This is a genomic window from Pseudoxanthomonas gei (assembly GCF_010119615.1).
Lineage (GTDB): Bacteria > Pseudomonadota > Gammaproteobacteria > Xanthomonadales > Xanthomonadaceae > Pseudoxanthomonas_A > Pseudoxanthomonas_A gei.
Genome location: NZ_QOVG01000004.1, coordinates 226,794 through 332,530, shown reverse-complemented (window position 1 = coordinate 332,530; position 105,737 = coordinate 226,794). Strand labels below are relative to the sequence as shown.

General features: G+C 63.5%; 86 protein-coding genes, 3 tRNA genes and 1 pseudogene (1 of these 90 only partly in view). 64 read left to right on the top strand and 26 right to left on the bottom strand.

Going from position 1 to position 105,737, the window contains the following annotated elements; translation table 11 throughout:
• Nucleotides 1–133 precede the first annotated feature (133 nt).
• Together pstS and DT603_RS08330 are read right to left on the bottom strand one after the other, a co-directional pair.
• Nucleotides 134–1,189, bottom strand: coding sequence for a phosphate ABC transporter substrate-binding protein PstS (gene pstS / locus DT603_RS08335; protein WP_211368349.1), 1,056 nt, complete (start codon nucleotides 1,187–1,189; stop codon nucleotides 134–136).
• A 692-nt stretch (nucleotides 1,190–1,881) separates the two neighbouring features.
• Nucleotides 1,882–3,066, bottom strand: a complete 1,185-nt coding sequence (locus tag DT603_RS08330) for an OprO/OprP family phosphate-selective porin (RefSeq protein ID WP_162349399.1) — start codon at nucleotides 3,064–3,066, stop codon at nucleotides 1,882–1,884.
• Between the two features lie 164 nt (nucleotides 3,067–3,230).
• On the opposite strand from DT603_RS08330, the gene DT603_RS08325 reads away from it, so the two are divergent.
• From DT603_RS08325 to arsH, 4 genes are all read left to right on the top strand, one after another.
• Entirely contained in the window at nucleotides 3,231–3,566 is a 336-nt protein-coding gene (locus DT603_RS08325; RefSeq protein ID WP_162349398.1) for an ArsR/SmtB family transcription factor, read from the top strand.
• Between the two features lie 75 nt (nucleotides 3,567–3,641).
• A complete protein-coding gene (gene arsC / locus DT603_RS08320) occupies nucleotides 3,642–4,088 on the top strand; it encodes an arsenate reductase (glutaredoxin) (RefSeq protein WP_162349397.1) in 447 nt (148 codons plus the stop codon).
• The gene (gene arsB / locus DT603_RS08315) at nucleotides 4,085–5,176 is read left to right on the top strand and encodes an ACR3 family arsenite efflux transporter (protein WP_162349396.1); all 1,092 of its coding nucleotides are present in this window, start codon (nucleotides 4,085–4,087) and stop codon (nucleotides 5,174–5,176) included. Before arsC ends, arsB begins: the two co-directional genes overlap by 4 nt.
• 59 nt (nucleotides 5,177–5,235) lie before the next feature.
• Nucleotides 5,236–5,931, top strand: coding sequence for an arsenical resistance protein ArsH (arsH, locus tag DT603_RS08310; RefSeq protein WP_162349422.1), 696 nt, complete (start codon nucleotides 5,236–5,238; stop codon nucleotides 5,929–5,931).
• Here the strand turns inward: arsH and nth are convergent.
• From nth to DT603_RS08295, 3 genes are all read right to left on the bottom strand, one after another.
• Nucleotides 5,928–6,614 carry an endonuclease III gene (gene nth, locus DT603_RS08305; protein WP_162349395.1) on the bottom strand — a complete coding sequence of 229 codons (687 nt, stop codon included), beginning with the start codon at nucleotides 6,612–6,614 and terminating at the stop codon, nucleotides 5,928–5,930. The genes arsH and nth overlap by 4 nt on opposite strands.
• A 155-nt stretch (nucleotides 6,615–6,769) precedes the next feature.
• The gene (locus DT603_RS08300; protein ID WP_246191675.1) at nucleotides 6,770–7,135 is read right to left on the bottom strand and encodes a hypothetical protein; all 366 of its coding nucleotides are present in this window, start codon (nucleotides 7,133–7,135) and stop codon (nucleotides 6,770–6,772) included.
• Nucleotides 7,135–7,917, bottom strand: coding sequence for an enoyl-CoA hydratase/isomerase family protein (locus tag DT603_RS08295; RefSeq protein WP_162349394.1), 783 nt, complete (start codon nucleotides 7,915–7,917; stop codon nucleotides 7,135–7,137). The genes DT603_RS08300 and DT603_RS08295 overlap by 1 nt, the downstream gene beginning before the upstream one ends.
• A 160-nt stretch (nucleotides 7,918–8,077) precedes the next feature.
• Here DT603_RS08295 and DT603_RS08290 point away from each other — a divergent pair, with 160 nt between their 5' ends.
• The 3 genes from DT603_RS08290 to DT603_RS08280 all read left to right on the top strand — a co-directional run bounded on the left by DT603_RS08290 (nucleotide 8,078) and on the right by DT603_RS08280 (nucleotide 10,685).
• The gene (locus tag DT603_RS08290) at nucleotides 8,078–8,791 is read left to right on the top strand and encodes an FKBP-type peptidyl-prolyl cis-trans isomerase N-terminal domain-containing protein (RefSeq protein WP_162349393.1); all 714 of its coding nucleotides are present in this window, start codon (nucleotides 8,078–8,080) and stop codon (nucleotides 8,789–8,791) included.
• A 245-nt stretch (nucleotides 8,792–9,036) separates the two neighbouring features.
• A complete protein-coding gene (locus DT603_RS08285) occupies nucleotides 9,037–9,843 on the top strand; it encodes an NUDIX hydrolase (protein ID WP_162349392.1) in 807 nt (268 codons plus the stop codon).
• On the top strand, nucleotides 9,840–10,685 hold the full coding sequence (locus tag DT603_RS08280; RefSeq protein ID WP_162349391.1) for a sulfurtransferase: 846 nt from the start codon (nucleotides 9,840–9,842) through the stop codon (nucleotides 10,683–10,685). The genes DT603_RS08285 and DT603_RS08280 overlap by 4 nt, the downstream gene beginning before the upstream one ends.
• Nucleotides 10,686–10,904: 219 nt before the next feature.
• Here the strand turns inward: DT603_RS08280 and DT603_RS08275 are convergent, their stop codons facing one another.
• Complete coding sequence (locus DT603_RS08275; protein ID WP_162349390.1) at nucleotides 10,905–11,681, bottom strand: enoyl-CoA hydratase/isomerase family protein; 777 nt, start codon at nucleotides 11,679–11,681, stop codon at nucleotides 10,905–10,907.
• 38 nt (nucleotides 11,682–11,719) lie between these two features.
• On the opposite strand from DT603_RS08275, the gene DT603_RS08270 reads away from it, so the two are divergent.
• Nucleotides 11,720–12,166, top strand: coding sequence for a copper chaperone PCu(A)C (locus DT603_RS08270; protein WP_162349389.1), 447 nt, complete (start codon nucleotides 11,720–11,722; stop codon nucleotides 12,164–12,166).
• A gap of 31 nt (nucleotides 12,167–12,197) precedes the next feature.
• Here DT603_RS08270 and DT603_RS08265 read toward each other — a convergent pair whose 3' ends face one another.
• Nucleotides 12,198–12,617 carry a thioesterase family protein gene (locus DT603_RS08265; RefSeq protein WP_162349388.1) on the bottom strand — a complete coding sequence of 140 codons (420 nt, stop codon included), beginning with the start codon at nucleotides 12,615–12,617 and terminating at the stop codon, nucleotides 12,198–12,200.
• A complete protein-coding gene (uvrA, locus tag DT603_RS08260) occupies nucleotides 12,614–15,607 on the bottom strand; it encodes an excinuclease ABC subunit UvrA (RefSeq protein WP_162349387.1) in 2,994 nt (997 codons plus the stop codon). The genes DT603_RS08265 and uvrA overlap by 4 nt, the downstream gene beginning before the upstream one ends.
• 270 nt (nucleotides 15,608–15,877) lie before the next feature.
• Between uvrA and rplU the strand changes: the two genes are divergently transcribed.
• The 3 genes from rplU to cgtA all read left to right on the top strand — a co-directional run bounded on the left by rplU (nucleotide 15,878) and on the right by cgtA (nucleotide 17,674).
• Complete coding sequence (gene rplU, locus DT603_RS08255; protein ID WP_162349386.1) at nucleotides 15,878–16,207, top strand: 50S ribosomal protein L21; 330 nt, start codon at nucleotides 15,878–15,880, stop codon at nucleotides 16,205–16,207.
• Nucleotides 16,208–16,219: 12 nt separating this feature from the next.
• Complete coding sequence (rpmA, locus tag DT603_RS08250) at nucleotides 16,220–16,480, top strand: 50S ribosomal protein L27 (RefSeq protein ID WP_162349385.1); 261 nt, start codon at nucleotides 16,220–16,222, stop codon at nucleotides 16,478–16,480.
• A 141-nt stretch (nucleotides 16,481–16,621) separates the two neighbouring features.
• On the top strand, nucleotides 16,622–17,674 hold the full coding sequence (cgtA, locus tag DT603_RS08245) for an Obg family GTPase CgtA (protein WP_162349384.1): 1,053 nt from the start codon (nucleotides 16,622–16,624) through the stop codon (nucleotides 17,672–17,674).
• 184 nt (nucleotides 17,675–17,858) lie between these two features.
• Here the strand turns inward: cgtA and rpsT are convergent, their stop codons facing one another.
• Entirely contained in the window at nucleotides 17,859–18,128 is a 270-nt protein-coding gene (gene rpsT, locus DT603_RS08240) for a 30S ribosomal protein S20 (protein WP_093281058.1), read from the bottom strand.
• Between the two features lie 113 nt (nucleotides 18,129–18,241).
• On the opposite strand from rpsT, the gene murJ reads away from it, so the two are divergent.
• From murJ to DT603_RS08155, 17 genes are all read left to right on the top strand, one after another.
• A complete protein-coding gene (gene murJ, locus DT603_RS08235) occupies nucleotides 18,242–19,861 on the top strand; it encodes a murein biosynthesis integral membrane protein MurJ (protein WP_162349383.1) in 1,620 nt (539 codons plus the stop codon).
• A gap of 30 nt (nucleotides 19,862–19,891) precedes the next feature.
• Nucleotides 19,892–20,836, top strand: coding sequence for a bifunctional riboflavin kinase/FAD synthetase (locus tag DT603_RS08230; protein WP_162349382.1), 945 nt, complete (start codon nucleotides 19,892–19,894; stop codon nucleotides 20,834–20,836).
• 62 nt (nucleotides 20,837–20,898) lie between these two features.
• On the top strand, nucleotides 20,899–23,679 hold the full coding sequence (gene ileS / locus DT603_RS08225) for an isoleucine--tRNA ligase (protein ID WP_246191706.1): 2,781 nt from the start codon (nucleotides 20,899–20,901) through the stop codon (nucleotides 23,677–23,679).
• 165 nt (nucleotides 23,680–23,844) lie between these two features.
• Entirely contained in the window at nucleotides 23,845–24,348 is a 504-nt protein-coding gene (gene lspA, locus DT603_RS08220; protein WP_162349380.1) for a signal peptidase II, read from the top strand.
• Nucleotides 24,349–24,355: 7 nt separating this feature from the next.
• Nucleotides 24,356–25,306 carry a 4-hydroxy-3-methylbut-2-enyl diphosphate reductase gene (gene ispH / locus DT603_RS08215; protein ID WP_162349379.1) on the top strand — a complete coding sequence of 317 codons (951 nt, stop codon included), beginning with the start codon at nucleotides 24,356–24,358 and terminating at the stop codon, nucleotides 25,304–25,306.
• A 36-nt stretch (nucleotides 25,307–25,342) separates the two neighbouring features.
• Nucleotides 25,343–25,418 (top strand) — tRNA-Thr (locus DT603_RS08210).
• Between the two features lie 608 nt (nucleotides 25,419–26,026).
• Nucleotides 26,027–26,734, top strand: coding sequence for a hypothetical protein (locus DT603_RS08205; RefSeq protein WP_162349378.1), 708 nt, complete (start codon nucleotides 26,027–26,029; stop codon nucleotides 26,732–26,734).
• A 632-nt stretch (nucleotides 26,735–27,366) separates the two neighbouring features.
• Entirely contained in the window at nucleotides 27,367–28,851 is a 1,485-nt protein-coding gene (locus DT603_RS08200; protein WP_162349377.1) for a DNA (cytosine-5-)-methyltransferase, read from the top strand.
• Between the two features lie 5 nt (nucleotides 28,852–28,856).
• Entirely contained in the window at nucleotides 28,857–30,011 is a 1,155-nt protein-coding gene (locus tag DT603_RS08195; RefSeq protein ID WP_162349420.1) for a DNA cytosine methyltransferase, read from the top strand.
• Between the two features lie 108 nt (nucleotides 30,012–30,119).
• Nucleotides 30,120–31,625, top strand: a complete 1,506-nt coding sequence (locus tag DT603_RS08190; protein WP_162349376.1) for an McrB family protein — start codon at nucleotides 30,120–30,122, stop codon at nucleotides 31,623–31,625.
• Nucleotides 31,622–32,983, top strand: a complete 1,362-nt coding sequence (locus DT603_RS08185; protein ID WP_162349375.1) for an McrB family protein — start codon at nucleotides 31,622–31,624, stop codon at nucleotides 32,981–32,983. Before DT603_RS08190 ends, DT603_RS08185 begins: the two co-directional genes overlap by 4 nt.
• A 1-nt stretch (nucleotide 32,984) precedes the next feature.
• Nucleotides 32,985–34,424, top strand: a complete 1,440-nt coding sequence (locus tag DT603_RS08180; protein WP_162349374.1) for a 5-methylcytosine restriction system specificity protein McrC — start codon at nucleotides 32,985–32,987, stop codon at nucleotides 34,422–34,424.
• Nucleotides 34,425–34,711: 287 nt separating this feature from the next.
• Nucleotides 34,712–35,386, top strand: a complete 675-nt coding sequence (locus DT603_RS08175; RefSeq protein ID WP_162349373.1) for a recombinase family protein — start codon at nucleotides 34,712–34,714, stop codon at nucleotides 35,384–35,386.
• Nucleotides 35,387–35,937: 551 nt separating this feature from the next.
• The gene (locus DT603_RS08170; RefSeq protein ID WP_162349372.1) at nucleotides 35,938–36,627 is read left to right on the top strand and encodes a hypothetical protein; all 690 of its coding nucleotides are present in this window, start codon (nucleotides 35,938–35,940) and stop codon (nucleotides 36,625–36,627) included.
• 119 nt (nucleotides 36,628–36,746) lie between these two features.
• Complete coding sequence (locus tag DT603_RS08165) at nucleotides 36,747–37,289, top strand: hypothetical protein (protein ID WP_162349371.1); 543 nt, start codon at nucleotides 36,747–36,749, stop codon at nucleotides 37,287–37,289.
• Nucleotides 37,290–37,356: 67 nt separating this feature from the next.
• Nucleotides 37,357–37,578: a hypothetical protein gene (locus DT603_RS08160; RefSeq protein ID WP_162349370.1), complete on the top strand. Its 222-nt coding sequence runs from the start codon at nucleotides 37,357–37,359 to the stop codon at nucleotides 37,576–37,578.
• A 437-nt stretch (nucleotides 37,579–38,015) separates the two neighbouring features.
• Nucleotides 38,016–38,594 carry a hypothetical protein gene (locus DT603_RS08155; RefSeq protein WP_162349369.1) on the top strand — a complete coding sequence of 193 codons (579 nt, stop codon included), beginning with the start codon at nucleotides 38,016–38,018 and terminating at the stop codon, nucleotides 38,592–38,594.
• A 269-nt stretch (nucleotides 38,595–38,863) separates the two neighbouring features.
• Here the strand turns inward: DT603_RS08155 and DT603_RS08150 are convergent, their stop codons facing one another.
• On the bottom strand, nucleotides 38,864–40,342 hold the full coding sequence (locus tag DT603_RS08150; protein ID WP_343037736.1) for a tyrosine-type recombinase/integrase: 1,479 nt from the start codon (nucleotides 40,340–40,342) through the stop codon (nucleotides 38,864–38,866).
• A 385-nt stretch (nucleotides 40,343–40,727) separates the two neighbouring features.
• On the opposite strand from DT603_RS08150, the gene DT603_RS08145 reads away from it, so the two are divergent.
• The 3 genes from DT603_RS08145 to DT603_RS08135 all read left to right on the top strand — a co-directional run bounded on the left by DT603_RS08145 (nucleotide 40,728) and on the right by DT603_RS08135 (nucleotide 43,645).
• On the top strand, nucleotides 40,728–41,123 hold the full coding sequence (locus DT603_RS08145) for a host attachment family protein (RefSeq protein WP_162349367.1): 396 nt from the start codon (nucleotides 40,728–40,730) through the stop codon (nucleotides 41,121–41,123).
• A 589-nt stretch (nucleotides 41,124–41,712) separates the two neighbouring features.
• A complete protein-coding gene (locus tag DT603_RS08140) occupies nucleotides 41,713–42,045 on the top strand; it encodes a thioredoxin family protein (protein ID WP_162349366.1) in 333 nt (110 codons plus the stop codon).
• Nucleotides 42,046–42,343: 298 nt separating this feature from the next.
• Entirely contained in the window at nucleotides 42,344–43,645 is a 1,302-nt protein-coding gene (locus DT603_RS08135; protein ID WP_162349365.1) for a vanadium-dependent haloperoxidase, read from the top strand.
• A 768-nt stretch (nucleotides 43,646–44,413) separates the two neighbouring features.
• Here the strand turns inward: DT603_RS08135 and DT603_RS08130 are convergent.
• The 3 genes from DT603_RS08130 to DT603_RS08120 all read right to left on the bottom strand — a co-directional run bounded on the left by DT603_RS08130 (nucleotide 44,414) and on the right by DT603_RS08120 (nucleotide 49,329).
• Complete coding sequence (locus DT603_RS08130) at nucleotides 44,414–45,532, bottom strand: glycerophosphodiester phosphodiesterase (protein ID WP_170295407.1); 1,119 nt, start codon at nucleotides 45,530–45,532, stop codon at nucleotides 44,414–44,416.
• 144 nt (nucleotides 45,533–45,676) lie between these two features.
• A complete protein-coding gene (locus DT603_RS08125; RefSeq protein ID WP_162349364.1) occupies nucleotides 45,677–46,318 on the bottom strand; it encodes a response regulator in 642 nt (213 codons plus the stop codon).
• Nucleotides 46,315–49,329: a sensor histidine kinase gene (locus DT603_RS08120; RefSeq protein ID WP_162349363.1), complete on the bottom strand. Its 3,015-nt coding sequence runs from the start codon at nucleotides 49,327–49,329 to the stop codon at nucleotides 46,315–46,317. The genes DT603_RS08125 and DT603_RS08120 overlap by 4 nt, the downstream gene beginning before the upstream one ends.
• 298 nt (nucleotides 49,330–49,627) lie before the next feature.
• Between DT603_RS08120 and DT603_RS08115 the strand changes: the two genes are divergently transcribed.
• Complete coding sequence (locus DT603_RS08115; protein WP_162349362.1) at nucleotides 49,628–51,118, top strand: S8 family serine peptidase; 1,491 nt, start codon at nucleotides 49,628–49,630, stop codon at nucleotides 51,116–51,118.
• 213 nt (nucleotides 51,119–51,331) lie between these two features.
• On the opposite strand, the gene DT603_RS08110 is transcribed toward DT603_RS08115, so the two are convergent.
• Nucleotides 51,332–51,541 (bottom strand): hypothetical protein, encoded by a 210-nt coding sequence (locus DT603_RS08110; protein WP_162349361.1) that lies wholly within the window; start codon nucleotides 51,539–51,541, stop codon nucleotides 51,332–51,334.
• 34 nt (nucleotides 51,542–51,575) lie between these two features.
• Between DT603_RS08110 and DT603_RS08105 the strand changes: the two genes are divergently transcribed.
• The 8 genes from DT603_RS08105 (at nucleotide 51,576) to DT603_RS08070 (ending at nucleotide 63,901) form a co-directional block, all read left to right on the top strand.
• A complete protein-coding gene (locus DT603_RS08105; RefSeq protein WP_162349360.1) occupies nucleotides 51,576–56,888 on the top strand; it encodes an autotransporter outer membrane beta-barrel domain-containing protein in 5,313 nt (1,770 codons plus the stop codon).
• A 466-nt stretch (nucleotides 56,889–57,354) separates the two neighbouring features.
• Nucleotides 57,355–58,611 carry a TIGR03032 family protein gene (locus tag DT603_RS08100; RefSeq protein WP_246191673.1) on the top strand — a complete coding sequence of 419 codons (1,257 nt, stop codon included), beginning with the start codon at nucleotides 57,355–57,357 and terminating at the stop codon, nucleotides 58,609–58,611.
• A complete protein-coding gene (locus DT603_RS08095) occupies nucleotides 58,608–59,042 on the top strand; it encodes a penta-EF hand family protein (RefSeq protein WP_162349359.1) in 435 nt (144 codons plus the stop codon). The genes DT603_RS08100 and DT603_RS08095 overlap by 4 nt, the downstream gene beginning before the upstream one ends.
• A 173-nt stretch (nucleotides 59,043–59,215) precedes the next feature.
• Nucleotides 59,216–59,908, top strand: a complete 693-nt coding sequence (locus DT603_RS08090) for a lysoplasmalogenase (protein ID WP_162349358.1) — start codon at nucleotides 59,216–59,218, stop codon at nucleotides 59,906–59,908.
• A 2-nt stretch (nucleotides 59,909–59,910) separates the two neighbouring features.
• Entirely contained in the window at nucleotides 59,911–61,179 is a 1,269-nt protein-coding gene (locus tag DT603_RS08085) for a sterol desaturase family protein (RefSeq protein ID WP_211368347.1), read from the top strand.
• 31 nt (nucleotides 61,180–61,210) lie between these two features.
• Nucleotides 61,211–61,549, top strand: coding sequence for a VOC family protein (locus DT603_RS08080; RefSeq protein WP_162349356.1), 339 nt, complete (start codon nucleotides 61,211–61,213; stop codon nucleotides 61,547–61,549).
• A 78-nt stretch (nucleotides 61,550–61,627) separates the two neighbouring features.
• Nucleotides 61,628–63,019, top strand: coding sequence for a DNA repair protein RadA (gene radA / locus DT603_RS08075; protein WP_162349355.1), 1,392 nt, complete (start codon nucleotides 61,628–61,630; stop codon nucleotides 63,017–63,019).
• A gap of 390 nt (nucleotides 63,020–63,409) precedes the next feature.
• Nucleotides 63,410–63,901, top strand: coding sequence for an REP-associated tyrosine transposase (locus DT603_RS08070; protein WP_246191672.1), 492 nt, complete (start codon nucleotides 63,410–63,412; stop codon nucleotides 63,899–63,901).
• 163 nt (nucleotides 63,902–64,064) lie between these two features.
• Here the strand turns inward: DT603_RS08070 and DT603_RS08065 are convergent, their stop codons facing one another.
• The 5 genes from DT603_RS08065 to DT603_RS08045 form a co-directional block, all read right to left on the bottom strand.
• A complete protein-coding gene (locus DT603_RS08065; protein ID WP_162349354.1) occupies nucleotides 64,065–65,654 on the bottom strand; it encodes a DHA2 family efflux MFS transporter permease subunit in 1,590 nt (529 codons plus the stop codon).
• 8 nt (nucleotides 65,655–65,662) lie between these two features.
• Nucleotides 65,663–66,859 (bottom strand): HlyD/EmrA/EmrK family protein, encoded by a 1,197-nt coding sequence (locus DT603_RS08060; RefSeq protein ID WP_162349353.1) that lies wholly within the window; start codon nucleotides 66,857–66,859, stop codon nucleotides 65,663–65,665.
• On the bottom strand, nucleotides 66,856–68,334 hold the full coding sequence (locus tag DT603_RS08055; protein ID WP_162349352.1) for an efflux transporter outer membrane subunit: 1,479 nt from the start codon (nucleotides 68,332–68,334) through the stop codon (nucleotides 66,856–66,858). The genes DT603_RS08060 and DT603_RS08055 overlap by 4 nt, the downstream gene beginning before the upstream one ends.
• 6 nt (nucleotides 68,335–68,340) lie before the next feature.
• On the bottom strand, nucleotides 68,341–68,817 hold the full coding sequence (locus tag DT603_RS08050) for a MarR family winged helix-turn-helix transcriptional regulator (RefSeq protein WP_162349351.1): 477 nt from the start codon (nucleotides 68,815–68,817) through the stop codon (nucleotides 68,341–68,343).
• Nucleotides 68,818–69,007: 190 nt separating this feature from the next.
• Nucleotides 69,008–69,799 (bottom strand): cytochrome C assembly family protein, encoded by a 792-nt coding sequence (locus DT603_RS08045; protein ID WP_162349350.1) that lies wholly within the window; start codon nucleotides 69,797–69,799, stop codon nucleotides 69,008–69,010.
• A gap of 109 nt (nucleotides 69,800–69,908) precedes the next feature.
• Between DT603_RS08045 and ffh the strand changes: the two genes are divergently transcribed.
• From ffh to rplS, 6 genes are all read left to right on the top strand, one after another.
• Nucleotides 69,909–71,282: a signal recognition particle protein gene (gene ffh, locus DT603_RS08040; RefSeq protein ID WP_162349349.1), complete on the top strand. Its 1,374-nt coding sequence runs from the start codon at nucleotides 69,909–69,911 to the stop codon at nucleotides 71,280–71,282.
• A gap of 7 nt (nucleotides 71,283–71,289) precedes the next feature.
• Entirely contained in the window at nucleotides 71,290–72,081 is a 792-nt protein-coding gene (locus tag DT603_RS08035; protein WP_162349348.1) for an aminotransferase class IV, read from the top strand.
• 94 nt (nucleotides 72,082–72,175) lie between these two features.
• Nucleotides 72,176–72,442: a 30S ribosomal protein S16 gene (gene rpsP / locus DT603_RS08030; protein ID WP_162349347.1), complete on the top strand. Its 267-nt coding sequence runs from the start codon at nucleotides 72,176–72,178 to the stop codon at nucleotides 72,440–72,442.
• A 40-nt stretch (nucleotides 72,443–72,482) separates the two neighbouring features.
• A complete protein-coding gene (rimM, locus tag DT603_RS08025) occupies nucleotides 72,483–72,995 on the top strand; it encodes a ribosome maturation factor RimM (RefSeq protein WP_162349346.1) in 513 nt (170 codons plus the stop codon).
• Nucleotides 72,995–73,756, top strand: coding sequence for a tRNA (guanosine(37)-N1)-methyltransferase TrmD (gene trmD, locus DT603_RS08020; RefSeq protein ID WP_162349345.1), 762 nt, complete (start codon nucleotides 72,995–72,997; stop codon nucleotides 73,754–73,756). Before rimM ends, trmD begins: the two co-directional genes overlap by 1 nt.
• A gap of 153 nt (nucleotides 73,757–73,909) precedes the next feature.
• Nucleotides 73,910–74,344, top strand: a complete 435-nt coding sequence (gene rplS / locus DT603_RS08015; protein WP_162349344.1) for a 50S ribosomal protein L19 — start codon at nucleotides 73,910–73,912, stop codon at nucleotides 74,342–74,344.
• A 136-nt stretch (nucleotides 74,345–74,480) separates the two neighbouring features.
• Here rplS and DT603_RS08010 read toward each other — a convergent pair.
• Nucleotides 74,481–75,933, bottom strand: a pseudogene (locus tag DT603_RS08010) (MATE family efflux transporter).
• Nucleotides 75,934–76,071: 138 nt separating this feature from the next.
• Between DT603_RS08010 and DT603_RS08005 the strand changes: the two are divergent.
• On the top strand, nucleotides 76,072–76,482 hold the full coding sequence (locus DT603_RS08005) for an RNA-binding S4 domain-containing protein (protein WP_162349343.1): 411 nt from the start codon (nucleotides 76,072–76,074) through the stop codon (nucleotides 76,480–76,482).
• 63 nt (nucleotides 76,483–76,545) lie between these two features.
• On the opposite strand, the gene DT603_RS08000 is transcribed toward DT603_RS08005, so the two are convergent.
• The 3 genes from DT603_RS08000 to mutS all read right to left on the bottom strand — a co-directional run bounded on the left by DT603_RS08000 (nucleotide 76,546) and on the right by mutS (nucleotide 82,385).
• A complete protein-coding gene (locus tag DT603_RS08000) occupies nucleotides 76,546–77,166 on the bottom strand; it encodes a DUF937 domain-containing protein (protein WP_162349342.1) in 621 nt (206 codons plus the stop codon).
• A 167-nt stretch (nucleotides 77,167–77,333) separates the two neighbouring features.
• Complete coding sequence (gene katG / locus DT603_RS07995) at nucleotides 77,334–79,577, bottom strand: catalase/peroxidase HPI (protein ID WP_162349341.1); 2,244 nt, start codon at nucleotides 79,575–79,577, stop codon at nucleotides 77,334–77,336.
• Between the two features lie 267 nt (nucleotides 79,578–79,844).
• Complete coding sequence (gene mutS / locus DT603_RS07990; protein ID WP_162349416.1) at nucleotides 79,845–82,385, bottom strand: DNA mismatch repair protein MutS; 2,541 nt, start codon at nucleotides 82,383–82,385, stop codon at nucleotides 79,845–79,847.
• Between the two features lie 380 nt (nucleotides 82,386–82,765).
• Here mutS and DT603_RS07985 point away from each other — a divergent pair, with 380 nt between their 5' ends.
• From DT603_RS07985 to DT603_RS07940, 10 genes are all read left to right on the top strand, one after another.
• Complete coding sequence (locus tag DT603_RS07985) at nucleotides 82,766–85,288, top strand: TonB-dependent receptor (RefSeq protein ID WP_246191670.1); 2,523 nt, start codon at nucleotides 82,766–82,768, stop codon at nucleotides 85,286–85,288.
• Between the two features lie 142 nt (nucleotides 85,289–85,430).
• Nucleotides 85,431–85,928: a CinA family protein gene (locus DT603_RS07980; RefSeq protein ID WP_162349339.1), complete on the top strand. Its 498-nt coding sequence runs from the start codon at nucleotides 85,431–85,433 to the stop codon at nucleotides 85,926–85,928.
• A complete protein-coding gene (locus DT603_RS07975) occupies nucleotides 85,929–86,948 on the top strand; it encodes a hypothetical protein (protein WP_162349338.1) in 1,020 nt (339 codons plus the stop codon).
• Nucleotides 86,949–87,047: 99 nt separating this feature from the next.
• Nucleotides 87,048–87,683 (top strand): transcriptional repressor LexA, encoded by a 636-nt coding sequence (lexA, locus tag DT603_RS07970; RefSeq protein WP_162349337.1) that lies wholly within the window; start codon nucleotides 87,048–87,050, stop codon nucleotides 87,681–87,683.
• 210 nt (nucleotides 87,684–87,893) lie between these two features.
• Complete coding sequence (gene recA / locus DT603_RS07965; RefSeq protein ID WP_162349336.1) at nucleotides 87,894–88,928, top strand: recombinase RecA; 1,035 nt, start codon at nucleotides 87,894–87,896, stop codon at nucleotides 88,926–88,928.
• 49 nt (nucleotides 88,929–88,977) lie between these two features.
• A complete protein-coding gene (locus DT603_RS07960; protein WP_162349335.1) occupies nucleotides 88,978–89,475 on the top strand; it encodes a regulatory protein RecX in 498 nt (165 codons plus the stop codon).
• Between the two features lie 108 nt (nucleotides 89,476–89,583).
• Nucleotides 89,584–92,229, top strand: a complete 2,646-nt coding sequence (alaS, locus tag DT603_RS07955) for an alanine--tRNA ligase (RefSeq protein WP_162349334.1) — start codon at nucleotides 89,584–89,586, stop codon at nucleotides 92,227–92,229.
• Nucleotides 92,230–92,377: 148 nt separating this feature from the next.
• Nucleotides 92,378–92,590: a carbon storage regulator CsrA gene (gene csrA / locus DT603_RS07950; RefSeq protein WP_162349333.1), complete on the top strand. Its 213-nt coding sequence runs from the start codon at nucleotides 92,378–92,380 to the stop codon at nucleotides 92,588–92,590.
• Nucleotides 92,591–92,672: 82 nt separating this feature from the next.
• Nucleotides 92,673–92,765 (top strand) — tRNA-Ser (locus DT603_RS07945).
• A gap of 139 nt (nucleotides 92,766–92,904) precedes the next feature.
• Nucleotides 92,905–92,981 (top strand) — tRNA-Arg (locus DT603_RS07940).
• 161 nt (nucleotides 92,982–93,142) lie between these two features.
• Here DT603_RS07940 and DT603_RS07935 read toward each other — a convergent pair.
• Nucleotides 93,143–94,123 carry a methyltransferase, TIGR04325 family gene (locus DT603_RS07935; protein WP_162349332.1) on the bottom strand — a complete coding sequence of 327 codons (981 nt, stop codon included), beginning with the start codon at nucleotides 94,121–94,123 and terminating at the stop codon, nucleotides 93,143–93,145.
• 98 nt (nucleotides 94,124–94,221) lie between these two features.
• Here DT603_RS07935 and DT603_RS07930 point away from each other — a divergent pair, with 98 nt between their 5' ends.
• Both DT603_RS07930 and DT603_RS07925 read left to right on the top strand, forming a co-directional pair.
• Entirely contained in the window at nucleotides 94,222–95,025 is an 804-nt protein-coding gene (locus DT603_RS07930) for a 4'-phosphopantetheinyl transferase family protein (protein ID WP_162349331.1), read from the top strand.
• Between the two features lie 262 nt (nucleotides 95,026–95,287).
• The gene (locus DT603_RS07925; protein WP_162349330.1) at nucleotides 95,288–96,679 is read left to right on the top strand and encodes a TIGR03013 family XrtA/PEP-CTERM system glycosyltransferase; all 1,392 of its coding nucleotides are present in this window, start codon (nucleotides 95,288–95,290) and stop codon (nucleotides 96,677–96,679) included.
• A gap of 189 nt (nucleotides 96,680–96,868) precedes the next feature.
• Here the strand turns inward: DT603_RS07925 and DT603_RS07920 are convergent, their stop codons facing one another.
• Nucleotides 96,869–97,621, bottom strand: a complete 753-nt coding sequence (locus tag DT603_RS07920) for a J domain-containing protein (RefSeq protein WP_162349329.1) — start codon at nucleotides 97,619–97,621, stop codon at nucleotides 96,869–96,871.
• A gap of 37 nt (nucleotides 97,622–97,658) precedes the next feature.
• Complete coding sequence (locus DT603_RS07915; protein WP_162349328.1) at nucleotides 97,659–99,335, bottom strand: GMC oxidoreductase; 1,677 nt, start codon at nucleotides 99,333–99,335, stop codon at nucleotides 97,659–97,661.
• Between the two features lie 213 nt (nucleotides 99,336–99,548).
• Here DT603_RS07915 and DT603_RS07910 point away from each other — a divergent pair, with 213 nt between their 5' ends.
• The 5 genes from DT603_RS07910 to DT603_RS07890 form a co-directional block, all read left to right on the top strand.
• Nucleotides 99,549–100,178: a phosphopantetheine-binding protein gene (locus tag DT603_RS07910; RefSeq protein ID WP_343037734.1), complete on the top strand. Its 630-nt coding sequence runs from the start codon at nucleotides 99,549–99,551 to the stop codon at nucleotides 100,176–100,178.
• A 180-nt stretch (nucleotides 100,179–100,358) separates the two neighbouring features.
• Nucleotides 100,359–101,093 (top strand): hypothetical protein, encoded by a 735-nt coding sequence (locus tag DT603_RS07905; RefSeq protein WP_162349326.1) that lies wholly within the window; start codon nucleotides 100,359–100,361, stop codon nucleotides 101,091–101,093.
• Complete coding sequence (locus DT603_RS07900; protein WP_162349325.1) at nucleotides 101,090–101,965, top strand: alpha/beta hydrolase family protein; 876 nt, start codon at nucleotides 101,090–101,092, stop codon at nucleotides 101,963–101,965. The genes DT603_RS07905 and DT603_RS07900 overlap by 4 nt, the downstream gene beginning before the upstream one ends.
• A 308-nt stretch (nucleotides 101,966–102,273) precedes the next feature.
• Nucleotides 102,274–102,684 (top strand): hypothetical protein, encoded by a 411-nt coding sequence (locus tag DT603_RS07895; protein ID WP_162349324.1) that lies wholly within the window; start codon nucleotides 102,274–102,276, stop codon nucleotides 102,682–102,684.
• Nucleotides 102,681–105,737, top strand: the start of a protein-coding gene (locus tag DT603_RS07890) for a polyketide synthase (protein ID WP_162349323.1). It continues 4,221 nt past the right edge of the window; the window shows 3,057 of its 7,278 coding nt (coding positions 1–3,057); the start codon lies at nucleotides 102,681–102,683; the stop codon falls past the right edge of the window. Before DT603_RS07895 ends, DT603_RS07890 begins: the two co-directional genes overlap by 4 nt.

Here is a 105,737-nt window from a genome sequence, read left to right as displayed (position 1 = left end):
GGCGGGGAGCGTGGACGGGCGGCGAGTTTCAGTACTTGCTTCCTGCTCACCTCCCGCCTTCCGTCTCCCAACAAAAAAAGCGCGGACCTTCCGGTCCGCGCCCCTGAACGACCTGGGGGAGAGAGCCCTTCGTTCAATACGCCATGTTCTGCGACCAGTACGTCTCGATCTGCTTGACCAGCGCGTCCGGCAGCGGCACGTAACCCAGCGTGGTGGCCTGCGCGTCGCCGTTGGCGTAGACCCAGCGGAAGAATTCCTTGGCGCCCTTGGCGCCGGCGGCATTCTTGGGCTGCTTGTACATCAGGATGAAATTGGTGGCGATGATCGGCCAGGACTGCGCACCCGGGGCATTGGTGTTGACCAGGTAGAAGTCCTTGGTGGCACCCCAGTTGGCGCTGGCGGCGGCCGCGGCGAAGCTGTCGTCGCTGGGGACGATGAAGTTGCCTTCGGCATTCTTCAGGCGTGAGTAGGACATCTTGTTCTGCAGCGCGTAGGACAGTTCGACATAGCCGATGCCGCCCTTGATCTGCTTGACGTAGGCGGCCACGCCTTCGTTGCCCTTGCCGCCGATGCCCACCGGCCACTTGACCGTGGTGCCTTCGCCGACCTGGCTCTTCCAGTCGCCGCTGACCTTGGACAGGTAGTTGACGAAGTTGAAGGTGGTGCCCGAACCGTCGGAACGGTGGACGATGGTGATCTTGGCGTCGGGCAGGGTCAGGCCGCCGTTGAGGGCGGCGATGGCCGGGTCGTTCCACTTGGTGATCTTGCCCAGGAAGATGTTGGCCAGGGTTTCGCCATCCAGCTTCATCGCGCCAGCGGCGACGCCCGGCACGTTGATCACCGGCACGATGCCGCCGATCACGGACGGGAACTGCGCCAGCCCGGCCTTGGCCAGTTCGTCGGGCTTCAGCGGCGCGTCGGACGAGCCGAAATCGACCGTGCCAGCCTTGATCTGGGCAATGCCGCCGCCGGAACCGATGGACTGGTAGTTGACCTGCTTGCTGCTGGCCTTGGCGTAGTCGGCCGACCACTTGGACATGGCCGGGTAGACGAACGAGGCACCGGCGCCGGTGACATCGGCGGCCATTGCATTGGCCGACAAGGCGGCCGCGATGGCCAGCACCGCGACGCGCAATTTGAGGGAGTTGAACACTGGGTGGGCTCCTGGGAAGTGGATGATGCGGGTCATCCCGCTCGCGGCTATTCCATAACCATTGGGTGACAGTGCCGCGACTGCTGGATGACAGGCAGATGACGCCGGTGTCCGATTCACCCCTCGACGGTAGAAGGAAGCCTTGCAGAGGCAACGGCCTGTGCACGCTGGCGCCGGGTGTCGAGGCGGCCGGCCGCCGCGGCCGTCGGATAACCCGGCCGGCTCGCCGGAGATGACTGGGAGCTCTCCGTATAGCTCCAGGACCTTTCCGTATAGCTCCAGAACCTTTCCGGATAGGTCCGCGAGCCTTCCATACGGCTCCGCGACCTCTCCGGATGGGTCAGGAACCCTTCCGTGTGGCTCCGCGACCTCTCCGGATGGGTCCGGGACCCTTCCATATGGCTCCGCGACCTCTCCGAAGAGGTCCCGGACCCTTCCATACAGCTCGGCGACCCCATCGCAGAGGTCCGCTACTCCTCGACAGAGCTCGGTGACCTAACCCGGCATGCCTCGGCAATCGGCGGAGCGGGGCGATCCACCTCCGCTCCCGGCCGGCCGCCGGGGATTGCGCGGACGGCCTGGACATGGGCAAGCTGCCGGCTCAAGCCGATACCGGGGCGGGGCTGATGGTCCCGGCCACGCAGCGGTTGCACGGATGCGAAGCAAAAAAAAGCGCGGCCTTGGGCCGCGCTTGAAATGAAGCAATGAGAGGAGCGATTGGTTGCGGATTACCAGTAGAACTGGACGCGCGCTTCCAGCATGTTGGGATTGTCTTCCAGCACGCCCTTTTCCTGGTTGACCATCGCGTAGTTCAGCATGAACTTGAAGTTGGAACGCCAGTACCAGTTGACGCCCGCGGTGATGCTGTCCATCTCGCCGCCGACCACTGCGCCGTCGGTCAGGTCGATGGCGTCATAGCGCAGGCCAAGCTGCCACAGGCCCTTGGTCGGCTCGCTCGGCAGCGGCGTGGTCGGCACGCCGGCCTTGTAGCCCCAGGTCTCGCCGGTCAGGTTCCACAGGCCGGACACGTAGTAGCCGCTACCGGTGAAGTCGGCCGGGCCGCCGTAACGCTGCGCGTCGATGGTCATGTATTCGCCCTGCAGCTTGAACGGGCCAGTGACCCACAGGGCCTCGGCGCCGATCACGCTGACGCGGTCGGTGTGGTTGTTGAGGCTGGCGGCGCTGGTCAGGCTGCTGCCGGTGTCGACGAAGCGCGTGGGCACCATGTCGGCCATCGGGCGGGCGCGCAGGCGGATGCCGTCGCTGTCGGTGTCCTTGTCGATGTAGGAGGCACCGAAGTGCAGGATATTGCCGGCCTCGTTGATCGGGGCCCAGTAGCCGCGCACGGCATAGCCGCTGCCATGCTCGCGGTTGCGGGTCAGTTCGCGGCCGAAGTAGCTGGCGGTCAGCGCCCAGTTGTTGTCGCCATAGTTGTACTGCACGCCCACGCGGCGCGGCGTGCCCAGGCTGTTGGTGATCGAGGACTTGGAAATGAAGTCGTTGTTCTTGGTCGAGGACAACTCTTCCATGGTCGCGCCGGGCTGCTTGAACTGGCCGACCTGGATGAAATGGTTGGCGTTGTTGCCGAACTTGTACTTGACGTTGGCATCCAGCCACTTGTCGTCCTTGGCGTCGTAGCCCAGCACCCATTCGATGTTGCCCGGGCCCTTGCCCTTGAGCACGAGTTCGGCGCGGCGCAGTTCCTGCAGGTAATCCTTGCCGTCCAGGTCGGTGGAGACATCGGCGCCGTAGTCGATGCCATCGGTGTCGAAGTTGTAGAAGTCGGCCTGGACCAGTCCTTCGAAGGAAATTTCCGAACCGCCGATGACATCGAGCGCGACTTCGGCATGCGCGGCGGGAGCGGCCAGCGCCGCTAGCAGGGCGAGGGTAAGGAGGGAGCGGTACGGTTTCATGGGAAGCCCTGCGGCAGTGGGAAGATGCCGCGCAGGCTAGTCCGTGAAGATGGCGTTATTGTGACAAAGCTGTCTTATTTCGCTGCCGTGACACTTTTGCATGCATGTCGCGCGACGTGTCGCGTGCCACTTGCCAGTTTCGATAATTCCACTATTATCGAATAATGAAGCTCGAGTCCGCTGTCGTGTCCCTTGCCGCGCTTGCACAGAAGTCGCGCCTGGCCGTGTTCCGCCATCTGGTCCAGCTGGGCCCTTCCGGCTCCACGCCCGGCGACCTGATCGCCCGGCTGGGCATGAGTGCGTCCACCCTGTCATTCCACCTCAAGGCGCTGGCGCAGGCCGGCCTGATCGATTCGGACCAGGCCGGCCGCAGCATCACCTACCGCGCCAACTTCACCGCCATGCAGGGCCTGGTCGACTACCTGACCGAGAACTGCTGCGCGGGCGAACCCTCGGCTTGCAAGCCGGGCGCCGCGAAGGCCAGGCGCAAGCGCGCGTAGTAGTGGTTTCCGGCGCTGCCCATTCTTGAACGAAAATCCCGCCGTCTTCCAGCCCACATCGAATCGAGCACGCACATGACATCTTCCTGTCCCGATATCGTCATCTACCACAACCCCGAATGCGGTACTTCGCGCAACACCCTGGCGATGATCCGCAATGCCGGCATCGAGCCGCACGTGGTGGAGTATCTGAAGACGCCGCCCAGCCGCACGATGCTGGAGTCGCTGATTACCCGCATGGACATCAGCCCGCGCGCGCTGCTGCGCGAAAAGGGCACGCTTTTCGACGAGCTGGGCCTGGGAAATCCGGATCTGGCCGATGCGGCGCTGGTCGATGCCATGCTGCAGCACCCGAGCCTGATCAATCGGCCCATCGTGGTCTCGCCACTGGGCGTTGCCCTGTGCCGTCCCTCCGAACGCGTGCTGGAGCTTTTGCCGCAGGGGCAGCGTGGCGCGTTCACCAAGGAAGATGGCGAGCGCGTCGTGGATGATCGCGGGCAGCGCGTGCAGGACGGACCATGAGCGTCTTGCCATCGCCACGGCGACTGTCATTCCTGGATCGCTACCTGACCCTGTGGATTTTCGCCGCGATGGCACTGGGCGTTGTCCTGGGCGCAGCGTTCAAGGGGCTGCCGCAACTGATGGAACAGCTCTCGGTGGGCGGCACCAACCTGCCCATCGCCATCGGGCTGATCGTGATGATGTTCCCGCCCCTGGCCAGGGTGCATTACGAGGAACTGCACCGCGTATTCGCCGACCGCCGCGTGCTGCTGCTGTCGCTGGTGCAGAACTGGCTGATCGGACCGGTGCTGATGTTCGGCCTTGCGGTTTTTTTCCTGCACGACCAGCCCGAATACATGACCGGCGTGATCCTGATCGGACTGGCGCGCTGCATCGCCATGGTCCTGGTCTGGAACCAGCTTGCCTGTGGCGACAACCAGTACGTGGCCGGGCTGGTTGCGTTCAATTCGATCTTCCAGATCCTGTTCTTCAGCGTGTATGCGTGGTTGTTCCTGAGCGTGCTGCCACCGCTGTTCGGGCTGGCGGGCAGGGTGGTCGATGTGAGCTTCTGGACCATCGCCAGGGCCGTGCTGGTCTACCTGGGTATTCCCTTCCTGGCCGGATACCTGACCCGCCGGGTGTTGCGCCAGCGCAAGGGCGACAACTGGTACGAGCAGGTGTTCCTGCCGCGCATCGGGCCGTTCACGCTGGTGGCGCTGCTGTTCACCATCGTCGCCATGTTCAGCCTGAAAGGTGGCGATGTCCTGCGCCTGCCCGTGGATGCGCTGCGGATCGCGCTGCCGCTCTCCATCTACTTCCTGGTGATGTTCGTGGTCAGCTTCCTGATGGGCAAGTGGATCGACGTGGATTATCCGCGCACCACCGCACTTGCCTTCACGGCGGCCAGCAACAATTTCGAGCTGGCCATCGCGGTGGCCATTGCCGCCTTCGGCCTGGCCTCGCCGGTTGCCTTCGCCGCGGTGATCGGCCCGCTGGTGGAAGTGCCGGTGCTGATTGCACTCGTGCACGTTGCCTTGTGGCTGGGCCGCCGTTACTTCGTCGACACCGCTCCACTCGCGGTTCGCAATGCACCGGAAGCGGCGCCATGAACCTTATGAATCAAACCGCGCCCGTCGATCGCCTGCGGTTGCTGCACGACGCTGACGTGATGCCTGCGCTACAGCGGGAACTGCTGCCCTCCCCGCTGTGGAAAGCGGGCGACGCGGGCCACGCGCCACGCATCCTGCTGCTGTACGGGTCGCTGCGCGAGCGTTCGTTCTCGCGCCTGGCTACCGAAGAGGCGGCGCGCATCCTGCAGTGGCTGGGTGCGGAAACACGCATCTTCGATCCGCGCGACCTGCCATTCCCGGACCAGGTTGCAGGCGACGACCATCCGGCCGTGCATGAACTGCGCGCGCTGTCGCTGTGGTCCGAAGGCCAGGTGTGGTGCAGTCCAGAACGCCACGGACAGGTCACCGGCTTGATGAAGGCGCAGATCGACCAGCTGCCGTTGTCGATGGGCGCGGTGCGGCCGACCCAGGGCCGCACGCTGGCGGTGATGCAGGTGTCCGGTGGCTCGCAGTCCTTCAACGCGGTCAACACGCTGCGCATCCTGGGGCGCTGGATGCGCATGTTCACCATCCCCAACCAGTCCAGCGTGGCCACCGCCTGGAAGGAATTCGACGAAGCTGGACGCATGCGTCCTTCGGCGTACTACGACCGCATCGTGGACGTGATGGAAGAGCTGGTGCGTTTCACCCTGTTGCTGCGCCCGCAGATCGATCAGCTGACCGACCGCTATTCGGAGCGCAAGGAAAGTGCGAAGGCGATGGCGGAGTTCGCCAGCGCTGCCAGCAATTCCTAGGGCGCTGGCCCGGGCGTCTTGTCCCTGAACCTGCACAGGTCGCGGATCACGCATTGCGGGCAGTCGGGTTTGCGCGCCTTGCATGCATAGCGGCCATGCAGGATCAACCAATGATGCGCATCCTGCCTGTAGTCCTCGGGCACGACCTTCATCAACCGGTCCTCGACCGCGCGGACATCCTTGCCCGGTGCCAGTCCAGTGCGATTGGAAACGCGGAAAATATGCGTGTCCACGGCGATGGTGGGCTCGCCGAAAGCGGTGTTCATCACCACGTTGGCGGTCTTGCGGCCGACGCCCGGCAATGCCTCGAGCGCGGCGCGGTCGCGTGGCACCTCGCCTGCATATTCCTCGACCAGGATGCGACAGGTCGCGATGACGTTCTTCGCCTTCGCGTTGAACAGGCCGATGGTGGCGATGTAGGGCTTCAACCCGTCCTCGCCCAGGGCGAGGATCGCCGCAGGCGTGTTGGCGACCGGGTACAGACGGCGCGTGGCCTTGTTGACGCCCACGTCGGTGGCCTGCGCCGACAGGATCACGGCCACCAGCAGCTCGAAAGGAGTGCTGTAGGCGAGCTCGGTGGTGGGATGCGGGTTGAGTTCGGCCAGGCGCGAGAACATCTCGCGCACTTCGTCCGGCTTCAGTCTGGTTGATCCGGCTGCCTTCCGGTAGGACGCCGTGGGCATGACCGCTGGCGCTGTTGCGCGCGCCGGCCTTGTTGGCAATGGCTTTGCGTGACCGACGCGGCCATCGATAACGGAACCAGCGATGGCGGCAGGCCTTGCGGGCGAGCCACGCAAGGCCTCTTCCGCACCTGAAGTATTGCGAGCCCGCTTCGCGCTCATTTGGCACCGCGTTCGGCGGCTCGCGCCTTGGCCCGTTCCAGCACCGCCGTTACCGCTGCCGGCAGTGCCGTGCGGGTGGCAACCTGGCTGCGCGCTCGGCGCGCCTCGCGCTCGGACTCCAGACGCTCCAGCCGCGTATTGCGGGCCCGGTAGCGATCGCGCGCGGCCCATGCGTCGGCGATTTTCCGCTGGGCCTCCTGCAATTCGGCGGCAGCACCTGCATCGCAGGCAGGGCAGGGCACGAAGGCCATCAGCCCCGCCTCAAGCGCCGCGTCCAGCTCATCGGCAGCCAGCAGCCGTGACAAGACGACGGCTTGCAGGCAGTCATGCCGCAGCGTGTCGTTGGCGCCCGCGACCTTCATCAACTTCCGCTGAAAGCAGGCTTGCGTCTTTCCAGGAACGCACGCGTGCCTTCGCGCATGTCATCGGTGGAGAACATCAGGCCGAATTGCGCGGTCTCGTACTGCAGCCCTTCCTCGATGCCACATTCGCCACCGACATTGACCGCGTCCAGGGTGCCGCGCAAGGCCAGCGGCGCCGCGACCGCAAGCTGTTCGGCAAGCTTCATCGTTTCGGTTTCCAGATCCGCCGCGGCGACCACGCGATTGACGATGCCCAGTTGCAGGGCCCGCGCCGCATCGACTGGTGCGCCCAGCAGGCACAGTTCCAGTGTGGCCGCACGTCCTGCCAGGCGCAGCAGGCGCTGGGTTCCACCGAAGCCGGGAATCAGGCCGAGGTTGATCTCGGGCTGGCCCAGCTTTGCGGTATCGGCTGCGATACGCAGGTGGCAGGCCATGGCCAGCTCCAGTCCGCCTCCCAGTGCGAAACCATTCACCATTGCGATGACGGGCTTGGGCAGGGTCTCGATCCGACGCATGAGACGCTGTCCACGCAGCGAGAAGTCTCGCGCGTCCGTGGGGCGCAGGCCGGCCATTTCGGCGATGTCGGCCCCCGCCACGAACGCCTTGGCGCCGGCGCCGGTGAGGACCACCACCCTTGTGCCGGGGTCTTCGGCAGCCTCGCCGAATGCCAGGTGCAATGCATCCAGGGTGGCCGCGTTCAAGGCATTGAGCTTGTCGGGGCGATTTACGGTGATGCGGCAGATGCCGCCTTGCTGGGAGACGGTGATGGGGGAGTCGGTCATGGTCGCAGTCGTGTAATGAGTGGAAATCAGGCGGAACTTCGGCCCTGCAGGCGGGTCACACACCCCGCCGTCACTGGCGGTTAAGCACCCCGGCGGCTATCCTAGCGCGTCCTGACGGGGCGGTTTGACCGCCTCTTTCCACAACTGGAGTTTGCCAATAATGAAGTTGCGTTTGCTTGCCGCCACCCTCGCGGCCTTGACCCTGGTAGCCGGCTCCGCCTTCGCGCAAACCACGCCGGCCCCCAACAAGAACGACCTGAGCTATGCGCTCGGTTACGACCTCGGCCGCAACCTGGTCGAAAGTGGCGAAGCCATTGACGTCAACACCGTCATCAAGGCATTGCAGGAAGGCTACGGCAAGAAGGAGCCCACCGTTCCCGTTGCCCAGCTGCGTACCGCCGTCGAAGCCATGCAGAAGCGCCAGAACGAAAAGGCCAAGGCCGCGTTCGACAAGGCTTCCGCCGAGAACAAGACCAAGAGTGATGCTTTCCTGGCCCAGAACAAGGCCAAGTCGGGCGTCAAGACCCTGCCGGGCAGCGCCATCCAGTACCGCGTGATCGAAGCAGGCAGCGGCGCCAAGCCGACCCAGGCCAGCAACGTGACCCTGCAGTACAAGGGTTCGCTGGCTGACGGCCGCACCTTCGTCGATACCTTCAGCCCGCAGCAGGGCCAGACCACTGCTCCGGCGCCGATGGCGATCAAGGTCAGCGAGATTCCGCTGGTCGGCCTGCGCGAGGCGCTGCTGCAGATGCCCGCCGGCTCGCGTTGGGAAGTGGTGCTGCCGGCCGACAAGGCCTATGGCAACACCCCGCAGTCCCCGATCGGCCCGAACCAGGCTGTCGTCTTCGAAGTAAAGCTGGTCAGCGTCAAGTGACATAGCGGCGCATTCGCAAAGTGAATGCCTTTGCCGCTATGTCATCCCCGCGAAGGCGGGGATCCAGTGACTGAGCGAGCGATGTCATCCCCGCGAAGGCGGGGATCCAGTGACGTGTAGTTCCGAAGCCACTACCAACGAAGTCCAGCTACGCCGGCCCAGTGCCGGCGTAGCTTTGTCTGCAGTCCTTGTTTGCGGGAGCACGACGCCAGCGCCGGCGCTATGCTCCCCTGGTGTCCGACTCCATGAATTCCGATTACCGCGCCGTGCTCAGCCCCTGCACCGGCGTCTGCACCCTGGGAGATGACGGGCTTTGCCGCGGTTGTCTGCGGACCACCTCGGAAATTGCCCGCTGGTCGCAAATGAACGATGACGAACGCCTGCGCCTGATGGAGTCGGTCCTGCCCGTTCGGGAGCAGCAACGCTCCGGCTTTGAATTCCTGCTTGGCGAGCGCCACGCGATCATGCGCGCATTGCATCCGCTGGCATCCATGCCGATGGAGCAAGGCTGGAACCACGAGGAACTTGCCGATCTGCTGCCGCCGGGTCCCCCGGTGGAATCGGCAGTACTCGCAGGCTTGGTGCCACGCAGGCACGGCACGCAGGTGTTGCTGACCCGCCGTACCGATGGGCTGCGCCACCACGGTGGCCAGGTGAGTTTCCCCGGCGGCCGCATCGATTCCGGCGACCGCGATCCGGTCGCTGCCGCGCTGCGTGAAAGCCACGAGGAAATCGCCTTGGCCGTCTCCCAGGTCATGCCGCTCGGCTTCCTGGATCCCTTCACCACCATCAGCGGTTTCAGGGTGATGCCGGTGGTTGCGGTGATCGACCCTGACTATGTGGCGGTACCCAACCCGGACGAAGTGGCCGATGTGTTCGAAGTGCCGCTGGAGTTCCTGATGGCGCCGGAAAACCTTCGCCGGGTGGAAGTCGATTACAAGGGCCGCCGGCGCACGGTGCTGGAGTACGACTGGCCCGGCCAGCGCATCTGGGGCGCTACCGCGGCGATGCTGTTCAACCTGCGCGAACGCCTCGCCGGAAGCGCCCCATGAAATGGACCACGCTGGTTGACGTGGATGCCCTGGCTGCCGCACTGGGCAACGCTGAAGTGCGACTCATCGATGCCCGCTTCAGCCTGATGGATCCGCTCGCGGGGCGTGCGGGCTACGACGCCTCGCATCTGCCGGGCGCCACCTATGCCGATCTCAATGTGGATCTTTCGCAGCTGGGACTCGCGGGGGAGGGCAGACACCCGTTGCCGGATGAAAAGACCTTTGCCGGCAAGGTGGGCGAGTGGGGCATTGCGCCTGGTGACCAGGTAGTCGTCTACGACGCAGGCGATGGCAGCATGGCCGCCGCGCGGCTGTGGTGGATGCTGAGGTTGCTGGGCCACGAGCGCGTGGCCGTGCTGGATGGCGGCTTGGCTGCATGGCGCGCGAAGGGTCTGCCTGAAACTTCGCAGCTGCACCCGCCCGTCGCAGTTGCACCTTACCCGGCTGGCTTCGACAGGTCGCGCATTGCGACCTCCTCGGAAGTGCAGTCGCGTCTGCAGGACGCGCCGGGCTGGCTGCTGGATGCGCGTGCGGGGGAAAGATTCCGTGGTGAGGTGGAACCGATCGATCCGGTTGCTGGCCATGTTCCCGGTGCGGTGAATCGTCCCATCGCCGACAACCTGCTAGCAGGGCACTTCAGGTCCGCAGAGGAATTGCAGGCAGCCATCGAACCCTTGCTCGGTGGTCGCGATCCGCAGGACGTGGTGGTGATGTGCGGTTCGGGCGTGACCGCGTGCCACCTGCTGCTGGCCATGGAGCACGCGGGGCTGCATGGGGCGCGCGTCTATGCAGGTTCCTGGAGCGCCTGGATCAGCGATCCCGCGCGTCCGATCGCGCGCTGACCCCGGCATTTCCACGGCGAATCTACGGACCTGGTGCGTGTAGGAGCGACGCAAGTCGCGAAGCACGCAGCGCCTGATCGCCGACAGGGTCCACGACCAGGGTTTCCTGGCTTCGCGACTTGCGTCGCTCCTACAAGAACCCACCATCGCGACGACCCCATCCAGTCGCAACGCACGGACCGAAACGCAACCGGGGAAGCCCGGCTCTGCGGCCGCGGCTTACTTGCCCAGCCTGTTCACCAAGGCCTGCAATGCGCGCTGCGCATCCGGGGCGTACCAGCCTTCGAGGAAGCGATCCATCTGGATGTTGTCCGCATGCAAGGCCGCGACCAGGTCGGCACGGGCGATGGCGCGGGTCTGCAGCATGGGATGCGATGGCAGCGCCAGCAATTGCTGCAACCAGGCGATGGCGCGTGGTACTACCAGGTCGGCCGTGACCAGTTCGTCGACCAGGCCGATTTCCAGCGCGCGCGCTTCGGGAACGAGTTCACCGGCCACCAGCAGGCGCTCGGCACGATAGATGCCGACGACGCGGCGCAGTAGCTGCTGGATACCTTCCGGGGCCACCAGCCCCACCTGGACTTCATTGAGACCGATGGCGAACGGCCGGGAAGGATCCGGGCTGCGGGCCATGATGCGATAGTCGCAGCACAGTGCCAAAACGCAGCCGCCTGCCGGCGAGTGCCCGGTCAACGCGGCCACGACCGGGATGCGCAGTTCGGCAAGGGTGCGGGTGGCGCCGAAGAAGGCACTCCAGCTGTCCAGCAAGCCATTGCGATCGTCGCCATGGGACATCAGGTGGGGCACATCCAGGCCTGCGGAGAACACCTTCGGCCCTCCCGACAACACCACCCCGCGTACGCCTTCGCCGACCGCCGCATTCAGGGCATCGATCAGGGCCCGGCACAGCTCTGTATTGAGCGCATTGACCGGCGCACGCGCCAGCCTGATTTCGCGTATGGGTCCGTGGTCCTGGGTTTCGATCAGGGCGCTCATTCACTGTCTCCGGAAGGTTCGGCGGATATCATAAGCCCATGCACAAACGACTGATCGCGAAATGGGCGCTGGCGCTGTTGGTGGCCGCCAGCACTTTCAATGCCGCCGCGCGCGAATGCGCGCCTGCCATGACGCAAGGATGGGTGCGCCTGCCGCCCGTGGCCATGCCGATGATGGCGGGCTTCGGCCGCATCACCAATCCATGCCGGATGCCGATGGTGATCGTGTCGGCCAGCAGCGCCGCCTTCGGCGAAGTCACCCTGCATGAGACCCGCAACATCGACGGCGTCAACCGCATGCGCCAGGTAGAACGACTCCGCGTGGCGCCCGATGATTCAGTCACCCTCGAGCCCGGCGGCCTGCACCTGATGCTGATGCAGCCGCGTGCACCGTTGAAGGAAGGCAGCAAGGTGGTGGTGAATTTCAAGCTGCAGGATGGGCGCGAAATCCTGTCCGAGCTGGTGGTCAGGAAGCCCGCTCCCTGACCCCGGGGTAGGGGCTGCTGTGCCGGTGGAATCAGGCGGAGCAGGCGGCCCTGACGTTTTCAGGCAGGGGCACGCTGGCGCCGGTCTGTGTGTCGATCCACACCATGACCACGCTGCCATCGCTGTAAAGCACGCTGGAATCGATGGCGTCCACGATGCGGTGACCCACGGTGAGGCTGCTGTTGCCCAGCTTCTCGACGAACAGCTCCACCACGATCTCGCTGGGCCACTCAATCGGTTTCCGATAATTCACGTGGCTGGCGGCGAGCACCGGCGCCACGGGTGCCAGTGCTGAAATCGTGTCGATGCTGGCCAGCCACTGCACGCGCGCTTCTTCCAGGTAACGCAGGTACTGCGCATTGTTGACATGGTTGAACGCATCCATGTCGCCCCAGCGCACGGCCAGGGTGACACGTGCGACTACCTGCCGCGGATCGGCATCGGCACTCACTTGGCCACCTTCTTCTTGACTGCGGCCTTGGCGTCTTTCGCTGCCGCCTTCGCATCTTTGGCCGCCTGCTTGAGCACGGATTTGCGTTGCGGCAATACGGCCGGTTTGGCCACCGCCGCCGGCTTCTCGCCCTTGGCCGCCTTCGACTTGGGTAGCAGCTTGGCCAGGAAATGCCCGGTGTGCGATGCGGGATTGGCGGCGATCTGCTCCGGCGTGCCGGTGGCCAGGATCTGGCCGCCGCGATGGCCGCCTTCGGGGCCCAGGTCCACCACCCAGTCGGCGGTCTTGATCACGTCCAGGTTGTGTTCGATCACCACGATGGTATTGCCGTCGTCGCGCAGCTTGTGCAGCACCGCCAGCAGGTGTTCGATGTCATGGAAGTGCAGGCCGGTGGTCGGTTCGTCCAGGATGTAGAGGGTTCGGCCGGTATCGCGGCGCGACAGTTCCTTGGACAACTTGACGCGCTGTGCCTCGCCGCCGGACAGCGTGGTCGCGCTCTGGCCCAGCTTGATGTAACTCAGGCCCACGTCGACCAGGGTTTCCAGCTTGCGGGCCAGGGCCGGCACCGGCTCGAACAGTTTCAGTGCGTCCTCCACCGTCATCTCGAGGATGTCGCTGATGTTGTGGCCCTTGTAGCTGATCTCCAGCGTTTCGCGGTTGTAGCGCTTGCCGTGGCAAACGTCGCATGCCACGTACACGTCGGGGAGGAAATGCATTTCCACCTTGATCAGGCCGTCGCCCTGGCAGGCTTCGCAACGGCCGCCACGCACGTTGAAGCTGAAGCGCCCTGGCGAATAACCACGTGCGCGTGACTCCGGCACCTGCGCGAACAATTCCCGCAGGGGCGTGAACAGGCCGGTATAGGTCGCCGGATTGGAGCGCGGGGTACGACCGATCGGCGACTGGTCGATGTCCACGACCTTGTCGAACAGGTCCAGGCCTTCGACCTCCCGGTAGGGTGCCGGCTTGTGCGAGGCGCCATTGATCTCGTTGGCGGCCAGTGAATACAGGGTGTCGTTGATGAGCGTCGACTTGCCCGAACCGGACACGCCGGTAATACAGGTGAACAGCCCGGAGGCGATTTCCAGATCCACGTTCTTGAGGTTGTTGCCGGTGGCTCCACGCAGGTGCATGGTCATCTTCGGATTCGGCTTGTGGCGCAGGGCCGGAATCTCGATGCGACGCTTGCCCGACAGGAACTGGCCGGTCAGCGAACGCGGTGCTTTCAGGATGTCCTCGAGCTGGCCCTGGGCCACGATCTCACCGCCGTGCACGCCTGCATACGGCCCTATGTCGAGGATGTAGTCGGCGGCGCGGATCGCATCCTCGTCGTGTTCGACCACGATCACGGTGTTGCCCAGGTCACGCAGCCGGGTCAGGGTGCCGAGCAGGCGCTCGTTGTCGCGCTGGTGCAGGCCGATGCTGGGTTCGTCCAGCACATACATCACGCCTACCAGGCCCGCGCCGATCTGCGAAGCCAGCCGGATGCGCTGCGCCTCGCCGCCGGACAGGGTGTCGGCCTTGCGCTCCAGGGTCAGGTAGTCGAGCCCGACGTCGACCAGGAAGCCGAGGCGTTCGCCGATTTCCTTGACGATCTTGGTCGCGATTTCCCCGCGCCAGCCGGGCAACGAGAGGCTCCGGAAAAAAGCGAGTGCTTCGTCCACCGGCAGCACTACCAGTTCCGGCAAGGCACGGTCGGCGACGAACACGTTGCGCGCCGAGCGGTTCAGGCGCGCGCCGCCGCAGTCGGGACAAGGCCGCTCGCTGATGTACTTGGAAAGCTCTTCCTGCACCGCGGCCGATTCTGTTTCGCTGTAGCGGCGCTGCAGGTTCGGCACGATGCCTTCGAACTTGTGCTTGCGCTGGTTGCGGCCACCCGAATCGGTGAGGTAGGTGAAGGTGACCAGCTCGCTGCCACTGCCATACAGCACGGCGTTCTGCACCGTATCGGGCAGGCTCTGCCAGGGCGCGTCGACATCGAACTTGTAATGCTTGGCCAGCGAAGCGATCAACTGGAAGTAATAGGCATTGCGGCGATCCCAGCCGCGTACGGCGCCGGCCGACAGCGACAGTTCGGGATGCACGACCACCCGCTCGGGGTCGAAGAACTCTGCCACGCCCAGTCCGTCGCAGCCGGGGCATGCACCAACGGGTGAGTTGAACGAGAACAGGCGGGGTTCCAGCTCCGGCAGCGAGTAGTCGCAGACCGGGCAGCTGTATTTTGAAGAGAACAGCAGCGGGGCGGTGCCGGCATTGTCCAGCGACTGCACCGAAGCCATGCCGTCGCCCAGTTTCAGGGCCGTCTCGAAGCTTTCCGCAAGGCGCTGCTTGATGTCTTCGCGCGGCTTGAAGCGATCGATCACCGCTTCGATGGTGTGTTTCTGGCGCAGGCCCAACGCCGGCACGGCGTCGATCTCATGAAGCTCGCCGTCCACGCGTACTCGCACGTAACCCTGCGCGCGCAGCTGGTCGAAGACCTGGGCATGCTCGCCCTTGCGCTCGCGGATCACCGGCGCCAGCATCATGTAGCGCTGTTCACTGCCTTCTGCAGACGCGCCAAGGGCCAGCACCTGGTCGACCATCTGGCTGACGGTCTGGGCTTCGAGCGGATAGCCATGATCGGGGCAGCGCGGCAGGCCTACGCGCGCATACAGCAGGCGCAGGTAGTCGTAGATCTCGGTAATGGTGCCGACCGTGGAGCGCGGGTTGTGCGAGGTCGATTTCTGTTCAATGGAGATCGCCGGTGAAAGGCCTTCGATGTGGTCGACATCGGGCTTTTCCATGACGCTCAGGAACTGGCGCGCATAGGCCGACAGCGACTCCACGTAGCGGCGCTGGCCCTCGGCATAAATGGTGTCGAATGCCAGCGACGACTTGCCGGAGCCGGACAGCCCCGTGATGACGATCAGCTTGTCGCGGGGCAGGTCAAGATCGATGTTCTTGAGGTTGTGCGTCCGCGCGCCGCGAATGCGGATGAAGTCCATGGCCATCGGGTGGGGGGTTCCGGTCGGTCAACAGGGGAGCGTAGCGATCCCACGATCTGGGGGCAAATGCATGCAATGAAAGGCATCGGGGCGGCATGAGGGGTCTGGGGGACAGCTTTCCCGGGCCTGCCTGGCCGTGGCATCTGCGCCAGGGACCGGTTTTGGGGTCCGAGGCGCTGCAATGTTGACCCTAACCTGCTGAAAGGCTTACAATTCCGCTCCTGTCTGCCCTCGATGGCCGGCAGGTCAATAAAATAACTACAGAAGGAAACACCCATGTACGCAGTTGTAGTCACCGGCGGTAAGCAATACCGCGTGATGACGGGCGAGACGATCCGCGTCGAGAAGCTCGATACCGAAGCCGGCCAGGAGGTCAAGTTCGACCAGATCCTGATGCTGGGCGACGGCGAGGGCGTGAAGCTCGGCGACGCGCTGAAAGGCGCCACCGTCACCGCCACCGTCAAGTCCCATGGTCGCGCCGACAAGGTGCGCATCATCAAGTTCCGCCGCCGCAAGCACCACAAGAAGCAGATGGGTCACCGGCAGCATTACACCGAAATCGAAATCACTGGAATCTCTGGTTCCAGCGACGACAAGAACAAGTAAGGAGAAGCAGTCATGGCACATAAAAAGGGCGTAGGCTCCTCGCGCAACGGCCGCGACTCCAACCCGAAGATGCTGGGCGTCAAGATCTATGGCGGCCAGGCAATCGACGCAGGCAACATCATCGTGCGCCAGCGCGGCACCGAGTTCCATCCGGGCCCCGGCGTCGGACTGGGTCGCGACCACACGCTGTTTGCGCTGGTCGACGGCAAGGTCGAGTTCTCGGTCAAGGGCGCCAAGCGTCGTCGTACCGTGAGCGTGGTCGCCGAAGCGTAAGCTTCAGCGGCAGCGAGCGAATGGCCCCGCCGCGTGCGGGGCTTTTCGTTTCTCCCGTCTCGATACCCGGTCGGTGCCAGCAGCTTTGTCTGGCGCCCCAGAATAATATTTTCACGCTCCCCACTTTCCGAAACCAAATTTATGAAGCTCGTAGACGAAGCAGAAATCGATGTCATAGCCGGCAATGGTGGCGATGGCTGCATAGGCTTCCGGCGCGAGAAGTTCATTCCGCTGGGCGGCCCTGACGGCGGTGACGGCGGCAATGGCGGCAATGTCTGGATCCAGGCCGACGAGAACATCAGCACCCTGGTCGACTTCCGCCACCAGCGCAGCTTCAAGGCCCAGCGTGGCGAAAATGGCATGGGCCAGCAGCGCTACGGCAAGGGCGGCGACGATCTGGTGATCAGCGTCCCGGTGGGCACTGCGATCGTCAACGTCGGTACCGACGAGGTGATCGGCGACCTGGTCTCGCACGGCGACCGCTTGCTGGTGGCGAAGGGCGGCAAGGGCGGCCTGGGGAACATGCATTTCAAGAGCTCGGTGACCCGCTCCCCGCGCCGCTCTACCCCGGGCGACGAGGGTGAGGCACGTACGCTGAAGATGGAACTGAAGCTGCTGGCCGACGTAGGCCTGCTGGGCTTCCCCAATGCCGGCAAGAGCACCTTTATCCGCGCGGTGTCGGCGGCGACGCCGAAGGTTGCCGATTACCCGTTCACCACGCTGTATCCGAACCTGGGCGTGGTCAGCGTGGAAGCACACCGCAGCTTCGTGATTGCCGATATTCCGGGCCTGATCCAGGGTGCCGCCGATGGTGCCGGCCTGGGCGCGATGTTCCTGCGCCACCTGCAGCGCACCCGCCTGCTGTTGCACCTGGTGGACATGGCGCCGATGGAGGGCGGGGTGGACATTTCGCCAGCCGAGCAGGTCAGGGCGATCGAACACGAGCTGGAGAAGCACGACCCCGAGCTGCTGCAGAAGCCGCGCTGGCTGGTCCTGAACAAGGCCGACCTGATGTTCGAGGATGAAGCCAGCACCCGCGCTGCCGAAGTGATTGCCGAGCTGGGCTGGACCCAGCCCTGGTACGTGACCTCGGCGGTATCGCGGGAAGGCACCTGGCCGATCATGAAGGACGTGATGGCCTTCTTCGACCGCCTCAAAGAGGACGAGCAGGAAGCGCGCGATGCCCTCGGTTGAGGCCGTGGCGGACCGCGCTTGCTACGACGCAGAGCCGGGCTTGCCCGGCTGCTCTTTTGCAGGAAAAAGACAGCAGCCGGGCAAGCCCGGCTCTACCCGGCTCGGATCCACATGGATCGCGAGCACGCGGATAACAAAAAACCCGGCCAAGGCCGGGTTTTCTGGAAGTGCGACGCGCGACCGATCAGGCGGCTTGCAGGGCCTTGATGCGGGCGGTCAGGCGGCTCTTGTGGCGAGCGGCCTTGTTCTTGTGGATCAGGCCGCGCGAGCTGAAGCGGTCCAGGATCGGCTGGGCCACGGCAAAGGCAGCCTGGGCGCCTGCGGCGTCGTTGGCGTCCAGCGCCTTGAGCACTTTCTTGACGGCGGTGCGCAGCATCGAACGCTGGCCGGTATTGCGCATGTTGCGCACGACGGCCTGCTTGGCGCGCTTCTTGGCGGACTTGATATTTGCCACGGTGGGTATCCTAGGAAATCGTTGGGTGGAGCGGTAATGGGCGGAATGCTGAAAAACGAACGCGAAATTATGGGCGATTCAAGCACTTGCGTCAACCCGTCGGGAGTTTGCCTGTGAGCGGCAAGGGCTTGCTGCGTTCCACCGCCATTTTCAGCGCCATGACCTTCCTGTCCCGGGTCTCCGGGCTGGTCCGGGATCAGGTCTACGCCATCACGTTCGGCGCCAATGCGGCCATGGACGTGTTCTTCATTGCCTTCCGCATCCCCAACTTCATGCGGCGGCTGTCGGCCGAGGGCTCGTTCTCCATGGCCTTCGTGCCGGTCCTGGCCGAATACAAGGAACGGCATGGCCCCCAGGCGGTCAAGGAGCTGATAGACCGGGTCACCGGGACGCTGGCGGCCGCTTTGCTCGTGGTCACGGCACTGGTGATGGTCTTTGCGCCGCAGATCGCCCACCTCATCGCCTCCAAGTACGCACCCGGCAGTGACGGCCACCGGCTGCTCTCCGAACTGCTGCGGATCACTTTCCCGTATGCGCTGTTCATCTCGCTGGCCTCGCTGGTGGGGAGCATCCTCAACAGTTACCAGCGTTTCGCCATTCCGGCTCTCTCGCCGATCCTGCTGAACCTGTCGATGATCGCCGCCGCGCTGTGGCTGGCGCCGCTGATGGGCGGGTCGGTGATGGCGCTGGGCTGGGGCGTGTTCGCGGCCGGCATCCTGCAGCTGGTGTTCCAGTTGCCGGCGCTGGCCAAGCTGGGCCTGCTGCCGCGGCCGCGATGGGGCGTGGCCCATGCAGGCGTGCGCAAGATCATGAAGCTGATGGTGCCGACCCTGTTCGGCTCCTCGGTGGTGCAGTTCAACCTGCTGTTCAACACCTGGGCGGCAGCATTTCTGTTGAGCGGCAGCGTCAGCTGGCTGTATTACAGCGATCGCCTGCTGGAATTCCCGCTGGGCATGTTCGGCGTGGCCATTGGGTCGGTGATCCTGCCGCACCTGTCCAGCCGCCACGCGGCCACCGATCCCGATGGCTTTTCCAAGGGCCTGGACTGGGGTTTCCGGCTGTGCGTGCTGATCGGCGTGCCAGCCTGCCTGGGACTGGTGCTGTGTGCTCAGCCGCTGCTGGCCACCCTGTTCCAGTACCACAACTTCACCGCATTCGACGTGCGCATGAGCAGCCTGAGCCTGATGGCGCAGTCCACTGCAGTGCCTGCGTTCCTGCTGGTGAAAGTGCTGGCGCCCGCATTCTATGCACGCCAGGACACGCGCACGCCGGTCAAGGCGGCGGTGGTGTCGGTGCTGATCAACGCGGCCTGCACCCTGCTGTTCTTCCTTGCGCTGTTGAGCTGGACCGAGGCAGGCCAGGCGGCCCTGGCGCAGGCCGGCGGCAACTACCGCAGCGCGCTTGCGCAGGTCCCTGGCGCGCATGCGCTGCTGGCGCTGGCCATTGCGGTGGCAGGTTGGGTCAATGCCTTGCAGCTGGCCTGGTACCTGCGCCGCGCCCGTGTCTATCGCAGGCAGCCGGGCTGGGGGAAATTGCTGCGCCAGATCGTCGTGGCCAGCGTGGCCATGGTGGTGGTGGTCGGCCCGCTGTTGTGGCTGTGGCAGGACTGGAGCGCGTGGGCCTGGTGGGAGCGCGTGTGGCGCCTGGCCATCCTGGTCGGCTCCGGCGGGGCGGCGTATGCGGCGCTGCTGTGGCTGCAGGGCATCCGTCCCCGCGATCTGCGCGGGCTTTGAACCGGGGATGCCCGGCTATACTTCATGGCTATGAGCAGGCTGTTTCGTGACGTCGATGGCGGGGCGTTGTTCCCGCACGGTAGCGTGGTCTGCATCGGCGCCTTCGACGGTCTGCACCTGGGCCATCGTGCGCTGGTGCGCCATGCTGCTGCGCGTGGGCGCGATCTGTCGCTGCCGGCGGTGGCGTTGAGCTTCGAGCCGTTGCCACGCGAATTCTTTTCCCCCCAGTTGCCGCCGCGCCTGACCCTGGCACGCGGCAAGTACCAGGGCCTGCGCGCGCTGGGCGTGGACAGCGTCGGCCTGCTGCGCTTCGATGCACGCCTGTCGGCCATGGGCGCCGAGGACTTCGTGCGCAAGCTGCTGGTCGCGCGGCTGGGTGCACGTGAGGTCTGGATCGGCCCGGATTTCCGCTTCGGCCATCGCCGTGGTGGCGACCTGCCGCTGCTGCAGTCGCTGGGGGCGGACCTGGGCTTCAGCGCCGGCGAGATCGAGCCGGTGCAGTCGCAGGGCGAGCGCGTCTCCAGCACCCGCATCCGCGAAGCCTTGCGCGGCGGCGATTTCACCGACGCCTCGCGGCTGCTGGGCCGGGCTTATTCGATCGGAGGACGCGTGGTGCGCGGCAAACAGCTCGGACGCACCCTGGGTTTCCCCACCGCCAACCTGCGCTTCCCCAAGACGCCGGCGCTGTCCGGCATCTACGCAACCTGGGTGCACGGCGTGGGCGAGCGGCCACACGCCTCGGTTTCGAGTTTCGGCACCCGGCCCACGGTCGACGGCATCGAGCCGCTGCTGGAAGCACACCTGTTCGATTTCGATGGCGACCTCTACGGGCGCCACATCGAGGTTGAGTTCGTCGCCAAGCTGCGCGACGAGCTGAAGTTCCCCGATCTGCCCTCGCTGACCGAGCAGATGCAACGCGACGCCCAAACCGCGCGCCGCCTCCTTTCCGAACAACGACTAAGAGCGACGGCGTGACCACCGATTCCAACCCCACTGACTACAAAGCAACGCTGCACCTGCCCGCCACGGAATTCCCGATGCGCGGCGACCTGCCCAAGCGCGAGCCGCAGACGCTGGCGCGCTGGGAGGCCGAGGGCCTGTACGCGCAGCTGCGTGCCAATGCCAAGGGGCGCCCGTTGTTCGTGCTGCACGATGGCCCGCCGTATGCCAACGGCGCCATCCATCTGGGCCATGCGGTCAACAAGATCCTCAAGGACATCATCGTCAAGTCCAAGTACGTGGCCGGCTTCGATGCGCCTTACGTGCCAGGCTGGGACTGCCACGGCCTGCCGATCGAGATCGCGGTCGAGAAGAAACACGGCAAGGTCGGGGTGAAGCTGGACGCCGAACAGTTCCGGCAGAAGTGCCGCGAATTCGCCAACGAGCAGATCGACATCCAGCGCCGCGACTTCAAGCGCCTGGGCGTGATCGGCGACTGGGAGAACCCCTACCTCACCCTCGACTTCAAGTTCGAAGCCGACGAAATCCGCGCGCTGGCCAAGATCGTGGCCAACGGCCACCTGCTGCGTGGTGCCAAGCCGGTGCACTGGTGCTTCGATTGCGGCTCGGCCTTGGCCGAAGCCGAGATCGAATACCAGGACAAGGTGTCGCCCGCGGTGGACATCGCCTACGCCGTGCGCGACGTGAAAGCGTTCGCCGCGGCAATGGACGTCACGGTGCCTGCGGACGTGGAAGTCGCGGTGCCGATCTGGACCACCACGCCGTGGACGATTCCCGCGTCGCTGGCGGTGTCGCTGGGCCCGGACCTGGACTACGTGCTGGTCGAAGGCCCGGCGCACAACGGCAAGCGCCGCTGGTTGCTGCTGGCCGAGGCGCTGGCCGAACGCGCCTCGCAGCGCTACGGCGTGTCCGACTTCGTCGTCCATGCGCATGCCAAGGGCAGTGCGCTGGAAGGCATCGTGTTGAACCATCCCTTTTATGCGGATCGCGAGATCCCGGTGATCCTCGGCGACCACGTGTCCGCCGAAGACGGCACCGGCGCGGTGCATACGGCGCCCGGCCACGGCCAGGAGGATTTCGTGGTCGGCCAGAAGTACGGGCTGATCGAGAAGTACACCGCCGGCCAGATGAATCCGGTCGACGGCCGCGGCGTGTACCTGCCGTCGACTCCGCCCGCGGGCGAGCTGGTGCTGGCCGGCCTGCACATCTGGAAAGCCAACGACGCCCTGGTCGATGCATTGCGCCAGAGCGGCGCCCTGCTGGCCTTCCACAAGCTCGAGCACAGCTATCCGCATTGCTGGCGCCACCGCACGCCCGTGGTGTTCCGCGCCACGCCGCAGTGGTTCATCTCGATGGAACAGGCGCACCTGCGGCGCGATGCGCTGGCTGCCATCAAGCACGTGACCTGGTATCCGGAATGGGGCCAGGCGCGCATCGCCGGCATGGTCGAAGGCCGGCCCGACTGGTGCATCAGCCGCCAGCGTACCTGGGGCGTGCCGATCACCCTGTTCGTGCACCGCGAAACCGGCGAGCCGCATCCGCGCACCGTCGAGCTGATGGCCGTCATCGCCGACAAGGTGGAGCAGGGCGGGGTGGATGTCTGGTATTCGCTGGATGCCGCTGAATTGCTGGGCGCGGAAGCCGCGCATTACGAGAAGACCACCGACATCCTCGATGTCTGGTTCGATTCCGGCGTGACCCATGAAGGCGTGCTGCTGGAACGCGGTTTCGGCAAGCCGGCCGATCTGTACCTGGAAGGTTCCGACCAGCATCGCGGCTGGTTCCAGTCCTCCCTGCTTACCGGCGTGGCCATCGACAAGCACGCGCCCTACAGGCAGTGCCTGACCCACGGTTTCACCGTGGACGAGAACGGCCGCAAGATGTCCAAGTCGCTGGGCAACGGCATCGAGCCGCAGGACATCATGAAGACCCTGGGCGCCGACATCCTGCGCCTGTGGATCGCCTCGGCCGACTACAGCAACGAGATGTCGCTGTCGCAGGAAATCCTCAAGCGCAACGCCGACGCCTACCGCCGCCTGCGCAACACCGCGCGATTCCTGCTCAGCAACCTGGATGGTTTCGACCCGGCACGCGACCTGGTGCAGCCCGAAGACATGGTGGCGCTGGATCGCTGGGTCGTGCATCGCGCCTTCGAAGTGCAGCAGAGGATCATTGCCGCCTACGCGCGCTACGACTTCGCCGAGATCGTGCAGGCGCTGCTGAATTTCTGCAGCGTCGACCTGGGCTCGCTGTACCTGGACGTGACCAAGGACCGCCTGTACACGATGCAGGAGGACTCACGCGGCCGACGTTCGGCGCAGACCGCGATGTTCCATATCCTGGAGGCGTTCACGCGCTGGGTCGCGCCCATCCTCAGCTTCACCGCCGATGAGATCTGGAGCTTCCTGCCGGGCGAGCGCGTGGCCAACGTGCTGTTCGCCACCTGGTACGAAGGCCTGGTCGCGCTGCCGTCCGATGCGCCGCTGGGTGTGGAGGATTTCGACCGGCTGCTGGCCCTGCGCGAACAGATGGCCAAGGTGCTGGAGCCGATGCGCGCCAATGGCGTGATCGGTGCGGCGCTGGATGCGGAAGTCACGGTGTCGGCCAGTCCCGAGCTCGCCTCACGCTGGCAGCCGCTGGCCGAGGAACTGCGTTTCCTGTTCATCAGCGGCGACGTCACGGTGACGGCGGTCAATGCCGACGAGATTTTTGTGCTGGCCCAGCCCACGACCAAGGAGAAGTGCGTGCGCTGCTGGCACCGCCGCGCCGACGTGGGCGCCAATGCCGCCCATCCCGAACTCTGCACGCGCTGCGTTTCCAATATCGAAGGACCGGGAGAAGAACGTAAGTGGTTCTGATGTTGCTCCCTTCTCCCCTCGGGAGAAGGTGGCGCGCAGCGACGGATGAGGGAAGGAAAATGACTTGCCTCATGAGTTGATTGCGATCTGAAAGTCCGTTCCCTCATCCGCCCTTCGGGCACCTTCTCCCGACGGGAGAAGGACACAACAGCAAGGCTCCACTTGATGTCCAAACACCCCAAACCCAATGCCCTGATCTGGCTGCTGCTCTCCCTCGCCGTGATCGTCCTTGACCAGCTGAGCAAGGCATGGGTCCTGGCCCGGCTGCCCGAATACACTGCCATTCCGGTGATCAAGGGTGTCTGGAACTGGTACCGCACCTACAACACCGGCGCGGCGTTCAGCTTCCTGAGCGATGCTGGCGGCTGGCAGATCTGGTTCTTCACCGTGCTGGCGATCGCGATCTGCGGACTGCTCGGGTACTGGCTCGCCCGCACCCGGCGCGCGGACTGGCGCCAGGCGGCGCCGTATGCGCTGGTGATCGGCGGCGCGCTGGGCAACGTGATCGACCGCCTGGTCCACGGCCACGTGGTCGATTTCATCCAGTGGCATTGGCAGGAGCACTACTGGCCGTCGTTCAATATCGCCGATTCGGCCATTGTCGCCGGGGCCGTGGGCATTGCCCTGTTCGGCGTGTTCGACGGCAAGCGCAAGCAAAACGCGGGATAATCGGCCCATGGACGTCCTGCTCGCCAATCCCCGAGGTTTCTGCGCCGGTGTCGACCGCGCCATCGAGATCGTCAAGCGCGCCATCGAGACGCTGGGCGCGCCGATCTATGTGCGCCACGAGGTGGTCCACAACCGCTTCGTGGTGGAAGACCTGCGCAGCCGCGGCGCGGTGTTCGTGGAAGAGCTCGATGAAGTGCCCGACAACGCCACCGTGATCTTCAGCGCCCACGGCGTGTCGCAGGCGGTACGTGCCGAAGCCACCGCGCGCGGGCTGAAGATCTTCGACGCCACCTGTCCGCTGGTGACCAAGGTGCATTTCGAAGTGGCGCGCCACTGCCGCGCCGGCCGCGACGTGATCCTCATCGGCCATGCCGGACATCCGGAAGTGGAAGGCACCATGGGCCAGTGGAGCGCCGAGAGCGGCACCGGGCGCATCTACCTGGTGGAAGACATCCACGGCGTGGCCACGCTGGAAGTGAACCAGCCCGGCAACCTGGCCTACACCACGCAGACCACGCTGTCGGTCGATGACACCCGCGGGATCATCGAAGCGCTGCAGGCGCGTTACCCGCAGATGCAGGGGCCGCGACACGACGACATCTGCTATGCCACCCAGAACCGCCAGGATGCGGTGCGCGAGCTCGCCCAGCGTTGCGACCTGGTGCTGGTGGTGGGTTCGCCCAACAGTTCAAATTCCAACCGCCTGCGTGAGCTGGCCGAGCGTGATGGCGTCGAGGCCTACCTGATCGACGGCGCCGACGAGATCGATCCGTCCTGGGTCGCCGGCAAGGCCAGCATCGGCGTGACGGCCGGCGCTTCCGCCCCGGACGTACTGGTGCAAGGAGTGATCGAGCGACTGCGCGTACTCGGCGCGGCAGGGGTCAGGGAGCTCGACGGCGAGCCGGAAGACATGGTCTTCGCCCTGCCCAAGGAGCTGCGCCTGCAGCTGGTGAATTGACCCCACCCCCTGCGACCCCTAGAATTCGCGTCCCATGCCGGAATAGCTCAGTTGGTAGAGCGCGTCATTCGTAATGATGAGGTCGTAGGTTCGATTCCTATTTCCGGCACCAACTGTACGTTTGTCTTTATATTCAATGACTTACGGACGGTTGAATGATCCAAACCGGTACAGTATTCCGGTACAGATATTTTGAAGACTTTTAAAGCCTCAAGGGTGTCCCTCGGGGCTTTTTGCTGTGGCGGCTGTATAGGGTCGCGTGGCGTGTAACGTCCATGTAGAGTCAAGGAACGTCGGAGAGGCTGAGCCTCGACGGCTAGACCCCCGGAAAGGGTCTGGGTGGCCTCCAAGCTGCTCAACGGGGAAACGCAGTGACCAGCCTTGGGGAAGCACCCGTGCCGCCAACGATAAGGGCGTAAGCCGAACCAAGGCCAAGGAGAAGCAGGTCTCCGGAACTCATCTGAAGGGAGCATGCCCCGAACGGTGACGTCGTAGCACAGCGACGTTAAATAACTAAGGGCATCTTCCACAGATGTTCCTGAGCGCTTGGGGACGTCACATGCCGGGATAACCGTCATGCTTCGAATCCAGATCAAGGTCAAGTTGGACCTGAGGGAACTTCGGGAACTCATTCTCGCGGTTCTGCTCCTCCTGACCCACTGAAGCAATCGCGGCGAGAGGACAGGAACTCTCGCCGCACCTTCCGCGTGGGGTCCAAGGATGACGGTGGTATCACTGAATGGTGCTCTGGGGCTTGTCAGGCAGCTTGCCAAGCAGGCGACATCTGATGAGGAGCAGCTTGACGACTACCAGAGTGAGGGCGCGGAGTGGATTCGCTCGGTTTTCTACTGTGTAAGCCGCAACGGTGAGGCTGTAGAAAGTTGGTCCTCTATCTCGGAGAACTCAGTTGTACAAACTGCAGATTCTTATCGTTACTTTGTGGTCGAACTGAAGAACGCAACGGCTCAGTACGTCAATCAAATGCAGTGGCTGCATTGTCCTGCTTTCAACTGGCTCCTAGCCAATCTCTTGGTACACGCCGAGGTTTCGGCAACTTCCGTCGCACTCGGTTTCTCCGATCGTTGGATTGGTGGCAAGTTCAGCTGGAAGATCTTGCTGGCTCAGGCCGCGGGCGTCGTCGTGGCTTGGTCCATATGGCTTGCGGTCGTGGTTGCACTACTTATCTTTGAACTGCCGTGGCTCGCTGCAGGGTGGATCGTGCTAACGATCCTCAGTCAGTTTGTTTCATGGAGGAAGAAGCGGCGGAGGCTAGCAATCATGACTTCTATGCTGGCGGCCTATGGCTCTTTGGATTCAATGGCGCTCAGCTGGACCATCGTGTGGGACGCCTTAAGGAAGAGCCGTGATGATGGTGCTGTGTGGCCGCCAGAGCTGTATCAGCATGTCGAACGGTTGAAAGTCGCTTAATCCATTGGCCGTTCATAGAAAAAAATCCGAAGGGCTATCGATAAGTGACGCTCCGAGATACCCCTTGCCCCCACCTCAAGACCACCTAATGTTTCGCCCGGATTCCACCTTTGATCTCCTCCGTCGGCATCGCCAGGCCAATGGCAGCGCTAGCGCGCAAGGCACTTCATCATCCTCCGCCGCTTGGCGCTCCTAGTGGTCGACACTTGAGAAGACTTTAGGCCCTGCCTCCGGTGACCCTGCCTGCCGCGACTGGCTCAAGATGCAACGACCTGATGCACGCAGTGGCGGGGACCGCCAGATCAGTAGGCAGCAGGCACCTGTCTAGCCTTGGAGTCACCGAGGCCGCTGCACGTTGTAAACCCGCGGGCCTTCACACCCACTCAAAGGTCCTCCATTCCTACCCTGGCCTGATCCCTGAAGTGTATGGATGCCGCCAAACTTCCCCTCGGGAAGCTTGGCCGTGCGTGACGCAATGTCCTCGCCTTACGCTCAAAAGTAGCAGCAGTTGCGGGAGTTCGGGTCGGCCTCAGCTGGTGAGAATGCAGAGAAGTAGCCTGCTGGACGAGACGCGGTCGGCCCATGTAGAAGATGTTCTGGTTTATTTAGGTTTTTGAGGGTTTAATAGGGTCATGATTGAAGCTAGAATTTCTCAGGACAAGTTGGGACAGGCAGTCCGAATCGGGGCAGCTGCTTCTATTTTGGGCGTCACCGCCCAGACCATCAGGAACTGGGTCGCCCAAGGTCGTCTCAATGCTGTTCGCCATCCGATCAACGGATACCGGCTTTTCAGTCTTAGTGAGATCAACAAGCTGGTTGCCGCATCTTCCGTGGCTCCCCAAGTTGCAGTAAAGGGTGCAGGCGAAGAGTACGTGAATCCCATTTCATACCACTGGCAGGCGGGAAAGGGGATAAGGACAGTCTTATTTCCCGATGGTCGCCCAGTCGTCTCACAGGTTGAGTCCCGAAGGCGCGTTAAGGACTACGGAGCCCAGCACTACGAGCTTGACTGGCTTCGGTCTAAGAGACTGCCGGAGCCAGCATCGCTCGGGCGGCGAGTGCGGGTAGGTGATGCGTTCAGCGGGGGCGGAATCTTTTCGCTCGGTGTTGATGAGGGTCTCCGCGCGGCTGGACTTGTTCCAGTTCATGCATTCGGCTTGGATTTCGATGGTGACGCGATCGCTACGTTTCGCCACAACTTTCCTACTTCGGTGGCCCTCCACGAAGACGTGATAGCAATAGCCAACGGAACAGTAGGCGCGGCAGAAACAAGGGAAGAGAAAGCCTTTTTGAGGTCCATAGGGGGAGGTCTTGACGTTCTGGTGGCGGGACCTCCTTGCCAAGGCCATAGCGACCTCAACAATCACACTCGGCGCGAGGACCCCAAGAACAATCTTTACTTCTCGACTGTGCGCCTTTCGGAACTCCTGCAGCCGACTTTCGTGATCGTGGAGAACGTTCCTGGCGTAGTGCATGATCGGCAAGGAGTTGTGAGCCGAACATCGGAAGCGCTGACACGTCTTGGATATGAAGTGAGTACTTCTCTTGTGGACTTACGAAGGCTGGGAGTGCCCCAAGCGAGAAAGCGGTTCGTTCTTGTCGCTTCCAGGAGAGGCGCTTTCGACATTGAGCAGGCGTTAGCGGCGCAGGCTAGTGAAGTGCGCCCGGTAGAGTGGGCACTAGCAGACCTGCAAGCCTCGTATAACGAGGCCGTTACTTACGAATCGTCGGCATCTCATTCTGCGGAGAATCGAAGGCGCATTGATTTTCTTTTTGAGAACGGGCTTTTCGAACTTCCGAACGCTGAGCGCCCACCTTGCCACCGAGACAAGACGCATAGCTATGTATCTGTGTACGGCAGGATGCGCTGGGACAAGCCAGCTCCCACGATAACGGGTGGCTTCGGATCAACTGGCCAAGGACGGTTTGTTCACCCACTTGAGCGGCGAACCCTGACTCCTCATGAAGCTTGTCGCCTCCAGTTCGTACCAGATTTTTTCGATTTCCCTACTGTGACAGGACGTAGAGCTATGCAGCAGATTATCGGTAACGCCGCTCCGCCGAAGCTGAGCCAAGCAATCGTGCTAGGTGCGGCTTTACAGGGAGTACTTCTTTGAAAGTAATGGGACTATTCAGCGGGATCGGTGGCTTTGAGCTCGCCTTCTCGCGTCGCGGTGTTGAATGCGTCGGCCTGTGTGACATTGATCCGGTTGCGCAGGAAGTGCTTCGCTTCCGCTTCCCCAATGTTCCGATTTCTGGGGACATTCAGAAGTTGAAAGGTCTCCAAGGTGCCGAAATACTAACTGCGGGGTTCCCCTGTCAAGATCTGAGTCAGGCCGGCGAGAAGGTAGGTATCAGAGGAGCAAGGTCTGGACTAGTGGACGAGATATTCCGGTTGATTGCCGCTGAGAAGCGCAAGCCGAAGTGGGTGATCCTTGAGAATGTCTCTTACATGCTGAAACTAAAGCAAGGACGTGCGATGGAGCATGTCATCAAGCAGGCTGAGGCTCTAGGTTACAACTGGGCCTACAGAGTCTTGGATGCTAGAAGCTTCGGATTGCCGCAAAGGCGCGAGCGTGTAGTTATCCTTTTGTCTCTTGAGGAGGATCCGTCGCAAGTTCTCTTCCCAACCGGTTACGTGATTCCTAATGTTGACGACGCTGTCGGCTTTGTGGATGAAAAGAGCTCGTACGGGTTTTACTGGACGGAAGGCAAGAGAGGGCTTGGCTGGGTCAAAGATGCGGTCCCAACCATCAAGGGCGGGTCCGCCCTTGGGATACCATCTCCTCCCGCGATATGGGTTCCCTCGACAGGACAGTTCGGCACGCCTTCGATATTGGATGCCGAGCGGATGTTCGGGTTTCCAGCGGGCTGGACTGAGCCTGCCATCAAGCAGTCGTCTAGGGCTGGAGCTAGATGGAAACTTGTTGGGAACACCATCTGCGTACCTATGGTTGACTGGGTAGCCGAGCAGATAGAAGCTCCTAAGGGGCTGGGGGCGCCGGTGCATCGGATAGCGAAGACTGCAAGGCTCCCTAAAGCCGCTTACGGACTTAGCGGTCAACGTTATTCTGTCGATGTCTCAACTTGGGCAATACAGGCACCGGCGCCTCGGCTGGCTGCTTTTCTCCAGGACCCATTGAAGCCCCTATCGCTGCGCGCTGCCTCAGGCTTTTATCAACGAGCACAAGAAAGTACAGCGATTAGGTTTGCAGATGGCTTCCTGCCGAGCATGGCTGCCTATATTGAGGACGCAAGGCTTGTCGCTGCTTCCTAACTGATTGATGCGTATGCAACACCGGCCACCTTTCATTCGGGGCGCGGGCCTCATCGAAACCTTGGAGAGATAAAGCTTTATGCTCTGTGCTCACACGGGGCTAAAGTGATGTCAGAAACTAACAAGACAACCCTCTCAAAGTTTTGGGACGAGGCCGCAGCTTACGCTGAGGGGGGCGACGGTCCAGCGTCGAGCTCAGCCAAGGCGGATCTATCTAAGGCTATAAATGAGTTGGTCGGCGGTGAGCGGCCCAAATCGGTTTATGTAGCCAAGCTCACGAACAACGGGTTGCATAATCAGTTCTGGCAGGGGAAGAGCGTCTCCGAGAAGAACGACGTAATGGTGTTCTTAGATCAGTCGAGTAACGCTGAGATCGTCATTCAAGCTGCTCGCGACCGGTTGAACCCGAGACCCGACAGCGGATTTGAAGCTGTTGTCATTGGAGCGGACCTCGGTGGTGGGCAGTGGGCCATCCATGAAGTAGTCGAATATGATCACTCTTCCATCGGAGCTCGGCTGAAGAGCGAGACCGGAGGCAACTTTCCGATAGTAAAGGTGCCCGACCCAGCAGCCACAACTCGGGCTACATCCTCGTTTACGGAAGAGCCGGCCACGGGAAGTCCTGAGGACGGTGGGGCTGACGCGCCCTTCTCAGCCCGAGAGATAGTGGAGCATTTGCTTGAGGCTCGTAACGTCGTCCTGGAGGGTCCCCCGGGGACCGGAAAGACTCGCGCCGCCTTTCTGGCAGCCAATGTTTTAGCAGGAGGCAATGCAAGAGATCTGCGTCTGGATCGCTTGCTCTCGGGGAACCTTGTTGAAGACAGCGTAGACATCTTGCTAGCCGCGCCGCTTGTCTGGGATTTTGTTCAGCTGCATCCATCTTTCGGGTACGAAGAGTTTGTTCGCGGAATGAGAACAGACCCTGATGTGCCGGGTTTCGCCCTCAAGAGCGTCGACGGCATTCTTCCTCAGATATGTAAGGTCGCCGCCATCCGCGAAGGCAAGCCGACGCTGCTTATTATTGACGAGATAAATAGGGCCAATCTTTCCGCCGTACTCGGTGAGACTATTTTCGCCATTGATCCGGCGCATAGAGACGAGGAAGTTCGACTTCAGTACAAAGCGCCAAGTGGTGGAACCGACAGCTTGAGTGTCCCTGCAAATCTCTTGATCTTGGGTACGATGAATACCGCAGATAGATCAATAGCGATGCTCGACTTCGCGGTGCGTCGCCGGTTTAGATTCCTGCGTATGCAACCTTCTCGAGATGCTGTGCTTGAACACTATAGTGCGACTCCTCATAGGGCTGCGAAGGCAGCGGAGGTTTTCGACGCGGTTATGGAATCGGTAAAGCAGGAAGATTTTCAGCCTGGACAGTCTTACTTTCTAGTCCCCGATCAAGAGAAGCTGTCGGTCTCCGAATGGGGTGAGCGCTTCGCGTCGCTGCTCGTGAACAACCTGCGGCCCTTGCTTGAGGAGTATAGAGAGGAAGGAATGGCCTTGGGCAACGTTACAGTAGGTGTCGAGAGTGGCGAAATGGATCTTTTGGCTTCACCAGTGAATGCGGTCAGGGACTCGCTTACGACGTGGCTCTGTGATGAGAGCGGCTCATGAACGAACTTGAGCTCAAGAGGGCGGTAGCTAATGCAGCCGGCGTCGAGCTGGGTGAAGTAACAGTCAAGAGTAGGCCTGGCACGCAGATAAAGGCGAACGGCCTCTGGGAAGGCAGTTGCAAGCCTACGGCGGCACGAACGCGGGTTGGACTTTTTTTAGCTCAAGATAGACCGGACATCGCGGCAAGCGGCGCTGTTAGGCGCCTCACTCTTGCGCTTCCATTCCCGGAGGCCGTATTGGTGGTAGCCCAGCCAAATAGTGCAGATCAGCGGGCAGATGTTGTCGGGTATGAGGACAGTCTGACGGCCAAAGCTTTGGCTACATCCTTCGGCGCAAACATCCATCTGGTACCGAGGCCTGCGTTTACGCGACGCGAATGGAACGCGCCGCCTCTCGGAGTGGAGTTTCTGAAGGAAAGTCTTAAGCACGCGCCCAACATCGTGCTGCAGGGGCCGCCGGGAACCGGCAAGTCGAGCATTGCGCTTGAGCTAGTTAGACAGTTGGCCGAGTCGGGTGGAATGACATCGGCTGAATGCAGGCTCGGTCGGATTGCGTCAGAGAAAGGGAGCATGGAGCTTCTTCTGGCTGATAAAGATGCTTGTAACACTCCGCCGGTGGTATGGGAGTTTGTACAACTTCATCCTGGATACTCTTACGATGACCTGGTGAGGCGGGTGGTTCCCGTAAGTAGAGACGATGGCCAGATTCAGCTTAGGGTTGAAGATGGACTTCTCCCACAGATGTGCCAGGTAGCAGCGCTGCGAGAAGGCCCCGTAATACTGGTACTTGACGAGATAAATAGAGGAAATCTCGCCGCCATTTTGGGCGAGTTCGTTTTCGCTATCGATCCGGGTCACCGAGGCACGGAAGTTCGTTTGCAGTACCAAGGATCTGGATTAAGTCCAACGGTTGCGGTCCCTCCCAACCTCTGGATCATTGGAACAATGAACACTGCAGATCGATCTATAGCACTTGTCGACTACGCTATTCGGAGACGCTTTCGGTTTATCGATGTTCCCGCTTCAACAGAGGATCTAGAGGCGTGGTATGCCGGTGATTCGGCGAAGCAGCAGGTGGCCTTGGAGTTGTTCCAACAAATCAACTCCGGTATCGCAGACAGACTTAAGGTAGGGCACGCCGCACTCTTTGTGGCGCCGTCGCCTGATGATGAAGAGTGGGCGGCAAAGGTCGCGCGTAGAGTTGCTTTTGAAGTATTTCCGATACTCCTGGAGTACGAGAAGGAGGGCCTGAGGGAGCAAGGAACCTTCACTTTCCGTAACCTAACTTTGAACATGTTGAATCAGCGAGAAGCCGCGGCAAAGCTTAGATCAGAAATCAGACAAGCCTTGGAAAGTTAGCGTGGTTCCGCATCCACTTCTAACTGCTCTTGGTGCCTCGGAAAAAGACGGCGAGAAGGGCATTGTTCTTGAGCTCGTTGAGCATGAGACAAGGTCGATCCCGATCGAAAACGAGAGCGCGCTCAGCGACCTCCAGTCAGTTTCGCAAGCTCTCTCTTCAGCCCTAGTTGCTGATTTGCTGAGGCTCGATATTCGTAAGGATGCAACTGGCGCTACTAAGCTCGTAATAAAAACATCAAGCAACGTGGGCTTCGTTTCTATCAACGCGGCGGACGGGACGCGCTGCCTCGTGCGGGTGGTTCCGAAAGTAGGAACTGCTCGCATGCTTGAGCTTGGCGCCTTGGCCGGCATGTTGCCAAGATGGAGTCTTGGTGGAGCGTATGTCGCGGAATCGTTAGAGGAGTCGCTCCTAGAATGGACGATTGCGGCCTACGAAGAAACGCTAAGACGATTCCTAGCGTTGGGGGGATTGCGGAACACGCATCAGCGCCTGACTGCTGACCTGAAGAATCGTGTGAAGGGTCGGCTTCTTGTGGGTCCATGGCTGAGGAATGTTGCTAAGGGCAGGCCGCATGTCGTGCCTTGTCAGTTTCCCTCTCTAGAGCTTGATAATCCGCTTAACCGTGTACTGCGTTGGGCAAATCATGTTGGCATCTTCGCTGCGCATACGCTGAAGAACGGTAATGTGCTGGCCGAGCGGTTACGGGTGCTGGACACACAGTTTCACGCAGTAAAACTTCAGCGTCCTGATCTGAGCGCGTCGACGCGCAATCGGTTAGCAGGCAACCAGCGACATTATGCGGACGCCCTGAAGTTGGCCGAGATGGTAATCAGCTCTGTACATGTCGGCAGCAAGTCGGGCGACATAAGATCTATTGCGATCACGCTCGATATGAACAAGGTCTATGAGCTTGCCTTCTTCAATGCGCTGAGGTCTATCAAGCCTGACGCCAGTCGGCATGAAGAGTGGATAATCACCCTATCTACGCCGAAAGACTGCCCGCCGGATCGTCGTCTTATTAGATCAACCCGCATGATTCCTGACGTATGGGTGCCGGGCGATGAGACTCGTTACCCGGTAGTGATTGACACGAAATGGAAACGTCTCCTCTACGGCTCCTCCGAAGCTGATGATCTCGTTTCTATTACCGATACAAGGACTGTCAGGTTGCGGCCTGAGGATATGTATCAAGCGACAGCATATGGTCTTGAGGTGATCCATAGGGCAAGAGCGAATAGGAAACCAGTTCTTGGATGTGTGACTGCACTTGTATATCCAGCTTTGCAGAGCGTGCCAGATTTATCGAGGACGATTGAGGTCAGCGAGTCTCAAGTGATTGTCACCTTGTTGGCTTGGAACCTTGAAGCGCCAGTGATCGCTGAGGTAGGGAGCATTTGGAACCGGTTGCAGCTGTCGGCTGCCTTGCCGGTGACCGCGTAAGCAAAGTTTGCTCAAAGATTGTGGGCGCGTGATAGCCGTTTTTGCGAAAAAATGTGAAGGGGTTCGATAAGAGCAGGCGTTCCCAGATTCCCCCGGGCGCCCCCTAGAGTCGTCACCAAGGCTATATCGAGGCCCTTGCTGCGTCGTCTACCGGTTAGCCGTTTGACACTGCCAGTCGCCCAGGATGCGCCGCAATGCCTTGAGGCTGTTGTCCTCCAGCGCCCGTTGACCACTAGCTTGGCTGGTGGTACAAAACGGGCTAACGTCCGTTGCGGGGAGTTGTACCCATGAAGCTTGTCGCCTACTACCGTGTTTCCACAGAGCGACAGGGACGCTCCGGCCTGGGATTGGAAGCGCAGCGTACAGCCGTTGAGACCTACGCCCGCCAGTCTGGTGGCAGGGTGCTGGACTCCTTCACTGAGGTGGAGAGCGGCAAGCGTGATGACCGCCCAGAGCTGGCCCGTGCGCTGCTGCTGGCCAAGGTCACTGGGGCCACGTTGGTGATCGCGAAGCTGGACCGCCTGAGCCGCGATGCTGCCTTCCTGCTGACACTGCAGAAGACGGGGACACGCTTCACCGCAGCCGATCTCCCGAACGCCGATGAGACCACTGTGGGCGTCCTAGCCATCGTCGCCCAAAGGGAGCGCGACGCGACTTCCCGGCGTACGAAGGAAGCGCTCGCTGCTGCGAAGGTGCGAGGCACGAGGCTAGGGAACCCCAACGGGGCCGCAGCGCTCCGTAGGGCAGGGAAGGGCAATGCTGCAGCCGTGGCTGCGGTGAGGATCCGGGCACAGTCCCGTGCGGCTGACCTTGGGCCGATTGTGGATGACCTGAGGGCAGGAGGCGTGACCAGTCTGGGAGGCATAGCGGACGCGCTCAACTCGCGGGGAATCGAAACGCCGCAGGGCAAGCAGTGGCACAAGAGCAGCGTTAGGAACCTGTTGGACCGGCTCGCTGCCTGAGGGTCTGCGCGGTTTGCGCCCGCTCTTCCCTCTGTACCTGCCCAGCCATACGGCAGGTGTCGATTAGGTATGGGGCCACCATCGGAGAACCAGAGTCGCCGAAGGGTGGATTTCAGTGAGGCAGAGCCGCACCCAAGCACTCCTCAGGTCTCCCCTGCGGATTGCTGCTGACCATCGGAAGATCGATAGGGGGGCACCATCGGAGAACAGACCTCTGAGACCTCTGTCCCATGAGGGGGTAAGGGGGAGAACTTTAGGATTACCTCAAGGTGTATTGAGGTGGTACCTAAAGCTTCCCTGTGGGGTTTCCTATTTGAGGTGTTCTGTTAGGTACTAGGTATAGATATCCCCCAAAGATCACCTAAGGACTCCTCAGGATCCGCAGTGTCTCTCCCTGCGTCCTGCCAGTTTTTTTTACCCCTCTGCGTCCTGCCGATTTTTTTCTCCCTGCAGGGGCACCTCCAATCCACCTCACGCCTCCGCCTGGATCTCCTCCCGGGCCGCTTTGCCGTGGATGAGGTGAAGCCACAAGACCACCCCAAGGATCCCCTATGGACTACGCCACCCGGCGCGCTGCCCGATTGACGGGACGCGCTCCCAGAGTCGACAAACACGAGGGCCATGAATGTGCGGTCGATGGATGCTCCCGCACCTGCCGCGCAATGAGTCGCTACTGCCTGCGACACGCCAGCGCCTTCTACCGCACCCGCAACCCAACGGGACGCCTGCCCCGAGTGCAGGAGATCAATCCGTATCGGGACAGAGCCGCCTATGCGCTAGACGTCTATGGCCTAGGCGAGCATCCCGCCATCGTCGCTGCAGAGCAGACCTTGGAACGGATGATCGCAAGTCCCGGCGCCGTGCCCGAGCGGTATGCAAAACACTGGCGACGATTGAACGAAGGAGGGGCGACCGGGCGAGGGATGCTCCTCAACATCCTCGCTGTGTACGGTCTCCGCTATGTCGGCGTGCGGGACGTGTTCACAGATGATGCCGTCCACTTCACCTGCCTTGGCTCGCGCTGGCTTCGCACGGTGCCGCTAGGTTGGTACCGGACCAGCGGCGGCAAGCTGGAGCAGGTACGCCTGCCCGGTCTCCTCGCCGAAGAGGTCGGGCGTGCACTGGCCTCCAAGATCGGAGGCCTAGCCATTCTGTTCTGGAATCGTGTTGAGCAGATCGACGCAGAGCGCGCTGCAGAAGCAATGACCATCCGCGAAGCGCTGGAGCGCAACCCGCTCTAGCCGCACCTCACCACCACCTCAACCCGCCGCCTGGTTCTTTCAGGAGGTTTCACCGTGTTCGCTGTTCTTGCGCCGCAGCGGGCACTTTCCTATGGGCGCAGCAATAAAGGAAACAACGCATGAGCAACAACACCCCAAACGGCGGCATCGTGGTCACCCCGCGTCCCGGCAATGTGAGCGTTTCGGAAAACGTAAGCGAGACCGAAGTGCTTGCGTTTTACCCAGACGGTTCCCAAGGGATCCTGAAGGTCCGGACCAGCAATGACCAGTCTCCGACTGCAGAGGCAGAGTTTGAGGCCTACATGCTGACCGTCTGCCCCGAGAGCCTTACTGAAGGCTTGGAGCGAGAGCTGCAGCAGCTCAATGCGAAGTTGGAAGACTTCAGCGGCTACGACAAGGAAGGGAACGCGATTCTGCGGTACACGGGCCGAGAGCGAGAGCTGATGGTCTACAAGTACGGTAACCGCCGCCATGCCCTGATCCAAGCGCAGAAGGTCCGCGCACAAGCAGAGCGCATGCAGGCCGAAGCGAAGAAGACGCGCGCGGCAACCAGCGCGCGAATCGAACAAGCCGCTCAGGCTCAGGCGCAGAAGCTGATCGAACAGGCAGAGGTCGACCGGCGAGCGAAGCAGATCGCCGCCCGCGCTGGCGTGAGCGGCTGACCTCACCACTACCTCACGTCACACCCCAAGGCCTCCTCGCGGAGGCCTTCTCATTTCTGGAGCAATCATGGAAACACAGCCCACCTATCACAGCCCCCGCAACGCACCGCCCGAGCAGCTGCAGCGAATGGACCTCACGTTCACCCTGTTCGCCCTGCTGACCATCCGCGCCTTCCGGGCAAAGATCGCCACGGAGACCGGTAGGCGAGTAACGCTCGCCATGGCACTGGATGCACTGATCAAGTCGCACCCCTTCGCCAAGCCATCCGGCGATTCGCGGAGCCACTGATCATGTCACCGCAAGGATGCCCCAAGTTCGCTACCTGCAGCGCACCGTATTGCCCGCTGGATCCTGATCGATCTCATACCACCACGCTCTACCGCGAGCCGTCCTGTCTGTACCTTCGGGAAGCAGTGAAGGTGGATGGGGCAGTGCCTGCCTACCTGCGCCCTGCAGTGGATGAGTCCCTCCGTCTTGTCCTGACCGGCAGTGAGGGAGGCGACTACCTCCGCACAGTGCTGGCGCGCGCCTCCAAGCAAGGCAGTTCACGGGCGAAGGTCTGCGGTGTCTGACATTGGCCTAGAAGGCCTCTGGGAGTAACACCTCACGGGGCAACTAGGGGTATGCCCTTGCCACCGTCCTGGAATACCTCCGGATCCCGTGAGGTGTGCTTCTCAGCGTGTCCTAGACACATTCAATCGAACCCATCTCCAAGGAGAGAAATCATGAGCAAGCCTCTCGCCTGCCGAACCACTATCAAACCCGCCACGCCTGTGGCCACCGACCCCGCCGCACTGGAACGCCGCAAGACCATCTCTCGACTGCGCCGCGCAAAGCAGGGACTGGAAGCCTTCCTGTTCCGATTGGATGCCCTGCACGCTGACAAGAGTGGCGCCTACCGCATGGCGTACCCCGGCACTCCGCTATTGAGTGACGAAGCGGACGGTAAGCTGAAGAGCATCGCCCGTACGAAGCGGGAAGCGGAGACCGGATGCGAACTATGCGCCGCCTGGATTTCGGAGACCGCAGACCTTCGTGAGCGGATCGAAGTCCTGAGGAATACCAAGCTGCCCGAGAAGGATCCGGACTACAACGGCCCATGCGTCATGCCTATCCACGCTCACCGCGCTGGCAAGGCGCGCCCGCGTTCCTGTTTTCCTAGTCTAGATCCCGCCGAAGTGGTGGCAGCACATCAAGCGCAGCGTCTAGAGCGTAAGGCGAGAGGAACAGCTTTCCTGCAGGAGTTCCTCGCCGACATAGAAGAGGCCGCAGAAGCGAAGGCCGCAGCGAACGTGCCGCATTGATCCCACAAAGCAAAACCCCCTCAGCGCGAGGGGGTCTTTTTTTAACCTTCCCGGCCCAGCTGCGGGCCGTCGCCGAGAGACCACCATAGGTGACGCTTGCCGATGCTGATCCAGAGCGAAGAGCGGGACAGTTCAAGTTCGATGCGCATGGTGTTTCGGCTCCCCTGAAGTGATCCCCTGCTGACGTGAGGGGCGGCCGTGGGGAGTATCAAAGCACCTTTATGCAGTGAATAAAATGCCTGCTAATGGATGTCCATTCGGTAGCGGATCTACTTCCGCTTTCGGGCCTTCGCCTTGACCGTTACAGCCACCTTCGCGCCACCCTCGGAGACGTAGAAATCTACTTTTCCGTAGGAGATCAGCCCTAGCGCCTTATGGTTCTCCACGTCCTGCACGCTACCCCTGTCCACATAGGGCGTAGACGATCCGAGATTTTCATGGCCGACGATCAACTGCGCCCGCTCCAGAGGAACGCCACGGGAAAGCATCTGAGATTCAACGGTGTTCCGAAACGAGTGGAAGACGAGCCTCTCGTCTCCTATTTCCAGCTTTCCCTTGAGGTAGCCAAAGCGCTTGCCAATCAGGTGGCTCCGCTTGTTGTCGTATCCGCCCGGCAGTAGACCCGGAATCAAATAGCCGTCCGCAGAGGACTCCACCAGACGCGCAACCATGGGGGCCACAATCGGATGCACCGGTACACGCCTCACGGACGCCTGCCGCTTACCCTCAGTGACCATGAAGGAATCGCCATCGACGTTGGAGACTTTCAACGAGGCCAGTTCGTCTAGGCGTGCGCCCGAGTACGCTGCAAGCACTGTAAGGGGCCATAGAGGATCACCCGCAGGGATACCCTCAAGCATCGCTGCGACCTCTTCGTTTCTCCATGGGCGATGAGCGGGGAGCTTTCCGCGAACATCCTTGGCCGGTTGCAGTTCGTGGAAGGGGTTCAACGGTCGAGTGTCTGCATCCTCATGGTCGAGGATCCACTTGAAGAATACCCGGAGGTCTGAAAGCCACTTGACCAGAGAGGAACGCGATAGCCGTTCTCCCGATCCTTTCTTCCCGATCTCCTTGCCCTTGAGGTGTTTGAGGTAGTCCACTGCAACGCTCCGCCGAACTTCCTTCCAGCTTCGGTTGCCACCGAACCACACGACGAAGTCTCCGATCCTGCGTTCCTTCTCTATTCGCGTGGAGGCTCGGACCACGCCGTCCTTTTTCAACTCTGCGAGGTGCGCCTCCATCAACAGCGCAAGCGCGGTTTCCCTACGTCCTGCGACAACATCGAACGAACGGCGGATCGTGGCGATATCCGCGGGAGATAGGGGTGGGTGACCACCACTTTGCACAGTCTGTAGGTTGCCTTTCTCGGTCGTTACCTCTTCTTCGGTCGTCTCCTCCAGACCACGCAGGCGCTCCTCCTTGAACAGCAGGAGGTCGAGCGCCGCGTCCATCGTGACCTCAGCCTCACGCGCCGTGATAGCTCCCAGCTCCATCTGCTGGCGTAGCTGTTGCGCTTGCTGCAGTAGCACCTCAGCATTACCCTTGATAGGTGACGCCAGCGCTTCGTCGATCTCCGTCTGCATTACAGCAAGCGCCTTAATCAGCCTCCTGCGCGCCTCTACAACGTCCCTCGTTTTCAGTGATTTGACCTTTTCGGTCATGCCCACTGCTCGCTGTGCCCCCAGCGGAACATGCAGACGTGCGAAGTAAGTTTCTCCGCGTTTTTTCAGGTGACGATCAGCGCTCAAGATTTGACCTTCCGGTACAGTTATCCGGTACAGTTTGACCCGTGAAACCCAATAAACTCAAGGCTTCAATGGCTTAGGGTCGAATCTGTCAGGATCCTATTTCCGGCACCAGGTTGAAACAGAAAAGCCGCCTCGCAAGGGCGGCTTTTTCTTTGGCGGCTCCTAGTGGCGAGTCCGGCGCCCGCAAGAGGCTGTGTGTCTTCTTCGTTGCGCCGCGCACTGTACGAACACCTCTCATGCATTCAGAAAGTCCGTCGTGCCAGCGGTGCGCGTGACGCGCACTTCGCAGGCGGTTAACCCCCGATGCGCCACCTTGCAACCCGGCCGCATCCAATTTCGCATGCGAAACATCCGGTGCCTTAGCAGGCACGCAAGGAGAAACACGATGAACCAGATTCCCAATGGCGCAATGGTAGTAGTGGCAGACGGCGAGGGCGCGCGGGTGTTCCGCAATACCGGAGACGAACAGTCCATTTCGCTGAAGCAGGTCGAATTGCACGAATTGATGAACGTGAATGTCGATGGCCCCGCAGGCAGCATGCCGGGCGGATCCAATCCCAAGCAGCTGGACGAGGCGACCTTCGCAAAGCAGCTGGCGCACAGCCTCAACGAAGGCGCGCTGAAGCAGCGTTACGAACACCTGGTACTGGTGGCCGACCCGATCACCCTGGGCCGCGTGCGCCCCTTGCTGCACAAGGAAGCCACCCAGCGGATGGTGCTGGAACTGGGCAAGACCTTCACCAATGCGGCGATCGAGGATATAGAAAAGGCGCTTTCCTGACCCCACCCTGCAAGCTGTGCCTGGCCTTATGGTCAGGCGCACCGGCATCAATGGGTTGGTATTGACGCCTGGGGAATGGGCCGGGAAACCGGCCCTTTTTTATGAGCGCGCGAAGGATTGCGCCGGCAGCGTGGCAGGCCTTGCAGATGCAGCGACAGCAGGCGCACCGGATCGGTCAACTGGACGCGAATCGCGCTTCGTGAAACACGGATCGGTTGATTGTCCGGAGCTTCGCGACTTGCGTCGCTCCTACAGGTTCTGCCGTGGCATGGCGAGTGATTGGTGTTAGGGAAGGGCGTGATTGCGTTGCTCCTGCAAGTATGCGTGCGCAGGGAACTGTATTGGCTATGGCGGTGTTCGCTGCAGCAAGTATCCGTTGCTGCTTGCGATGAGCGGGGTGAATGCCACTTCGCGCACGCTTAACCGCGGGTGCCGCAGATTCGATGGCATGGGCGAAACGCCCGAGTGCGCGCCGGCGAGGCGGGAGGATCATGAATACGACAAATAGTGAGTCCGTTGGCGGCGAAGTGGAGTCGATGCCTGGCGATTGCGGGTTTGGAGCTTTCGCATCTGTGCGACGGCTAGCCCCATGACCTACCAATCGGCGTATGCCGCGGCCGAGCCGGAACGCAGCAGCGTGGACGCGATGGCTGGCCTCACCTTGATCGAGTTCGGTGCGCCCTGGTGTGGGCATTGCATCGCTGCACAGGAGGCCTTGCAGGTGCTCCTCGGTTCGCAGCCGGCAATCACTCATATCAAGGTGGAGGATGGACGCGGCAGGCCGCTCGGGCGCTCCTTCAGGGTCAAGCTCTGGCCGACCCTGGTGTTGCTGCAGGATGGGGTGGAGATCGCACGCGCGGTGCGGCCACGCGAGCGAAGCGACCTGGCGGGAATGCTGGAGGCCATCGATTCGTCCCACTGATCGTATTCCGGCGTTGCCACGGCCCGTGTAACCGCCGTTGCACCTGTCACTGGAATCGTGGCCCACATTTCCAGTTTCATTTCGGTTCCGTCGGTGGCTCCGCACGTTGCGGTGCACCAGGATCTTTTTTGCATTTCACCCGTCGGTCCAGGCATGACGGTCCTGCCGCGCCGCCGGTCGGTTTCCACCGGATTTCCACCCGCATCTGTCCGCCTTCCCTGCAGAGGGTCGTTGGACCGGTTGCGTGCCCGGGCTGGGACGCCCGCATGCGCATCCCCCGTCCAAAGTGGAAACCATCATGAAAACAAAAACCAAAGTGCCCGGCATGCGCCGGGCCATTCGTGAACTTCCGCGTCGCTGGCCCCTGGCTGGCGCCCTGCTGCTGGTGTTGCCGGGCTCGGCCTTCGCCGATTCGGTGACCGACTGGAGCGCGTTTGCCGATACCGTGATTGCCGGTGCGGGGGCCCCGCCGCAGCAATACCGCGTACTGGCCATGACCCAGATCGCCGTGCACGATGCCTTGAACAGCATCGACCGGCGCTATCGCACCTATTCGCCGCTCGGCGCGGCCAGCCATCACGCCTCACCGGATGCGGCGGTCGCCGCCGCCGCCGCCGGCGTGCTGCGCGCGACCATTCCAAGCCAGCTCTCCTTGATCGACGCCCAGTACGCTGCCGCCATCGCCGCGCTACCGGCTTGTCCGGCCTCCGCGCCGGGTTGCGTCGGCCAAGGCATCGGAGCGGGCGAGGCCGCCGCCGCCGCCATCGTGCAGCGGCGGCAGTTGGATGGTTCGGCCACTCCGCACCTGCCGTACACGCTGGCGCCAGGTCCGGGGGTCTACCAGCCCACGCTGCCGACACCGCCGCCGCCGGCTCCCTACCCGCAGTTCGGCAACTGGGGCAACCTCAAGCCGTTCGCGATCATCAACAACCGCCAGTTCGCTCCCGGCCCCGCCCCCGAGCTCAACCTCAGGAGCAAGGCCTACGCCGACGAATACAACGAAGTGAAGCTGATGGGTTCCTTCGCCGTTCGTAACGCCGCGCCCGATTCGGAGGAAAGCAAGGTCGCCCGCTATTTCCCAGGGGGAGGCGCGAACCTCAACGCCATTGCCCGTGCCGTTGTCGCAGGAAAGGGGCTGGATCGCTGGCAGCACGCGCGCCTGTTCGCGCTGGTCAACATGGCGGTGAACGATGCGTTGATCACCACCTTCGGGGCCAAGTACCGCTACAACTTCTGGCGTCCGTACACCGCGATCCGCTGGGCCAACGACGGCAATCCGCTCACCCAGCCCGACCCCGGCTTCACCTCCTACATCACCACTCCGCCGTATCCGGATTATCCCTGCGGACTGCCCAGCACGATGGGCGCGGGGGTACAGGTGATGCGGTCCTACTTCGGCACCGACCGCTTGCCCTATTCGCTGACCGCCGCGGGCATTCCGCGTTCCTACACCCGCCTGTCAGATGCCGAGTCCGACTCTGTCGACGCCCGCGTCTACGGCGGCATCCACTTCCGCTTCGGCTGCGAGGTCGGGGTGGAACAGAGCCGCCGGGTGGCCAAGTTCGTATACCTGACGCAACTGCGGGCCAGTCGCCACTGACAGAAGTGGTCGCGACCCAGGTCGCCTGCCTGCAGGAGCGTCCTCCTGCAGGCAGGCGGTGGGCGGGAGCGCGCAGTTGGGGAAAGGGCGCGTCCATCCATCCTCAGTCCGGACTGCACGCAGCTCCCGGGAGCGGTACAGGTCCGCTGCCAGCTCCTTGCCGCGCAGGCTCCCCGAGAGTCCGGCAGGTCGCGCAGCCGGTGGCGAGTTACTGTCGGGTGTCGGCGCGAGCGCAGAGGTCAGCGACCCCAGTGGAAGGGTCCGCGACCCCAACGGAAGGGTTCGCGACCCCAACGGAGGGGTTCGCTACCCCATCGGAAGGGTTCGCGACCCCATCGGAAGGGTCCGCGACCCCAACGGAAGGGTCCGCGAGTCCATCGGAAGGGTCCGCGACTCCATCGGAGGGGTCCGCGACCCCATCGGAAGGGTCAGCGACCCCATCGGAAGGGTCAGCGACCCCATCGGAAGGGTCCGCGACCCCAACGGAAGGGTCCGCGACTCCAACGGAAGGGTCAGCGACCCCATCGGAAGGGTCCGCGACCCCAACGGAAGGGTCCGCGACCCCATCGGAAGGGTCCGCGACCCCAACGGAAGGGTCCGTGACTCCAATGGAAGGGTCCCATCTCCAAGGGAGGGGAAGACCCGATGGCGAGGTGACTTCCTCCCCTGGGATCCGACACGGGTACCGGCTACGCGTGAGCGGCGAACAGGGCCTGCGGGTCAACAACGCCAGGCGGATTCATATTGCCGTCAAGGCCAAGCCTCCGGTCAGGGCTCCCCATCCACCGCCCGGCGGCCCAGGGCGGGGTCGTCGGTAAATAGCGCATCGATGCCGGCGGCAAGGCAGGCGCGCATCTCGCCAATGGAGCCGGCCTCGTTGCGTGCCGCCGCCTCGCCGTCGCCCTTGAAGCTGGCGCCGAGGAAATGGTTCTCCGGCCGGAACGTGTACGCCACCACCTTCAATCCGGCCGTGTGCGCGGCCTCGACCAGCGTGCTGCGTGGGCTGCCGGCGTCGCCGCGCAGCTCCAGGTTTTTCACCGGTACGCCGATGGCATCGGCATAGCCGGCGATCCGGCGCAGTCCAGCGGGTTCCATCAGGTCGCCGTAGGTGGTGCCCTGTTGGGCGAGCACGGCGTCGAAAGGTTGTTCGGCGCTGTCACCCAGCAATTGCAGCAGCCTGATGTTCGGATGGTTCTGACCCAGGGTGTGGCGCAGCGCACGCAGGTTGGCCGTTTCGAATGACTGGAGGGTCACCGGCGCGCGGCGGGTGAATTCATGCGCGTCCAGCGCGGCCAGCAGCTTGTCTTCCATGGCCAGGCCGAGGCCAGCGAAATAGCTGGGATGCTTGATCTCCGGAACCAGGCCGATCAACCGTCCGCGCGTTGCGGACTCGCGCGCGGCCAGGTCGATGATCTCGTCCAGCGTGGCGATTTCGAACTGGCCGTCGTAATGCGTGGACCGCAGCTGCGGCAGGCGTTCCCGCGCGCGCAGCGTCTTCAGTTCCGCCAGGGTGAAATCCTCGGTGAACCAGCCCGTGATGGTTTCCCCGTCGATGGCCCTGCTGGCCTTGCGTGCGGCGAATTCCAGGTGGTCGGCCACGTCGGTCGTGCCGCTGATCTCGTTCTCGTGGCGGGCGACCAGCACGCCGTCGCGGGTGCTGACCAGGTCGGGCTCGATGGCGTCGGCGCCGTCCTCGATCGCCTTGGCGTAGGCGGCCAGGGTGTGTTCGGGTCGCAGCGCACTGGCGCCGCGGTGGGCGATGACAGACGCAGGAGAGGAAGTGCCAGGGGTGGACGAGGCCATGGATGCAATCGGGTCAAGGGCGGCGGCGGCAATGGGCTGCAGCGATATCAGCAGCACGACCGCCCGGCGCGTGAGGGTGAACATGAGGTCGGCCTGGTCTGGATACCGCAGTCTGCCCTGGGAAGGCTACACAATCATGGCCACGCATTGCCGGTTGCCGCACTCGGGTCCCGTGTCCTGGGACGCGACACTTCGAGAGGCAAAAAGGCGGTAGGGGAGCGACCGGACCTAACTCCCTGCGTCCAGCCTTACCAGGCCGAGCTGCAGGCCGGACGCAGCGGCCTTGCTGCGCGAGCTGACCCCCAGCTTCATTAGTATGTTCTTGACGTGGGATTTGACCGTGTCTTCCACCACGCCCAGTTCGTTGGCGATCTGCGAATTGCTGTGGCCGCGGACGATCCAGGTCAGCACCTCCAGTTCCCGGGCCGTCAATCCAGGATGCGACGCCACCGAATCGGCGAGATGCCCCACCGCATGCGACAGGTATTTGCCGCCGGCCGAGACCGCGCGAATGGCGGTCAGGAGTTCCGCAGACGGTCCGTTCTTGAACAGATACGCATGCGCGCCGGCGTGCAATGCCTTGGCGATCTCGCCGCCGCCCGCGTTGGCGGTCAGCACGATGAACCTGGCCGTGGCCGATTTCGCGTGCAGCATCGCGATCAAGGGGATGCCACCGATGTCGGGAAGACCCAGGTCCACCAGGGTGACGTCGGGGGCCAGCGATTCGAACAACGCGATCGCTTCGGCGGCATTGGCGGCCTGGCCGACGACATCCAGGTCGGTCTGGTGATCGACGATCGCGCTGATGCCGTCGCGGACCAGCGGATGATCGTCCACCACCAGCACCCTGATATTGGAAAGCGCATTCATGCTTCTACCCTTGCGATGGATTTTCCGAGCAGCAGGCGCCATGCCTTCTCCAACTTTCCCGCCCTGGGAACGCGCAGGGAGATCCGCGTGCCTTCTCCCGGTTCGCTGAAGAAATCCAGCGTGCCGCCAAGCGCCGCCGCGCGATGGCGCATGTTCCTCATGCCGTAACCGCGCTCGCGCGTGCTGACGGCCGCGACCGGGGTGAATCCCACGCCGTTGTCCGCCACCGACAGATGCAGGCCATTGGCCTCGTAGGCCAGCCTGATGACGATCTTGCGGGCATGACCATGCTGGATGGCGTTCGAAATCGCCTCCTGGGTGATCATCACCAAATGATGGTTGGCTTCCGGACGGGTCGCCCAGGCCTTGCCGGAAAAATTGATTTCCAGGTCGTCCACCTGGCCATGTGTGAGTTGCCTGGCCATCGAAGGGATGGATTCGGAAAGATCCTTCTGGTCAAGCACGGGAGGGCTCAGTTCCCACACCGAGTAACGGGCATCGTCCAGGCTGCTCTTGGCCAGCTCACGTGCCGATACCACCCGTGTGGAAGCGATGCCGGGCGGCATGCTGAGCAACGCGGCCTCGGTCTGGAAAATGATGCCGCTCAGTCCCTGGGCCAGGCTGTCGTGGATTTCGCTGCCTATGCGCTGGCGCTCTTCCATGACCGCGGCCCGCGCATGCAGCCAGCCGACGCGCAGGCGATAAATGGCCCATATCACCGACAGCGCTGCCAGCGCGCACAACAGGCGGAACCACCAGGTCTGCCAGAACTGCGGGGCCAGGTCGAAACCCAGCGTGGCTTCCTGCGGATCCCAGGCTCCGTTCTCTATTCGGGCGCTCACCCGGAACGAGTAATGCCCGGGCGAGAGATTGGTGTAGTTGGCCACCCGCTGCGTGCCGCCCTGCACCCATTCGTCGTCGAAGCCGTCCAGCCGATAGCGGAACTGGGTGCGCTCGGGGGAGGAAAGATTGGGAGCGGTGTAATGGATCTCCAGGCGGCGCGTTCCTGCCGGCAACGATACCGCCTGCGCGTTGTCGACGGAGGCTTCGTCAGCAAACATCTGCTCGATACGCGCACGCGGCGCAGCTACCGGGAACGAGGGTTGCGAGGGATCGACCACCACTACGCCCCGGTTGGTGGGGAACCACAGGCGGCCATCCCTCGCGCGCCATGCCGACGGATGGGTGCCGCCGGTGGTTTCGGCACTCTTCATTCCATCGGCCTTGCCGAACACCGTGGGCGTCAGCGATGCGAGCGAGCCGGCGGCGACAGCATCAAGGCCTTGCCGCGGAAGGCGCGCGATCACGTGGTCCGTGCCGACCCACAGGTTGCCGCTGGCGTCCTCGACGATACTGTTGACGGTGTCGTCCCGTAGTCCCTGGTGGGTCGTGTACTGGGTGAGGCGCGAATTCTCCAGGCGGAACAGTCCTCGCCCGAAGGTCCCGATCCACAGTGCGCGCCTGCTGTCCTGATAAAGCGAAATGACTACCGCTCCAGCAAGATTACCGGTTTTCGAGTGGTTGCCGATGCGGCCGTCCTTGAGGCGGTTGAGTCCGTTGTCGCTTCCGATCCAGAGGGATCCGTCTCCAGCATCCGCCAGCGCGTACAGGCTGTCGCTGTTCAGTCCCTGCGCCCGGGTGAACAGGGTGGTCTTTGCTCCAGCGATTTGCGCAAGGCCGCCTCCTCGCGTCGCCACCCAGATGCTGTCGGCGTCGTCGGAGAGGATGCCACTGACGTGGTAAGCGGGTACGCCTTGGCGGGCGGAGAACTTCCGAGCCAGCTTTCCGTCCTTCAGCTCCAGCACGCCGTTGCTGGACGTACCGACCAGCAGAGCGGGGCCGCGGCCTTCCCACATCGACCAGGTATCCAGCCGTTTGTCTGTGCTCCTGAGGTTGCGGATTCCGTTTCCATGGAACTGGTTGAGCCCATCGATCGCGCTCACCCAGATGTCGCCGGCGCGATCCTGCAGCACCGAAGTGGTCTGGTCGGCCGAAAGACCTTCTTCTTTCGCGTAGGTGGTGAAACTTCCATCCCGGAACCTGTTCAATCCGCCGGCATTGGTCCCGACCCAGAGATTTCCATCGCGGTCTTCGTACATGCAGGTGGCCGCATCGCTGCTCAATCCGTCGGCGGCATCGAACCGGCTCGTGCGCCGTTCCCTGTGTCGCAACAGCCCTTCGCTGCCGCTGGCCAGCCAGAAATTCGCATCCCGGTCGACAAGTACGTCGCGTACGGTGCCGCCGGCGACGCCTTCGATATTCCATGGTTCGAAGCGGCCATGGCTCCATCGTGCGATGTCCGCGTTACGGGTCTTGACCCACAGGACGCCGTCGGCGGTCTTGAACAAGCTGGTCACTTCGTTGTTGGGCAGGCCGTCCTTGCTGGTGAAAGTCTGGATCTTGCCGTCGCCGAGACGGTGCAGCCCGGCCAGGCTGCCGAACCAGACCGAACGATCCTTGTCGACGACGATGCCCCTGATCTCGTTGGAGAGCAAACCGTCTTTCATCGTGTACGCCTTGATCACGACGCCATTGCGGACTTTCCTCAAGCCGTCGTGGCCGCCGATCCAGATGCTGTCGTCGGCAGCGACCGCCAGCCTCATGCCCGAACGCGATCCGATCCCGGCCACGCGCGCGAAGCGTCCGTCGCGGTAGGTGAAGGCCCCATCGCTCCAAGTGGCTATCCACAGCGTGCCGTGGCGGTCTTCGACCAGGTCGGAGATGAAGTCGTCGCGAAACACCGGCGTATTGGTGTGGTCGAAGGTGGTGAAGCGCACGCCGTCGAAGCGCGCCAGTCCGGCCTGGGTGCCGACCCACAGGAAACCGTCCCTGGTCTGGAGGATCTTGGTGACCGAGTTCTGCGGCAAGCCATCGTCCGTGCGCCACACGGTATGCACGTACTGGGTCAGGGCCTTTCGCGGATCCAGCGCGCTGGCGGGTTGAATCGTCCCGGCCAGACATAGCAGCCCCAATGCCAGTAACGGCAGTCGATGGGTCAGCCAGTGGGTCATCGCAACATCGCCTTTAGCGGGGTGCCTCGGCAGCACGGCGAGTATATAGCCGGCCGAACGGATGGCAGTTGGTGTGGTGGGGGAACGGATGCGATGGGAAATCCGGGCGCGGACGCTCCGTTTCGTCACGCAGGAAGCAGGCTAACGCGCCACGTCCGTTTCCAGTACTACTCTTTGTAGTGAGTGGACATCGGCAAGCGGAGCCACCACTCGTTCTGGTGATGTGCCTGTGGGCGGACGGTGGAATAGTGTGCGGGCCTCGATGCATCAGCCCCTCGTCTCTTTACCTGGAACCCACATGACCGCCACCACACCACGCCGTTTCCGCGCCAATGGACAAGTGCACACGAATGCCGCCGGGCAGGGGATTCGCTCTTGCGCGCTGGCAGCGGCGATCGCCCTGTCGTTGTCGTTCACGGCCGCGGCGGGCGAATTGCGGTTCGCCAAGGAGCCGGTGCCTGGGCAATACATCGTGGTGCTGAAGGAATCCGCATCCGGGACCAAGCTGGAGACGTCGCGGAAACCCAGCACCGGCGCAGTCGCCGGACAGATGGGCCGGAGCTACGGCGTGCGTGTCCTGCGGTCCTATGACGCGGCTTTGCGCGGTTTCGTGGTCAAAGCCTCGGACAAGTCGCTTGCCAACCTGGTCGCCGATCCGCGAGTGGCCTACGTGGAGGAAGACGGCGTCGTACGCATAGCGGAGACCCAGACCCGGCCGACCTGGGGACTGGACCGCGTCGACCAGCGCAACCTTCCCTTGGACAACGCATATTCCTACGTCACCACCGCCGCCACGGTGCATGCCTACATCATCGACACCGGCATCTACCCGGCGAACAAGGATTTCGGCGGCCGTGTCAGTGGAGGTTTCAGTGCCGTGAACGATGGCAACGGCACCGTGGACTGTCACTACCACGGCACCCATGTGGCCGGGACCGTAGGCGGCGCCACCTGGGGCGTCGCCAAGCAAGTGCAGTTGCATCCGGTGCGGGTGCTCGGTTGCGGTGGTGAGGGCACCTACTCCGAGGTCATCGCAGGGGTCGACTGGGTTGCCGCCAATCACGTCAATCCCGCCGTGGCGAACCTTAGCCTGGGTGGTGGCGCATCGCAGGCGCTGGACGATGCCATCGGCAGGCTGGTCGCTTCCGGCGTGGTGACCGTGGTCGCCGCCGGAAACAACGGCGCCGACGCATGCGGCTTTTCGCCAGCCCGAGCCCCCGCAGCCATCACGGTCGGCGCTACCAGCGCTACCGATGCCCGCGCAGGTTTCTCCAATTTCGGAAGCTGCGTGGATTTATTCGCCCCTGGCGTGGGCATCAAGTCGGCCGGCAACACGACTCCGGATTCGACCAACATCCTCGACGGCACTTCGATGGCCTCACCGCACGTGGCGGGCGCCGCCGCGCTGTTTCTCGCCCTGGAGCCCAATGCGACCCCGGCGCGCACCACGGCCGCGATCCTCAATGCCAGCAGCCGGAACAAGGTGGCCAATGCGTCGGGTTCGCCCAACCTGCTGTTGTTCTCGAGGGCATTCAACACCATCAATGGTCCGGTCTTCGTGGACTTCACCGCCACCAGCACCGGGCTGATCGCAAGGTTCGCCGATACATCAACAAGCAACTCGGGCTCGATCGTCAGCAGGTCCTGGGATTTCGGCGATGGCGGGAAATCCAGCGTAGCCAAGCCGACGCATGTATATCCACGCAGTGGCGTCTATACCGTAACGGAGACCGTTACGGACAACGCGGACTACACCGAAAGCCGAAGCAAGACCTTAACGATCCGCTGATCGTAGGGACAGTTGACCCACCGGCTTCAGCGATTTGGCGCCGACGTTGCGGGAAACGTCGGCGAGCCGTGCCTGTCGTCAATGAAAGTGATGTTCTTCTGCAAGCCTGGCCGCATTCGAGAAGAGCGCGCCAGATCCGAATTCACCTAATTATTCGAGATCCGAACCAATGAAGCAGTCAGCAGCGAACGTGGGCGTCACTTCCGGCAACGGTCACTCGGCTCGCCGGAAACGTCTGGCGATCACCCCGATCGCCGGCGCCGTTCGCTCGGTCCTGGCCGTTTCCGGCACCCTGCTTGCGCTGATGGGTAGCGGCAGCGCGCTCGCCGGCACCTGCGACATGACCGCGCCCAACACACTGTCCTGCAATGGGGAGTTCTTCACCACGGCACCCGATGGGCCGGTCGTGCCGGTGGTGGACATGACCCTGGTCCTCGGCGACGAAGAGCCCACCAGCGTGACGCCGCTGGCCGGGCAGACGGGCGTGGAAGCGACCTGGGGCGGCACTGTCGGCGTGACCAGCTTCGCCGACATCGCCACCGACGGCGCCAGCGGCATGCTGGTGTTCGGCACCACCTCGGCCACCATTGACAACCAGGGCACTATCACCACCAACGTCACCACCGATGGCGCCATGGCCCTGGATGTGTACGCCAACGGCGATATTTCGATCAGCAACAGCGGTGAGATCTTCGCCTACAGCGCGGGCATTTACGACGTTACCGCCATCAACACCTATTCGAGCGGCGGCGATGTCCTGATCGACAATCTGGCGACGGGAACCATCACCGCCACCGCCCAGGACGGCAATGCCATCGGCATCCTGAGCTTCGCGACCAGCGCTGGAACGTTTTCCAACGAAGGCGCGATTACCGCCACGTCCGTACATGGCGCGGCCATCGGCGTGCTGGACCAGGCCTACAACGGCGATGCCACTGTCACCAACAGCGGTTCTATCACCGCCAACGCCACCTATTACCAGGGCATCGCCGTACTGGCGTCTTCCACCAACGGCAGCGCCAGTGTCGACAACTCCGGATCCATCACCGCTTTCGGTGGCGAGGATCAGAGCTTTGGCATCCAGGCCTCCGGCCTGCTCGGCAGCGACATCGCGAATAGCGGCACCATCACCGTCCACTCGACCGCTGGTTCGATCACCGGCGCCTTGGCGTCGACCTATGAGGGCGACGCCAGCGTGAGCAACGGCGCCACCGGCTCCATCTTCGGCTACACCTCCGGAACCGAGGATCTTGTGGGCATGCAGGCCGATTCGGTCGACGGCGCCGCTTCGGTCGACAACGCCGGCTTCATCCAGCTGATCGGCCGTGTAGGCCAGAGCACCGTCATCGGCATGGCCGCCTACTCCGGTACCGGCAGCACGATCGTCAACAACGGCTACCTGCTGGCCGGTTCCTATTCGGGCGCGACGATCGCCGCCATTGCCGTGGCGCAAACCGGCGATGCCTCCATCACCAATGGGGTAGCCGGCTACGTGCGATCCGTCGGAGTGAGCTTTGACCCTTACTCAAGTTCGACGGGGCTCATTGCGCAAGCTTTGGACGGGAACGCCAGCGTTGCCAACGACGGCAGGATCGTTTCCTCGTCGATCTATGGTGACGGCGCAGGCATCAGGGCGTTGGCCTCGGGCGGCGACGCCAGCGTCACCAACACCGGAGACGTAGCCGTCGCCGCTCGACTGTTCAGTAACGCACTGGGTCTGAGCGCAGTCTCCTCGACCGGGCTGGCGACGGTGGAGAACACCGGGCATCTTTCAGTGCAAAATCAAATCCTCTTGGGCCGGGTAGAAGATATCAATACGATCAGGGGCCTCCAGGCCTTCAGCTACGCCGGGACCACCGTAAACAACAGCGGCATCGTCGATGTCGGCGGCGCCTGGCTCGCCAAGGGCATCATTGCCGTGGCCACGTATGGCGACGTAGTGGTAAACAACTCGCAAACGGGGCAGTTGTTGGTGAGGGGACTCAACGCGTTCGGTATCGAAGCACAGGTCACCTACGGCGATTTCCGTGCATCAGTCGACAATGCCGGCTCGATCAAGGTCATCCAGACCGGGAACTGCTACTGCTCGGCGACAATCCCGGCAGGTACTGGTATTGCGGCAACGTCCTTGAATGCGGCCGGAATCGATGTAAGCAACTCAGGAAGCATTGACGTCACGTCCCAGCACAATTCGTACGGCATCCGCACGATGAACTACTTCTTCGGTGGTGATTCGGTGGTGGAAAATTCCGGCACTATCGACATTTTCTCCTCCGGCCTCAACTCCGTTAATTTTGGCATGTTGTCCTGGTCCACCGCTTCGAACGCGAGTCTAGTCAATTCAGGCGACATCACGATTGAAATGGCCGCCAAGGAGAACACCAACTATTTCAACGTGGACTTGGCCGTAGGAATGCGTGGGGTCGCGGGAGCGCCGCACAACTCCAATACCATTACCGGAAACAACATCCCTGATGGCGCGGGTGACGCTCTTGTCGTGAACTCCGGAGCCATCACCATCCTCGCTGCGCAGGCTGCCTATGGAATGCAGGCGGACGGACAATACCAGCAGGCCGTAATCAGCAACTCGGGAGATATCAGGCTCGTCAGCGAAGGTCTGCACAGCACCGGCACAGGCGTGTTCGCGAGTGCACCCAACTCCCGCTATGCGGAAGACTACTCGTACAACAGCCCCAACAACGGTGCGATCGTCGACAACACCGGAGACATCTGGGTCCAGGCGCAAGAAGGCGCCAGAGGGATCCGAACGTTTTCCGATAATGAGTCGGGCGCATACGTAAGCAACTCCGGAGACGTGACGACGCTGGCTGCAGGCGGCTTTGCTTACGGTGTGCTGGCCACAAGCTTCAATAACCTGTTGTTGACTGGAGGCACGCCGATCAGCAGCGACCTCGTCATCAGCAACAGCGGCTCCATCTCGGCAATCAATCATGCCGGAACCAACGAAGACGATTTCCGCGGTGGCGTCAAGGCGATGGGTGTGCTGGCGACGAGTTTCACGAATAACCTCGTCGTGGAGAACACGGGCGATATCGTGGCGGAGGCGACCGCTGCAACCTGCGATTCTGCTGCGTTCGCCTACGCTTGCTTCAGCGGCGCGACCGTCGGATCGGCCGTCGGCATCCTGGCAGCCAGTGGGCACGGCCACTACCACGGCTACTATGCGGGCGATATCACTGTCGTCAACGCCGGCACGATTTCCGCTTCGGTCCATTCCAGCAGTTCAACGGAGATGAAACGCTACGGTTCCTACTATTCGGGTGGCGCATTTGCTGCGGGCATTCTGACGGTCGGCGACTACGGCGACATCGACTCGACCAACGCCGGGATCATCACCGTGTCGGCCAAGGGTGAAGGCTATACCCCCGAAGGCCAGACTTTGGAAGGCTGGGCCACCACGGCGGCGGGCATGATGGCCTCTACCTACGGCTCACTTGACGAAGACGTCAGCGAAATAGCGCTGACCAATATTGGATCGATCACGGTATCGGCCGAAGCAGTCTATGCAGACGGCACCGCGCTGGCGATCGGTATCGGCGCCCAGCACGATACTTTCTATTACGACGGCGGCTATTACGGAATCTTCGACGGCGAAAGCAACGGCGAAGGCATCATCACCGTTACCAACGCAGGCTCCATCTCCGTCGTGGCCTCGGTCACCGGCGAAGGCACGGGCGCGGCGACCGCCAACGGCATCTCCGCCGTCAGCGTCGCCACCAACGGTGCGGTGAACATCGCCAACGATGGCCGCATCCAGGCGGTGGCGACAGGCCCTGGTGCGGTGTACGCCAATGGCGTGCTCGGCTCTGCCGTCTCGGTGGCCACGGTGCTGGGAGAAGACAGTGTCGTCGTCGTGCAGGCCACGGGCCTCAGCGGCACCGCCATCGCCCTGTCCCTTAGCGGCGATGCATTGAGCGGGAGCAACGCAGGTATCCTGCAGGCCGAGTTCATCGGCGGCGGCGACACGTTCGGTGCGCGCATCGCCTCCACCGGCGCGGTGGCCTTCAGCAACAGCGGCACCATCAACGCCACCGACGCCGACCTGGCCGTGGGCGTGCAGCTGGACAGCCTCACCGCCACCACCTTGGTCAACAGCGGCACCATCAGCGCCTTCTCCGGGGGCGCCGGGATCGCCGTGCGCACCGGCGACTCGACCGACCTGATCCAGAACACCGGTACCTTGAACGGCGCCGTGGCCACCCAGGCGGGCAACGACACGCTGGACAACGCCGTCGGAGCCCTGTGGCATGCCACCGGTTCCTCGGACTTCGGCGCCGGCATCGACACCGTCACCAGTGCGGGCACGATCCTGCTGGACAACGCCGCCATCAGCCTGGGCGATGCGGCCAGCTTCGACAACGCCTTCAGCAGTAGCGGGCTGATCCGGGTCTCGGGCGACAACACCCTCGACCTGGGCGCACAGAACGCCATCGCCTTCACCAACAGCGGCATCATAGACTTCCGCGACGGCGCCGCCGACGACATCCTGACCCTCAACGGCGACTTCGACGGTAACGGGACGATCAACCTTGATGTCAGCGGGCTCAACAGCGGCAGCGACCTGCTGTACGTCAATGGCAACGTCGTCTCCGGCAGCACCAGCAAGATCAACGTGGCGCTGATGACCCTGCCCACGACCAAGGACGCGAACATTCCTCTGGTCTATGTCTCCGGCGATTCCACCGCCAGCTCCTTCGCCCTGGGCGAAGTGCGCTACGACCCGGACCAGAGCTTCCTTACCCTGACCTACGACACCGAACTGGAAGCGGCCATCGATCCCAGCAACGCGATCGCTGACGTGTTCTCTCTGGGCATGAAAGTCAGTGGCCTGAGCGATTCGGGCACATTGGCAGCGACCATCGCCCCGGGTGCGCAGAGCCTGCTGAGCAGCCAGGTCGGTACCTGGCGCCAGCGCATGGGCGTGATCGACTCCTTCCGCCGTGGTGGGGTGGCCATGTGGGCGCGCCTGTTCCAGGACAGCGGCGTGGTCAGTCCGCAGCACAGCGCCAGCAACTTCGGCCAGGACGGCAACTTCGCGTTCGACCAGCGCAACTCCGGCACCGAAGTGGGCGCCGACTTCGCTCTCTCCGATGAGTTCAGCCTGGGCCTGCTCGCAGCCAAGGCCGACGGGCGCCAGCACCTGCTGGGCGAAGGCCAGGGCAGCAGCCGGATAGAAGGCGATTCGGTCGGCGCCTACGCCACCTGGATCTCTCCGTCGGGTTTCTACCTCGATGGTTCGTATCGCCGCATGAGCTTCGACGCCAAGCTCAACACCAGCGTCGGCCAGATACGCACCAGCGGCGACGCCGATGCGGTGAGCCTGGAAGCCGGTTATGCCTGGACGCTGGGCAACGGCCTGAAGGTCGAACCGCAGCTGCAGTACACGCGCATCACCGTGGACGACATCCAGGCCTTGCCGGGCCGGTTGGCCAGCTTCCAGTCCGAAGGCGGCGATTCCTCACGCGTGCGTGCGGGCGTGATGTTCCGCCAGGGCTTCGCCAGCGGCAGCGCGGTGTGGACACCGTACGCCTCGATCAACGCCGTACGCGAGTTCGATGGCGAGAACAGCTTCTCCATCAATGACGACTTCTCCGGCCGCACCAGCGCCGACGGCACCAACGCGCTGGTTGAAGCGGGCTTGAACGTCGACATCGGTCGCCTGTCGGTGTTCGGCGGTGCCAACTGGCAGGACGGCGGCGCGCTGGAAAGCATCGTCAGCGGACAGGTGGGCATGCGCTTCGCCTGGTGATCAATGCGGGACGTTGCCTTGCGATAACGGCAACGTCCGGGATGCATCCACCTTCAGGATCGTCATCCCAGCGAACGCTGGGATTCATCCTGTTTTCGGGTGACAACTTCCGGGCAGAGCAAGAACACCAGGAGCAGAGCAAGAGCACCGGGAGCAGAGCAAGAGCACCAGGAGCAGAGCAAGAGCACCAGGAGCAGAGCAAGAGCACCAGGAGCAGAGCAAGAGCACCAGGAGCAGAGCAAGAGCACCCCTCCTCAATCCTCCCCTGCGCTTCGCGCAAGGGAGGAGGCTAGAAGCAACAGCAACAGCAACAGCAACAGGAACAGGAACAGGAACAGGAACAGCAAGAGCTGCGCAGGTGCAGCAGGAACGCGTTGCCGCCGCCCGTCTGCGAGTTTGACCCGCGCGGTTTCCAGTAGGTAATACGGTGACAATGCGGTTGGCACACTGATTGACGGAGAGTTCGATGGCAAGCAGGAAAAGTAGTCGCGCCGACGCAGAAGTCGTCGACGCTGAAGTCACCACTAGCGATGCCAGCGTCGACGATGGAGCAGGCCTGGAGCCAGTCACCGCCGAGGCGCAGATTCCCACGCCCGAACCTTCCGGCACGCCTGATGTGGCAGTGCCGTCCGCGACTGGCGCTGGGCCCAAGGCTCCGCTGGACATCACCCAGATGAAGGTGGAGAAGAGCTGCTCGCGCGGCCTGGCCGCCTGGCTGGCCGGCAATCGCCTGTCGCTGGCGATCTCTTCCTACCAGACCGGCCGGGTCTACCTGGTCGGCAGCGACAAGAGCGGACGGGTGTCCTTCTTCGAACGCATCTTCGAACGCGCCATGGGCATCGTCGGCAATGCCCAGCGGCTGTACCTGGGCGGGCTGTACCAGCTGTGGCGCTTCGAGAACGTGCTGCGTTCCAACGAGGTCATCCACGGCCAGTTCGACAAGTGCTACGTGCCGCGCAACGCCCAGACCATCGGCGACCTGGACATCCACGAACTGGGCATCCGCAAGAATGGCAAGGTGGTGTTCGTCAACACCAAGTACTCATGCCTGGCCGAGCTGAGCATGACCCACAGCTTCAAGGTGATCTGGAAACCGGACTTCATCAGCAAGCTGGCCCCGGAGGACCGTTGCCACCTCAATGGCCTGGCGATGGTCGATGGGGAGCCCAAGTACGTCACCGCGGTGTGCAAGTCCGATGCGGTCGATGGCTGGCGCGACCGCCGCAAGGACGGCGGGGTCGTCATCGACATCGACAGCAACGAGATCGTCTGCGAAGGCCTGTCCATGCCGCACTCCCCGCGCTGGGCCAACGGCAAGCTGTGGCTGCTCAATGCCGGCACCGGCCAGCTGGGCTGGGTGGACTTCGAGAACAAGGCGTTCGTGCCGTTGACCTTCCTGCCCGGCTTCGCCCGCGGGCTGTCGATCATCGGCAACATGGCGGCGGTGGGCCTGTCCAAGCCGCGCAACCAGCGCTTCGAGGGCCTGCAGCTGGACCAGGAACTGACCAGGCGCGATGTGGAGCCGTGGTGCGGGGTGCAGATCGTGTCGCTGGCCAATGGCGACGTGCAGCACTGGATCCGCTTCGATGGCGACATCACCGAGATCTTCGACCTGTGCTTCCTGCCCAACGTGCGCCACCCGATGATGGTGGGACTGCGCACGCCTGAAATCAGGGACCTGATCACCTTTGAAACAGAACTCCAGCAGGAAGCGATTGCATGAAGATGTCCACGGTAATTCGCACCGGGCTGGCCTGCATGCTGCTGGCCAGCGCCAGCGCCAGCGCCTCGGCGCAGGCTCCCGACCCGGCGCCGGCGCCGGTGGCGCAGACGCAGGGGACGGCCGATGCCGGCACTACCTTCAAGCGTTGGGACACGAATAACGATGGCAGCCTGTCGGGGGCCGAGTTCGGCGCCGGATGGCGGGAAGTGCAGGCCGTCAACACCCTGCGCAACCTGCGCGACAACTTCGCGGCCAAGGACGCGGACCGGAACGGCACCCTCGACGATGCGGAATACCTGAAACTTGATCTTGTCCGCAAGGCCGGCGCCGCTGCGCCGACCATGGCCACTTTCGATGCAGACAGGAACCGCAGCCTGGATTTCAAGGAATACGTGGGCCTGGTGGCCGCACTGGCCAAGCCCAAGCCTTGAGCACCCGCGGGCCCGCCGCGTGTACGCGGCACGTTACGGTGGTTTCGCCACCAGCACGAGTTGGGACGGATGGGGTGCTTCGGCCAACCTAAGCCCTGAATGACGGCCGCGCTGGGCGATGGCGGTGGCATACGGTAAGGTATGGACATCGTCATCCGAACCAGCTCGCCCCCATGACCGCGCTCCGTCCTGGCCTGACCCTGGGCATCACCATTGCCGCCGCCTGCGCAATTGCTGCTGCGTTGGCCGGAAGCGCCTGGGCATGGCTGCATTTCCTGGCCAAACCGCTGGCCACCTTGCTTTTGCTTGTGCTGGCGTCGACCGCAGCCAGTCCGGTCTCGCCGCGCTATCGCGCAACGATCCTGCTTGGATTGTTCTTCTCCCTGGTCGGTGACGTCTGCCTGATGCTGCCGGCCGACCTGTTCCTGCCGGGGCTGGTCGCCTTCCTGCTGGCGCACCTCTGCTACATCGCCGCGTTCGCGCCGGGATCGGACGCACGCACGCGGCTCGCCTGCATTGCCCTGTTCGCCGTGTTTGGCGGGGTCAATCTCTACGGCCTGTTGCCGAGGTTGCCGGCCGACATGCGCGTACCGGTGCTGGTCTATGTGGCGGCGCTGGTGGTGATGGCGGGGCTGGCTTTGGCACGCTCACGCAGCCTGCGCAATGCAGGGGCGCAGCCGGGGCTGGCAGGCAGTGCGCGCGCCGCGGCGATCGGCGCGGCGCTGTTCGTGCTCAGCGATACACTATTGGCCTGGAACCGCTTCGGCGGCGGCATCCCGCTGGCTTCGCTGTGGGTGCTGGCCACTTATTACGTCGCGCAGTGGTACATCGCGCGTTCGGTCGACCTGCACACGGGAGGGCAGTGACCATGGCGGAAAAGATCATGCTGTTCGCCATCCCCGGGTTCTTCATCCTGATGGCGCTGGAACTGCTGGCGGCGTGGATCATGAAGCGCCGCGTGTACCGCCTCAACGATGCCATCAACAGCATCGGCCTGGGCGTGCTGTCGCAGATCGTCGGCGTGTTCGCCAAGGTGCTGACCATCGGCATCTACGCCTGGGTGGTCCAGCGGGTGGCGCTGTTCGACCTGCCCACGGACAAGGCCTGGGTCTGGATCAGCGCGCTGGTGCTGTACGACTTCTGCTACTACTGGCTGCACCGCATGGGCCATGAAGTGAACGTGCTGTGGGCCGCGCACGTGGTCCACCACCAGAGCGAGCTGTACAACCTGAGCACCGCGCTGCGTCAGACCGGCAGCGGCGTGCTGCTGGGCTGGGTGTTCTACCTGCCGATGGCGCTGCTGGGCTATCCGGTGGAAGTGTTCGCGGTCGTGGCCGTCATCGACCTGCTGTACCAGTACTGGATCCATACCGAACTGATCGGCAAGCTGGGCTGGTTCGATCGCGTGTTCGCCTCGCCGTCCAACCACCGCGCCCACCATGCGGTCAACGATCGCTACCTGGACCGCAACTACGGCGGCATCTTCATTATCTGGGACCGGTTGTTCGGCAGCTTCGTCGAGGAAGACGACGTCGACCGGCCCATCTACGGCACGCGCGCGCCGTTGCGCAGCTGGAATCCGTTGTGGGCCAACGCCGAGGTGTACTGGGCCATGGCCAAGGGCGCGTGGCATGCACGGCGCTGGCGTGACAAGTTGCGCGTGTGGGTCGCGCGCCCGGGCTGGCGGCCGGCCGATGTGGCGGAACGTTTCCCCAAACCCGAATTCGACCTGCAGCGTGCCGACTACGACCCGCCGGTAGCGCGTGCCATGTCGATCTATTGCCTGCTGCAGTTCGCGCTGGTGCTGGGCATGGGCGTGCATTTCCTGCAGGTGGCACCGACGCTGGCGCTGCTGCCGGTGCTCGCCTACCTGGTATTCCTGGTCGGCTCGCTGGGCGTGATCGGGGCGTTGCTGGAAGGGCGCAGGTTTGCGCCCTGGCTCGAGTTGCCACGTTTGCTGGTGCTGACGCTGGTGCCTGTGGTCACGGGCCAATGGCTGGATGGCAGCGTGCTGCCCATGGCACTGCGCATCGCCTTTGCGGCGATCGGCGCGGCCAGTGTCATCGGCTTGCTGCTGGCCTGGCGTGGCCTGCCGCCGCCGGACGGCGTCTCGCTTGCGGCGACCACGCACCGATAGACTGGGCCACCCACTTCAGCAAGGCGAAACCATGGCCCGTCCGAACTACATCGAATTGCCCGCTGCCGATATCGCGGCGGCGAAGAAGTTCTACGCCGAGATTTTCGACTGGCAACTGACCGATTTCGGGCCCAGCTATGCCTCCACCCTGACCGGTGACGTCGACATCGGCCTGCAGGGCGATGCGGCGGAAGCCACCCAGGCGCCACTGCCGGTGATTGCGGTCGATGACCTGGAAGCCACCCTGCAGGCCGTGATCGCCGCCGGCGGCAGGATCGTGCGACCGATCTTCGCGTTTCCGGGTGGCCGCCGGTTCCAGTTCCTGGATCCCAATGGCAATGAACTGGCGGCTGTTGTCGCGACTGAATGACGCAGAGGTCCGCGTGTCTCGCCAGCGGAGACCGCGCACGGCTAGAGTAGGCGCCCCCATCCGTATCCGGTGCCGCACGTGGCCAAGGCTTCCCTGAAATCCCGCACCGCCTACGTCTGCGCCGAATGCGGCGCCGAGCACAACAAGTGGCAGGGCCAGTGCGGCGAATGCGGCGCCTGGAACACCTTGTCGGAAATCGTGCTGGAGTCCGCCTCCGCGGCGCCACCCGCAGCGCGGCGCAGCGGCTGGGCCGGCAAGCTGGAAACCCCGAAGATCACCGCGTTGAAGGACGTGCGCAGCAGCGAAGAAGCGCGCGTGTCCACCGGCATCGGCGAGTTCGACCGCGTGCTTGGCGGCGGCCTGGTCGAGGGCGCAGTGGTGCTGGTCGGCGGTGATCCCGGTATCGGCAAGTCGACCCTGCTGCTGCAGGCCATGGCGCAGATGTCGCAGACCCTGCCTTCGCTGTACGTCACCGGCGAGGAATCGCTGGCCCAGGTGGCAGGACGCGCGCTGCGCCTGGGCCTGCCGATGGACGGGCTGCAGGCGCTGGCCGAAACCGGCATCGAGAAGATCCTCGACCACGCGGTGGCCGCGCAGCCGAAGATCATCGTCGCCGACTCGGTGCAGACCCTGTGGACCGAGTCGTTGACCGCCGCGCCCGGTTCGGTCAGCCAGGTGCGCGAGAGCGCGGCGCGACTGGTGCGCTATGCCAAGGAAACCGGAACCGCGGTGTTCCTGATCGGTCACGTGACCAAGGACGGCGGCATCGCCGGCCCACGCGTGCTCGAGCACATGGTCGATGCGGTGCTGTACTTCGAAGGCGAAAGCGGCAGCCGCTTCCGCGTGCTGCGCGCGTTCAAGAACCGCTTTGGCGCGGTCAATGAGCTGGGCGTGTTCGCGATGGGCGAGAAGGGCCTGAAGGAAGTGCCCAACCCGTCGGCGATCTTCCTCTCCGGCGGCAGCACCCAGCAGCCGGGTAGCTGCGTGATGGTTACCCGCGAGGGCACGCGTCCGTTGCTGGTGGAGGTGCAGGCGCTGGTGGATTCGTCGCCGCTGTCGAACCCGCGCCGCGTGGCGGTCGGCCTGGAACAGAATCGCCTGGCCATGCTGCTGGCGGTACTGCATCGCCATGGCGGCATCGTCACCAGTGACCAGGACGTGTTCGTCAACGTCGTCGGCGGCATCCGCGTGCAGGAAACCGCGGCCGATCTTCCCGTCCTGCTGGCCGTGCTTTCGTCACTGCGCGACAAGCCGCTGGCCGAGAAGACCATTGCCTTCGGCGAGGTCGGCCTGTCCGGCGAGATCCGCCCGATTCCCAATGGCGAGGAGCGCCTGCGCGAAGCGGCCACCCACGGCTTCAAGCGCGCCATCGTGGCCAAGGGCAACGCGCCGAAGTCAGGCGCCTTCAAGGCCATGGAAGTCATCGCCGTGGAGCGCCTCTCCGACGCCCTGGAAGCCGCCTCGGAATAATATTGTCTTGCAGGTCTTGCAGGTCTTGCAGGTCTTGCAGGTCTTGCAGGTCTTGCAGGTGCGACGCAAGTCGCGAAGCCCTCGGCAGTTCAGATGTAGGTGCTTCGCGACTCGCGTCGCTCCTACAAAAAGCGGAAGCGTGCACGTCAAGCGACCGGGCAGTTGCTCGGTCGACGCAGGCTCCAATAGAGGTAAGCGAGCAACCCCTGCAGGAGCGACGCAAGTCGCGAAGCCCTCGGCGGTTCAGCCGTGCGTGCTTCGCGACTCGCGTCGCTCCTACAACGGCGGGCAACTGTCGCGACTTCAGGCGCGCACGCCGGGGCAATTTCTTACGCCAGCATCCATGTTCAACCGATAGCCATGGCGGGCATCGCGGGGGATTCTGGATGCATGCGCGATTACATGCCGGAAAGCTTGCGAGACTGCCCGAGACCGGGCCACGCGGCGCTTCGCAACGGCAGGAATTCAATTGCAGGCCAGCTCTACCTGGTGACGTTTACTACCCATCGGCGCCAGCCACTGTTCTCGGACTTTGACCTTGCAATGGACGCTGCACGGGAGATCGCCGACTCCCGCTCCTGGACACGATCCACTCTATTGGCATGGGTATTGATGCCCGACCACTGGCACGGCCTGATCGAACTGGGGGAGGGAGAAGCGTTGCCCGCGCTGATGCGACACTTCAAGTCGAACGTGTCGCGGCGATTGCGGTTGCGACATCCCAACATGGGGGCGCTGTGGGGTAAATCTTTCCATGACCGTGCGCTACGCGCTGACGAAGCTGCGATGGCGGCGGCGCGCTATATCGTGATGAACCCGGTGCGCGCCGGGTTGGTTGGCAGGGTCGGCGAGTATCCGTTCTGGGATGCGGTGTGGGTCTGAGGGGTTGAGGGCTTCGCGACTTGCGTCGCTCCTACAGAATTCCGCTATCTCGGAGCGCGCGGACCTTGTAGGAGCGACGCGAGTCGCGAAGCTCTGGAAGTTTCAGCATTCGAGACTTCGCTACTTGCGTCGCTCCTGCAGGCTCCCGCCATCCGGGGCCGGGTCAGTGACCCCCGGCCGCGGCGCCGCCGCCCAGCTTCGCGGCGAACGGCGGCTTGGCGATCCACACGAACACGATCACGCACAGGAACACGATGCCCAGCAGGTGGAAGATCTCGTTGAAACCGATCTGGACGGCCTGCTGCGAGATCATCTGGTTCAATGCGACCGCACCCCGCTGCAGGTCACCGCGCCCCAGTGTTTCCACCGTCTGCAGGGTGGCCGGGTCGTAGGCGGAAATATGCTCGGTCAACTGCGCGTGGTGCACGGTGCTGCGTTCATTCCAGGCCCATGTGGTCAGCGAGGCGGCGAAGCTGCCGCCCAGGGTGCGCACGAAGGTGGCCAGGCCCGAACCGGCCGCCAGCTCATGCGGTTCCAGGTCAGACAGCAGGATGGTCAGCACCGGCATGAAGAACAGCGCCACGCCCAGGCCCTGCACCAGTTGCACCATGGCCACGCGCTGGAAGTCCACGTCGAGGTTGAAGCCGGAGCGGAAGAAACTGGTCGCGGCCATGACGATGAAGGCGAACGTGGCCAGCCAGCGCAGGTCCATCCTGGTCGCGTACTTGCCCACGAATGGCGTGAGCAATACCGGCAGGATGCCGATCGGCGCACTGGCGAAACCCGCCCAGATGGCGGTGTAGCCCAGGTTGCGCTGCAGCCACAGCGGCACCAGCAGGCCGACCGCGAAGAACGCCGCGTACGCCACCACCATGGCCGCGGTACCGGCGGCGAAATTGCGGTGGCGGAACAGGCGCAGGTTGACGATCGGATCCTTGTCGGTGAGTTCCCAGATGATGAAGATGGTCAGCGCGACCACCGCGATCAGCGCAAGCGCCACGATCTTGGTGGAGTTGAACCAGTCTTCGTCATTGCCCAGGTCCAGCAGGATCTGCAGCGCGCCCACGCCCAGCACCAGCATCGACAGGCCCATGTAATCCATCTTCGGGCGCTCGAGTTTTTCCGGGCGGCCCTTCAGCTGCCTTCCGACCACGATGCTGGAGAAGATGCCGATGGGAATATTGATGAAGAAGATCCATTCCCAGCTGTAGTTGTCGGTGATCCAGCCGCCCAGGATGGGTCCGGCAATCGGCGCCACCACCGTGACCATGGCCAGCAAGGCGATGGCCTGTCCGCGTTTCTGTGGTGGGTAGATCGAAATCAGCAGGGCCTGGGTGACCGGGTACATCGGACCGCAGACGAAGCCCTGCAGGGCACGCGCGCCGACCAGCAGGCCCATGCTGTTGGCCAGGCCGCACAGCAGCGAGGCGATGACGAAGGCCAGCGTCGCCCACATGAACACCTTGCGCTCGCCGAAGCGCCGCACCATGAAACCGGTCAGCGGCAGGGCGATGGCATTGCTCACCGCGAACGAGGTGATGACCCAGGTCGCCTGGTTCGAGCTGGCGCCCAGGTTGCCGGAAATGGTCGGCAAGGAAACGTTGGCGATGGTGGTGTCGAGCACCTGCATGAACGAGGCCAGCGCCAGGCCAATCGTGGTCAGCGCCAGGTTCGGTGGTGCGAACGGCTTGGCCGCGGGCTGCGGCGTCGCCGGCAGCCCGGGGCTGTTGTCCCCGCTTGCGATGGTGGCCATTGGCTAGCTCAGTTGCGTGCGGAAGCGGGCAGGTTCTGTTCGATGACCTGGGTGATCAGTGCATCGGCATCCTGCAGCTGCTTTTTGTAGGCCACGGTGGTCAGCACCGGCTTGACGTCCTTGCGCGCGGCGGCCAGCGACGGGCCGGTCTGGTCGCGTACGCTGACGTCCACGCTCATGCTCAGGCCCAGGCGCAGCGGATGCTCGGCGAGCTGCTTCGGATCCAGTTCGATGCGCACCGGAACACGCTGCACGATCTTGATCCAGTTGCCGCTGGCGTTCTGCGCCGGCAGCAGTGAGAACGCGCTGCCGGTGCCCAGGCCCAGGGCCGCGACCTTGCCGGTGTATTCGACATCGCCGCCGTACAGGTCGGCATGCACTTCGACCGGCTGGCCGATGCGCATGAGGCCGAGCTGGGTTTCCTTGAAGTTGGCGTCCACCCACACCTGTTCCAGCGGCACGATGGTCATCAGGGCGGTGCCCGGCTGCACGCGCTGGCCCAGCTGCACCTGGCGCTTGGCCACGTAGCCGGACACGGGGGCGACGATGGCCGAACGCTGCAGGTTCAGATACGACTGGCGCAACTGCGAGGCGGCGACCTGTACCTGCGGTTGTTCGGACAGGCTGGTGGCATCGACCAGTGCGCTGCTGCGCGACAGGTTGCCGCGCGCGCTGCCCAGCGCGGCTTCGGCGGCGGCGAGCACGTCGCGTGCATGCGCCAGTTCCTCGCTGGAGACCGCGCCACTGGCGACCAGTCCGCTGCGGCGGGCGACGTCGGCGCGCGCCTGCGACACGGCCACCTGGCGCGCACGCAGATCGGACTGCCCGGCATCGACGCTGCTGTACAGGCCGCGCACCTGGCGCACCGTGCCCGCAAGATTGGCGACGGCCTGGTCATAGGCGACCTGCGCATCGTTGGCGTCCAGGTGGACCAGCGCCTGGCCGGCTTCCACCTTCATGCCGTCATCGGCATCGATGCTGATCACCGTGCCACCGGTCTGCGGCACGATGCTGACCACGTTGCCCTGCACGTAGGCATCGTCGGTGTCCTGGTGCCAGCGCGCATAGAGGAAGTAATAGGCCAGCCAGGCGATGGTGCCCACGATCACGAGCACCGCGAGGATCAGCAGCGCACGCCTGCGGTTGTTGTTGCGGGGCGCGGCCGGTGCGGTATCGGTTGCGGCGGGATTGATCTTGGAAGTCATGGGGTGGCCACGGTGTTGGCAATGGGAGAGGTGGGTTGTTCGAGGACCAGGCCGCCGCCCAGGGCGCGGTCGAGATCGATGGTGGCGTTGAGTCGCTGTGCCTGCAGGCCGGCGATCTGTTGTTCCAGCTGCAGCAGCGGGCGCTGCGCGGCCAGCACATCGAGCTGCGTGCCCAGCCCGGCGCGGTAGCGAGCCTGGGCCAGGCTCCACGCGGATTTCGATGCAGCCAGTGCACGCCGGGAGGAATCGACCTGCTGGTCCAGCGAGCGCGCGGCCTGCAGTGCGTCGGTGACCTCATGCAAGGCAGCTACCAGCGACTGGTTGTAGTTGGCTACGGCCAGGTCGTAATCGGCGTCACTGGCGTCGAGCTGGCCGCGCAGGCGGCCACCGTCGAAGATCGGCAGGCTGATGGCCGGGCCACCGAGGCCGAGCAGCCCATCGCTGCTGAAGAGATCCGACAGGCCGGCCGAGGCCAGGCCCACGATCGCGCTGAGGTTGATGCTGGGTTTGAACGAAGCCTTGCTGGCGTCGATGCCACGGCCTGCGGCTTCCACACGCCAGCGCGCGGCCACCACGTCGGGACGATGGCCCAGCAGCTCGCTGGGCAGCACGGCGGGAACGCCGGGCGTACCGGCCTGCAGGATTGCCGGGCGCGTGATTGCCAGGCCGCGATCCGGACCCTGGCCCATCAATGCGGCAATCATGGTGCGTGCCATGTCGATCTGCTGCTGCGCCGCCTGCGCCTGCTGTTGCGCGCTGCCGATGATGCTTTCGGCCTGGCGCAGCTGCAGCTGGTTGTCCAGCCCGGCCCTGACGCGTTGTTCGCCGAGGCCGCGTAGCCTGGAAGCGCGCTCGTGTTCCCGGTTGACCACGTCCAGCGCGGCATGCGCCTGGGCCAGGCCGACGTAGGCGCGCGCGATGTTGGAAGCCAGGGTCAGGCGCGCCGCCTGCGCATCGACTTCCGCCGCCCTGGCCTGGCCGACCGCGGCTTCGAACTGCGCGCGCTTGCCGCCCCACAGGTCCAGGCCGTACTTGAAGTTGAACATCACCACGGTGCTGCCTAGGTAACTGCCGCCTTCGGGGGGCGGGAGCAGCGTTTCCGGCAACTGCACGCCCGAATACTGTGCGCTCGCCGACAACGTGGGCTTGCGCGCCTCGTCAGCCAGCCCGGCCTGCGCCTGTGCCTTGCGCAGGCGCGCATCGGCTGCTTCCAGCGAGGGCGTGCCTTGCAGCGCTTCGACGATCAGCGAATCCAGTTGCGGGTCGCCCAGCGCAGACCACCAGTCCTGGGCGGGGAAATTTGCCGCACTGAGTTCATGCCCGGAAAGGCTGCGGGTGGACGCCAGCGCGTCGCCATCCAGCGGTCGCGCGTCGGGCGCCAGTCCGTGGGTGCTGGCGCATCCGGCCAGCAGCAGGCCAAGCACGAGTGCGGAAGCCACGGGCCGGCCCGCGTGTGTGGTTGAGGGAGTGCGCATGGAGACTCAGTCGTCGGAAACAGGGGGTGTGGGGTTGGCGGTGGCAGTCAGGTTCTGAAGCACCTGGCCAAGCAGGCGGAACAACTGCTCGCGTTCGTTTTCATCCATGCCGAGCATGGCCCGGTCACGCACGATCTGGCCGCAGTGCCTGATGTCGTCCCAGATCCGCAGGCCCGGCTCGGTCAGGACGATGTGCAAGGCACGCCGGTCGGCGGGATCGGCGATCCGCTGCAGCAGGCCGCGCGCTTCCAGCTTGTCCAGCAGCCGGGTCATGGCGCCAGGATTGAGCTGCGCCAGGCGGGCCAGCTCGGTGACCCCGGCGGTGCGGTCCACCGCCAGGTGCTTGATGGTCATGAACTGGCTGTAGGTCAGCTCATGGCCGACGAGCGCCATTTCCCGGGCCATGTCTGCCCACATCGCATCGCGGACCTGGCGGAATATCAGGCCCAGGTTGGCCGTCGGGGGGTAGGGAGGTTTGCTCATGGCGCGCAAATATCCTCGCCTCTGCAATAGTTGTCAATGCAAATATTGTCCTGACAATGAAATACTGCATCGCCTGCGGCTCCCTGGCCAAGGCAGACGTAGTGGGGAAATGGTGTCGCGGGTTCGCCGGGGACCCGGGCGGCGTTGTGACTCGTGGCCGATCAGCTATGCGCCGCCAGCAAGGCAGGGCTCAGGCGCGGTCCAGCACCAGTTCCATCACGAACTTGCTGCCGAAGAAAGCCAGCAGCAGCAGGACCATGGCCGTGAGGGTCCAGCGGACGGCCTTGCCACCACGCCAGCCATAGCGCCAGCGTCCCACCAGCAGGGCACCGAAGGCCAGCCACGACAGCAGGCTGAGCACGGTCTTGTGGACCAGATGCTGGGCAAACAGGTTTTCGACAAACAGTACGCCAGTGAGCAGGGTGGCGGTCAGCAGGATGAAGCCCACCGCGATGGTGCGGAACAGCAGCTCCTCCAGCTCGGTCAGCGGCGGCAACGCGCGCAGCCAGGCGTGGAATTCGCGGCGGCGCAGCGCGCGTTCCTGCGCCCACAGCATCAGCGCAAGCAGGGCGGCAATGGCCAGGGTGGCGTAGGCCAGCAAAGCCAGCCAGGCATGCAGCTGCAGTCGCCAGTCCAGGCCGTGCGAGGGTTCATGGCCGTAGGCGTGATAGACGAACAGCAGCAACGCCGCCAGCGGAAAGGACAGCACGCCTAGGCCTGCCATCCGCCCCTGCGCGCCCACCACCGTGGTCATGGCCGCCATGCCCAGGCCGACCAGGGAAAGTGCGGAGAAGAAATGCATGTCCGGGCCACCGGGAGTTCGCCATGCCACCAGCAGGTGGTAGGCGCCATGCAGCAAGGCGCCTGCAAGTGCCGGCCACAGCCAGGCGCGACTGTCCGCAAGCTTGTCCTGTGCGACTGCGCGCACCAGCAGACCGGCAGCGAGCAGATACAGGGCGATGGCAATCAGGGAAATCCACATGCCTGCAGTTTGGCATAGCGGGTCGTTTCCGCGAACCGTTCTCGATTGCGGAATAGGTGCGGACGCGTCCCGCTATACTTCGCCCCCTCCCGACAATGGTTTTCCAGGCATGTTCGAGTCACTCACCCAGCGTCTTTCCGGCACTATCGAACGCCTGCGCGGCCGTGGCCGCCTGAGCGAGGAAAACATCCGCGAGGCCACCCGCGAAGTGCGCATCGCGCTGCTGGAAGCCGACGTGGCCTTGCCGGTGGTGCAGGCGCTGATCGAACGCATCAAGGTGCGCGCGGTCGGCCAGGAAGTGCTTAAGAGCCTGACTCCGGGCCAGGCGCTGATCAAGATCGTCCGCGACGAACTCACCGCGGTGATGGGGTCCACGGCCAGCGACCTGAACCTCAACGTGCCGGCGCCGGCGGTGATCCTGATGGCCGGCCTGCAGGGCGCGGGCAAGACCACCACCGTGGCCAAGCTGGCCAAGCACCTGAAGGAAAAGCGCAAGAAGAAGGTGATGGTGGTCAGCGCCGACGTCTACCGTCCCGCGGCGATCGAACAGTTGAAGACGCTGGCCCAGCAGGTCGACGTGCTTTTCTTCCCCTCCGATGCCTCGCAGAAACCGGTCGACATCGTCAATGCGGCGATTGCCGATGCGCGCAAATCGTTCGCCGACGTGCTGATCGTCGATACCGCCGGCCGCCTCGCCATCGACGAAGCGATGATGGCCGAGATCAAGGCGCTGCACGCGGCGGTCAAGCCGGTGGAAACGCTGTTCGTGGTCGATTCCATGACCGGCCAGGACGCCGCGACCACCGCCAAGGCATTTTCCGAAGCGCTGCCACTGACCGGCGTCGTGCTGACCAAGACCGATGGCGATGCGCGTGGCGGCGCCGCGTTGTCGGTGCGTTACATCACCGGCAAGCCGATCAAGTTCATCGGCGTCGGCGAAAAGCCCGACGGCCTGGATATCTTCCACCCCGACCGCGTCGCCAGCCGCATCCTCGACATGGGCGACGTGCTGTCGCTGGTCGAGCAGGTGGAGCAGGGCGTCGACCAGGACAAGGCGGCCAAGCTCGCGGCCAAGGTCGCCAAGGGCAAGAAGTTCGACCTCAACGACATGCGCGACCAGCTGGAACAAATGCAGAACATGGGCGGCATCAGCGGCCTGATGGACAAGCTGCCCGGCATGGGCCAGGTGCCCGACAGCGTCAAGCAGCAGGTCACTGGCAAGGAAGTGCCGCGCATGGTCGCGATCATCGGTTCGATGACCAAGAAGGAACGACGCAACCCGACCCTGCTCAATGGTTCGCGCCGCGCACGCATCGCGCGTGGTTCCGGAACCACCCCTGCCGACGTCAACCGCCTGCTCAAGCAGTACCAGCAGATGGAAAAGATGATGGGCAAGCTGGCCGGCGGCGGCATGAAAGGCCTGATGCGCGGCATGAAGGGAATGATGGGCGCCCGCGGCGGCGGCATGCCGCCGTTCCGGTGAGTTCCCGGTGAGTGTGGCGCTGCTCAACGGGCAGCCGGCCAGCGCCGATGACCTGCGCGCGCTGGCCTTGGTCAACTACGGACACTTCACCTCCATCCAGGTGCGTGACCACGCGGTGCAGGGCATCGAGCTGCATCGGAAGCGCCTGCTGACCGGTACCCGGGAGCTGTTCGGCACCGACCTGGATTTCGATGGTGTGCGGATGCAGATGCGCGCCGCGGTTGCGGACATGCCCGATTGCACGCTGCGCGTGACCGTTTTTTCGCGAAAATTCGACTACCGCGTGCCCGCCGAAGCCTGCGAACCTGACGTGCTGGTCTCCCTGGCCCCCGCATCGCCGCCACGCACGCTTCCACTGCGGGTGAAGTCGTTCTGCTTCCAGCGTCCGCTGCCCCACATCAAGCATGTGGGCACGTTCCCGTTGTTCCATTACCGTCGCCAGGCAATTGCGGACGGCTTTGACGACGCCCTGTTCGTCGATGACACAGGCCTCATCGGCGAGGGTTCGATATGGAACCTGGGCTTCTGGCACCAGGGCGGGGTGGTCTGGCCGCAGGCGCCAGCCCTGCGCGGCACCGCCGAGCGCATGCTCCAGATGGCCCTGGACCGTCAGGGCATAAGACAGGTGACCCGGCCGGTGATCCTGGGGGAAACCAGCGAATTCGAGGCGGCCTTCGCCTGCAATGCGGGCGGGATACAGCCAATCGCAGCAATAGATGGGACGTCCCTGGACCCGGCGCACCAGGGCATTTCGCTGCTTGGAACCGCCGCCGCCTCGTGGCCCTGGGAAGCGATCTAAGACAGGCTCGGGGTTTCCTTCCCGAATTCAATGGCTTAGAATCCCCGGTTCACCGCGCCGCAATGGCGACTGGGCAACACAGGAAAGCATCACAATGGTCAAGATTCGCCTTACCCGTGGCGGCGCCAAGAAGCGTCCCTTCTACCACATCATCGTCACCGACTCGCGCAGCGCGCGCGACGGCCGAAACATCGAGCGCCTGGGCTACTACAACCCGGTCGCCTCGGGCGCCGAGAAGCGTATTGAACTGAACACTGCCCGCGTCGACCATTGGGTCGGCCAGGGCGCGCAGATGACCGAGAAGGTCCGCAACCTGTACAAGGAAGCGGGCAAGGTCGTCGCGGCGCAGGCTTCGGCCTGATCCGGCGGGACGGCGCCCCCGGCGCCGTCCCTTACCTCCCATGAGCGATAAAGAACGTCGGATCCTGCTCGGCAGGATCGTCGGCGCCTTCGGCATACGCGGGCAAATCAAGATCGAGTCCTGGACGGAGCCGCGTGACGCGATCTTCCGATACCAGCCGTGGATCCTGGTCGATAACGCCGGCAATGAGCGCGAGTTCAGTGGCGCGCGAGGCAAGGAATCCGGCAAGCACCTTGTGGCCGATTTCCCCGGTGTCGACGACCGCAACGTGGTCGAAGCCATGCGCGGGACCGACATCTACGTGCCGCGCTCGGCCCTGCCGCCACCGAAGCCCGGCGAGTTCTACTGGATCGACCTGGAAGGCTTCCGCGTGGTCACCGTGGACGGTGTCGATTTCGGCACGGTGTCGCACCTGTTTTCCACCGGCGCCAATGACGTGCTGTTCGTGCGCGGCGACCGCGAGCGGATGGTGCCTTTTGTCGAACCGGATTTCGTGAAGTCCGTGGATTTCGACGCCGGCCTGATTACCGTCGACTGGGATCCTGATTTCTGATGCGCATCGACGTGGTCAGCCTGTTCCCCGAGTTCATCGCCCAATGCGCCGGCTTTGGCGTGGTCGGGCGCGCCCAGGAACGCAAGCTGCTGGCACTGCATGGCTGGAATCCGCGCGATCATGCGGAAGGCAACTACCGGCGCGTCGATGACCGGCCATTTGGTGGCGGACCGGGCATGGTGATGATGATCGAGCCGTTGCAGGCCTGCCTTGCGGCGGCACGGGCGGCCGACCCGGCGCCACCACACGTGATCTACCTGACCCCGCAGGGCGCCCCGCTGACCCAGGCCAGGGTGCGCGAGCTGGCGGCACGGCCCCGCCTGGTGCTGCTGTGTGGACGCTATGAAGGCGTCGATGAGCGACTGGTGGCGTCCGCAGTGGATGAGGAGATTTCCATTGGCGATTACGTGCTGTCGGGCGGTGAGCTGGCGGCGGCGGTGGTGATCGATGCGGTCGCCCGGCTGCAGGAGGGCGCGCTCAACGACGCCGAGTCGGCCACGCAGGACAGTTTCGAGGCCGATGGCCTGCTGGACTGCCCGCATTTCACCCATCCCGCCAGCCATGCGCTGGGCGAGGTGCCGGCGGTACTGCGCTCGGGCGACCATGCCGCCATCGCGCGTTGGCGCCGGCAACAGGCGCTGGGCAGGACCTGGCTGCGGCGGCCGGAATTGCTGGATGAGGCCGGGTTGTCCAGGACCGACCGGGCCTTGCTGGAAGCCTTCCGCCAGGAGGCTTGCCAGACGGTTCCAAAAAAGGCCTAACCCCTCGCAACGCAAGGGAAATTCGCGTACCATGCCCGGCTCTCGGCCGCTCCATGCCGTGAACCCACAATAATATCGTGCAGCACAGTCCGGTGACTGCATCAGTTTCCAGTTGTCGAACGACACGCCCACGACACTCAATACGGTGCCACCATGACCAAGCTCAACATGAATATCCTGGCTGATTTCGAAGCCGCCCAGATCAAGCGCGAACTGCCCGCTTTCGGCCCCGGTGACACCGTAGTGGTGAACGTGAAGGTCAAGGAAGGCACCCGCGAGCGCGTCCAGGCCTATGAAGGCGTGGTCATCGGCAAGAAGAACGCCGGCCTCAACTCCGCCTTCACCGTGCGCAAGATCTCGCACGGCTTCGGCGTCGAGCGCGTCTTCCAGACCCACAGCGCCACCATCGATTCGGTTGAAGTGAAGCGCCGTGGCAAGGTCCGCGCCGGCAAGCTGTACTACCTGCGCAACCTGGAAGGCAAGGCTGCCCGCATCAAGGAAGACCTGGCCGCCGGCCAGCAGGCCAAGGCCGCCAAGCTGGCCGCCGCTTCTGCTGCCGCCGCTGCCGCTCCTGCTTCTGCCGAATAAGTTCCAGGTTACAGCGCATCACCAACGGCCACCCTCGGGTGGCCGTTTGCATTTGCGGGATCGCTTTGCAGCCTGGCAGTGCACCCGCGTCGAGCAGGGAGCCATGCAGAAGCGGCTTCTGCCCAAGACGACCCAGTCAGGACGTGACGGCACCGGCTGCGGCCACCGGCGCTGGCGGCTGCGAACCGACTTCGGCAGGGATCGCCACGTCGTGGGCGTGGGGTGAGAGCATCCGCGCCTGTCGCCAGCCGCCCCACTGGTAATAAGCCAGCGACAGGAACATCGCGCACAGCGCGCTGACCGGGAAGCTCCACCACAAGGCATCGATGCCGATCACCGGCTGCATCAGGTTGGCGAAGGGCACGCGGATGCCCCATAGCGAGAAGCCCAGGATCAGCAGCGGCGGCAACACGGCGCCGGTGGCGCGCACCACGCCGGAGATCACGAAAGTCACGCCGAAGAACAGGAACGACCACACCGATATGGTTGAGGTGGCGCGCGATTTCCAGCGATGCGCTGCCCTCGGGAAGGAACAGGGCGAGCGTCCAGCGATCCAGCAGGATCAACGGCGCGATAAGCGCGCCGGTCAGCAGGAAATTGAACAGCACCCCGCTGCGGGCGGTCGCCTCCACGCGATCCCAGTTGCGTGCGCCCACGTTCTGCGCCGCGATCGAGGAACACGCCGCGCCGATCGCCATCGCTGGCATTTGCAGGTAGGTCCAGAGCTGCATGGCCGCGCCGTAGGCGGCCGTGGTCGTCGTACCCTTGTGGTTGACCAGGGTCATCATGGCGATCATCGCCAGCGAGATCAGCACCATCTGCAGTCCCATCGGGATTCCCTTCACCACCAGGGCGCGCAGGATGGTCGTGTCCACCTTCAGCAGATGGGCATCCTTGCGCCCCAGCCACAGCACGTGACGCTTGTTGCGCAGGTACCACAGCATCGCGACCAGGCTCAGCCCTTGCGCCAGCAAGGTGGCCCATGCCGCACCGGCGATGCCCAGCTTCGGGAAAGGCCCCAGGCCAAAAATCAGCACCGGGTTGAAAACTATGTCCAGCAGCACCGACAGCACCAGGAACCGGAACGGCGTGCGTGAATCGCCGGCGCCGCGCAGGGCCGCCGAGAAGAAAGCGAATGCATACAGCAAGGGCATGGCCAGGAAAATGATGCGCAGGTAGGCCTCGGCATAGGGCAGCGAAGGCGCCGGCGTGCCCATGGCGTGCAGGATCGGCCGTGCCACCAGCCAGCCGACCACCGCGATGACCACCGACAGGCCGATGAAGAACGTCGCGCTGGTACCCATCACCCTGCGTGCCTGTCCGATGTCCTTGGCACCCATGGCCTGGGCAATGAGGATGCTGGCGGCCATGCCGATGCCAAAGACCGAACCCAGCAGGAAGAACATCACGTTGTTGGCATTGGCCGTGGCCGTCAGCGCGGCCTCGCCCAGGTAACGACCTACCCACACCGCATTGACCGAACCGTTCAAGGATTGCGCGATGTTGCCTGCCATCACCGGCAGCGCGAACAGCAGTAGGTTGCGACTGACCGATCCGGTAGTCAGGTCACGCACGGATTTTTCGGCCATCGGCATGCCTGTCCAGCGAAGCGGGCACCCTAACATTGCATTCATTACGCCGATGCAAAATAAAGGCGGGCGTGGGGCGGGAAGCGCCTGCAGCGCACGCCATCCAATCGCGGCTCCCGCACTGATGACAGGAGAACCATGCAAGACGGCAGCGACTCCAACACCGGGCTGGTGAGGCTGGATGTGTGGCTATGGGCGGCGCGTTTTTTCAAGACGCGCGCGTTGGCCAAGGCAGCCATCGAGAACGGCAAGATCGAAGTTGGCGGGCAGCGTGCGAAGCCGGCGCGACAGGTCCGTATGGGCGACACGCTGCAGATCGTGCGCGGTGAGGAAACTTTCCAGGTGGAAGTAGCCTTGCTCTCGAGCAAGCGCGGTGCCGCGCCAGTGGCGGCTACGCTTTATCGCGAGGATGAAGATGCGCGCGCGTTGCGCGAATTGCAGCGCGCCCAGCGCACGGCCGAGCGCAGCGGCTACCACGCGCCCGAACACAAGCCGGACAAGCGGGCGAGGCGGCTGATCCAGGCGCTGGGCGACCTGGACGCGCTTTGAGTCTGTGAAACCAAGAACGCCGGCATCCAGCCGGCGTTCCTGAATTGCGTGCAGCAGTCTGGATTACTGTCGCTTGCCGCCCAGCATGCCACCACCGATCTTCAGCAGATCGCCCAGGCCTAGTTGGCCATCGCCATCCTGGTCAAGAACCGCGCCGAGCAAACCGCCGCCCAGCCCGCCTTGCTGTTGGGCGACCTGGCGTTCCTGCCCGAGTACCTGGCTCAAGCCACTCGGATTCGCATTGCCCTGGCTCATGAAGCGTTGCGCAAGGAACGAAAGTACGATCGGCGCAAGGATCTTCATCAGCATGCCGGCCTTGTCTCCACCCAGGCCGGTGGCCTGGCCGAGGCTGGCTTCGGCGCGTGGCTGCGCGCCGCCGAATATATGGCCCAGGATGGCGGCGCCATCGGTCTGGCGGCTAGGGGCCGAACCGCCACCGAGCACGGCACCCAGCACGCTGCCGAGGTCGAGTCCGGCATGGTCTTTCTGCAGCGCGCCGAACAGGGCCTCGGCCCCCTGCGGCTGGGCGGTGTTCTTGCCCAGGGCGCCGAGCAGCAATGGCAGGGCTGCGCTGATGGCGCTGGAGGTCTGCATCTGGCCGGTGCCCAGTTGCTGGGACAGCTGCTGCAGTGGCGCTCCCTGCAGCTGTTGGAACAATTGTTCGGCGAGGCTGTTGCTGCTCATAGTCGGTTCCAAGGTTGGGAGATCGAAGCCCATGCTATTCCCATTCCATGCGTATCGGTACCGGATGCACAAGGGCGCCGGACCCGCGCCTGAGGTTCGTTTCAAAAAGAAACGGGGCGTGAAAATCACGCCCCGTTTAGGCACTTCAATGGAAGTTGCGACACGGCTCAAGCCAGGTCGAAACGGTCCAGGTTCATCACCTTGTTCCACGCCGCCACGAAATCCACGACGAACTTGCGGCGTGCATCGGAGGAGGCATAGACCTCGGACAGCGCGCGCAAGACCGAATTGGAACCGAAGACCAGATCCACGCGGCTGGCCGTCCATTTCGGCGCGCCGGTCCTGCGGTCACGACCTTCGAATGCCTCGTTTGCGTCCGATAGCGGCTTCCACTCCGTCGTGGTGTCGAGCAGGTTGACGAAGAAATCGTTGCTCAGTGTCCCCGGCTTCGCAGTGAACACGCCGTGGCGGGCGCCGTCAGTGTTGACGCCCAGCACGCGCAGTCCGCCGACCAGCACGGTCAGCTCGGGCGCGGTCAGGGTGAGCAACTGTGCGCGGTCTACCAGCAATGCCTCGGCCGGCACGCTGTAGCGGCCCTTGAGGTAGTTGCGGAAGCCATCTGCAAGGGGCTCGAGCGGCGCGAACGAATCTGCATCGGTCTGCTCGGAGGTTGCATCGGTGCGTCCCGGCGAGAACGGCACTTCGATGTCCACACCGCCATCGCTTGCAGCCTTTTCAACCGCCGCGGCGCCTGCCAGCACGATCAGGTCGGCCAGCGAGACACGCTTGCCACCCGCTGCCGATCCGTTGAATTCCCGCTGGACCGTTTCCAGCGCCTGCAGGACCCTGGCGAGCTGTGCTGGCTGGTTCACCGCCCAATCCTTCTGCGGCGCCAGCCGGACGCGCGCGCCATTGGCACCGCCGCGCTTGTCGCCGCCCCGGAAGGTCGAGGCCGAGGCCCAGGCCGTCGACACCAGCTCCGGCACCGGCACGCCGGCGGCCAGTATCTTCTTCTTGAGTGCGGCCACATCACCCGCGTCGATGAGCGCGTGGTCGACCCTGGGCACCGGATCCTGCCAGATCAGCTCTTCGGCCGGCACCTCGGGACCGAGGTAGCGATCCCGTGGCCCCATGTCGCGGTGGGTCAGCTTGAACCAGGCACGCGCGAAGGCATCAGCGAACTGGTCGGGGTTTTCCAGGAAGCGGCGCGAGATCTTTTCGTAGATCGGGTCGACGCGCAGCGACAGATCGGTGGTGAGCATGGTCGGCACCACCTTCCTGGACGGGTCGTGGGCATGGGGAATGGAGGCCTCCGCGCCCTTGGCTATCCACTGCTGTGCGCCCGCGGGACTCTTGGAAAGCTCCCACTCGAAGCCGAACAGATGCTGGAAGAAATCATGGCTCCATTGGGTCGGTGACTTGGTCCAGGTCACTTCGAGGCCGCTGGTGATGGTGTCGCCGCCCTTGCCGGTGCCAAAGCTGTTGTGCCAGCCCAAGCCTTGCTGTTCGACATCAACCGCTTCCGGTTCGTGGCCCACGTTGTCCGCCGGACCAGCGCCATGGGTCTTGCCGAAGCTGTGGCCGCCTGCGATCAGGGCCACGGTTTCCTCGTCGTCCATCGCCATGCGGCCGAATGTGTCGCGGATGTCCTTGGCTGCAAGCAGCGGGTCGGGATTGCCGTCCGGGCCTTCGGGATTGACGTAGATCAGGCCCATCTGCACGGCGGCCAGCGGATTCTCAAGGTCGCGCGTATGCACGACCTGGCTGTCGTCATCCTTCACAAGCACGCCATGGGGTTCTTCAACGCCAGGCGACCCACGCGAATATCGTTCGTCGCCACCCAACCACTTGGCCTCGCGGCCCCAGTACACATCCAGGTCGGGTTCCCAGGTGTCCTCGCGGCCGCCGCCGAAGCCGAAGGTCTTGAAACCCATCGTTTCCAACGCGACGTTGCCGGCCAGCAGCATCAGGTCGGCCCAGGAAATGCCGCGGCCGTATTTCTGCTTGATCGGCCAGAGCAGGCGCCGCGCCTTGTCCAGGTTGACGTTGTCAGGCCAGCTGTTGAGCGGGGCGAAGCGTTGCTGGCCGCGTCCGCCACCACCGCGGCCATCGCCGATGCGATAGGTGCCGGCACTGTGCCAAGCCATGCGGATGAACAGGCCACCGTAATGGCCGAAGTCGGCGGGCCACCAGTCCTGCGAATCGGTCATCAACGCGGCCAGATCCTGCTTCAGAGCGGTGTAATCGAGGCGATTGAATGCCTCCGCGTAGTCGAAATCGGCGTCCATGGGATCGGACTTGGACGAATGCTGGTTCAGCAGGTCCAGGCGCAGTTGGTTGGGCCACCAGTCGCGATTGGTCGTGCCGCCGCCGGCGGCCTGGTGAAACGGACACTTCGGTTCATTTGACATGGGTGGCTACCTTGGCTGGGGTGGTGGACTTGTGGACGGCGTCGATCCATGCCGGCGTCAGCGACGTTGCGGCTTGCGTCGACTTCCGTCGACATGATGCGGGCGGGCAATTACAAAAATGTTCGACGCTGCGAGAACCCCAGCCTAGCGAAGGCTGGGGATTACTGAAAATCGTTTGTCGTAAACACTTCGATAGCGCGATTCAATGATGCGACGCGTCAAATGCTGGCGATGGCGACCCGAGACAGGAGCGCGGGCGAATCGATGTCAGAGCAAAGCCTTGAGCCTGTACAGCGCTTCCAGCGCCTGCTTCGGTGACAGCTCGTCCGGCTCAAGGGCAGCCAGCGCTTCCTGTGCAACCGAGGGAGCGGAAGCGAACAGGCCGAACTGTTGTGGCTGGTCCAGCGACTGGGGAGCCATCTGCGCGGCGTGGCTCTCACCGCCGCGCTGTTCGAGTTCCGCCAGGCGACGACGGGCTTGCTGCACGGTGGACCTCGGCAGGCCCGCCAGCGCCGCGACCTGGAGGCCGAAGCTGCGGTCGGCTGGGCCGTCCTTTACCGCGTGCATGAACACCAGTGAATCCCCGTGTTCCACCGCATCCAGGTGCACGTTGGCAATGCCGCTGCCGGGCTCGGCCAGGGCGGTGAGTTCGAAGTAATGGGTGGCGAAAAGGGTGTAACAGCGATTGGTCGCTGCAAGGTGCCGGGCGACCGCATCGGCAAGCGCAAGGCCGTCATAAGTGGAAGTACCTCGACCGATCTCATCCATCAGCACCAGTGACTGCGGGGTGGCGTGGTGCAGGATGTAGCTGGTTTCCGACATTTCCACCATGAAGGTGGACTGGCCACGAGCCAGGTCGTCGCCGGCGCCTATACGGGTCAGGATGCGGTCGGTCGGGCCTATCGCCGCCCGTGCCGCCGGCACGAAGCTGCCGATGTGGGCCAGCAGCACGATCAGCGCGTTCTGGCGCATGTAGGTGCTCTTGCCGCCCATGTTGGGGCCGGTGATGACCAGCATGCGGCGATCGTCGTCCAGGACCAGGTCATTGGGCTCGAACGGTTCCTCGCGCACCGCTTCCACCACCGGGTGGCGACCGCGTTCGATATGCAGGCCGGGCTCGTCGCGCAGCTCCGGGCGGGACCAGTCCAGCGCCTGCGCGCGTTCGCTGAAACCGGCCAGCACGTCGAGCTCGCTCAGCGCGGCCGCGCAGCGCTTGAGCGGTTCAAGTACTTCGCCCAGCGCATCCAGCAACAACTCATACAGGAGCTTCTCGCGCGACAGGGAACGTTCCCGCGCCGACAGCACCTTGTCTTCGAATGACTTCAGTTCCTCGGTGATGTAGCGCTCGGCATTGCTGAGGGTCTGCCGCCGCGTGTAATGCACCGGCGCGCGTTCGGACAGCGCCTTGCTGATCTCGATGTAGTAGCCGTGGACACGGTTGTAGCCGACCTTCAGCGAGCCGATGCCGCTGCTCGCGCGCTCGCGGGTTTCCAGGTCGATCAGGAACTGGTCGGCGTGGGTGCTGAGGCGGCGCAGTTCATCGAGCTCGGCGTCGTGGCCAGTGGCGATGACACCGCCATCGCTGAGCTTCATCGGTGGCTGCTCGGCCACCGCCTGGGCAAGCAGGCGGGCGGTATCGGCATGTTCGCCGAGTTCGGCCGACAGCGTCTGCAGTCGCGGCGAGTCGAGCGCTGCGATCGCAGCGCCTATGCCCGGCAACATCGCCAGCCCGTCGCGCAAGGTCGACAGGTCACGTGGCCGCGCGGAGCGCAGGGCGACGCGGGTTAGGATGCGTTCGATGTCGCCCAGCGCACGGAAGCGCTCGCGCAGGACCCCATCGGCACGGCTGTCGAGCAACGTGGCTACCGCCTGATGACGTTCGCCCAGCACCTGGCGGTTGCGCAGGGGGCGGTGCAGCCAGCGTCGCAGCAGCCGGCCCCCCATCGGGCTGACGGTGGAGTCCAGCACGCCAAGCAAGGTGTTCCTGGTGTCACCGTCGACCCGCGTATCGAGCTCCAGGTGCCTGCGCGTTGCCGCATTCATGGCGATGGCGTCGCCGGCCGATTCCACTGCGATGGAGGTCAGATGCGGCAGGCGCTGCTTCTGGGTCTCTTCCACATAGCCCAGCAGGGCGCCCGCGGCGGCCGTGGCCAGCGGGCGATCATCAAGGCCGAAGCCGCCCAGGTCGTGCAGGCCGAAGAACCGCAGCAGCTGCCGGCGGCCACTGTCGGCATCGAACAGCCAGGGCGCGCGCCGGCGCATGCCGGTCCGTGTCTGCAGGAAGGCGGGCAGGCCCTCCTCGTCGGGAATCAGCAGCTCGGCCGGCTCCAGGCGCGAAAGTTCGGCTTCCAGCGCGTCGGCGCTGTCCACTTCGTTGACCAGGAAGCGGCCACCAGCCAGGTCGGCCCAGGCCAGTCCATAGCCGGTCCTGCCTCGTGAAACAGCCATCAACAAGGTATCGCGGCGTTCGTTCAACAGCGCTTCGTCGGTCACCGTGCCCGGCGTGACGATGCGCACGACCTTGCGCTCGACCAAGCCTTTGGCCAAGGCGGGGTCGCCGATCTGCTCGCAGATGGCCACCGATTCGCCCAGCGCCACCAGCCGCGCCAGGTAGCCCTCGTAGGCATGCACGGGCACGCCCGCCATGGGGATGGGGGCGCCGGCGGAGTTGCCGCGCTGGGTCAGGGTGATGTCCAACAGGCGGGCCGCCTTGCGCGCATCGTCATAGAAGAGTTCATAGAAATCACCCATGCGGAACAGCAGCAGCAGGTCGGGATACTCCGCCTTGGCGGCGAAGAACTGCTTCATCAGCGGGGTATGGGCGGGCGCTGAGGGATCGCTCACGGCCGGGAAAAGTCAATCAGGGTCAAGGCCGGGAACTGGATGGGGCGGAGGGCAAGTCTAGCGGTCGGTGGCACGGTCGTGAAATCACTTTCGCGAAAGTGCCATCCCGATTCGGGAAACTTGGTATGGGTGCACTGCAAAATGCCGAAACGTAAAGATGATGTTAATTTCGGGGCTGGTCGCCGGGGGTGGCACCAGTAGAAGCCGGTCGTTCGGAGCGACGCACGAAAGTTCGCCAGCACTCATTACTTGTTATTGAATGACCCTGGGAGGGGAGAAATATGGTCGTTGCAAAGCCGCAGCACAAGGTACTCGCAGTTGCCGTATTCGCCGCACTCTGCGCCATGCCCACGGCATACGCACAGAAAGCATCGCCGCCAGCGAGCGATGACGAACCCACCACGCTTGCGACCATGACGGTCACCGCGCAGAAGCGCGAGGAAGCGATGCAGGACGTGCCGATCACGATGACCGCGCTGCCTGAACAGCTGCTGCAGGACACCGGGGTGCGCGACATCAAGGATGTGCAACTGCTGGTTCCCGGCCTGCACGTCAGCTCCACCACCAACGAGGCGCAGACCACCGCGCGCATCCGCGGTGTCGGCACCAACGGAGACAACGCCGGCCTGGAGTCCGCCGTCGGCGTGGTCATCGATGGCGTCTACCGCCCACGTACCGGCGTTGGCTTCGGCGACCTGGGGCAGCTGGAGCGCATCGAGGTACTGAAGGGCCCGCAGGGCACCGTATTCGGCAAGAACACCTCGGCCGGCGTCATCAACGTCATGACCCGCAGGCCCAGCTACTCGCAAATCGTGGAGGGTGAAATCACCGTCGGCAACTACGGCGCGATGGGAGTCTCGGGTTCCTACAACGATGCTCTGGGCGAGAACGCAGCGTTCAGCATCTATGCCGCCAAGCGCAAGCGCGATGGTTTCAACGAGGTCAACACGGGCCAGGGCCCGCGCGCGGAAGATGAGGACGGCGACCAGAATTTCCACTCGATCCGTGGCCAGTTGCTGTGGGAGCCGACCGAAAACCTGGATATCAATTTCATTGCCGACTACAGCAGCCGTGAAGAGAACTGCTGCGTGGGCGTGACCACGGTGCGCGGTCCGACTGCCAACATCGCCGATGCGCTGGCGGGTGGCGCGGGAATGGGCATCATCCCCGTGGCCGACCCCGAGCGGCGCCTGGCGTATGCCAATCGCAGCACCGAACAGGACATGAAGGACAAGGGCATCTCGGCCGAGGTCAACTGGATCACGCCATGGATGAATGGTGCGACCTTCACTTCCATCACCGCTTCGCGCGACTGGCAGAGCATCAACGGCCTGGACCTGGATTTCTCCGGCGCCGACGTGCTGTATCGCCGTGCGAACTACGACGACTCGTCCACGGCCTTCAAGAGCTTCAGCCAGGAATTCCGCCTGACCGGCGCCACCGACAAGATCGACTGGATGGTTGGCGCGTTCTATTCGGACGAGGACCTGGAGCGTCACGACCAGTACGTGTTCGGCGAGGACTACGAGGCCTATATCGGCGCCGCTGCGCTGGGCTCCATTGCCCGCATCGTCGCCCAGGGCGTAGCCGACGGGCGCTATCCGGCCGGCTCGGTGGTCAATACCGCCAATCCGTTCGGCTTCGTTTCCGCGGTTACCGGGCTGGCACCAGGGACCAACTATTCCGGTGACGCGGCCGATGACCTCTATAACCAGAGTGCCAAGTCGATGTCGTTGTTCACCAACAACACCTGGCATGCGACCGATGCGCTGGACCTGACCTTGGGCCTGCGCTACACGCGTGAAGAAAAGGAGCTCAGGTCCGCGTATCTCAACGGTCCCGGCAACAAGGGATGCCAGGCAGTGCAGGGCAACGTGGGCGGCGCAGTCGGCGCACTCATCGGTCGTGGCGTTCCGGCGGCGGCGCTGCTGGATCCTGCGGTCAACCCCAACGTCGCCCAGCAGCTGCTTGGCCTGTTGTGCGTGCCGTGGGCGAACTTCGCATTCAATGGCTTGACCACCAACCAGGACCGCACCGAGAAGGAATGGTCCGGCACACTGAAGGCGGCCTATCGCTGGAACGATCACGTGATGACCTATGTGTCCGGCGCGCGCGGCTACAAGGGTGGCGGCTTCAACCTGGACCGCGTGCAGGTGGCCGTTGCTGGTGCGCCGCTGATCCCGCCGCCGTTTATTGCACCGGTCGAGGAAACCTCGTTTCCCGGTGAGTTCGTGGACAGCTACGAGCTGGGCGCCAAGACCACCTGGATGGATGGCAACCTGCTGTTGAATGCGACCTTGTTCCACCAGCAGTTCACCGATTTCCAGCTCAACAGCTTCCTGGGCACCAGCTACGTGGTGCGCTCGATTCCGGAAGTGAAGTCGATGGGCGTGGATGCCGAGATCCTGTGGCAGACCAGCATGAAGGGACTGATGCTGCAGGGCGGCCTGACCTATGCCGATACGCGCTACGGCGATGACCTGTTGCCTGACGCCGATCTGTTCCTGCTGCCCGGCAACCACATCAGCTTCGCACCGCTGTGGTCGGGTTCCGCATCGGCTACCTACGAATGGGATTTCGGTTCCGAGCACATCGGCCGCTTCAACATCGGTGCCAAGTACCTGTCCGAGCACAACACCGGCTCGGACCTGGATCCGCAGAAGATCCAGGGCGCCTATACCCTGGTCAACGCCCGCGTGGCGGTTGGTGCCAAGAACAAGCGCTGGATGCTGGAATTCTGGGGCCAGAACCTGACTGACGAAACCTATACGCAAGTCGGCTTCGACGCGCCGCTGCAGACGGGTTCGTGGAACGCCTTCCTTGGCGCGCCCCGCACCTATGGCATGACCTTGCGCATGCAGTACTGAGACCACGGCAGGTTCTGCTGTGATCGCGGCCCGCCACGGAAGTGGCGGGCCGTTTCATTTGCGACGTCCGCCGCTTCGGCAGACAACTTCATTTTTTTCAGCTACAACGGCTGGGCCGCTTCCTTGCCTAGAACGCACCTTGATGCCAATTCCCTCCGACAGCGATCTGCACACCCTGGCCGAAAATCTAGGCATCCGCCTGCGCGGGTCGCACCACCGCCTGGTCACGGCGGAAAGTTGCACGGGTGGCTGGATCGCAAAGGCCGTGACCGATATCGCCGGCTCTTCGGACTGGTTCGACTGCGGGATGGCTGCCTACAGTTACGAGGCCAAACAGGCCTTGCTGGGCGTGCGGCCGCAGACGCTGGAGGTTCACGGAGCGGTGAGCCGCGAAACCGTGATCGAGATGGTGTCCGGCGCGCTGGTGAATTCAGGCGCCACCATCGCCGTCGCTGTAACCGGGATCGCGGGGCCAGGCGGCGGCAGCGAGGACAAGCCGGTAGGCACCGTGTGGATAGGGTGGAAGCGGCGTGGTGGTTACGCGCGTGCCGAGGTGTTCCAGTTCGATGGCGATCGCGAGGCGGTGCGCAGGCAGACGGTGGCTGCGGCGTTGCGTGGGCTGGATGACTTGGCAGGTTGAGTGAAGGTGAGGTTCTCTGATCGTGGAGCCTGGCTTTCGTCCGCTGGAGCGCTGCTGTTCGCGAGTTGGTGCACGGGCTGGTTGTGGGGTCTGCTGCAGATCACGCACGAGCTCCCTGGAATACTTACCTCCAAGCCTGGCGCAGGCGCATTCGAGCTTCTCGAAATCCCGACCGGGAAACCTTATCCGCAGGTGCTTCTCGCCGTATTCCTTCTGTGCCTGTTGCCCGTGTTCCTCCTCAGCGCATTGAGGGGTGCCTGGGACCGCAAGGGTCGCGCGCTGGCAAGTCTGGCCTGGCCGTTGCGGACAAGATCGCTCGGGTTGTCCTGCCTGGCCTGGGTGATCGCGGGGACATTGCTTGGCTTGCTTCTGCGTGGCGGGAGCGTGGTTGATCGCGTCATGCTGCTGATATGGATACTCGCGTTGGTAGTCACGCCGTTCCTTGGGCTGAATCCCATGACACTGGATGCCGTGACTCCATCCCACTGGTGGCGCCCCGGTTGGCCAGGCGGGAGCGCGCTACTGAAATGTCTGCTGCTCTGGGTGGGCTATTTGACGGCAAGATTCGTGCTTGGGGTAATCGTCGATGTCTCCCGCATTTCATGGCTCATGGCGGGGCTTTCATTTCTCGATGAGGCGCTGTTGCTCTGCGTTGTGGTCCTTTCCATTTCAATATGGCTCAGCCGGGGTCGCTGGCCGCAGGTGAGGGGCGATGTGGCGAGGATGTGGGGAAATGGATTCGTCTGGGAATTCCTGTGGCAGAACCTGGTTATCGGGGTAATGATCCTGGCGCTGGCCGTTCCACTGCTGCTGAACGCCCTGGCAGGAATCTTCCTGCTTCCCCAATACGAGCAATGGGCAAATCATGTGGGTGCCCAGGTACCCTTGGGCATGCGACTCCAGGGCGAGGCATATCGTGCCACTGACGCTTTTCTCCCTGTACTGCTGGCCCCGCTTGGCCTGTACTCGCTTCTCGTGCAAGGCCGGCTCATGAGGCAGCACGGCGTCGGCAAGGTCTGAGCCAAGGTCTGAGCCAAGGTCTGAGCCAAGGTCTGAGCCAAGGTCTGAGCCAAGGCCCAGGATTGCTTTTCGAGATCGTTAGTAGTATTACTACTAACCATGAATCTCACAGACACCCAGCAAGCCATTCTTGCCATGATCACCGAGCGAATCGGCAGTGATGGCGTGCCGCCGTCGCAGGCGGAAATCGCCAGGGCCTTCGGGTTCAGCGGGGTCAGGGCTGCCCAGTACCATATCGAGGCCCTGGAGGCGGCCGGGGCTATCCGCCGGGTCCCTGGGCAGGCCCGCGGTATCCGCCTGGTCCATGACGACACCGACATCCCCGTGCCCGAGGCCGTGGTTCCCGACAATGCGTTGCGTCTGCCGATCCTCGGGCGGGTGGCCGCTGGCCTGCCCATCGGCGCCGATATCCGTTCGGACGACTTCGTGCTGCTCGATCGCGCCTTCTTCGCCCCGTCCCCGGACTACCTGTTGAAAGTGCAGGGTGACTCCATGCGCGACGAGGGCATCTTCGACGGCGACCTGATCGGCGTGCATCGCACTCCCGAGGCGCGCTCGGGACAGATCGTGGTGGCACGCATTGACGATGAGATCACCGTCAAGCTGTTGAAGATCGGCAAGGACCGCATTCGCCTGCTGCCCAGAAATCCGGACTACCTGCCCATCGAGGTCATGCCGGACCAGGATTTCGCCATCGAAGGCCTTTATTGCGGCCTGGTCAGGCCCAATCGCTAGGCCTGGCCTTCCTCCCACTACCTATTCAATCCAATACCAGAGAAGGGTTCGTCATCAAACAGGAAATGTCTGACACAAAGTCGCGAAGTTGCCCGCTAGCCGTAGCACCTGTCGCAAAGTTAATTTCAATTCCGGCCGTTGGCGTCGCAGGCTGTGCGATCCATGGCCGCTAAATTGCCCTCAACCCGACAAGCCACCAAGGACAACACCATGGACGAGAACAAGAAGCGCGCACTTTCCGCTGCCCTTACCCAGATCGAACGCCAGTTTGGCAAGGGTTCGGTAATGCGCATGGGCGACCAGATCATTGAAGCCGTGGAAGCCATTCCCACTGGCTCGCTGATGCTGGATATCGCTCTGGGCATCGGTGGGTTGCCCAAGGGGCGCGTCGTTGAAATCTATGGTCCCGAGTCCTCGGGCAAGACCACGCTCGCCCTGCAGACCATCGCCCAGTGCCAGAAGCGCGGCGGCACCGCGGCGTTCATTGATGCCGAGCACGCCCTCGATCCGATCTATGCCGCCAAGCTGGGCGTGAACGTCGACGACCTGCTGCTGTCCCAGCCCGACACGGGCGAACAGGCCCTTGAGATCTGCGACATGCTGGTGCGTTCCAACGCGGTCGACATGGTCGTCATCGACTCGGTCGCTGCATTGACGCCCAAAGCTGAAATCGAGGGTGAAATGGGCGACCAGCTGCCCGGCTTGCAGGCACGCCTTATGAGCCAGGCGTTGCGCAAGCTGACCGGCAACATCAAGCGTTCCAACTGCATGGTGTTGTTCATCAACCAGCTGCGCATGAAGATCGGCGCCATGATGCCGGGCCAGAGCCCGGAAGTGACCACCGGCGGGCACGCGCTCAAGTTCTACGCGTCGGTGCGCCTGGACATCCGCCGTATTGGCGCCATCAAGAAGGGCGACGAGATCATTGGCAATCAGACCAAGATCAAGGTGGTCAAGAACAAGCTGGCACCTCCGTTCAAGCAGGTCATTACCGAGATCCTGTATGGCGAAGGTATCAGCCGGGAAGGCGAGCTTATCGACATGGGCGTGGAGGCCAAGCTGGTCGACAAGGCTGGTGCCTGGTACAGCTATGGCGAGGAACGCATCGGCCAGGGCAAGGACAATTCGCGCCAGTACCTCAAGGACAATCCACTGGTTGCTACGCGCCTTGAGGCCGACCTGCGCGAGAAATTCCAGCCAGCCGAAATCAAGCCCCATGAGGCTGAGGAAGACGCAGAAGTCTGATCGGGATTGGCGCAAGGATGCGCCGCTTTTGGTCCGGGATGAATAAGAGATGCAAGAGGAAACCGGAGGCCTGTTTGCCCCACGCAAGCGCAAAAGACCGGAACTGACCCCGACCCAGCGTGCCTTGGCCCTATTGGTTCGCAGGGAGCACTCGCGCAAGGAACTGGCTCTCAAGCTGGCCGAACGCGGTATCGAGCAGGAAGCTGCCTTGGCAGCCATTGAAAGGCTGGCCGGTGATGGTTGGCAAAGCGATGCGCGCTTTGCCGAAATGCTGGTCAGGACCCGGGTGGCTCATGGACAGGGTCCCGTCCGTATCCGGGCCGAGCTTGGGACCCATGGACTGGACAGCGAAACCATCGACGCCGCCATGGGGACTTTCGAGGGAGAGTGGCGCCAGGTCGCACAAGACCTGGCCCGCCGCCGGTTTGGGCCGGAAGTGACGTCTACCGACCTGGCCAGGCGGCGCAAGATGGCTGATTTCCTCTACCGGCGTGGATTCGACAGCGACACGGTCAGGGCCGCCTTTCAAGGCAGGCCTGAGGACTGAACAGCCCTGTCCTGTTAACCTTTGCGTATTGGGTTGTCTGTTCCGTTACGTGGCCGCACTTGAAAGGTCTCGGCATTTCAGACGTGCCCGCCCGCCACAGCCAGCCAGATGACTACTCCGACGCTAAGCAGCAGCCAGATCCGCCGCGATTTCCAGGAATTTTTTCTTGGCAAGGGCCACACCATCGTGCCTTCGGCACCACTCGTCCCCGGCAACGACCCGACCCTGCTGTTTACGAACTCTGGGATGGTCCAGTTCAAGGACGTGTTCCTGGGGGCGGAGAAGCGCAGCTACGTGCGTGCTGCCGACGTGCAGCGTTGCCTGCGTGCGGGCGGCAAGCACAATGACCTGGACTCGGTTGGTTACACCGCACGCCACCACACGTTTTTCGAAATGCTGGGCAACTGGTCGTTTGGTGATTACTTCAAGAAGGACGCGATTGCCTGGGCCTGGGAGCTTCTGACCGAGGTCTGGAAACTGCCCAAGGAGCGCTTGCTGGTCACCGTGTACCACACTGACGACGAGGCCTATGAGCTGTGGAACAAGATGGTTGGCATCCCCGCCGAGCGCATTGTCCGCATCGGTGACAACAAGGGTGCGCCATACGCGTCCGATAATTTCTGGCAGATGGCCGATACCGGCCCTTGCGGTCCGTGCACCGAGATTTTCTACGACCATGGCGATCATATCGCCGGTGGCCCGCCGGGCTCGCCGGATGAAGACGGCGACCGCTTCATCGAGATATGGAATCTGGTCTTCATGCAGTTTGACCGGCAGCCCGATGGCACGCTTATACCGCTGCCAGCACCTTGCGTGGACACCGGCATGGGCATGGAGCGCCTTGCGGCGATCCTGCAGAACGTACACACGAACTACGAAATAGACATTTTCCAGGCCCTGATCGCAGAAGCTTCCAGGTTCACCGGCACGGCCGATCTGCAGAACAAGTCGCTGCGCGTGATTGCCGACCACATCCGGGCCTGCTCGTTCCTGGTAGTGGATGGGGTATTGCCTTCGAATGAAGGGCGAGGTTACGTACTGCGTCGTATCATCCGCCGCGCGTTGCGCCATGGCTGGATGCTGGGTGTGCGTCAGCCCTTCTTCTACAAGATGGTGGCGACGCTGGTAGACCTGATGGGCGAAGCTTATCCGGAGCTTTCCGCCGCCCAGCAGCTGGTGGAGAAGGCACTCAAGGCCGAAGAAGAGCGCTTTGCGGAAACACTCGATTCAGGCATGCGCATCTTCGACGAGATCGCTACGCGCGTGAGCGCCGTTATTCCTGGCGCGGATGCATTCCGCCTGTATGACACCTATGGATTCCCCGTCGACCTCACCGCCGACATCGCCCGGGAGCGAGGTCTTTCGGTTGACATGGAAGGCTTTGATGCGGCCATGGCACAGCAGCGCGAAACGGCGCGGGCCGCGGGCAAGTTCACTTCGACCGCCGGGCTGCCTGCAGATCTGGTTGCCCGATTGAAACCTACCGAATTCATGGGTTACCAGTCGCTGGACGCGGGTGGATTGGTGATTGCAGCGCTGATGAAGGAAGGTAGGCCCGTGGAAGCCGTCGACGCCGGTGATGAGGCGGTGGTGATCCTGGACCGCACTCCCTTTTATGCGGAGTCCGGCGGGCAAGTGGGTGATACCGGCGTTCTGGCGGAGCAGGGAGTGAAGTTCGAAGTTGCCGATACGGTGAAGTTCGCGGGACAGTTCCATGGACACGTTGGCAAGGTCGCGATCGGCGGCCTGAGGGTCGGTGACCACCTGGTGGCATCGGTCGATGCCCCGCGCCGTGCCGCGGTGATACTGAACCATTCGGCGACACATCTGCTGCATGCCGCATTGCGCGAGTTGCTGGGCACGCATGTCCAGCAGAAGGGATCGCTGGTGGCGCCAGACAAGCTTCGCTTTGATTTTTCGCATTTCCAGCCGGTGACGGCGGAAGAGCTTGCGGAAGTGGAACGTCGCGTCAATGCCGAAATACGTGCCAATCATTCGGCTGAAGTACACAACATGGGCATGCAGGAGGCGCTTGATTTCGGTGCCATGGCGCTGTTCGGCGAAAAATACGGCGAGAACGTGCGGGTGTTGAAAATGGGCGGCTACTCCACGGAACTCTGTGGCGGCACCCATGTGGGGCGGACGGGTGACATTGGCCTTTTCAAGATTGTGAGCGAAGCCGGTGTCTCGTCCGGCGTTCGCCGCATCGAGGCAGTGACTGGCCAGGGTGCACTCGACCTGGTCTCGGCCGAGGAACAACGCCTGCATGATGTGGCGGCCTTGCTCGGCGGCAACGCCAGCGAGGTCGTCGAGAAGATCCGGCAGTTGATGGAGCGCCAGAAGAAGCTTGAGCGCGAGCTGGAAGGCCTCAAGGCCAAGGCCGCGTCCGGTGCAACGGCCGACCTGGCCGGCATGGCGTCCGACATCGGCGGCGTGCGGGTATTGGCCGCGCGACTGGAAGGTTTTGATGCCAAGGCGCTGCGCGAGGCCATCGACCGGTTAAAGCAACAATTGGGCGATGCGGTGATAGTCCTGGCCGGCACTGCGGGCGGCAAGGCGTCGCTTGTGGCCGGCGTGAACGGCTCGGCAACGGGCAAAGTGAAGGCAGGGGAACTGCTCGCGCATATTGCGAGTCAGACCGGGGGCAAGGGCGGCGGCCGCCCGGACCTCGCCCAGGGTGGTGGTGAGGACGGGCCCGCCCTTGCAACTGCTCTCGAAGGCGTCAATGAATGGGTGCGTGTACGCCTTCAATGACTGCTGCCCATTCGCCCGTGCTTGCGGCTGTATATGGCCGCCCGGTACCATGTTTCACGTTGATGAATGAATCTGGAAGCGTTTACGGCCTCATGGAGGCGCGGACGCTCGCCCGGCACTACTCTTGCCGGATTATGGAGACCAAGTAATGTTGATTTTGACTCGCCGCGTGGGCGAAACCCTGATGATCGGTGATTCGGTCACAGTGACCGTACTTGGGGTGAAGGGCAACCAGGTGCGGATTGGCATCACGGCTCCCAAGGATGTGGCCGTGCATCGTGAGGAGATCTATCAGCGCATCCAGCGCGGCGAAGATCCAGCCGATGCTTCGCAACCGGCCGACAGTGACTCTTCCAGCTGACGATTTTGTTTGCCGCATTCGCGTTCAGCCGTTATCCTAACTGGCTGACGCAATTCATCGCGGTCAGGTCTGAAGTATTCCCGGAGAGTTGCCCGAGCGGCTGAAGGGGCTCCCCTGCTAAGGGAGTATAGGGTCAAAAGCCTTATCGAGGGTTCGAATCCCTCACTCTCCGCCACTTCAGAGCAGAGCACGAAACATCTCAGAACACGGCACGAAATCGGTTCCTGCATAAATTCGCGGGGATGCCATAAGCACCGATTCAAATGAAATGATTGACGGGCATTGGCCTGATCAGTCAAAATTACTTTTCTGATGCGCCCGTAGCTCAGTTGGATAGAGTACCTGGCTACGAACCAGGCGGTCGGGAGTTCGAATCTCTCCGGGCGCACCACAGAGCAATGAATTCAAGCCAGTGAGCTCGCGCTCGCTGGCTTTTTTCTTGTCTGCAGTTTGCTGCACGCTTTGTGCAGCGGGTTGGATAGCATGCCGCCAGCCAAAAACTGTCCGGATGGCTTGTTCACCGCCTGCCTGGTTCTATCAAGAGACAGCTCTTCAGCCTGCTGCATCAGTTTGGATAGTAGGGTCGCTGGTGGCGGCGGCTCGCACCGAAGTCCCTTTCTTGCGGAAGTAGAAACCTTCATACCCGTCTATGCGGCAGGAGGGTTCGAACGGAACCCGCAGGTAGCGCTCTGCAGAATGCCATTTGTCCTTCACCTCGTAACCCAGTGCCTCCATCGCGGAGGTGAATTCTGGGATTGCCGAGACCCGGTAGGGGAGGATGGCGCGGCCTATATTCTGCAATGTGAAATAACCTTGCGTGGGATGCATGGGCACCAGGTTCACCAGTACATGGGTAGGAGGATCAGGCAGCTCCCGCAATAACTCGGGAAGGGTGAAATCCAGATACTGCAGGGCACCGCTGGTCAGCAGTACCTCGTGCCCGTCGGCATCAAGACGTGAATTGGTGAACGCCAGGCGGCGTTCGGGATCATGCTCCTTGGCCCATTCGCGACCTGCTTCCACCACGTCCGGAACATCATGGACGAGCCATTGCATGTCAGCGGGGTACTGCAGATAGCGCTTGAAGCCGTAGTAGCTCACCCCGTTGTGGCCTCCGAGGTCGAAGATGCGGCGCTGCCCCTGGGCCAGGAGGGTAGTGAGCCAGTAGACGAGCGGATAGTCGCTGACCCTGATGCGTTGGTGCTGGTCCCGGTACATGTCGCTTGTGCCTGCGTAGGCATAGGTGCTGGGCAATGACGGGGGGGTTGCCGCCTTGGCTTCGGGGTAGCTCGAATACCTGCCGAAATAGGAATTCCCGCCGTGGTATGGCCGGCGGAACATCCGCAGGTACACCGGTTTTCCGAGCAATTTCAGGCCCGGCAATTCGGCCGCTTCATTGGCAATATGCCGCAACTTCGCTCCCAGCCACCCGTTGTTCGCGTACTCCATGGACCTCGCCCTTGATTGGATCAGTGCCATACACAACGCATTTACCCGGATTTCCAGGACGTGGAGATCTTCGGCCTGCTCCATGCAGAAGTTGTGCATACCCGGCTTGACTCTCCCCGGTCCCGGCCCGTGCGCGGGTCCAATTGGGGTAGGCTCGGGATGTCCAAAGCGACAGACCCGCCATGCCCCCTGCCGACTACACCGAACCTGGCCAACAGCCGCGAGCCCGCGCCCTGCAAGCCGTGTTCGACCGTGCCTGGTCCATCAGCGTGGGAGATGCGACCGGAGACGTGGGCATGGCACTGGCGGTGTTTTTTGAAATGGGGGCCTGGCATCCCTGGCTGGACCAGGCGAGCCACTGGTTGAGTCCGGCTGAGCGGCAGAGGGTCGGAAAGAAATTGCGGCCAAGGGATCGCGATGAGCTTGTCCTGGCCTATGCATTGCATCGCTTGTCCGTGGCGAAGATATTGGAATGCGATCCCTCGCTCATAGTGCTTGAGCGCGACGGTTTTGGCCGGCCGCTGGTTGCAGGGAATGAGTTGCAAACCAGCCTGAGCCACACCACCGGCGCCGTGGCAGTGGCGCTGAGTCGCCACGGGTTCGTGGGAATAGATATAGAGCCCGCTGCGCGTGCGGGCGAGCTTGCCGAGATCGCATCAACGGTCATGCATGCATCTGAGGTCGGAAGCATTGAGTCGCTGCCGTATACCGCGCGTGCGCAGGAATTGCTGGCCCTGTGGGTACGCAAGGAAGCCGTGCTCAAAGCCGCGGGTATAGGACTGTTGCGGGAAATGCACAGTTTCAGCGCACCTGTCGGCGAGCTGGTTGCTCTGCCTTCGGCGGACGGAACGGACGCCGTCGCAGCGACCGTCCATATGCTTGAGGCCGGCTTGGAATGGCGGGCTGCGATCGCGGCCTGGCCCGAAGCGCGGTTCCACGCGGTCTGGGTGTCCCCCGCGCACACGATGGCCGCTCCCAAGTACTGATTACGTCTGGCGCCAAAGCAGCGATTTTTCGCCTTCACGATAAAAAATGGCCACCCCAGGCCGGAAAAAATTCCCTTGCGCGTTGTCATGGAGGCCACGGTACGAACCGTGGAACGCATGTGCCGGAGGGAGGCGCAATGGGACTGACCACGTTGAACGGGACCCGGGCTCCTGAGCGGGCGCGGCTTGGCTTTGGGCGTCCAGGACAGGCAATGAGGCAGCGCTTCCACTGCAACAGGGCAAGCCATGCCCGGGAGCAGACATGAAGCTCTCGCTGAAGAGTCGCAAGAGCCGCGCCGTATTCAAATTGTGGCTGGGGGAGTTGGTGCTGGTATCCCTTGCAGTCACCATTGCGGCCTGGGTGCGCTTCCACGGCGACCCCGAAAGCCATATTGCATTTTCCCAGACCGCACCGCTTCGCACCTTGCTGGTGGCAATCTGCACCACCGCTGCCATGGCATCATTCGGGCTGTACCAGGTGCACACGCGTTACAACAGGACCGACCTGTTCCTGCGGTTGCTGATGTCGTTCTCGTTCGGTGGCGTTGCGCTGCTGGTCATGTACTACGTGGTGCCACAGACCTATATCGGACGCGGTGTGCTGGCCATGGCGCTGGCGCTGGCGATCATGATGGTTGGCATGTTGCGGATCATGTTGCAGCGGCTGTTCGAAGCGGACGGCTTCAAGCAACGGGTTTTGGTGCTGGGTGCGGGCGGCAATGCAGACCTTATCAACAGCCGCCTGCGCAGGCGCAGCGACCGGCATTCGTTCCTGCTGGTCGGGTTCCTTCCTATCGAGGGCCAGCAGACGGTGGTGCCGGAGCCATTGCGGGTGGGCAGCCAGGCTGGCCTGCTGGAATTGACGCGCGAGCTCAACGTCCACGAAATCGTGGTCGCACCCGACGAGCGTCGTGGTGGCCTGCCAATGGAACAACTGCTGGCCTGCGCGCAACGCGGGATCCGGGTGACTGACCTGCCTGACTTTTTCGAAAGGGAGGCCGGAATGATCAAGCTCAACGTGGTTGAGCCATCGGCGTTGATTTTCTCGGGAGGATTCGACCACTCCCAGCCCCGGCAGTTGAACAAGCGCTTCTTCGACCTGGTGGCTGCATCGACCCTGCTGTTGCTGGCTTGGCCGTTCATGCTGCTCACTGCCCTTTGCATTCGCCTCGAATCGGCGGGGCCGGTGCTTTACAGGCAAACGCGCGTGGGTGAAAGCGGCAAGGCATTTGAACTGGTCAAGTTCCGCAGCATGCGCGTGGATGCGGAGAAGGATGGCGTCTGCTGGGCGCAGAAGGACGATGACCGCGCAACCCGCGTGGGAGCCTTCATACGCAAGGTGCGCCTGGATGAATTGCCGCAGTTGTTCAATGTGCTGCGCGGTGACATGAGTTTCGTAGGCCCGCGCCCGGAACGGCCACATTTCGTGGACCAGTTCAATCGCCAGATACGCTATTACGGAGTCCGCCATTCGGTGAAGCCCGGACTGACGGGTTGGGCGCAATTGCGCTACCCCTACGGTGCCTCGGTGCACGACGCCGAAGAGAAGCTGAAGTTCGATCTGTTCTATGTGAAGAACCAGGGCCTGACTTTCGATCTGATGATCCTGTTGCAGACCGTGGAAGTGGTCCTGTTCGGACGCGGTGCGCGTTGAACAGAGCGATGATCGTTTGGCCTTGACGTTGCGGCTCCTGGCTTTCCGCTCCTGCCTGCATGAGGACGAGCGACGGTTCTGACGAAGCCACCTGCAAAGCCGATACGTTGCCTGACATGTGGGCGGCGTCTGTGGCCCGTCTTCAGGCTGGATCAAAGGCGGCGCCCCGCCACGTGCGCGGCGCGGCTGCTACGGTGAAGTTGTCTTGGTCTTCAGCTGATGCAACGGCGAGCTGTACCAGTCAATCACGCGTTCGTCTTCGAAGCGTATCCATGAGGGGCCATACGTCCATTCCGATCCTTCGGTCTGCATTGGATCTCCCTGCAGCGCGCGCACTGTTACGGCATCCATCCCGATCTCGATGAGTCTGGGTGGCGCAATGGCGGGTGGTTCCTCTGCCTGCGTGGTAGTGGCGTAGGTCGGTGCTGCAGGCAACGCCACCGGTTGCGTCACGGCGGGCGGCGGAATATTCAAGGGTGCGATGGCCGGGTCGCCGCCCTTGCTCTCGTTCCAGGCAATGAATGCGGTGAAGGCTGCGATTGCCGCTGCCAACATCAGCGCCGGATGGCGCACGGTCAGTGATCGGGGTGCCGGTGCCAGGGGGTCCGCGGGCGGATAGGCAACGGATTCGCGCGGGATGAGCGCGCGGGGCTGGACTGGCGCCGCCGGGTGCAAGCCGTTACTGCCTGCCGGGGGTGGAAAGGACGATCCGGCAATGGAACCAGGCAGGCGCCCGTGCCTGCGGTGGAAACGCAGTGCCTTGGCATAGAGGCCAAGCAGTTCGGCCAGTGCGGCCTGGGTGGCTTCCGGGCTGCCGCTGTCTTCGTTGCGGTCGGGGTGCTGTTGCCTGATGCGGCGCCGGCACGCCTGCTTGAATTCCTCGAGACTGCAGTCGTTGCGGATTCCGAGTTGCAGGTACAGCTGTGCGAAATCTGATGTCATGACCGCCCCCTCGGCGCTGCGGGAAGTGCATCTGGGTTCAAGTGGCGAATGGCGTGACCATGGAGACGAACTCCAGCCGTGACCGCAGGTGCTCTGCAAGACGCAGGCTCAACGCAATGATGGTGAAGGTGGGAAACGCCCAGCCCCCCGTCGGGAAGACGGAGCTGCCGGCTACGTAGAGGTTGTCGACGCCATGTACGCGGCATTCACGGTCCACGACACCTTGTTGCGGATCGTCGGCCATGCGGGTAGTGCCAAGGTGGTGCGAAGTACCGAAGACCCGGGGCGCCGATTGCTCGTCTTCGAGCCACGGTTCGGGCTGGAAGCGTCCCCTGCTGGCACGCGCAAGCTCGTTGCCGAACAGCATCGCGGCCGTCCGGTAGGTGTGGTGGTCTATGGGAAGCAGGCGCCAGTCCACGCAGACCCGGCGCTGCCCGAGCATGTCGGTATCGGCGCCCAGCGTGATGCGGCTGTCGGCATGCGGTGCCTGCTCGAAATAGCCGACCACGTCGATGTGGTCAACCTCGACCGTGGGCTGCTTGCGCAGTTTGCGCACGAAAGCCTTGGCAATGTCGCCCATGCCAAGGGTCAGCCGCAGCAACAGATAGGCCATGCTCTGGTCCGGTGGAGGCGGCCGGCCGCCATTTACCGGTTCGCCATTCTTGCGCAGGGAAAGCCTCTCCGAGAGCAGTTCATTCTCGTCTCGCCTGCGGGCACGCAGCGCCGACTTGAACTCGCGCAGCGCCTGGATGCCCCTTGGAACGCGGCCCTCCACTGCGAACAGGCGTACCCGCGCGTTGAGGGTCTGGTAGGCACGTTGGGCCTCGTCCGACAGGCAGATTTCCGGATGCACGGATGTCGGAGTCTTGTGCAAGTCCCGGTTGTAGGGGTGCGCTATCCGATCCGCTTCCGGGGTGTAGAGCGTGCCCAGTTTTCCACTGGGGTGATCCATGAAGAAACGACCCACCAGGTCATGCTGGTTGCCCAGTCCCCGCGGAGACTCGGAGTTGGAGGCAAGCAGGAGCCGGGCATTCTCGATGCCCCCGCAGGCCAGTACGTACTGCCTGGCGCGGACGGCCCCCGTGCGGCCCTCCAGGGTGGTGATCCGTGCCTGGCGGACGCTGCTTCCGCCTGTTGTGGCTTCCAGTTCCACCAGGTTGGCGTACAGCAGGATGGTTATGTTGGGTGCCTGCTCCAGGTCGGAACGATAGTCGTCCCCGAACATGACCGGACTGAATGCGAAGGTCTTGTTGACCACGCTGTCGGGATCGAACTCCAGCGGGGCAACGCCGGGCGGAGTGAGGAAGGAGTCCTCGACGAAATCATGGGTTTCGATGCGGCAGAACCCGCGGGCGTCGCGGTAGTAGGGTTCCAGGTCGGCGTAGGAGATGGGCCAGCTGCTATTGGGCACCCACTCCCTGGCTTCGAGCTTGCCGATGGGGATGCATCCGCCGCCCCACAGATTGCAGCTGCCGCCGAATACCCGCATGCGCGAGGTGCCGGGGTCGAAGTCGGGGGTGCCGATCGACGTGCCCTGGTACAGGGCCTGGTTCGCCTCCTCTCCGCTGAAGCCGCCACTTTCAACCAGGCAGACCCGGGTGTCGGTGCCGATGAAGGTCCGGGCAATCGCGAGGCCGGCGGCACCGGCCCCGACGATGCAGAGGTCAGCATCGATTTCTGCCGGTGTGGACAGGTTCCGGTAATCGTTGATCAACGCGCTCGCTCCAGTAGTCCGTTGCTTGGGCCTGCCCCTCGAGGGGCTCCAATTCACAACAACGACAAATGCGGCGGGCTCGGGACATCGTTCAGGAGGGGACCTGGCAGGCCCGCGGCGTTGGGCCCCCGGCATGACCCTCCCTGCCATGACCGGAATGGCCCACGACTGACGTTGGTAACCGGCAGAGGATGTTTACGGAAGGAAGCAAACATGGGGGGCAGCGAAAGTATGCGCACAGATAGACGTGCCGTCATGCTGGAAGAAATCGAAGTGTGCCTGGCAGGACATCCGCGCGTGCAAGATGCCTCCGTGGTGGAACAGGGTGATCGGCTTGTCGCTTATGCGGTGCCGACTGCCGGCGCCGCCCTGGACGATGAGCAGCTTCGCGATTTCCTGAAGGGTCGCCTGCCGGCCTACAAGATGCCGCGCTATTTCATGGTCCTGGATTGCATGCCCCTGGGTCCGGATGGACAGGTGGATCACGCCGCATTGCCCGACCCCCAGGCCGTTGCTACTGCGACCCAGGCCTCTTCGGCGGGAGGGGCGGGGCAACCTTCCGAACGCGCGCGCTACCTGGCCGACCTCTGGGCAGAGCTGCTGCATTGCCCGGTCCTGGCCAGCGACAATTTCTTCGATCTCGGCGGTCATTCCATGCTCGCCGTGCAGATGGCGAACCGGGTACATCGTGACACCGGCGTGCGGATCCAGCTCATGACCCTGGCTACGCAATCACTCGCCCAGATCGCCGCGACACTTCCAGTTGTCGAGAGTGGAAGTGCGACTGGCCCGGGCCTGCGCTCGCGCCTGCTGGGGAAGTTCAAGGGCATGCTGCAGGGTTAGGAATTGCAGGGTTAGGGCAGGCCCGCAAGATGAAAAAGCGAATTGCAATCGTCATCGCGATCCATTGGCATCCGGCAGGCAGGTAGGCAGATGCCGGAGCCATTCTATTTTGGTGATCAGCCACGCGTGTTGTTTGGGCTGCGGCACCCCGCCGGGACAACATCGAAAGGCGCCGTACTGGTGTGCGCCCCGTTGTTGCAGGAAGGGATCCGCTGCCAGCGCGCCCTGTGGTCCCTGGCCCAGGCGATGGCGGCGCAGGGACTGGACGCGCTGCGTTTCGACTGGTACGGAAGCGGTGATTCGCGCGGCGGCAGCCTCGCGATGAGCCTGCCTGGCCTGGCATCGGACATCCAGGCGGCCCGCGAATGTCTGCCGCCCGTGGATGCCGGGCTGTCCGTGCGTCTGTCGGGCCCGCGCTTGCCGGGCACCCGTCTGTTGGGCTTGCGCAGCGCGGCCTTGCCCCTGCTGTTGCATGCCGGCGCCAGCAGTACGCCGGTAGACCTGGTGCTGTGGGCGCCGGCCCTTGACGGAGAATCGCTGGTCTCGGCCTGGCGCGAGCAGCACCGCCGGCAACTCCATGTCACGGGCCGGTTTCCCAAGCCTCCACTTCCGGCAGGGGACAACGAGCTGCTGGGGTTCGTGCTCGATGCGGGATTGCTGCAGGCCCTGCAGGCATGGAAATGCGATCAGGTCACCCTGCCAGCGGGCAGCAGGATAATGCTGGTGCAGTGGCGCGCCACGGCATCCACCGAGGAGTTCGTGCACAGGCAACGTGCTGCCGGCGTCACCGTGGAGTACCTCCAGCTTGACGCAGGCGATGAACCCGATTGGGACAACCCCGACCATTTCGAGACCCAGATTTTTCCGCGGCGTGCCGTCAACCGGCTGGCGTCTCATCTGGCGGAAATGGCATGAGCGCGCAGCCCTCGCAATTCGAGTTGCCAAGGCCACTGGAATCCGACCAGGCGGTCGATCCACGCGAGACTGCTCACCTGTTCGGCGCAGGCCTGGTGGGAATCCTTCACGCCGCTGCCGGACCTGCGCACCCTGATGTAGCGGTGATCCTGCTCAATGCCGGAATGGTCCATCGCATCGGGCCGCATAGGGGCAGCGTAGAGCTGGCGCGAGCGGTGGCAGGGGCAGGGTATCCGGTCTTCCGTTACGACCAGTCCGGCCTGGGCGACAGTCCGGTATCCGCGCATGTGTCAGCGGAGCGCAGGCACCTGGAAATCACCTCAGCCATGGCGCTGGTGACGGCGCGCACCGGGGCGACCCGCTTCGTGGTCGGGGGCATCTGCTCGGCGGCGGATGATGCGTTCCATCTGGCCTCCATCGAACCGCGCATCCACGGCCTGCTGCTGCTGGATGGCCTTGCCTATCGCACGGCAGGCTACTGGTGGCGCCACCTGGCTCCGCGGGTATTCAGTCCGGTGAAGTGGGCGAACTGGTGGCGTAGCCGCAGCGATGGCAGCCCTGGCATGGAGAACTTCCGCGACTGGCCGTCGCGCCAGCAGGCGGTGGCTACGATGCAAGCCATGGTTGCCCGCGACGTGCGTTTCCTGTTCGTGTTCACCGGTGGCGCGTATCGCTATTTCAACCATGCCGGACAGCTCGTCGCCTGCCTGGGCAGGGCCGCGCGCTCGACGCAGACCTCTCTTGCGTACTGGCGCGATTGCGACCACACGTTCTACCTGCAGCGCGACCGTGCGCGGTTGCAAGCGCTGGTCACGGCCTGGATGGAGCGCGAGTTTCCGACGGAATGGGACCGGGGCGCGGCAGCCGATTGAAAGTGGGTGCAGCGGTATTCCGCGTGCGCTGATTCTTCACAACGTGGACGCGCGCGGCTCGGGATTTTCGCCTTCCCTACAGCCGCTGTATTGGTGGTCGAGCCGTGGCCGAAACGCGTGCGGCGATACGTTCCTTGGTTGAACGGAAGGCATTTTCGGATCGACAGGAACAGGGGATTAGAAAAGTGCAAAACCAGGGGCGGATTGAAAAGGTGCGAAACCAGGGGCAGATGACAGAAGCCCGAACGGAAGCTCTGGACGAGACCGATGCGAGGGCCAGCCAGCTGCCCGAATTCGGGAGATCCGGGATGCTTGTGAACCTTGGAGCGGACCAGTCAAGGACGGGCGAAGGCACCACGCAATTGATCGAGATCAACGAGGCCTCGTTCGACCCTTGGCGCGTCCAGCCGGTCCGGCATCGCCTGACCGACCCTCCGCTGCTGCAGACTGCCGCACTGGTGCGCGTGGGCGAGCTGCTGGAAGGCGAGGGCACGACCCTTACCCGCGGCGCCACTCGCCGCAAGCCACTCCCGCACGCTGCGCATTGGACGACGCGCGATGCGGGCATCACCCCGCCGCCGGTCTGGCAGAAGCCGCTGCTGGACGCCATGAGGCACGCCGGCATCGCGGCGATGCTCGGCTGCGGTCGCATGGCCACCGCGGTCACCGGCAACCGCGAGCAGTGCCGCCGCGCGCGTCCCACCCTGGTTGAGTCATGAACACACTGACGCTGATTGATGTCCTGCCCTGCCGCGCCGATATCGGTGCTGGCCAATCCCAGCGCACGGATCTCGGGCTGGATACGTCGCTCGTCGCCTGCCTGCTGGCGCGCGACGAGGCGCCGGACGAGATCCTGCGTACGGCACTGGCAATGGTGGAAACGGGCCTCACCGGCACCGAGCCGGATGCAGCGGCATGCAATTCCCAAACCTGGACCGTCGCCACAGACCAGATCGCTCTGTCTCCATCCGCACTGTCTGCGTGGCACTTTCTGCTGCCGGCCGGGCGGCTGGAAATCGAATTCCGCGCGCCGCTCACCGAGCAGGCCATCCACATCATGGCCGCCGGCGTGCAACGCGTACTGGCGGCAATGGCATCGGGGAATGCCGTACAGCCCGACGCGATTGATCTCCTCGATCCAGCCGAGCGGTTGCGAATGCTCGTCGACTGGAACAGAACCACGGCGGAAAGGCCGCCCTTCGACACCGTACCTGCCTGTTTCGCCGCCATGCGCGACGCAAGACCGGATGCATTGGCGGTGGTCGACGCGACTTCCACGCTGACCTATGCGGAATTGGACAGGCGTGCGGCGGCCCTGGCTGGGCAGTTGCGCAGGGAAGGCGTGTCAACGGGTGAAATCGTGGCCGTGGCCATGGATCGCTCGGTCGATGCGGTGGTGGCCGTGCTCGGCGTGCTCAAGGCCGGCGCGGCCTACCTGCCGCTCGACGCGACCCACCCGGCCGATCGCCTGGCCTACATGCTCGAGGATGCCCGCGTGCGGCTGGTGGTCGTCGACGAGGCGCGCGCGTCGCTGGCGCTGCCCGATTCGATCCGGCGGGTGCCCATCGCTGACCTGGCTCCGCACGATGAAACGCCTGCCGACGACGATGTCGCCGTCGATGCCGGGTCGCTTGCCTACGTGATGTACACGTCCGGATCGACCGGCATGCCCAAGGGCGTCGAGATCCCGCACCGCGCCATCCTGCGCCTGGTAGTGGGTGTCGACTACGTCGACCTCGGCCCCGACACGTGCATGCTGCATTGTGCTCCGCTGGGTTTCGATGCTTCCACGCTGGAGATCTGGGGGCCGCTGCTGAATGGCGGCCGCGTGGTGATCCACGATGAAACCCTGCCCACCGGCGCCGGCCTGGCCAGATCGATCAGGGGGCATGGAGTCACCACCCTCTGGCTGACCTCGGCATTGTTCAACGCCGTGGTCGACGAGGATCCGCAGCAGCTCGCCGAAGTACGGGAACTGTTCACCGGTGGCGAGGCGTTGTCTGTCGACCATGTGCGGCGCATGCGGGTTGCGGTTCCGGGCATGCGCTTGAACAACGCCTACGGTCCCACCGAGTGCACGACCTTTACCACCACCTATCCGGTGCCGGCCACGCTGGCGGAGGACCTGGGCTCGATCCCGATAGGTCGCCCAATCGCCGACACCCAGCTCTACATCTTGAACGCACGTCGCGAGCTGGTGCCGCAGGGCGTGATCGGCGAGCTCTATATCGGTGGCGCCGGCGTGGCGCGCGGCTACCTCAACCGGCCTGACCTCACCGAAGAACGCTTCGTGCCTAACCCTTTTGCTGGTGAAGCAGGCGCTGGCGGCAGGCCGGAAGGCCGCCTGTATCGCACCGGCGACCACGTGCGCTACAGCGCAGATGGGATGGTGGAATTCGTCGGACGCAGCGACACCCAGGTCAAGATCCGTGGCTTCAGGATAGAGCTGTCCGAAATCGAGCATGCGCTGTCCAGGCATCCGGGCGTGCGCACGTGCGCCGTGCTGGCGCGCGCCGACCGGCCCGGCGACAAGCAACTGGTGGCCTATTTCGTCGCCGATCCCGCCGGAGGAAGTGCCCCGTCGATGGCAGTGCTGCGCGCGCATCTGGCCGCGACGCTTCCCGAATTCATGGTGCCGGCGCGTTACCTCCAGCTGGATGCAATGCCGGTGACGGCCAATGGCAAGCTCGACCGCCGTGCCTTGCCGGCACCGGATCGTTCGCGTCCCGAACTGGCCACGGCCTACGAGCCGCCCGTGGACGCGGCGGAAACGCTGGTGTGCGATGCGTTCGGCGCCATGCTCGATATCGACCGGATCGGTCGCCACGACAATTTCTTTGCGCTGGGCGGCAATTCGCTGCTGGCCTTGCGCCTGCTCGAGCGCATCCGCAAGGACCGGGCCGGCGCGGAGCATGCCAGCGCGCAGCACGCCGGCGCGCAGCCGCCGGCCATCCCGGCGACACTGCTGTTCCAGCATCCCACGCCGGCCGCTTTGTGCGCCGCGCTCGCCGGGCGGGTCGACACCTCCATCGAATCGGCGCGGCTGTCGCGCAGCCACCGCGCACAGGACGGTGGCGTTTCCACCAGCGCGGATAGCCAGAACGACATCGATGATCCGATTGCGATCGTCGCGATGGCCGGGCGCTTTCCTGGCGCTGCCGACGTCGAGGCGTTCTGGAGCAACCTGTGCGAGGGGCGTGATTCGATCACCTTCTTCAATCCAGATGAACTCGACCCTGGCGTGTCCGCCGCCGAACGCGACGACCCGATGTACGTGTCGGCGCGCGGCGTGATCGACGGCGTGGAGCTGTTTGATGCCGCGTTCTTCGGGATCAGCCCGAAGGAAGCGGAATTGATGGATCCGCAGCAACGCATCTTCCTGGAGTTGTGTTGGGAATGCCTTGAGCGCGGAGGCCACGTGCCGGATACGGCCACCGGGCCGATCGGCATATTCGCGGGCATGTACAACGCCATGTACTTCCAGCGCCACGTTGCCGCGCATCCGGACCTGGTCGAGAAGGTTGGCGAGTTCCAGGTCATGCTGGGCAACGAAAAGGACTACATCGCCACCCGCGTCGCGCACAGGCTCAACCTGACCGGCCCTGCGATCAGCGTGCATACGGCGTGCTCGACGTCGCTGGTGGCGATCTGCCAGGCCGCCGACAGCCTGCGCGCGGGCCACTGCGACATGGCCCTGGCGGGCGGAGCCTCGATCAACTGCCCGCCGCGCAAGGGCTATCTTTACCAGGAAGGCTCGATGCTGTCGCCGGAC

Excerpts from the sequence above, each read along its gene's own strand:
- ileS (WP_246191706.1), top strand. The coding sequence starts at position 20,899 with ATGCGCGGCGACCTGCCCAAGCGCGAGCCGCAGACGCTGGCGCGCTGG.
- DT603_RS08190 (WP_162349376.1), top strand. The coding sequence starts at position 30,120 with ATGTCAGAAACTAACAAGACAACCCTCTCAAAGTTTTGGGACGAGGCC.
- pstS (WP_211368349.1), bottom strand. The coding sequence starts at position 1,189 with ATGACCCGCATCATCCACTTCCCAGGAGCCCACCCAGTGTTCAACTCC.
- DT603_RS08115 (WP_162349362.1), top strand. The coding sequence starts at position 49,628 with ATGACCGCCACCACACCACGCCGTTTCCGCGCCAATGGACAAGTGCAC.
- DT603_RS08205 (WP_162349378.1), top strand. The coding sequence starts at position 26,027 with ATGACGGTGGTATCACTGAATGGTGCTCTGGGGCTTGTCAGGCAGCTT.
- DT603_RS07900 (WP_162349325.1), top strand. The coding sequence starts at position 101,090 with ATGAGCGCGCAGCCCTCGCAATTCGAGTTGCCAAGGCCACTGGAATCC.
- DT603_RS08085 (WP_211368347.1), top strand. The coding sequence starts at position 59,911 with ATGGCGGAAAAGATCATGCTGTTCGCCATCCCCGGGTTCTTCATCCTG.
- DT603_RS08170 (WP_162349372.1), top strand. The coding sequence starts at position 35,938 with ATGGACTACGCCACCCGGCGCGCTGCCCGATTGACGGGACGCGCTCCC.
- lspA (WP_162349380.1), top strand. The coding sequence starts at position 23,845 with ATGTCCAAACACCCCAAACCCAATGCCCTGATCTGGCTGCTGCTCTCC.
- DT603_RS08270 (WP_162349389.1), top strand. The coding sequence starts at position 11,720 with ATGCACAAACGACTGATCGCGAAATGGGCGCTGGCGCTGTTGGTGGCC.
- DT603_RS08070 (WP_246191672.1), top strand. The coding sequence starts at position 63,410 with ATGCGCGATTACATGCCGGAAAGCTTGCGAGACTGCCCGAGACCGGGC.
- DT603_RS07960 (WP_162349335.1), top strand. The coding sequence starts at position 88,978 with ATGCAAGAGGAAACCGGAGGCCTGTTTGCCCCACGCAAGCGCAAAAGA.
- DT603_RS08140 (WP_162349366.1), top strand. The coding sequence starts at position 41,713 with ATGACCTACCAATCGGCGTATGCCGCGGCCGAGCCGGAACGCAGCAGC.
- csrA (WP_162349333.1), top strand. The coding sequence starts at position 92,378 with ATGTTGATTTTGACTCGCCGCGTGGGCGAAACCCTGATGATCGGTGAT.
- DT603_RS07935 (WP_162349332.1), bottom strand. The coding sequence starts at position 94,123 with ATGGAGCAGGCCGAAGATCTCCACGTCCTGGAAATCCGGGTAAATGCG.
- DT603_RS08155 (WP_162349369.1), top strand. The coding sequence starts at position 38,016 with ATGAGCAAGCCTCTCGCCTGCCGAACCACTATCAAACCCGCCACGCCT.
- DT603_RS08175 (WP_162349373.1), top strand. The coding sequence starts at position 34,712 with ATGAAGCTTGTCGCCTACTACCGTGTTTCCACAGAGCGACAGGGACGC.
- DT603_RS08050 (WP_162349351.1), bottom strand. The coding sequence starts at position 68,817 with ATGAGCAAACCTCCCTACCCCCCGACGGCCAACCTGGGCCTGATATTC.
- DT603_RS08185 (WP_162349375.1), top strand. The coding sequence starts at position 31,622 with ATGAACGAACTTGAGCTCAAGAGGGCGGTAGCTAATGCAGCCGGCGTC.
- DT603_RS08005 (WP_162349343.1), top strand. The coding sequence starts at position 76,072 with ATGCAAGACGGCAGCGACTCCAACACCGGGCTGGTGAGGCTGGATGTG.
- nth (WP_162349395.1), bottom strand. The coding sequence starts at position 6,614 with ATGCCCACGGCGTCCTACCGGAAGGCAGCCGGATCAACCAGACTGAAG.
- DT603_RS08080 (WP_162349356.1), top strand. The coding sequence starts at position 61,211 with ATGGCCCGTCCGAACTACATCGAATTGCCCGCTGCCGATATCGCGGCG.
- DT603_RS08110 (WP_162349361.1), bottom strand. The coding sequence starts at position 51,541 with ATGTCCACCACCGGCACGACCGGCCCATCGGGTGCCGTGGTGAAGAAC.
- DT603_RS08145 (WP_162349367.1), top strand. The coding sequence starts at position 40,728 with ATGAACCAGATTCCCAATGGCGCAATGGTAGTAGTGGCAGACGGCGAG.
- DT603_RS08125 (WP_162349364.1), bottom strand. The coding sequence starts at position 46,318 with ATGAATGCGCTTTCCAATATCAGGGTGCTGGTGGTGGACGATCATCCG.
- ffh (WP_162349349.1), top strand. The coding sequence starts at position 69,909 with ATGTTCGAGTCACTCACCCAGCGTCTTTCCGGCACTATCGAACGCCTG.
- DT603_RS08090 (WP_162349358.1), top strand. The coding sequence starts at position 59,216 with ATGACCGCGCTCCGTCCTGGCCTGACCCTGGGCATCACCATTGCCGCC.
- arsC (WP_162349397.1), top strand. The coding sequence starts at position 3,642 with ATGACATCTTCCTGTCCCGATATCGTCATCTACCACAACCCCGAATGC.
- cgtA (WP_162349384.1), top strand. The coding sequence starts at position 16,622 with ATGAAGCTCGTAGACGAAGCAGAAATCGATGTCATAGCCGGCAATGGT.
- DT603_RS08330 (WP_162349399.1), bottom strand. The coding sequence starts at position 3,066 with ATGAAACCGTACCGCTCCCTCCTTACCCTCGCCCTGCTAGCGGCGCTG.
- rpsP (WP_162349347.1), top strand. The coding sequence starts at position 72,176 with ATGGTCAAGATTCGCCTTACCCGTGGCGGCGCCAAGAAGCGTCCCTTC.
- recA (WP_162349336.1), top strand. The coding sequence starts at position 87,894 with ATGGACGAGAACAAGAAGCGCGCACTTTCCGCTGCCCTTACCCAGATC.
- DT603_RS07930 (WP_162349331.1), top strand. The coding sequence starts at position 94,222 with ATGCCCCCTGCCGACTACACCGAACCTGGCCAACAGCCGCGAGCCCGC.
- arsH (WP_162349422.1), top strand. The coding sequence starts at position 5,236 with ATGCCTGCGCTACAGCGGGAACTGCTGCCCTCCCCGCTGTGGAAAGCG.
- uvrA (WP_162349387.1), bottom strand. The coding sequence starts at position 15,607 with ATGGCCATGGACTTCATCCGCATTCGCGGCGCGCGGACGCACAACCTC.
- arsB (WP_162349396.1), top strand. The coding sequence starts at position 4,085 with ATGAGCGTCTTGCCATCGCCACGGCGACTGTCATTCCTGGATCGCTAC.
- DT603_RS08165 (WP_162349371.1), top strand. The coding sequence starts at position 36,747 with ATGAGCAACAACACCCCAAACGGCGGCATCGTGGTCACCCCGCGTCCC.
- DT603_RS08195 (WP_162349420.1), top strand. The coding sequence starts at position 28,857 with ATGGGACTATTCAGCGGGATCGGTGGCTTTGAGCTCGCCTTCTCGCGT.
- DT603_RS08055 (WP_162349352.1), bottom strand. The coding sequence starts at position 68,334 with ATGCGCACTCCCTCAACCACACACGCGGGCCGGCCCGTGGCTTCCGCA.
- DT603_RS08295 (WP_162349394.1), bottom strand. The coding sequence starts at position 7,917 with ATGACCGACTCCCCCATCACCGTCTCCCAGCAAGGCGGCATCTGCCGC.
- rimM (WP_162349346.1), top strand. The coding sequence starts at position 72,483 with ATGAGCGATAAAGAACGTCGGATCCTGCTCGGCAGGATCGTCGGCGCC.
- DT603_RS08065 (WP_162349354.1), bottom strand. The coding sequence starts at position 65,654 with ATGGCCACCATCGCAAGCGGGGACAACAGCCCCGGGCTGCCGGCGACG.
- DT603_RS08275 (WP_162349390.1), bottom strand. The coding sequence starts at position 11,681 with ATGAGCGCCCTGATCGAAACCCAGGACCACGGACCCATACGCGAAATC.
- DT603_RS07925 (WP_162349330.1), top strand. The coding sequence starts at position 95,288 with ATGAAGCTCTCGCTGAAGAGTCGCAAGAGCCGCGCCGTATTCAAATTG.
- DT603_RS07920 (WP_162349329.1), bottom strand. The coding sequence starts at position 97,621 with ATGACATCAGATTTCGCACAGCTGTACCTGCAACTCGGAATCCGCAAC.
- DT603_RS08285 (WP_162349392.1), top strand. The coding sequence starts at position 9,037 with ATGAATTCCGATTACCGCGCCGTGCTCAGCCCCTGCACCGGCGTCTGC.
- DT603_RS08230 (WP_162349382.1), top strand. The coding sequence starts at position 19,892 with ATGAGCAGGCTGTTTCGTGACGTCGATGGCGGGGCGTTGTTCCCGCAC.
- DT603_RS08045 (WP_162349350.1), bottom strand. The coding sequence starts at position 69,799 with ATGTGGATTTCCCTGATTGCCATCGCCCTGTATCTGCTCGCTGCCGGT.
- DT603_RS07980 (WP_162349339.1), top strand. The coding sequence starts at position 85,431 with ATGCCAATTCCCTCCGACAGCGATCTGCACACCCTGGCCGAAAATCTA.
- rpmA (WP_162349385.1), top strand. The coding sequence starts at position 16,220 with ATGGCACATAAAAAGGGCGTAGGCTCCTCGCGCAACGGCCGCGACTCC.
- DT603_RS08000 (WP_162349342.1), bottom strand. The coding sequence starts at position 77,166 with ATGAGCAGCAACAGCCTCGCCGAACAATTGTTCCAACAGCTGCAGGGA.
- DT603_RS07895 (WP_162349324.1), top strand. The coding sequence starts at position 102,274 with ATGCTTGTGAACCTTGGAGCGGACCAGTCAAGGACGGGCGAAGGCACC.
- alaS (WP_162349334.1), top strand. The coding sequence starts at position 89,584 with ATGACTACTCCGACGCTAAGCAGCAGCCAGATCCGCCGCGATTTCCAG.
- DT603_RS08095 (WP_162349359.1), top strand. The coding sequence starts at position 58,608 with ATGAAGATGTCCACGGTAATTCGCACCGGGCTGGCCTGCATGCTGCTG.
- DT603_RS08290 (WP_162349393.1), top strand. The coding sequence starts at position 8,078 with ATGAAGTTGCGTTTGCTTGCCGCCACCCTCGCGGCCTTGACCCTGGTA.
- DT603_RS08160 (WP_162349370.1), top strand. The coding sequence starts at position 37,357 with ATGGAAACACAGCCCACCTATCACAGCCCCCGCAACGCACCGCCCGAG.
- DT603_RS08135 (WP_162349365.1), top strand. The coding sequence starts at position 42,344 with ATGAAAACAAAAACCAAAGTGCCCGGCATGCGCCGGGCCATTCGTGAA.
- ispH (WP_162349379.1), top strand. The coding sequence starts at position 24,356 with ATGGACGTCCTGCTCGCCAATCCCCGAGGTTTCTGCGCCGGTGTCGAC.
- DT603_RS08060 (WP_162349353.1), bottom strand. The coding sequence starts at position 66,859 with ATGACTTCCAAGATCAATCCCGCCGCAACCGATACCGCACCGGCCGCG.
- mutS (WP_162349416.1), bottom strand. The coding sequence starts at position 82,385 with ATGAAGCAGTTCTTCGCCGCCAAGGCGGAGTATCCCGACCTGCTGCTG.
- rplU (WP_162349386.1), top strand. The coding sequence starts at position 15,878 with ATGTACGCAGTTGTAGTCACCGGCGGTAAGCAATACCGCGTGATGACG.
- DT603_RS08120 (WP_162349363.1), bottom strand. The coding sequence starts at position 49,329 with ATGACCCACTGGCTGACCCATCGACTGCCGTTACTGGCATTGGGGCTG.
- trmD (WP_162349345.1), top strand. The coding sequence starts at position 72,995 with ATGCGCATCGACGTGGTCAGCCTGTTCCCCGAGTTCATCGCCCAATGC.
- DT603_RS08325 (WP_162349398.1), top strand. The coding sequence starts at position 3,231 with ATGAAGCTCGAGTCCGCTGTCGTGTCCCTTGCCGCGCTTGCACAGAAG.
- katG (WP_162349341.1), bottom strand. The coding sequence starts at position 79,577 with ATGTCAAATGAACCGAAGTGTCCGTTTCACCAGGCCGCCGGCGGCGGC.
- DT603_RS08100 (WP_246191673.1), top strand. The coding sequence starts at position 57,355 with ATGGCAAGCAGGAAAAGTAGTCGCGCCGACGCAGAAGTCGTCGACGCT.
- DT603_RS07985 (WP_246191670.1), top strand. The coding sequence starts at position 82,766 with ATGCCCACGGCATACGCACAGAAAGCATCGCCGCCAGCGAGCGATGAC.
- DT603_RS08300 (WP_246191675.1), bottom strand. The coding sequence starts at position 7,135 with ATGAAGGTCGCGGGCGCCAACGACACGCTGCGGCATGACTGCCTGCAA.
- lexA (WP_162349337.1), top strand. The coding sequence starts at position 87,048 with ATGAATCTCACAGACACCCAGCAAGCCATTCTTGCCATGATCACCGAG.
- DT603_RS08280 (WP_162349391.1), top strand. The coding sequence starts at position 9,840 with ATGAAATGGACCACGCTGGTTGACGTGGATGCCCTGGCTGCCGCACTG.
- DT603_RS07910 (WP_343037734.1), top strand. The coding sequence starts at position 99,549 with ATGGGGGGCAGCGAAAGTATGCGCACAGATAGACGTGCCGTCATGCTG.
- DT603_RS08130 (WP_170295407.1), bottom strand. The coding sequence starts at position 45,532 with ATGTTCACCCTCACGCGCCGGGCGGTCGTGCTGCTGATATCGCTGCAG.
- rplS (WP_162349344.1), top strand. The coding sequence starts at position 73,910 with ATGACCAAGCTCAACATGAATATCCTGGCTGATTTCGAAGCCGCCCAG.
- DT603_RS08200 (WP_162349377.1), top strand. The coding sequence starts at position 27,367 with ATGATTGAAGCTAGAATTTCTCAGGACAAGTTGGGACAGGCAGTCCGA.